Source organism: Chryseobacterium tagetis, from assembly GCF_016735585.2.
Lineage (GTDB): Bacteria > Bacteroidota > Bacteroidia > Flavobacteriales > Weeksellaceae > Chryseobacterium > Chryseobacterium tagetis.
The window spans coordinates 173,015-288,357 of record NZ_JAERSE020000004.1; the positions used below are offsets into that span (position 1 = coordinate 173,015).

Sequence of the window (115,343 nt, forward strand, 5' to 3'; positions counted from 1 at the left end):
CTTCTTCCAAAGTGGCTGCAAATGCTTCAAACTCCTGTCCCAAAGTCATCGGAACTGCATCCTGAAGCTGGGTACGGCCCATTTTAATAACATCCTGAAATTCTTTTCCTTTTTCACGGAAAGCTTCCACAATTCTGATCAGCCTTTCCACCAAAGTATCATTCATCTGCAGCAATCCCATTTTGATCGCTGTAGGATAGGCGTCGTTCGTAGACTGAGAAAGATTGATATGGTCGTTTGGAGAACAGAATTCGTATTCTCCTTTATTTTTTCCAAGTTTTTCCAATACCCTGTTCGCGATCACTTCATTCGCATTCATATTGATCGAAGTTCCCGCTCCCCCCTGAATCATATCTACCGGAAACTGCTCATGCAATTCTCCGTTAATTAACTCATCACAGGTTTCAGCAATTTTGAAATACAGGTTTTCATCCAGAAGACCCAGTTCATAATTGGTTTTAGCCGCTGCTTTTTTTACAAAAGCCAACCCTTGTATAAATTCCGGATAGGAAGACAGCAACTGTCCTGAAATCTTAAAATTCTCTATTGCTCTTTGAGTCTGTACCCCATAATATGCATCTATCGGTACGTTTAGCTCTCCTAGAAGATCGCTCTCCTGTCTGTAATTTTCCATTAAAATATTGTTTAAGATCTAATGTGATTATCTCAAAAAAAATGCATCATTAAGATGCACTTCAAAATTACTTATTTTATTGGATATTTTTGATTTAATGCCTGTAAAATTGCCCATGTTTCGGCATCCATGATTCCGTCGTATTTCTGAGGTCTGAAATGATACTGGAAGGCTTCAACTGTTTTTTTGGTAGCATCGTCCCATGCGCCGCTCAGCTCAAGTCCGTATCCGAATTTCTGCAAAGCTGTCTGAATCATAAAAATAAAAGCAGGCTCGCTGTATCTGGTTGTAAAATCTACCTGTGCCTGTGTAAGGAAATTCTGTTTGGTTGCTTCATCATACCACATTCCTATTTGGTATTCGTCATACAGTTTTTTCCAAGGGAAAAGCGGTCCCGGATCTTGTTTTCTCGTAGGAGCAATATCCGAATGTGCCAATACATTGGTCGCCGGAATCTGATATCTTGTAATAATATCTTTAGCTAAAGCTGCTACTTTTTTTACCTGATCATCACTGAAGGCTGCAAACACCCTGCTCTTTGTAGAATCTGTTCTAAACCCCGCATTCACAATTTCTATCCCGATAGAAGTATCATTAAGGTTTTTATCACTTCTCCAAGAGCTTACTCCTGCATGATAGGCACGTTTGTTCTCATCTACCAGCTGATAGATTTCATTATCTCCGGTATTATTGACAAGGTAATGCGCACTTACTCCCTGCTGTGTAAGAACGGTAATGGATTTATCATCCGGCAAAGCGGTATAGTGCAGAATTAAATAACGCTGTCTGAAATTTTGTGCTATTGCTGGAAAATAGGTTTTCACGACTTTATATCCTGCAGGTTTTGCTGATACAATTGAACCATAACTTACCGTATTGTCATTTTTAGCAGCATCTGCAATATTGGTCGTAAAAAAGTCTACTCCTCCTTCATGGGTAACCTGAGGTTTTGGTTTGTCATTAACAGGCTTTGCAACCGCTGTTTTTGGCTGTACCACTTGTTTATTGGTACGCGAAGCATTTTGTTTTACATTTTTCTGTGAGGTGCATGAAAAAACAAAAAAACTTAAGCCGATGATATATAATGTCTTACGCATTTGTTTACTTTTTTAATCGTTTATTACCGTAAAAATACACAAATTTTTCTTGAAAAATATTTGGTAAATAAAGAAATCTATTCTATATTTGCACTCGCAATAACAGAACAACGATCATCAACAAATAAGATAAACAGGAGGGTTGCCGGAGTGGTTAACGGAGCAGTTTGCTAAACTGTCGACGCGAAAGTGTCGCAAGGGTTCGAATCCCTTACCCTCCGCTTTTCTATATATCTTTCGGGGCGTAGCGTAGTCCGGTCATCGCGCCTGGTTTGGGACCAGGAGGTCGCAGGTTCGAATCCTGCCGCCCCGACAGTTTTCATAATTTTTTCAAAATTATAATGGGTGCGTAGCTCAGCTGGATAGAGCATCTGCCTTCTAAGCAGACGGTCAAAGGTTCGAATCCTTTCGCGCTCACTTAAAACTCACAATTTTTATTGTGAGTTTTTTTGTTTTTATACTAAATGGAAAATCATTTATTACACCTTTGATATCCTTCAATTTCAAACATTGATTGAAGAAGTAAATACCTTGTGTTTATCTGTAAACATTTTTTATTGTTTTTAATATAAATAACTTTGTTCTGAAAAAAGAATAGATAATCTTTATTTACACTCAATTTGCCTTCATCGATATTCATTCTTATCAATTCTTCTTGTATATTTTTACCTATATTCTCAATTCCATTTTTAGAAAAATTTTTATTTGATCGATGTTCTAAATCTGTAATGTTTTCTATTCTAATTTTTGAAAAAGAAGTATACAGTTTTTGTTCAATATAAAAATTGAAAATATAGGAAATCGACAATAACAACAAGAGTAAAATTAAAATTTTATTTCTCACACTCATTCTATCTAAAACTATGGTTATTAATCTTGTAAAGCTATAAAAAAAAGCGTTCTAAAATATTAATAAAAAATTATTGTAAATTTATTTTTATAATTCAAAAAAACACTCTATATTTGCACCCACAAAAAACAAGGTAATTCTTGTTACAAGATGACCTCAATCGGGGCGTAGCGTAGTCCGGTCATCGCGCCTGGTTTGGGACCAGGAGGTCGCAGGTTCGAATCCTGCCGCCCCGACAGTTTTCATAATTTTTTCAAAATTATAATGGGTGCGTAGCTCAGCTGGATAGAGCATCTGCCTTCTAAGCAGACGGTCAAAGGTTCGAATCCTTTCGCGCTCACTTAAAACTCACAATTTTTATTGTGAGTTTTTTTGTTTATACTAGTTTCATGTGTCATTGCTATATATTACATTCAAAATCTTTAGATCAATATTACATTGGACATTCTTGTGAAGATTTACAGGAAAGACTAAGACAACATCTTTCAAACCATAAAGGTTTTTCTTCAAAAACGAAAGACTGGACGATTGTTTATTCAGAAATTTTTAATTCTAAGTCTCAGGCGTATAAAAAGAGAGCTAGAAATAAAAACATGGAAAAGCAAATCCAAAATTAAAAAGCTTATTAATAATTCTACAGCATAGAGCATCCCGATTTTTAGTCGGGACGGTCAAAGGTTCGAATCCTTTCGCGCTCACTTAAAGAGACAACTATCAAATAGTTGTCTCTTTTTTTGTCAGAAAACGCCCAATGTAGCTTAGCTATTTGTATTAATATTCATTAATACCACCCTGAATTTAACAGTCTTCATTTTTGGTTATAATTGAAAAACCTTACCTTTGCACGCATGCTGAGATGGTTTTCCATACTATGTTCGATGATTTATGTGCTTGCAACGACCAATATGACGGAAGTGTTGAAAGTGCCTGTATTGATAGAGCATTTGATGGAGTATCAGGGAAGTTTTTCTGAATTTTTGGTTGAGCATTATGATAACCATCAGAAAGATGCCGATTGGGACACCGATCAAAAGCTCCCTTTCATCAATCCCCCCGTTGTTTTAATGATTCATGCTCAGCTTCCGGAGGCGACCTTCCATATTGAAAAAATCAAAGAGCTCATCATTTCTCAAAAACCAACTGTTTATCAGGAAAAAAACATTTCCAGCAGTTATCTTTCCCGTATTTTCCAGCCTCCGCGCTTTTGTTAATTGATTTTTAAGTTAAACATCAATGTTTCAGAATATTTCCTGAAACAGTCGATTTCTATTTAATTCAATTAATACATTTTTCATGTTAAATAAAATTATTGAGTTTTCTGTAAAGAATAAACTCATTATTGCGCTGTTTACCATTGCGCTTATCCTTTTTGGAATTTATGAGACCACCAAGCTTCCTATCGATGCACAGCCTGATATCACAAGCACGCAGGTACAGGTAATTACCGTTGCGCCTTCATACGGAGCAGCAGATATCGAACGGCTGGTAACCTTCCCTATCGAGCAGGCCACCAGTAATATCAGTGGTATTACGCAGATCCGTAGTTTTTCACGTTTCGGATTGTCATTAATCACCATTGTTTTTGATGATGATACTGATGTGTATTGGGCTCGTCAGCAAGTTCAGGAACGTTTACAATTGGTTCAGGAGAATATTCCCACAGGCATTGGAAAACCGGAATTAGGACCTATTTCATCAGGTTTGGGGGAAATTTTCCAATATGTAGTCCGGGCTAAAAAAGGCTACGAACATATTTATGACGAGACCGAACTGAGAACGATTCAGGATTGGGTGATCCGTAGACAATTATTAGGAACAAAAGGCGTTGCCGATGTCAGTAGTTTCGGAGGTAAATTAAAACAGTACGAGATTGCCATCAATCCTAACCAGCTTCAGGCTTTTAACATTACTATTAATGATGTTTTTGATGCGCTTGAAAAAAATAATCAGAACACAGGAGGAGCCTATATTGAAAAGAAAGAAACCGTTCTTTTCATCCGTAGTGAGGGGCTTTTAGGAAGCACAGAAGATATTGGGAATATTCAGGTTTCGAATACAAAAGAAGGAATTCCTGTTCATATTAAAGATGTGGCACAGGTGAAAATAGGTTTTGCCACCCGTTACGGAGCCATGACTTATAACGATAAAGGTGAAGTTTCCGGAGCTATCGTTATGATGCTGAAAGACGAAAATGCCAATGAGGTAGTCGGAAACATCAAGCAAACATTAGATAAAATTCAGGAATCTTTACCGGAAGGGGTTGTGATTGAGCCGTTTTTAGACAGAGCTAAAATGGTGAATAATACGATTAGTACGGTAAAAACCAACTTAATGGAAGGTGCATTAATTGTCGTTTTCATCTTGGTTTTATTCCTTGGAAATTTCAGAGCAGGATTGTTGGTAGCTTCTGTGATTCCTTTGGCCATGCTTTTTGCCATTATTATGATGAATATTTTCGGAGTCGGAGGAAACTTAATGAGTCTCGGAGCTTTAGATTTCGGATTGATTGTCGATGGCGCCGTGATTATTGTGGAAGCCGTTCTGCACCAATTAGCCCACAAAAAACATTTCGGAAAAGATAATATGCTTTCAAAAGCAGAAATGGACAGTCAGGTTTCCAGCTCAGCAACAAAAATGGTAAACAGTGCTGTTTTCGGACAAATCATTATTCTGATTGTTTATCTGCCGATTTTTACCCTTCAGGGAATTGAAGGAAAAATGTTCAAACCGATGGCACAAACCGTTGCCTTTGCTTTGATCGGAGCATTTTTACTGTCATTAACTTATATTCCGATGATGAGTTCTTTGGTACTAAGCCGAAAGAAAAAAACGAAAGACAATGTTTCTGACAGAGTGATGTCAAAAGTTGAAATAGGTCATCAGAAATTATTAATTAAAGCTTTAAAATTCAGAAAAACGATTATTGCAACCGTTATTGTTTTATTTGCGGGAGCCGTTTTCGTGCTTTCAAAAATGGGTGGAGAGTTTATTCCGTCTCTGGAAGAAGGTGATTTTGCGGTGGAGATGAGAATTCTTCAGGGAAGCAATATTGAAGAAACGAAAAAAGCGACAACTCAAGCTTCGAAAATTTTACTAAAACAATTTCCTGAAGTTCAGAAAGTCGTGATGAAAATCGGAAGCGGAGAAATCCCGACCGACCCGATGCCGATGGACGGAGGCGATATGATCGTGGTTTTAAAACCAAAAAAAGAATGGACTTCTGCACATTCCTTTCCCGAACTTTCGGATAAAATGAACGAAGCTTTACAAGTCATTCCCGGACTTACCGCGAGTTTTCAGTTTCCGGTTCAGATGCGTTTCAACGAATTGATGACGGGAGCAAAACAGGATGTTGTCTGTAAAATTTATGGTGAAGATTTAGATAGTTTGGCAACGTATGCAAAAAAATTGGGTGGAATTATTTCAACCGTTAACGGCGCTCAGGATTTATATTTAGAACCTGTTGTCGGCGCTCCACAAGTGGTGATTGATTATAATCGTGCGGAACTTTCCCGTTACAATATTTCCGTTGCCGAAATCAACAGAGTCATCAATATGGCTTTTGCAGGACAGACTGCGGGTGCTTTGTATGAAGGCGAAAGAAAATTCGATGTAGTGGTAAGAATGGATAATGAACATAAAAAAGACATTTCAAGCATTCAAAATCTGTTGGTTCCGACTCCGAATGGCGAACAGATTCCTTTATCACAATTGGCAAAAGTGGAGTTAAAAGAAAGCCCGAATCAGATTCAGAGAGAAAATACAAAACGTAGAATTGTTGTCGGATTTAATGTTCGCGGAAGAGATGTTCAGAGTATTGTGGAAGAGCTTCAGCAAAAGGTTAATAGGGATTTGAAATTATCTGCAGGGTATACTATTTCTTACGGGGGTGCTTTTGAAAATTTAAATCAAGCTAAGTCAAGATTAGGAATTGCTGTTCCGATTTCTTTGGTGATGATTTTCTTGTTGCTATTCTTCGCTTTCGGTTCTGTAAAGCATAGTTTACTGATTTACACAGCGATTCCTTTATCAGCAATTGGTGGAATTTACTTTTTAGCATTACGCGGAATGCCTTTCAGCATCAGTGCAGGAGTTGGATTTATCGCCCTTTTCGGAGTCGCTGTTTTGAACGGAATTGTTTTAATCTCAGAATTCAACCGACTGAAAAAAGATGGCGTTAAAAACTTAAGCCGAATTGTTTTGATGGGAACGAGAATCCGTCTTCGTCCAGTTCTGATGACCGCTTTTGTGGCGTCATTAGGATTTTTACCAATGGCGATCAGCAACGGAGCCGGAGCAGAAGTTCAGCGACCTTTAGCAACTGTGGTGATCGGAGGATTAATGCTTGCAACACTTTTAACCTTATTCGTTTTACCGATTCTTTACGTCTTATTTGAACGAATCAGTAAAAAGAAAAAGTTCAAAAAAGCTAAATCTTAGCTAAGTGGAACGCCTTTGCGAAAGAAAAAATCAAAAGTCTCAATTAAAAAAAATCTTAGCGCGCATTACGTTAAAAATAAATACAATGAAATTTTCAAACAATCATAAAAAACTGACCGCATTTTTATTTCTGATGTCTTTCGGAATGATGAATGCGCAGGAAAGTATTACTTACGAACAGGCTCTGGAAAAGGCTTTTCAACAAAACGGAGCTTTAAAAAATTCAAAATTAATTTCTGACTATCAGGAAAAATTAAAGGCAAGTTATCTTGATATTCCACAAACGGAAGTCAGTGCGCAAATCGGACAGATGAACGGTGTGGAAACAGACAATTCGTTCTCTATTTCCCAACGTTTCAGTTTTCCGACGGTTTACACGAAAAGAAAACAAATGCTGGATGCTGAATGGAATGCAAGTGTCATCAATCAAAATCTGACGAAAGCGCAATTAACAAAGGAAGTTTCCGATGTTTTTTACCGAATTCTGACGCTTCAGGAAAAGAAAAAAGTGATTGAATATATCAGCAAACTGTACAGCAGTTTTGCAGAAAAAGCGAGTTTGAGACTGAAAAAAGGAGAAACCAATATTTTGGAGGAATCTACCGCAGAAATTCAGAACGAACAGGCAAAAACGCAACTGAATATGCTTGAAAACGATTTGAATATTGCTAAACTTCAGCTTCAGTTATTGCTTCAGTCCGAAGAAAAATTTCAACCTGTTTCGGACAAACCAATTATGAATGTTAATCTTCAGGTTTCAGAAGAAATGATTCAGCATCATCCGGAATTGCAATATTTAAATCAACAAATTAAAGTCAATGAAGCAGAAGCACAGCTTGAAAAATCTAAACTGTTGCCGGATTTATTGGTCGGATACACGAATCAAAGTATGAAAAACCTGAATAACAACCGTTTTAATGCAGTTCAGGTCGGTGTCGGAATTCCTCTGTTTACGAAAGGGCAACGTGCTTTAGCCAAAGCGACAAAAGCAAAAGTAGCGATTTCCGAAAATGAATATCAGCGAAAGGAGATCGAACTTAAAAACAGATTCGGGCAGCAGATTAATAATTACACCAATCAACTGAAAATCGTTGATAATTATGAACAAAAACAGCTTCCGAAGTCTGAAACGATTTTAAAAACGGTTCAAAAACAACTGGAAGTCGGCGAAATCGATTATCTGAACTGGGTCATCCTTACGAATCAGGCAGTGAAAACAAAGGTTGATTATATCGATAATCTCGAAAGACTCAACCAAATCGGCGCGGAACTTAATTTCTTACTATCAAAATAACAGCGAAATGTATCTTAAAAATATATCAATCCTTAGTTTAAGTGTAATTCTTACTTTATCTTCCTGTTCAGGAAAAAAAGAGGAAGAGAAAACGGTGTATGAAAACACAAAATTCAAGGAAAAAGACCAGAATACGGTTCAACTATCAGATAAGCAATTGCAATCGATTGGTTTAACGACAACAACCATTCAGGAAAAAACAATGCAAAAACGGGTTCGCCTAAATGGTAAAGTGGAAATCGCGCCGTCTCATATCAGCTCGGTTTCCAGCATTATGGGCGGTCATATCAAATCGATCGGTGTGATCAACGGAAGCCATTTCAGTAAAGGGCAGGTTTTGGCGGTTGTGGAAGACCCGCAATTCATCCAGTTACAACAGGATTATCTGGTGACGAAAGCACAGTTGGAATCAGCAAGATTGAATTTAAACCGTCAAAAAGATTTGAATATCACCAAAGCGACCAGTGATAAAACTTTGCAAACCGTTCAGGCAGATTATTCTACACTGAATGCAACATTGAAAGGTCTTGAAGAAAAACTGAGAATTATCGGAATCAATGCAAAAGGGCTAAATTCATCCAATATCAGAAGCAAAATTAATGTTTATGCGCCTTTCAGTGGTTTTGTGAGCAAAATTTTAGTGAATAACGGACAGTACATTAATCCTTCGGATACATTGTTTGAATTGATTAATCCAGTCGGTTTGTTGCTTGAATTAAAAGTGTTTGAAAACGATGTGAATGATGTGAGAATCGGACAGGAGATTTTAGTGTACAACAATCAAAATCCTGATAAAAAATCGACAGCAAAAATTGTAAGCATTGTTCCAAGTATTGAAAACGGAGGTTCGTCAATTGCTGTGGCGAAACTTTCAACGCCTAATCCTGAGTTTATCAAAGGAATGTACATCAATGCAGAAGTAACGATAAATAGTAGATTTACCATTGGTTTATCAAACGAATCTGTGGTTTCTTTTGAAAGCAAAAATTATATTTTCGAAGATTTAGGAAACAAAAAGTATAAAATGATTCCTGTAAATGTGGGAATTTCTGATGATCAATTCACGGAGATTCTGAAGGCAGACAATTTGAAAGATAAAAAGATTGTTCAGAAAGGAGCGTATAGTCTTTTGATGGCGCTGAAGAATAAAGCGGAGTAAAATCATTCCTTTAAGCTTATAAAAAACTCACAATTAAAATTGTGAGTTTTTTGCATTTATATCTTACCTTTTAATTTTTCGGACACCATATATTACCCAAACCCTGAACACCAATGTTGATCATTCAACACAATTTCATCAATGATAAAGTCATCAGGATGTTTTTTAAATCCTTCTTTTTGTTTGAGAAAATCAATAACATCATTTGCCATTTTTTTATCAGAAAAAATGCCTATTTCTCTTTCATCATCCAAAAATGTATGAATCGTGTAAGTATGACTGACCTTAAATACTGTTTCCTGATTTATTTTCTTTATTATATAACTATAATTAGGGACGCAATCCTCTTCAGGTAAATAATCTCTTCCTATTTCCCCTACAACTTCAGTAAAACCATTCTGCCAATGTATTTTATTGAGTTCATATTTTTTGATATAAAAATCATTGGGATATTCTGAAAATCCTGATAAAAGCAAAAATTTTTGTTTTACTTTTTCAAGTTCCTGTATATCGTCAAAAAAGCCTATAAACTTAGCATCACGATGAGTTTCATCCGTATAAATATGCTCTAAAGAATAAATAAAATAATCCATAGTGTATCATTAAAACCAAAGATTGGTAAAATACTCCGCAAAAAGTTTTAGTCCTTTTTCTACTTTTTCATTAATTTCTTGAAATTTTAAGTGTTCAAACTTCTCAGGATGAACATGATATTCGAAAGGAATAATCATTTCACTTAATACTTCACTCCAATACTTTTCTTTTTCTTCAAAAGAAGTGTCTGTGGTAAAATGTTCAACATCTGGAAAATCAGGTACGGAAGGTGCATTTTTACTTTCCACTTTATCTTTAAATTCTTTTAGTCTTGGATAAATAAGATCTGAAAGCGTATATTTTAGATCATAAAGTTCTCCTTTTGTCATTAATTTTTTCATTATATAAAAATAAAACCACCGTAAATATACAGTGGTTTTTAAATCTATTATTAAAAATTTCTATTTCAGCTTATAAGAATTTCCGTTCCAAAGGTAGGTTTTTGAAGCTTTTTTCTTTTTTTCACGGTCTCTGTCATCTTTTTCCATTTCTTCCATTTTAAAAATGAATGCATTGGGAATTCCACCCTTGTCGTTTGGGAAAACAAATTCTTCGCTGTGGTAATACACATCTGCGTCTCCCACATTCATTAGCTGAGGAAGGAGAATCAGTTTTTTGTCTTTAAAAAGAATATACTGGTCATAGCTTGCAATTCCGCAAGCTTCCCCGGAAACTGTTGCCTTTAATGTCAGTTCTACATTCTGTAATTTATGGTTGCTTTCAATATTGAAGGTACCATAGCTCAGGCTTTCTGCAGAACCTGTATCAAAAGAAACCTCATCGATCAGCATGTTTCCTTCTACCACTTTTATTGCGGCAATGTTCTGCTGAATGGTAATTTCAGGGTATCCTTTGTCTTTTTTACTGATCGTTTTCGTAAGACCGAAAAGGAAATCATAGCCGTTTTTATTTCTGTAGCCCACAGAAAGGTTTCCGCCCCAAATATAGCCTTCAGAAGTTGTATCTCCTTTCTGATAAGAGATTTTATACCAGTTCGCTCTTCTTTCTCCCAATTTCAGAATCGTTTCTTCTTTTTTAAGAATTAAAACCTGTTGATTGGTTGATAAGGAATCCAGAATCTGGGAATTTACATTGGGAGACTGGCGAATCCTAGTCTGGTCTGTAAATATTTTCTGTGTCTTATTTTCTTCAAATTGAAACACTCCGTTGGCATATTCGTAATCTTCTTCCTGCGCAGAGAAGATCTGAACAATAAGTAAGAATACAGCGGTGAATAAGGTTTTCATATTAATAGTAAGGTGGTTATTTTTCAAGCAGTAAACTTACCCATTCTTCTCTTTGAAGTTGTTTTTTAAGTTCAAGGCCGTTTTCTTTGCAGACTTCTAAAATATCATCTACATCGAAGAAGCATAATCCTGAAAGTAATAATTTACCGCCTTCATTCAGTACCGAAACATAGGTCGGAATATCTGAAATAAGGATATTTCTATTAATGTTAGCTAAAATAATGTCGTAGTTTTCTTTGCCTAAGTTCTCAGCAGTTCCAAGCTCAATATCCAGCTCAACCCCATTTCTTACGGCATTTTCTTTTGAATTTTCAACGGACCATTCGTCGATGTCAATCGCTTTTGTATCTCCGGCTCCGATCTGTTTTGCATAGATTGCCAGTACTGATGTTCCACAACCCATATCCAGGACTTTTTTGTCTTTGAAGTCGATATCCATCATCTGCTGGATCATCAAATGTGTTGTCGGATGATGCCCCGTTCCGAAAGACATTTTGGGCTGAATAATAATTTCATGCATTCCCGAAACAGATTCATGGAATTCTGCTCTGATCAGTACTTTATCATCGATATTGATAGGCTCAAAATTCTTTTCCCATTCTTCATTCCAGTTGATATTCGGCATTTCCTGGAAAGTATAGTCTATTTTTACTTCTTCATTCTGGAAAAGCGGAAGCGCTTTCAAATCTTCTTCATTGAATAAGTCTTTCTGAATATATCCTAAAATCCCTTCCAGCTCTTCTGTAAAACTGTCGAAACCTATCTCGATCAGTTCTGCCATTAATATTTCATTCCAGGGTTGAAGCGGAGAAATTTTGAAATCGAATTCTAAATAATTTTGCATGTGAATAATTTGTTGCAAAAATAGCGAATTTAATGGGATAGTTTAATAAGTGAGCGGAGTTGAAGTTTCTATTATTTCAAACGCAAAGGACGCTAAGTTTTTTTTGAAATTATTGAGAATATTTTTTGTTCGCAAAGGCGTTTCACTTAGCGAAGAAATTCTGTCATTCTGACGAAGAAAGAATCTCGGCTTTGTTTTTTGGAGGTTCTTCACTGCGTTCAGAATGGTAAAGTGATTGAAAAATGAACCATTAAGTTTTAATTAAGCCTTTAAGATGATTAAGTTTGAAACTACGTTTTAATTTAGGGTAAGTTTTTAGGATTTTTGCTTAGATTCCTGTGGAATGACATTTTTTGTGGTTATTTCTATTTAATGATTAAAAAGAAAATTGTGATCGTGATTCTTGTTACAATTTGATGTGGAGAGTTTTATATTGGAGATTCTTCACTACGCTTTGCTGCGTTCAGAATGACAAATAATATGCATAAAAAAAGCGAACCTAGGTTCGCTTATATGACTGTTTAAAAACTAATTTCTAATCTCTAGTTTCTAACTTCTATCTTATGGATTGGTAGAGAAAATAGAACCGTTTGCAATTAATGCTCTTCTATTCATTTTCAGAATATCTCTTACCCATTCTGCGAAGTCTTCCGGCTGAAGGACTTTATCAGGATTTCCGTCTGTTAAACCACCCTGAATAGACATATCTGAAGCAATCGTACTTGGTGTAAGCGTAATTACACGGATGTTTTGCTTCCTCCATTCTGCCATCATCGATTGTGATAATGAAACTACGGCTGCTTTTGATGCTGCGTAAGCTGACATATTGGGACCGCCTTTCAAACCTGCTGTAGATGCTACGTTAACGATATCCCCCTCTCCTTTTGCTTTCAGGAACGGATGAACTGCTTTTGCAGCATAATACACTCCGAAAAGATTGGTTTGGATGACCTGCTCCCAAGTTTCAGAAGGCATTTCTTCGATAGAACCGAAATCTCCGATTCCTGCATTGTTGATTAAAATATCTACTCCACCTAATTGTTCTGCTAAAGATTCGATTCCCGCTTTTACTTCAGCTTCCTTATCAACAGAAAAAACTGCATAGGCAGCTTTTACCCCGATATTTCTGATCTCTTCTACGGTATTTTTAAGGTTTTCTTCGTTTCTTCCTGTAATTCCTATATTCACTCCTTCATTGGCCAATGCTATTGCTACAGCTTTACCCAATCCTCTTCCTCCACCTGTAATGATGGCATTTTTTCCGCTTATATTCATATTAAATAGTATTTTTATTCGTTTAAGCAAATTTACGAAAGATGATCTGGATAATGTTGATGAAACCTAAATTTTATAGGAATTGGTAATGAGATGCTTCGACAAACTCAGCATGACATTTAGGATACTGAACTATTTAACCAAAAAGCAAAACCGGCCTATTTAAGGCCGGTTTCATTTGAAAGTATAGTAAAAAATGAAAAACTAAGGAATAAGAATTGAGTTTTGAACCTCAAATTCCTGTGATGTTGAGAACTGATTTCCATACATGTCCATTGCTCTTACCTCAACCTTATGTTTTCCTAAAGAAAGTTTTTTAGAGAAATCTCCTGTCCAAATGTGTTTTGAAATTTCCGGATTAGAAGGTCTTCTTCCCGGGAAGATATTCTGTGTAGTATCCCATTTGAATACCGACATTACAAAACTCGGATCTACGGTTTCATCATAGTCCATTGCTTCCCATTTCTCGTCATCAATTCTGTATTCCACTTTGTCTTTTTTGCTTCCCATAAAGAAGTTGGCTAAGATTTTCGCAGAGGTTTTTGACGGATAAGGAATCACTTTCGGAACGTATAAATTGATCTGATAGTCTTCCGGTTTTCCGGCTGTTTTGTATTTAACTTTATACTGATTATCATTAAAACTAATGAAAGAATATCCTTTTGCCGTACCGTCTCTCATAGTAGAAGTCGGTAATCCTAAATCATCTGAAGTTCCTGACCACCAGTCTCCGCAAGTTGTTCCTACGTTATATTCATGAAGGTCTTTTGAACCGTTCCAACCTGCTGATTTCCCATAAAAAAGCTGTTGCTGAATGTGTGTATGTGCCGATAACAGCAATGCATTCTGGAAAGGAGCTAAGTAATCAAATAATTTCTGACGGTCTGAGTTTCTGAAGTTATCTTCGTTTTTATGTTCTAATGGAATATGGAAAGAAACCACAATCAGTTTGTTTTTATCTACCAGTTTCAAATCGTTTTCAACAAATTTCAACTGGTCTTCACGGAATCCTCCCCAATAGCCTTTTCCGTCTCTCGGATCCGGATATAAGATATCATCCAAAACAATGAAGTGAACATTCCCATAATTAAATGAATAATTTGCAGGTCCGAAATTGGATTCGAAGGTTTCGTCTGAAAGCATATCTTCTTTGGCTTCGTAATTCATATCGTGATTTCCCATGACGTTATACCAAGGCAACCCAATCTCTTTCATTACATCTGCATAAGGTTTTTGTAAGCTTAGATTATCTCCTACCAAATCTCCTAAACTGATTCCCAATACGGCGTTTTTCTTGGTCGTTTTAACCTCATTTACAATGGCTCTTTTAAAATAATCCAATTGTTTTTCTGTATAAGGTTGCGGATCTCCGAAAACGAGGATATCAAAGTTCTTGCTTTCGTTTTGTTTGTTTAAAGCGAAATTAATTTCTTTCGGAAGTTCTCCCGTCGGAGCTGAACCTTTGTATTTAAAGTCTGTAGGTGAGCCTTTTGGTTTGTACTGATAATAATATTGGGGCAGATTGTTTTCATTGACCGGAGTCATGTATCCAGAAGGCTTGATTACAAAAATGGTTTGTCCGTCTTGAATTGGTAAGCTATATCTTCCGTTTTTATCGGTTAAGACCACTTGTACTCCGTTGGAAACGGCAACATTTTCTATTCCTTTTTCTTTTTTTTCTTTTTTCTGATTCTTATTAGCATCTTCATATACATAGCCTGAAACCGAAGTTTGCGCCAAAGCCATTGAAGAAATTAATAGTGCAGGAATGATATATTTTAAATTCATTTTTATTTTTTTAAGATTTACTGATTCCACCAGTTAATTACGTTAATATGATCTCCACCCATTGCCTGAACTGCGGTCTGATAATTTTCGGCATTCAATACTTTTGTAAGCGGCGGATATAAAAGTCTCTGAGGCATTTTACCGTTATTAAGCAATCCTCCGTTATTAGGCAATACCGGATACCCAGTTCTTCTTTGCTCGAACCACTGCTGCCCGTCTACGAAGAAAAGAGCCAGATACTTCTGAAGCATAATCCTATCTAAGGTATTGTTGTAAACAACATTCGCTCCTGTCAAATATCCTGTAGGCATCGTAAGTCCCCATTGTTCAAGGGAAGACTGAACTCCTTTTTCATAATACGTTTGTGCGCTTCCCGTAATAATGCCTTTAAATGCCAATTCTGCCAGAATAAACTGCAATTCAGAATAATGCATAACAAAAATATTAAAAGGTGCAATTGCCAGGTTGGTAGCACTTACGTTAGAAGGCTGATAGTTAAAAGTAGTTCCTGTTGCATATCCTACAGGAGCTCCTTTATATCCTAAACTTACGTTGTTAAGATCTTTTGCTGTAGAGAAAAATCTGGCTAATCTTGGGTCAGTAGCTGAGTTATTCTTAAGCGTATTAATTAAAAATTCTCCGGCAGCACGTCCTGTGGTAAAATCCTGATATCTGGCAATAGGAGCACTAAGCGGCTCAATTCCAGTAATCCCAAGCATTGCACTGTCTGTGTTTGCCGTAAAAATAGGATATGTTGTAGGGTCGTTTACAATTTCGTTTATTCTTTGATATACGTTGATCTCACCGTTCTTTTTCAGGATTCTCGTCAACAATCTCAAAGAAAGCGAATTACAGAATTTTTTCCATTTCAGGATTCCACTTACATCTTTATTAGCATTGTAAAACAAATCAGTATCGGTAAGAGGTGTAGTCGTTACAAAAAGTGAATTTGCTGTTTTTAAATCATCAAGAAGCTTTACATAAATATCTTTTTGCTTATCAAATTTTGGTTGGCTGATTCCTTCCGCAAGCTGTGATGCTTCAGAAAAAGGAATATCTCCGAAAGTATCGGTAAGATTGGCATACAACCAAGCATTCATGACCATAGAAATTGCCTGATAGTTTTTGTTGTTTTGCGCTGTAGCAAGATTGTACATATCTCTTACCTGCTTCAGCCATTTATAAGAATTGTTCCAATAGCCTGTTCCTGTAGATTCACTGATATAGTAACGGCTCACATTGGTTACCGATTCATTAGGAAAATCAATAGCTTCCTGCATGATATCGAAGGTAAAATCATTCGCTCTCATATAACCTGCCGAAGCCATATTGTACTGCACCGGTGCAAGTAAACTTCCGGCAGTAGGATTATACAACTTACTGGTATCTGTATTTATTTCTTCAAAATTCCTGTCGCAAGAAGCCAACGTACAGGCTACTGCAAAAAGACCAAAAAATTTAATTATTATATTTTTCATTATGTAGATTTTATGGTTGTTATGACTTGGTTTTTAAAATTTAACATTAAGCTGAATCCCTACTGTTCTTGCCGTCGGTAACTGCCCTACTTCTGCTCCCGGAGTGATAGATCCATTATTTAAAGTGGCAGCTTCAGGATCGAAAAGTGGGAATTTTGTCCACATCCAAAGGTTTCTACCGAAAACAGAAAGGCTTAAATCTGTCATTTTTAATGATTTTACTAAGTCTTTAGGGAAGTAATACGTGATATTCGCTTCTCTAAGCTTTACGAAAGAGGTATCGAATGAGTTAGTCTCAATATTGGCTCTTCTGTAATAATCTGCATAATAACTGGTAAGAAGTACAGCTTTTGTATTCGGAGAAAAGCTTCCGTCTGCATTCTGTACTACACCCTGCCCCACTATCATTCCGTCAGGATTGTCTCTTCCCATCAAAGTATTGGTAAGTTTACCCTGCTCAGACATTTTGTGATGAGATTGTGAGTATGCTCTCCCTCCGTACTGACCATCAATAGAGAAACTCACAGCGAAGTTCTTATATCGGAAAGAGTTTTGTAAACCGATTCTCCATTTAGCATAGGCATTTCCTACGTATTCTATTTCTGTAGATTTTGCAGTAAGACCATCTGCTCCGTAAATTACCTGTCCATCCGGAGCTCTTTGTAACTTATATCCATACATATCTCCTAAAGAACCTCCTACAACAGCATTGTAAAATAATACTCCTCCAACACTTGACATGGTATAAGGTTCTCCCTGAAATTCTGCAGGTAATGAAAGAATTTTATTTTTATTTAAAGACCAGTTCGCAGAAACATTCCAAGAGAAATCTTTAGATTTTACCGGTGTAGCATTAAGCATCATTTCAACCCCTTGGTTTCTTACTTCTCCGGAGTTAATCATTCTTTGGGTATACCCACTTTCTGCAAGCGTTTGTACCGGGATAATCTGATTTTTGGTATTATTCTGATAAACGGTTACAATATAGTTTAATCGGTTATTAAAGAATCCAAAATCCATCCCGGCTTCAATATTGGTATTCATTTCCGGCTTCAGGTTAGCATTCAATAAAAGATTGTTGGTTTCTGCCGAACCTGTAAACCCGCTGGAATTGTAGAATTGATAAAGTTTGTAAGGCTCTGTATCATTCCCCACCTGAGACCAAGAACCTCTTAATTTCCAATAGTTAAATGATTCTGATTTTAACTTCAACGCATCGGAAAGAATGAATGAAGTCGTTACAGACGGATAAAAATAAGATCTGTTTTCTTTTGGCAAAGCACTGCTCCAGTCGTTTCTTGCGGTAACATCTACAAACCAGATATTATTATAGTTTAAGTTTACCAAACCATAAATACTGTTCATTTCTTTATCTCCAGGAATTGGAAATAAGGATTGTAAAGAAACAGCATTGGTAAGCTCATATAAACCTGCTATTCTAAGGCCTGTTGCTTTATAATCGTTCTGAACGTATTCGTTGTATCTTATATTTCCTCCGGCAGAAATATTATAGTTTAATTTGCCAAGTTTGTTCTTATAAGAAAATAATAAATCTGTGTTGTACTCAGAGTTTTTGATATATTGTTCCCTGTAATATCCCTGAGCATAGTTGGCAGAATTCCAAGGTCTTTTAGTGGTTCTTTCTTCGTTAGTCAACTCGATCCCAGAGCGAAGCATTACGTCAAATTGTTTCGTTAATTTATAAGTCGCCGTGACGTTGCTTGTGATAAATTTTTTATCTAAACCATTCAGCATTTCATAAGCAATAAGATAAGGGTTATCAATAAAAGAACTGAATGGGTGAATCTGCGCCGTCTGATACTGCCCCTGCTTCCAAACCGGTTTGTACCAAGCCAGATCTACATTCGGATTCTGGAAAATCATGAAATATGAAATCGATTGGTTATTGTAGCCTGTTGCCGGAAGATTGTCACTTTTTGTACTGTTGAAAGCAAACTTGGCAACCACCTTAAGCTTTGAGTTTAGCTGATGGTCTAAAGACAATGCATAATTAAAACGGTCAAATCCCGTATTAGGCATCATCCATTCGTTTTTTTGATAGGTTAAAGAGGTTCTGAAGGAAGTATTTTGGTTAGATGCTTCTACTCCTAAAGTATTAGAATAAGTAGCCCCTGTCTGCCAAAAATCTTTCACATTATTGTCATAAGATCTCCAAAGCTGTCTTGATTTACTTTGTCCTTCTATAGTCGGATCGTATTGGAAATAATACTGTCCGTTAAATTTAGGTCCAAAAGCGCTACTTGTTCCTCCCGTACTTACTCCATCTGCTGAAGCTCCATAAGAATAATAGAACTGTCCCGCCGTATTTTTAGCCAAAGTTCCCTGTCCGTATTCATGCTGATAATCCGGCCATTTTAAAACCGAATCAAAGCTGGAGGAAGAATTAAAGGTTACATTTACCTTTCCATTCTTAGTTTTCCCTGATTTTGTTGTAATCATGATTGCTCCACCTGCACCTCTGGAACCATATAAAGCCGCTGCAGAAGCTCCCTGCAATACCGTTACCGATTCAATATCATCCGGGTTGATGCTGTTGAAATTATTTCCGAAATCTACCGGTACATCGCCTCCTGATCCTGCTGCATATGCGTCACTGCCATTACTTGTGTTAGTTCCTCCTAAAGGCACTCCATCTACTACGATAAGTGCTCCATTCTGATCAAGGTTCATAGAAATTGCCCCTCTCAATGTAATTTTTGAGCTTCCCAAAGGTCCGGCGCCTGCTGTCTGAATTTTCAAACCTGCCACTTTACCTTCTAAAGCCTGTGCCCAGTTATTGTTCTGAGTTTTGGTAAACTCTTCTCCGTTTACTTTTGTAGCTACGTACCCCAGAGATTTGTCGTGTCTTTTAATCCCGAGTGCCGTTACAACTACCTCATCAATGCTTTTGATGGTATCTTTTTTAGCTTTTTGCTGAGCCGCCAGATTGACACTTACTAATCCTAAGAGTGCCAAAACCAGTAACTTTTGAGTCTCTTTACGCATATCCTTTTTTGTTTGCGCAAAATTAAAACGACCTGCCCGTAAGGGTTTTAACAAGATCTTAACATTTATTAAAGAATCATTAAACGGAATATGAATTCAGTTTTAACAAAAAACATCAAAACACTGGCTATCATCTATTTAACATAATTAAGTGTTTTTAATATCAGATCTGTCTCACATTTGTCTAACTTTATTGTCTTTTCCGCATAAAACAGGACTTTTCCCTTTTGGAAAGAGCTCTGCCTACGATTCAATAAATACAAAAAAGCCTGTCTCCAAAGAAACAGGCTGTATAGCACATAATCTGATAAATTATTACTTTCCTTTCAGCTGATCAGGAATATTGGTCGTAATAAAACCAATGCCTTGTTTTTTCAATTCATCATACACTCCTACTTCATTTACCGTCCAGGAATTGGTAACCAATCCTAACGCTTTAGCTTCGGAAATCCAGGTAGGATTTTTCTGGAAGATACTGTAATGATAGTCGATTCCGTCTAATCCTTCACTTTTGATCTGCTCAGGTGACAATTCTCCTCTCAGATACTGAACTTTGAATGTAGGCTCAAGTCTTTTGATTTCTTTACAGATATTCAAGCTGAAAGAGATAAATTCACTTTGAGATTCAAGTTTCATTTCTCTGATCATCTTAAGAGTCTTTGCCGTCAGTTCATCTTCTTTTTCCTTCGTTTTGTCCGGCTTTATTTCTACGATCAGTTTTAGTGATTTGTCTTTTTTCCCTTGCTTTAAATAATCTTTTAAAGTAGGAAATTTCTCTCCGTTCGACAATTTCAGTGCTTCCAGTTCTTTGAAATCGGTTTCTGAAATTTCCATTTTCCCGTGGTGCTCATCATGATTAATAACCAAAACACCATCTTTCGTCATTCTCACATCAAACTCAGATCCGTATATTTTCAAATTCTGAGCATTTTCCAATGATTTCAGTGAATTCTCTGTGGTTGCAGGCTGTGTCTGCCAATAACCTCTGTGTGCAATAATCTGGGTTTGTGCCTTCATTACGACTGTGCTTAAAACTGCTAACCCTAAGATAATTTTTTTCATAATATAATTTGATAGTTTATATAAAAAGCTTCGAAACTTTTAGATAAAAGTAGTATTTAATTATTAAAACGAATACTTCGCCCCAATTTGAATCTGGTAAGGATTTCCTGATAATGGTTCTAAACCACTTGTATTTAAGCTATATTTAAGCTGTTTCGTAACCTGATCAAAGCCTGTAATTCTGTAAAGAGACATATTACTGTATGATTTATTAACTCCCCACTCTCTATTAAGTAAGTTCGCTACGTTGAAAATATCAACCGAAATTTCAAACGCCCCGATTTTTTCAAACTTGATCTTTTTTGCGATACGAAGATCCCAAACTCCGTAGAATTTGTTTTTTCCGCCATTTCTTTCCGCTACTTTATTATTGTAATCTGTGATATAATTTTTCAATGCCTGTCCTACATCCGGATTATCAATCAGCGTTTGTGTAAGATTCGGGAAAATATAAGCCAGATCATTTGTATCTACAAAGTCTCCGTTTACGTTTCCACCGGCAGTGACAGAGAAACGGGTTCCTCCCATTCCGGCATATCTGATTCCTAAAGTAAATCCTGCAATTGTAGGAGAGTTACCATAAATGACTACTTTATTTCTGAACTGGTTGTCCGAATAGCTCATTCTTAAATCTCTAGGATCACTCGCAACCGGAGTTGATAAGGTTGCTGAATTTGCTACGTTTCCGTTGTAAGAAGTATTGTCTTTAATATCTGCCCAAGTATAACTTGCTGTGATTTCTCCATCTTTCCAGTAACGGTAACTCGTATCTACCACGAATGAAAACTGATTCACTTTTCCATCACTTACCAACTCAAGAACTCGCCCGAAATTCTGGTTGATTCTTCCGTCTTTCCAGTTCATGGTTCCGTTCGCTGCGATGGATGCCGCCGGAACGTAAACGCCTCTTCCCCCTTCATTATCCAACGTGAAATATGGGTTTGCTGCCATGTTTCTGTCGTAATAGAAATAATTGTTTCTGCCTAAAGCCATATATCCCGCAACTCCCGCTCTGAATCTTTCATTAAAGAAGTGGGTATAAGAAATATTGGCTTTGTAAACGATAGGAATTTTCGCATCTTTTCCTGTGTAATTGATTGTAGGAAGCTGATATTGAGCCAACGTAGGAACCGTTCCGTAATCATTTCTATAGGCGTTAAAATCAGGAACAAGCCCAATTTTAGAAGGATCTACGTCTACTGTTGCCAAATGTCTTCCATCAAATACCAAATTATTGATAATCATATAATTGTTAATATCTGAAGAGAAAATCCCTGCTCCGAACTTTAAGAAATCTTTATTTCCTTCATTAATATTCCAGTCAAACTGGAATCTTGGCTGAATAATAAATGATTTGATCTGATTATCTGTTCTGATTCCCATCTCATCATACAGTTTCTGATTGAATCCTGCTTTCGGATACCCTCCGTAATCCAATCTTAAACCAGCCATCAAATCAAGACCTTTTGCAATTTTAGTCTGAATTTGTCCGTAAACTCCTAAATTATAGATATTCGATTTTACTGATGGATCGTCCATCAAAGGAACTTCTCTGTAAAATCTGTAAGCAATAAGGTTATTGAAATTATACAAATTATCGCCTCCGTTTGCTGCCGGATTTTCTCTGAAATGGAATCTTCCGTTCACCTCACTTCCGTAGATCGATTTTGCCATAGTGTACATGAGATCTGCTCCGAAAGTATATTTAATTTTATCGGTGTTATAATATAAGTTATCCACAATCTGGAAAACATTATTTCTAAAACTTTCCTGCCCGAAACGGTGACCTCCGATCTGGATATTGGTTGCTTTATCCTTTCCATCTATACTGGAAACAATATTTTCAACAATAGCTCTCGGAACCGCATGACCCAGCTCATCATTCTGATAACTGTCTTGTGCCGTATAAAGATATTGAGCTTTTAATTCATTGGTCATATTGGGCTTTAAGTTGGATCTTAAAGTCAATAACAAGCTATTATCTAAGTTTTTATCATTTCCGTAAGACTCAAAGGCATTAATTGCCGTATTATCTCCTAATCCGTTTTTATTTAAATCGTAAGTAAAGTTGTTTCTTAATGTCAATAAATTTTTATCATTAATCTGCCAGTCTAAACGTAAAAATCCTGCATCAGAATTTCTCACTTTATCAAAGCTTCCAAACTGAGGCGTATTTCCAACGCCATATTTTGCTCTTGCAATATCTAAGAATTTATTAAGCGTTGCAGTTGTCGTATTTAATCTCAATTCATCCTCATGCGATTTGATATCCGCAATCTGCAATGGTCTTGAATCTAACTGATGATCCCAAGCCATGAAGAAATGGAGCTTGTTTTTAATGATGGGACCTCCCAACGAGAAACCAAACTGAGACGTTGAGAAATCATTATTGATCCTGTTTCCTCTGATGTCATATTTGCTCGAAAGCCAGTTGGTTCTCAAATATTCCCAGGCACTTCCGGAAAATTTGTTGGTTCCTGATTTTGTCACGGCACTTATTGTTCCACCTCCGCTTCTTCCCAACGTTACATCGTATTGGTTGGTTGTGATTTTAAATTCACGAACCGCTTCCATAGAAATAGAAAACGGAGCGCCGCTTCGGCTTGTTGTAGCCCCTGCAGAAGTCGGGTTCTTTGCAGTCATCCCGTCAATTGTAAAATTGGTGGAAGAACTCAACTGCCCGGAAATACTTCCGTTTTTACCACTTAAAGGAGAAAGCTCAGCCAAATTGGCGAAATTTCTTCCGTTTACCGGCAAAATTGCGATGTTTTTAGCAGACATTGATGTGGCAGCACCAAGGTTTCCGATTTTGTTTTTAAGATTTCCAACAACAACCACTTCTTCGATTGTTTTTTCACTTCCTAAATTCATATTTACCGTTACCTGATCCCCAAAGTTCACTGTATACCCCTCTCTTTTCTCATCATTTACAATCACCGTATAAGGTCCTCCCAAAGGAATTTCTTTGAAAATATACTCCCCTTTTGAGTTGGTTTCAGTCTCTGTTTTAAAACCTGTAGATTCATTAATAATCGTCACTTTCACTTTCTCCTGAGCGGTTTTTCCAACGCCAGTTACCTTTCCTACAATCGACGCCTGCGTGGTTTGTGCATACGCCAGTGTTCCGAAACTCAAGAACAATAATCCCAATACAATTTTTACTTTTCTCATTTTGTCAAATTAGCTGTGCAAAGGTATATCGACCTTCACACCTAGGTGTTTAAGAGAATTTTAACATTTTTTCAATTAAATGATAACATTATGTTAAACCATTGTAAACAGGCATTCTATCGGTTATTTAATCAGTCTGTTAGGGTGTATTAATGGATTTTAATGTTCTCAGAATATTTAATTGACCTATTTTTTAAATGCGATTACTTTAATTACTTTTGCGTAAAAGATAGAAACCCAATGTCCGAACACATTCAACAAAAAATAGAGGAACTTCGTAAGGAGCTTCATCAGCATAATGAAAACTATTACCTTTTAGACACGCCTACCATTTCAGATTATGACTTTGACGTCCTTTTGGAAGAACTGCGTGATCTGGAAGCAAAATATCCTGAATTTTATGATGAAAATTCTCCTACCGTACGTGTTGGTGGCGGAATTACCAAAGTTTTCCCGACGGTTCAGCATAAATTCAGAATGTATTCTCTGGACAATTCTTATGATTTTAACGATCTTGAAGACTGGGAAAAAAGAATTATTAAAACCATTGATGAACCCGTAGAATTTGTTGCAGAGCTCAAATATGACGGAGCATCCATTTCTATTTTGTACGAAAACGGAAAGCTGTCACAGGCAGTTACCCGTGGAGATGGTTTTCAAGGGGATGAAATTACAGCCAACGTTCGTACGATTTCGGATATTCCATTAAAGCTAAAAGGTGATTTTCCTGAGCATTTCTTCATGCGCGGTGAAATTTATCTGACAAGAAAAAACTTTGATAAAATCAATGCATTACGTGAAGAAGAAGGACTTGATCCGTTCATGAACCCTAGAAATACAGCCAGCGGAAGTTTGAAAATGCAGGACAGCGGTGAGGTAAGAAAGCGTGGACTTTCTTCCGTATTATATCAGTTTATTTCTGATGATATTCCTGCAGAATCTCATTGGGAATTACTCCAAAAAGCGCAAAGTTGGGGATTCAAAACCTCTCAACAGGCAAAACTGTGTACAACACTTGATGAGGTAAAAGAGTTTATCACGTACTGGGATACTGAAAGACATAAATTGCCTTTCGAAATCGATGGTATTGTTTTAAAAATCAATTCATTAAAACAGCAAAGACAGCTTGGATATACTGCAAAATCTCCACGTTGGGCAATGGCTTATAAATTTAAAGCAGAAAAAGTAGAAACCGAATTACAAAGTGTTTCTTATCAGGTGGGAAGAACAGGTGCCATCACACCGGTTGCCAATCTGAAACCTGTTTTACTGGCCGGAACAATCGTAAAAAGAGCATCTTTACACAATGAAGATATTATCAAGAAACTTGATCTTCATGAAAATGATTTTGTGTATGTAGAGAAAGGCGGAGAAATTATCCCGAAAATTGTCGGGGTAAATACTGACAAAAGAACTGATGAAAGCAAAGAGATTGAATACATCAAACACTGCCCTGAATGTGGAACAGAACTGGTAAAAATTGAAGATCAGGCGATTCATTTTTGCCCGAATGAACTTCATTGTCCGCCGCAGGTTGTAGGAAGGATGATTCATTATGTTTCCAGAAAAGCCCTGAATATTGAAAACTTAGGAAGTGAAACCATCGAACAGCTTTACAGAGAAAGACTGATTGAAAATCCGGCAGACTTTTATGTTTTAAAGAAAGAACAGCTGTTACCATTGGAAAGAATGGCTGAAAAATCTGCACAAAATATTATTTCAGGAATCGAAAAATCGAAAGAAATTCCGTTTGAAAAGGTTCTTTATGGGATCGGAATAAAACATGTCGGTGAAACCGTTGCCAAAAAACTCGTTAAGAACTTCCCCACTATTGAAGATCTGAAAAACGCGACCGCAGAAGAGCTTTGTCAGGTAGAAGATATCGGAACAAAAATCGCAGTAAGCATCGTAGACTTCTTTGCCAATTCCGAAAATATTCTAATGATCGAAAGACTAAAATCCTACGGAGTTCAGTTAGAGAAAGGAGAAAGTACCAATGAAGTTCTTTCCAACGCTTTAGAAGGGAAAACTTTCCTTTTCACCGGAAAACTATCATTATTCACAAGAGAATCTGCTGAAGATATGGTGGAAAAACATGGCGGGAAAAACATTTCTGCAGTTTCTAAAAACCTCAATTATCTTGTAGTAGGCGAAAAAGCAGGAAGCAAACTGAAAAAAGCTCAGGATATAGGAACGATTGAAATACTGGATGAACAGCAGTTTTTGGATCTGATTAATTCATAATCGCTTTCCATTTTGAGATCGTTTTTTATAGCAATTTAAAATATCATTCTTAAATGTAACAAAATTAGTTACATTTAATTATCTTTGCTATTAATTAATATTAAAAAAATGAGAAAAACTATTGCAATTTTTAGTTTACTGGCATTCTCTTTCTTTTCAATGGGATTGAATGCACAAAGTAAAAAAGTATCACCATCTGATCTGGACTACAATAAAAAACTGGTAGTAGATTTTTATCAGAAAATTTTCGGAGATCACGATTTCGGAAATATTGATCATTATCTTCTTCCAACTTATATCCAGCATAATCCAAATGTTGCTGATGGTTCAGAAGCATTTGAAAAAGCGATAAAGGGTTGGCTGCAAAATAAACCAAAAACGAAAATTGATGTTCAGCATATTGCAGCAGAAGGCGATCTGGTATTTCTTCACATCAAGAATATTTTGCCAGATGGAAAATTGCAGTCTGTGATTGATATTTTTAGAATAGAAAACAAAAAAATTGCGGAACACTGGGATGTTCACGAGACTGTTCCTGAAAAAGCAGCCAATGCACATCCTATGTTTTAAAAGTACGGCAACATTTTTATAGATTGAGTTTTCCGGATTATACTCTCAATAAACTTCTTTGATTAAAGATTTTATCGTAATTTTAATCAAAGAAGTTTACAATCTAACCAATGGAATTTTTAAAGGATCACTATGTTATTCAGAACGATTTAGTTCTCATTTTTATTTCTGTGATTTTAGGCTTGCTTATCGGTACAGAACGTGAATACAGAAACAAATCTGCGGGATTGCGTACCTTTATTTTGGTATGTTTTGGTTCTTGTGTATTTACCGTTTTATCTTTAAAAATAGGAATTGCCAATCCTGACCGTTTGGCGGCCAATATCATTACAGGAATTGGCTTTTTGGGAGCAGGAGTCATCTTCAAAGATGATAATAAAATCGGGGGAATTACGACGGCGACCACAATCTGGGCAACTGCTTCCATTGGTATGGCGGTTGGTTCTGGATATGTTTATCTTGCATTATTAGGAACAGTTTTAGTATTATTAATATTAAGTTCTTTAACCTATTTTGAACGATTTATTGACAAAAAGCATAAAATCAGAGAATATAAAATTGCCGTTGTAAATTATCATGATATCAAACACTGTGAAGAACTTTTTGTAAAAAACAACTTAAAATTTATTCTTTCAAAGCAGCAATATACGCAAGGTAATCTTGCCACAACATGGATTATCACAGGAAATAATACCCATCATGAAGCTTTAATGAAAAATCTCATGGAAGACGAAAAAATTATTGCCTACCAGTTTTAATCAAAAAATAAACAGACTGCCCTCAAAAGCGGTCTTTTTCTTTTAGTAAAAAATTAATTTTATGTATTTTTAGGCAAAATTTTTTGTAATGATAAAACGTAATATTCTCATTGCTTCGGCATTCTTTAGTTTTTCTCTAGGAATTGCCCAGCAATATGGCGGAATGTGGATCCCGACAGAGCTTAATGAAAAGGAAATGAAAGATTTGGGGATGAAAATTTCTGCTAAAGATATATTCAATGTTCAAAAACCAAGTATTAAAGATGCTGTAGTACAGTTCAACGGAGGCTGTACCGCTGAAATTATTTCTCCAAAAGGATTGCTTCTTACCAACCACCACTGCGGATATGGGCAGATACAAGCCCACTCTACGGTTGAAAACGATCTTTTATCTAACGGGTTCTGGGCTAAAAATTCGGAGGGAGAACTTCCTAACCCGGGTGTTACGGTAGATTTCATTGTAGACATCAAAGAAGTTACCCAGCAAATTCTTGAAGGAACTGACAAGCTTACAGAGCCTGAGCTTTCGAAAAAAATTGCTAATAATATTGAAGTTTATAAAAACTCTCAAAAAATAGAGTCTTACCAGTCTATTTCTGTAAAATCTATGTATTACGGAAATAAATATTATGCTTATACTATTGAAACGTATAAAGATATCCGATTGGTAGGAGCACCGCCACAAAGTATCGGAAAATTCGGAAGTGATACTGATAACTGGGTTTGGCCAAGACATACGGGAGATTTCTCTATGTTCAGAATTTATGCAGGAAAAGATAATAAACCAGCAGAATATTCAAAAGACAATGTTCCTTATGTTCCGAAGCATTATCTTCCGGTTTCCATTAAGGATAAAAATGAAAATGATTTCACTTTTGTATTCGGATTCCCAGGAAGAACTACGGAATATTTACCGGCCATTGCAGTTGAAAAGATCATGAAGGAAATCGATCCGGCAAGAATTGCAGTGAGAGATGTAGCTTTAAAAACATTGGACGAAAAAATGCGTGCTGATGATGCTACACGTATCAAGTATGCTTCAAAATATGCTTCAGTAGCCAATTACTGGAAAAAATGGATCGGTGAGGTTGAAGGATTAAAAAAATCTAACGCGGTTGAGAAAAAAGTAATGTATGAAGGTTCTTTGGTGGCTAAAAACCATGAGATCAAATCTACCTTAGATCAGCTTAATAAATTATACAACGACCAGGCTCCTTACGCACTTAACAATGCTTATTATACAGAAGTTTTAAGAAATGCTGAAACATTAATGTTAGCAAATCTTTACTACAACTATGTGACTTCTGTAGAAGCCGGAAGAATGGATGAAAAAGCAACGGCTGCTTTCAAGAGCAAATTAACTTCTTTCTACAAAGATTACAGCGCTGAATTAGATGCAAAGGTTACGGCAAAACTTTTAGCGTTATATGCTAATAAAACCGCTCCACAATTCTTACCTGCAGGATTTGACAAGTATAAAAATGAGACTCAGAATATCCAAACTATTGAAGAAGCCTCTAAAAATTCTATCATTACAGGAAGAACTGAAGTAAACGGAGCTTCTACTTCTAAAGATATTGAAAAAGCCCTTTCTAATCAGGATAAACTGATCAAAACACTGAAAAAGGATCCTATCTATCAGATTTATGTTACGTTAAGAGAAACCTATATGAAAACGGCAGATCCTCAGTTTACTTCTTTACAGGGTAAGATCGATGAATTGCAGAAAACTTTCATGGCTCAGCAAATGGAGACGGATAAAGACAGAAAATTCTTCCCGGATGCCAATTCTACCCTTCGTGTAACGTATGGAAAAGTAAAAGGGTCAAGCCCGAGAGACGCTGTTTCTTATAACTACCAAACGCATTTGGCTGGTGTAATGGAAAAATACGTTCCTGGAGATTATGAATTCGATGTTCCTAAAAAACTAATCGATCTTTACAGTAAAAAAGATTTCGGAGTGTATAAAGATAAAACAGGAGATGTTCCGGTAGGATTTACGGCAACCAACCATACTACAGGAGGAAACTCAGGAAGTCCTGCTCTGGATGCCAACGGAAATTTAGTTGGTCTGAATTTCGACAGACAGTGGGAAGGAACGATGAGTGATATCAACTACGATCCTCGTTTCAGCCGAAACATCATGGTAGATACCAAATACATTCTTTTCATCATCGATAAATATGCCGATTCAAAATGGCTGATTGATGAAATGAAAGTGATCAAATAATCAGCTTTACTTCAATTAAGGCAAAATAAAACCCCGAAAATTTTCGGGGTTTTTGTTTTTTAATGCCCAAAAATATCTTTCAGACTTACTTCTTTAAAAGTTCCCATCTGATCTACTGCTTCTCTATTCAGGTTTTCCTTTTTCCCGATAATGGCCGTATTGAAATGAATCGGTTTAATGTCTGTATTATAAAACTGTTTCAGATCATCAAAACGAAGATTTTCGATCTGCTGATAAATATCTTTTCTAAAATCGTGATGAATATTTAGTTTTTTCAGCCTCAATGTATTGAAAAAGATATTCGTTCTTGTAATTCTTGTTGATGCGATCTGCTTCAATGCTGCATTTCGGGCATTTTCAAACTGACTGTGAACTTCAGGAAGTTCGCTCATCAATTCTGTCATGGTATCTACCGCGATCTGTAATTTATCCGGCTGTGTTCCGATATACGTTGTAATGTAATCAGGATGATTCAATTCCGAGTTCGGAGCGTACGAAACATAAGCAGAATAGGCTAAACTCTTACTTTCACGAATTTCCTGAAATACGATGGATGATAATCCTCTTCCGAAATATTCATTAAACACATTGATTTTTCCGAAGTTATCAATGTTTACCGAATGTCCTCTCCCAACCTTGCTCATTTCCATTTGTACCATATCATAGTTGGTAAAATAAACATTCCCGATGGTCTCCGGTTCCGGATATTGTTTAGGTTCCGGAACTGAAAGGCTTTCATTCTCCGTATATTTTCCGATATAGGCTGTAAAATGTTCAAAATATTTCCCGTAGAAAAATATCTGATAAGGGAATCTGAACAGGTTTTTCATTCTGTCGGTAAAGACTTCAATAGCGCTGCTTTCAAGCTCTTCTTTTGAAATAATATCGGTAAAACGGGAGAATTCCCCCAGTTTTGTATAATTCGTCAAAGCTGACATAATTCTTCCTTTGTCTTTTTTTACCGCCGTTCTGTTCTCCAACACTGTTTCTACGAATTGACTGTAAATCTCCTGATCTGGTTTTACGTCATACATCCAGTGTTGCAACAGCTCAATTCCTTTTTCAAGATTCTCTTCCAATCCGCTTAAAGAAACCAAAAGCTGATCATTGGACGTTTTAAAATCATTTGAAACCCCAATTTTAAAGAATTCTTTTTTCAGATCTTCCGGCGAAAACCGGTCTGTTCCCAAGTATTGAAGAATCTGTGTAGAAATTCCCCAATCACGGTCGTGATCGCTTCCGAACGGGAAAATAAAATGAACCTGTGCGATATCATTATACTTATTTTTAACGAAACTCAGTTTTTTATCTTTAACGACATCCGTTTTTATTTTTTTCTGATAATCAATAAATTCAGGAGTAATATCTCCGGTTTTTTCGGCTAAAATCTGCTGTAAAAATTCTGATTGTGCTTCACGATTGATTTTCACGGGAGTAATTCCCGGGTTCTCCACCCTGATCAATTTATCGTTTATTCCTTTTTCCTTATAAACAATAACATAATTATCTTTAAAAAATTCGTTCGCAAATTCAACAACATCCTCTTTCGTAAAACCTGCATATTCATCCATTTCATTCAGTTCCTGTTCCCAGGTTCTTTCTTTAATGTAAGTATCGTAAAGATTGGTGGCCAATCCATCTGCAGTTTCCAAGGTTTTCATCCTTTGCAGCTTAAAGTCATTGATAATAGCAGGAAGCATCCAATCCGGAAAATCTCCTTTTTTTACCAGTTCAATCTGCTCCAGAACCAATTCTTTGGCTTCATCCAAAGTCTGGGTCTCTTTAGGCACGGCAACGATTGAAAAATATCCGTATTGTTTTAATCCTACAGAAAAAGCCTGCCCCCAAAGTAATTTCTGAGTCTGGTTGATATTTAAATCCATCAATCCCGCTTCTCCTCTATTACTTAGAATATTGGCTATAATATCTGCTAATATCGATTCTTTGGTTCCGTAACTTTCAGTTCTCCAAGCTAATTGCACTCTTGGTGTCGTCGGACTTTTTACAGTTCTTTTTACAATTTCTGTAATCGGTTTTTCTATAACCGGAGTCTTTTTTGGAAGCTCTCTGTAAGGAATTGCCCCAAAATACTGATCTACAAGCTGAATGGTTTCTTCAAAATCTAAATCTCCAACCAAAACGACTGCATAATTATTAGGCACATAATATTCATCAAAATATTTGTGAATCGCCTTCATCGAAGGGTTTTTCAGATGTTCCGGTTTTCCCAGTGTGGTTTGCTGTCCGTTCGGATGGGTTGGAAAAAGCGCATCCATCAGTTCATAATTCACCAGTCTCGAATCATTATCCTGCGCACGGTTGAATTCTTCATACACAGATTCCAGTTCGGTATGAAAAAGCCTTAAAACCATTTCTGAAAATCGTTCTTTTTCAACTTTCAGCCATTTTTCAAGCTCGTTATTCGGAATATTGTTCTTATAAACCGTTTCATCAAACCAGGTATGTGCATTGGTTCCTGTTGCTCCCAACGAAGAAATTACCTTATCATATTCGTTTGCAATCGCATACCGGCTTGCTTCCTGAGAAATTTCGTCTATTTTATTATAGATGGCTTTCTTTTTCTCAGGATCAGATTCGGCCTTATGCTGCTCGTACAATTCTGATATCTGCTGTAATAATTCACTTTCTTTTTCCCAATTCTGAGTTCCGATCTTTGACGTTCCTTTAAACATCATATGTTCAAGATAATGTGCTAATCCCGTATTATCAGAAGGATCATTATTACTTCCTGTTCTCACCGGAATATAGGTCTGAATTCTTGGAGCATCAAAGTTCTGGGCTAAAAAAACTTTTAGTCCATTCTTTAATGTATAAGTTCTTACCTTATTTTCGTCGTTAGAAATTGTGATATACTCGTAATTGTTCGGATCTGTATGAATTGTTTCGTTGTATCTTCCGTTGGTCATAAATAAACTCATTTTCATTCTTAAAAACAAGAATGCATACAAATGTAAGGAATCAAAAAGGAACCTCTGAAAATTTCATGAATATTACGTCTATTGTCATGATTGTAAAATGTTAAAATTTAATTTTATATTCTCAATCTCTTCCATAAAATGTTTTAAATTTGAATCAGTTACTTATTCAAACAGCTTCTCATGGAATATTATACGTATTGGTCACTTCTAGATACTCCAAGTAATTCAATTAAATCGTACTCCGTCTGTTTAGTATTACTGATTATTTCTATAATTGCATTTTTCTTAGTATTGAAATTTCAAAAAAATGAGGATAAAAAGCTTTACTTAGTTTTAATAAGTTTATTCATTGTGACATCACTTCCCGGATATATTTACCTAAGATTTTTCACTCCAGATAATACAAAAGAAAGAATTACAAAACTTCTTGAATCGGAAAATTTGGGGAAAGTAGAAGGTAAAATTTCCAATTACAGAGAAAGATTAGAAGGAAAGCAAAAAATTGATAGTTTTGAAGTAAATTCTGTGGTTTTTCAATATTCTGAAAATGCCATATCAGAATTTAATCATTTCGGAGGTGACAGAAGTAATGACTTATATAATAATCTAAACGTAAGAATTACTTACAGCAAAGGAGATAAATTTAATGAGATTGTAAAAATTGAAATTGCAAAATAAATTAACCTAAATGTCAGCAACATTCTTCCCAACCTCACAAGAGTTCCGAAACTGGCTTGAGGAAAACCATCAAAACAAAAAGGAACTTCTCGTTGGATTTTTCAAGGTCGGAACAAAAAAGCCTTCTATCACCTGGTCCGAATCTGTGGATCAGGCGTTGTGTTTTGGCTGGATAGACGGGGTGAGAAAGTCGATTGATATTGAAAGTTACAGCATCCGTTTCACTCCCCGAAAATCTACGAGTATTTGGAGTGCTATCAATATTAAAAAAATTGAAGACCTCACAAAAGCCGGATTAATGACTCCACAAGGATTAAAAGCTTTTGAATTAAGAAAGGAAGAAAAGTCTGCCATTTACTCTCACGAAAAAGAACCCGCAACACTGGATCCTGAATTTGAAAAACAGTTTACAGCAAACAAAAAAGCATGGGAATTTTTTAATAATCAAGCTCCGTCTTATAAAAAAGTAATGCTTCATTGGATCATGAGCGCGAAACAGGAGAAAACAAGATTGTCTAGATTGGAAAAGACAATCAGGGAAAGTGAATTGGGAAAAAGAGTTTTATGATGAATCGTATTTTAATAATTTTCATTCTATTATTTCTTACATCTTGTATAAAACAAGAAAATATTTCTTTTCATCAGCTGGAAGTTGGAAAAGTAAAGTTTGAATATCCTTCTGATTGGAAACTGACAAAAATGAACGGGATTGATTCTTACATTTCCTATCTTTCAAAAGATAAGGATACTATTTTCATGGAGTATGGAATGTATAATCCCAAATTATATAAAGAACCGCTACGAAATAATCGTTTTAAGCAAATGACAATCGATGGAATTGAAGCTATTTTTGAAACTTCTTCAAACAATTATGGTGGGTTTGCTTCAATTTATATTCCCAAAATAGATTCAACTGATGGATTTTATATGTTCAATAAAAATGGAAATATTCAAGAGGTTTTAAATATTTATAAAACAATCAAATTAAACCATTCACAGCGAAAATCACCATTAAAAATTAATTTACAAGAGTTTTCCGACATAAAATCTCCACCTGGAATTGTTTTGTATGAAAATAACTGCTTAAGCTGCCATTCCGAATATCGATATGAAATAGGTCCTTCGCTAGATCCAAAATTCATTCAATCCAAAGGTAAATTTTGGCTTAAAAACTATCTTTATTCTAAGAAAAAAACTTTAGAATATAATATTGAATGTTCTCAGATTCAAAAGAAAGATTCTGTAACTGCAAATGAACTGCTGAAATATCTATTTCAACCCCTTTAAATTGTCAAATTCTTAAATGACCTCAAAGATTACTTTGCTTAAAATATTTATTATTATACCTTTGATTTTTAAAGTAAAGTTTACATAGATGAATACAGAAGTACTAGATTTTTGGATAGGAAATTTCAATAGCGAGGACGATTTTTACAATTTTGTAGAAGAAGATGAAAACTTTTATCTGGAAGAAGATTCTGATGATGTTTTTGTTTCAAAGTTTGCGGAGTCTCAAAATACCTTATGGTTTGATCAGGATTTAATAGAATACGGTTTCGATGATTCTAATATGGGGCTTTTTGAGAAGTTTGCTGAGTTTTCTTTTGCAGAAGAATGGCTTCCAATATTGATCCAGAAAATTAATGAAATGGACCTTAAGTTTGATATCAATTCATTAGTCTTTGTAAGCCAGGGACAAATTCCTAAGCCAACATCTATAGAAAACGATTATTTTTCTTTGACCTATCTTGGCGGAATTGAATTTGAGTATTAATCGCAACACCAAAATAGCATATATGAAAAAAACGTTAGCAGTATTTCTTTTACTGCTCTTTACCACTGTATTTTCCCAAACCAAAAGATTTATTTATGAATTGGGAATCGTACTCGATGGTAAAGAGAAAAAAATGAATATGGTTCTTGACATTGATAAGGATTTTGTAAAATTCTACGATTACAAATTTCTTGAAATGGACTCTATAAGTAAGAAAACCGGACAAAACTGGCAATCCAATACATTGAGTGATCAGTTGATTATCCGAAAAGCCAATTCATTCGACAATCAGTCTTTTCATGACAATATGTACGACTATTTCGTCATTAACTCTACTGATAAAATGCAGTGGAAAATCAGTACTGAAACAAAAAAAGCGGATCAATACACTCTACAAAAAGCAACAACAAATTTCGGAGGAAGAGAATGGAGCGCATGGTTTTCCACAGAAGTTCCTTTTCAGGAAGGACCTTATAAGTTTAAAGGCTTACCCGGACTTATTTTTGAACTTTCGGATGTAAATAATGATTTTAAATATAAGCTTATCAAAAATACCAATATTCCGGAAACGTATTCTACACTTAACTTTTTGGAAACTCATTACGGTAATAAGCCTATTCCAGTAAGCCTTAAGCAATATCATAAGGTAAAACTTGATTATTACGCCGATCCTGTAAAAGACATGAGTAACAGCTTAAAAAGTGGCGGAACCGTTATTATTTCAGGAGAAAAGATAACCACTCAGGATCAGCTTGATCAAAAAAAGAAACATCTTCAAAATATGATTAAGCAATATTATAATCCTATAGAAAAAGATAAGGCAATTCCTTATCCTACAATCTAATATTAGTCTTGATCTTCATTAATAAAAAATCCCTGAAATGAATAATTTCAGGGATTTTTTATGTTTTAAAATAAATTAATGTGCTTCCAGCCAGTTATTTCCTACTCCAATTTCCACCAACAAAGGAACCTGCGTTTCTATAGCATTTTCCATTTCCATTTTAATAATATTGGTAGCGACTTCAATTTCATCAATTGGCGCTTCAAACACCAATTCATCATGTACCTGAAGTAACATTTGGGTCTGAAGCTTTTCTTTTTCCAGCTCTTTCTGAATCTTGATCATGGCCATTTTCACTACGTCTGCTGCACTTCCCTGAACCGGAGCATTTACCGCATTTCTTTCGGCATGACCACGAACGACAAAGTTATTGGAATTGATATCCTTTAAATGCCGTTTTCTTCCTAAAATAGTTTCAACATACCCTCTTTCACGGGCTTTATTTACCTGTTCAGCCATATATTCTTTCAGCTTCGGATACGTTTCAAAATAGGCTTCGATCATCTGCTTTGCTTCTGTTCTGGACAAACCGGTTTGCTCAGCCAGTGCAAAAGCTCCCTGTCCGTAAATAATCCCAAAGTTGACTGTTTTTGCCTGACTTCTCTGCGTTTTTGAAACTTCTTCCAACGGAATTTTAAATAATTTTGCCGCTGTAGAAGCGTGAATATCTTCCCCATCCTGAAACGCTTTGATCATATTATCTTCTCCTGAAATTTCCGCAATTAAACGTAATTCAATCTGTGAATAATCGGCAGAAATAATCTTTTTCCCTTCACCGGAAACAAAGGCACCACGAATTTGCTGACCTCTTAATGTTCTGATCGGAATATTCTGCAAATTGGGGTTTACACTCGCCAAACGACCCGTTGCAGCCGTCGTTTGAGAAAAATTGGTATGAACACGGTTATCTGTTTTTTCGATCTGTGACGGCAAAGCATCTACATACGTCGATTTTAATTTCTGATAGGTTCTGTATTCAAGAATATGCTTGATAATTTCATGTTTTGAAGCCAGTTTTTGAAGTACATCTTCCGAAGTCGCATACTGACCTGTTTTAGTCTTTTTGGCTTTCGGATCAAGCTGCATTTTTTCAAATAAAATATCTCCCAATTGTCTTGGTGAATTCATGTTGAATTCTTCGCCCGACAATTCGAATATTTTTAATTCTAATTGTTTTAAGTCATTTTCCAGGTCAATACTTTCCTGAGCCAGCCATTTTTCATCCAGAGAAATTCCTGCCAGTTCCATTTTGGCCAGGACTTCCATCAATGGCATTTCTATCGTGAAAAATAAGTCTTCTAAGTTTTCCTTTTTTAATTGGGGAGCAAATAATTCATACAATTGGAACGTCACATCTGCATCTTCTGCTGCGTAATCTGTCTGAGTTCTCAAATCAGCATCTCTGAAATTACCCTGATTTTTACCTTTCTTCCCGATAATGGTTTCTATGGAAACGGGTTTATAATTCAAATAGACTTCTGAAAGATAATCCATTCCGTGTCTTCCATCCGGATTGAGAAGGTAATGTGCGATCATAGTGTCGAACATGGCTCCTTTTACAGTAATATCGTATTGTTTAAGGATTTTATAATCGAATTTTAGATTGTGGGCAACTTTTACCAGATCTTCTTTTTCGAAGAAAGGTCTGAAAATTTCCAAAGTCTGTAAAACTTCTTCTCTGTTTTCGGACAAAGGAATATAATATGCCAATCCTTTTTTATAAGAGAAACTCATTCCTACCAATTCAGCTTCCAGATCGTTCAGAGATGTCGTTTCCGTATCGAAACAAACCACTTGCTGCTTCAATAAATTACTCACTAACATCTTCTGAGCTTTCGGATTATCCACAAACTGATATAAATGGTCATTATGATCAATAGTAGATTTTGTAGAGGTTGCCTGTTCCAATTCTTCGTAAGTCGCAAAAAGATCTAACTGACCGACTGCCTGTGCCACTTTTTGTTGTGGTGTCGTTTCTGTTACAGCCACTTCAACCTCAGCAACAACAGCCGTTGTAACTGTTGTCGGAGCGAAAGCGCGGTAAAGATTTTCATACAATCTTGTAAATTCTATTTCTTCGAAAACTGCTTTTGCCTGCTCAAAATCGGGAGTTTCCAGATCGTACTGTTCCTGATGGAATTCAATAGGAACATCACAGATAATAGTTGCTAATTTTTTAGATAAAATTCCGCGTTCTGCAGATGCTTCTATTTTTTCTTTTATTTTCCCTTTTAACTTATCTGTATTGGCTAAAAGGTTTTCAATGCTTCCAAATTCTTTCAGAAATTTCATAGCGGTTTTTTCTCCGACTCCATCCAATCCAGGAATATTATCGACCGCATCACCCATCATCGCTAAATAATCGATCACCTGTTTCGGATCTTCGATTTCATATTTTGCCTTGACTTCTTCTACCCCTAAAATTTCAATTTCGCCACCTTTTGAGCTCGGCTTATACATTTTAATTTTATCGGTAACCAATTGGGCAAAATCCTTATCCGGAGTTACCATAAAAGTGGTATATCCTTCTTTTTCGGCTTTACAGGCAATAGTTCCGATAACATCATCGGCTTCATATCCTTCCACTCCTAAAATAGGAATATGCATGGCTTCCAATATTTTATGGATATAAGGAACCGCAATTTTAATGGCTTCAGGAGTTTCACTTCTGTTGGCTTTATAATCCGCAAAATCATCTGTTCTTACACTTGCTCTCCCAACATCAAAAACAACAGCCAAATGAGAGGGTTTTTCTCTTCGAATCAATTCTATCAGTGAGTTTGTAAAACCGAAAATAGCAGAAGTATCCAGTCCTTTGCTTGTAAGTCTAGGGTTCCTGATCAATGCATAATATCCTCTAAAAATCATTGCATAGGCATCGATAAGAAATAACCTTTTATCTTGAGTTGCGTCCATATTTTCCATAAAGAACAAATATAAGGAAAAAGTGTTTTCCCTTTACGTTGCGGAATAAAAGAACCGGAAATTGGAGACTGAAAAAGACCTCATTTAAAGTCTTTATGATATTATAATTAATATATAAAATTAATTATAAGCCATATTGAATATAATAATATAATTTGTACATAACACCACAGATAATCAATGCTACAAAAGGTAATATTAAATGTCCAAATTGTAAATAATTATCATACGAAATTTTCTTTTCAGGAATATGTGCATTCTTAAAAAATTCTTCGATCTGCTCTTTCTCTTCTTTTCCAATATAAACAGCCTCATTTTTATTTTTTTTCTTTACTCTTAGCATAATAAGCTCATTTAAAGGTACAGAAATATGATAATTTTCAATAGCCGATAAAGGAATATCAATAGTATTAATCACTATTTTATCCATGTTAAATTTTATAGGTATTGCTTTTTTCTTTAATTGATTAATAATAAAAGCATATGTTATGGCACCTACTGATAAATACAAAATAAACCGAATTTTCTCAAAATAAGAGCAAATCAGGATTATAATAGTAAAAAAAGGAAGCCACAAATAAGCCGTTTTCAAGACTGTGTGATGATAATATCCTTTAATTGTAAATGGAAGTTTTTCATTCATATTATAATTCAATTCTTCTTAATTTAAATTTCAGAGTTATTTATATCAATTCTTTATTATAGGATTATCTCCTATGCATAATTTATATCTAAATATAAAAATTTAACTACTCACCTATACATATAAAACACAAACAATACTTATCATAATGTAAGCAAAACAAATTAAATTTGGAAAAGCTTTAATATAAAGATCCTTAGTAGCAGGCTTTCTTAAAAACTGTGCAAAAAAAATTTCAATACTTGGTTTCATATTTATATCAGATGATAAAAAATATTTTGTTTCTGCTTGAGTAGTAATTCTCAGCATAAAGGCCTTTCTTGAATTATAATTGTAAATATTGTAAGTTGTATTATCTGGTAAGCATATTTCTTTTCCTTTCTCGTCTTTCAAATAAACCTTGTCCTCCAATTTTATAAAAGAAATTTTCTGGATGGTACTTTTCATCACCATAATTAAAATCCCAAAAACTAGACTAAGTATTACTATGATAAACTGTGTTTGGCTTACAGTATATTTTATATGTAAAGTTTTAATTAATAGTATTGCAAAAGGAAATAAAATAAATATGGTAATTAATGTTGTCCAAAAAGTATATTTATTATTGAATACAGACAATGTTATTTTCTTCATTTTTTCTAGAAATTATCTCGATAGCTATAAGAGTTTATAATATTTCAAAAAAACTTTTTCAAATCATGCTTAATTTTAAGTCTCCATTATATTTTTGTGAATGTTGAATTGAGTCAAGAATTTAAAAATTGAAAAAGGTGCCGTATCCTAATGTCTTTGCTTTTTCTATATTTCCTAAATATAGATAGCTCATTCCTAAAGAAACCAAAAGCCTAATTAATTACATCAGTACCTTGAGTATTGGTAGGATTTCTTCCTTCAATAGCTCCTTATACTCTTCCTGATAAATAAAATTTAATCTACCGGAATATTAGCTACCAAACTACTTCCATTAGGTTCTGCACTCAAATCGCTAGCCATACCTTGAGCTAAATCAACTCTTGCTTCTTCTGAGAAAATAGTTCCGATGAAGGGAATTAAAAAAAGTGCGCCCTGAACAGAGTTTGAGGTAAGATTTTTTAAACTATTGCTTGAGTGGGACGCTGCAACGGTTCTTCCATCATCCACCATACTGGGGTTCATCCTTCCGCTGTTGTAGTGTGTTGCTGCATTTCGCCATTCAGGGTATTTTCCATTATTGAGATCATTAAGCAACTGTCTTGCAAGCGGATTGGTTCTGAGCTGTTGACGGCTCAAGCCTTCTAACTGATTGAGTTGTCTCTGCAGATTAACATTACTGACATGGACTCTTCTAGTTTCCTCAATTTTGGTAATTTTCCCCATTACACTTTCTGTTCTGTATGAAGTGATTTTATACCAAGGCCCACTTTGTTTTTTAATTTCAATAATATCTTCAGAATCCTGCACCAAATCATCCGGTTTGGAAGGGGCTCCCCATAAACTGTTTTGATCTATATCTCTCTGCTCTACTTGCCCGTCTGAATTCACAAAATCTTCTGTATGATTATTCATCTGATCATAAGTAGTATTATCGCTTACGTCCCCAAAGGTTTCATGCCCTAATCTTATCCCTCCTCTAACGGCATAATTGATTCCACTAAAAAGAGCAAAACCTGCGACAAATCTTCCCCCCGTCATCCAAATCTTTCCGGCAACGGATGCCGCACCAAACCCGGAAAACGCACTGGGAAGAAAAAAACCAGCACCAAAAGAGGCTACCACATTAATCCCCAATTCCCACTTATTTTTGGATGCTATAGAGTGAGCCGCAGCGTTAGCAGAAGCTTCATCGAAAAAAGGAGTCAGAATTCCACTGTTTCCACATTTTAAAATAGAAGAACGTGTAATGGCAGAAGCTCCATTAATCTTTACGCTGTTGTGAGCCAGAAACCATTGTCCGCTGTTTAAAGGATCTGTACATTTGTGATTTACGGCGCTAATAGTTGCGATAGCTCCTCCAACAAAAATAGCGGCTCCAACTCCAAATGCTATCCAACCAACAGGTCCTGAGAGAAAAACAAGAGCTCCTACCGCAAGACCAGCACCAAAAGCGAGTAAAGTACCTGCTAAATTTGCAGGTGATTTACAGGTGAATTCAACCATTACATTTTTGTCGTCTACGGTAAGCACCGGCTGTTTATTATTTTCATAATAAACATTTATTTTCTTGCGACTGAAAGAAAATTTTTGGGGTGCAGAACTCATCTGATAGGTACAGACTGCAAACACTTTATCTTGGGGAATATATGAAACTGCCATAATTTTAATATTTAGGAATAAACAATACAAATACTACACTGATAATAAAATAGGCAAAGCACATTAATATCGGAAATGCCAATGCAATAAAATCCTTCTTATTTTTCTTTTTTATAAAATCATTAAAAAAAACTTCAACTTCAGGTTTTAAATTCATATCTAGCGATAATAGAAATTTTGTTGTTTTTCCATCTAAAATTCTTAGCATAAAAGCTTTTCTCGAATTGTAATTATAAATATTATAGTTAATATCATCTGATAAAAGAAATGTTTCACCATTATTATATTTTATAAAACAATTATGATCCGTTTTTATAATATCTATTTTTCGCATAGTAGTTTTCATTACGACAATCAAAAAACCAAATATTAAGGAAAGACATACAATAATGAGTTTGGTTTGATTGGTTGTATATCTTACATCTAAAAACTTGATAAATAATATAACTGACGGTAATAAAAATAATATTGTAATTATTGTTGCCCAAAAACTATATTTCGTGTTAAAAACAGATATGGTAATTTTATTTTCATCCATACTTTTTATAACTAAACTGTGAAAAAATCAATCTGTGTACTATAAATTAATTATATATATAAATCCAAAAATGAAAACCGCCAGCGCTATAAAAAGCATTATAAATGGAAATTTATTTGCAAAAAATAAAATCATCTGATCTATAGAGGTTTTCACATTCTTATGGGGTAATCCTATTTTGAGCTGTTGCAGAAGATTTTCTTTATTATTAAGATCATCCTTATTTTCCTGATTAAAACTGATAGCACCTAACCAAAAATATATATTTTTATTAGCCCATTTAATCCTCAAAATATCCAGCATTCCTTTATTGGTGATATTGAGATTATAATTAACAATATCCTTTTTTAATAATATTGTGCTTGTATTTTTTTTGTTATTGCTAATGATGATCGAATCTTCTTTAATAACTATTGAAATTATTTTAGAAAAATATAAATTGATTCCTATAATAATAAAAAGCAAAATGGATAAAACAAAAATTAAAATGTAGGTTTGTTGTGTAGTACTACTAAAAATAGCATAAATACCATCTGTGGTAATAAACACTATTAATCCAGCGAAAAACACCAGCAATGTAATAGCCCAAACCACAATACTAAATTGCCTAAATTCATATTTCTTTTCCATCAATATTTTTTTTAAAGCTCAACCTTCTTTATATTATATTCAGTAATTACTTCAAAATTATTTTTAATTTTTTCTGCAATAGAAGCCTTTCCATCCTGTATAAGCTCTGTTTCTTTATCAATGGTGTAGGTAATTCTATAAATAAAATCGAATGTAGTGTAATTGAATCTCAAACTTGATTTATAGATCGTATCGTAAAAATTTTTTAGCGTTTCTTCCGAAAGGTTTTCTCTGTTTAATGTTCCTACAAGTCTGTATGTTGCTGAACGATCGTCTTCACGAACAAGAGATTTTACTACATCTGTTGTAAGATCTATATTAGGAAAAATCTGAGAAAACTGTTGAAGCTGATAATTTTTAAGCCGATCTCCCAAAAATGATTTCATAAAAAGATGGAAAAAAAGATTTTTATCCATCATTTTACCAAGGTTTTCCTTATTGAGGAATTCTTTATCTCCTGTGGCAATAATATCTTCCGCCTGTTTTGGAGCCTGAGAAATAAGTTGTTTATAAAGTTCTGTATTTTGTAATTCAAAATCACGAAACTTCTTCCATCGGTTTTTTATCTGGTCATAATTAAAAATTTCTTTCATAAAAGCTTCCTCCGATATATTGAAGGTAATAGGCAACTTCAACTTCTCTAATTTTTGTGCAAATAAAAAGCCCGATTCATAAACTGCTGGCTCAACAGAAAACCCAAAATCTGTAATTTCTACATTGAAAATACTTGTATTTTTAGCTTTTTTAACTAAAAATTCATGAAATGTATTTGCAGAAAGTGTTATTATTTCATTATTTACTCTACTGATGTTCAGCTGTTCGCACCTATATCTTACTACTTCTTCAAAATTTAAACTTTCCATATTTCCTTTTTTTATTAATGCTTCTTCAAAAGTATTTTGCTTAATAAAAATGGTATCAAGATGAATAGGCAATTTATCAGAAAAAATCATACTAGAAAAACCTGAGTTTGAATTATGGAATTTCTTCAATGCTTCTACATCCATATTAAATTTCTCTGCTATAGATCTAAGATTTTCCCCTTTTTCTATCTTGTATTTTATAATTTTCATTAATTAATATCTACCTGATTTGGATTGTTAATGGAAATAATTGCCGGAGAAATACTAACACCCGATGCAGAACAAGATGTACCCGAAGAATTATCAACGGTTACTGCTGAGGAACCACTTATTATAACATTGCTACTTTGTAATTTTATACTGTCACTCGTTATCTCTATAAAACTACTTCCAACTTTCAACGTTACTTTTTGCGCTCCGCTCAAGTCAATAACTCCATCTTTTCCCATAGTTAATACACTTTGCCCTTCTCCTACATCCGTCTTATGTTGACAGCCTACATTTGTCGTATTATTATTTTTAACTGTTTTGGTATTATCGTTTCCGACGTTTACAGTTTTGTTATTATTTGCGTTGGTTTCAGAGTTTCCTGCTCCATCAAAAAACATATTGGCACCTCCCTGATCCTTCAGATTCATTGAGCCGGCTCCATTGTCGTATTTTAATTCTGCACCACTTCTTCCGCTGAAGCTCATTACATTATTTCCGGCTCCTCCACCTGCGCCAATTGTTCCGTGGAACATTCCGCCCATCACAAAAGGCCTGTCTGGGTGTTGATGAACAAAATTGACAATTACCTGATCTCCTACTTCCGGAACAGACATAAAACCTCGGTTTTTATTTACTTTGTCACTGCTTCCTGCATCCGGAGACATAACACGGATAAATTCGGTCGTAGAATTTCCATTTTGCCAATCGAATTGCACTTGCACTCTTCCCTGATTTAAAGGATCTGTATTGGAAATTACTTTCGCAAACTGAGGTTCTGCTTTCGGAAGATTAAATTCCGGACGCGGAATAAATCCTGTATCTGCAGCAATGGCTTCGAAATGGCCGTCATAATATCCTCTTGCATCCACTTCGTGTGTCACTTTCGTAATCATGAGCTTTGTGAAGTAGGAAGTATCATTGGTATCTGTTTTGCGCATCTCAATATCTGCAATACATCCGGGATATAGGAAAGGAACTGTGGTAGTTCCCATAGTCACAAAAACTTCGGACGCTTTACTTCCTGCGGTTCCTTTCTGTGAGGCATCAATATCCATAAAAGATTTAGCTTTTATAGGAGCTACTCTTAATGAAGGGGTCTGAAAGGTTTTTTCCGAAATTTCGTAGGCGCGTTTTGCGATATCGGAAGTATGCTTGATGGTAGAATTGCCCGTGGTCAGTTTTTCGTTCTTACTGCTGTTATATCCATAAAAAGTTGGGTGTACGTGCTGTGCTTTCATTTTAATTTTCACATCATTCACACTGCTTCCGTAAGTAAGCTTTACCGGTTTCTCCTGAGGAGGTAGTTTCCCGAAATGAAGAACTTCGCCATCATAGAAAAACTGTTCTCCATAAGCTTCCGCCATTCTGGCCAGGTAATTATAATGGGTTTCTTCGTATTGAGAACTATAGGTAACATTTCCATATTTGGAATCTACTCTGTAATCATATTTATTTTGTCCAAGACCTTCTTTGATGACCTGATCTGCAATGCTATTCAGACTTATTTCCTGAGCTCCACCGAAACTTTGAATATTGGGAGCTACATCTAAAAGAATCGTTGGACTGTAACCGGAAAGCACAATATCTCCAAGATTTCCTTTTTCCTGACTGAACCCAACTTCTGTTATTACTCCGACAAAGTTACGTTCCGGCCCTTCCATGACATCTTTATATTTGAAAATAACTGTAATTCTTTTACCAAGAAAATTTTGAGCTTCTTCCAGATTATGATTCTCGGCACTTCCTAATGTATCATAGGACAGTGTAAGAGAGAACTCATGATGTTTAACCGCACTTTGTATGAGTTTAAAATGCTTAAAATGCCGGATTTCTTTTCCTTCTATGACAATATCAAGCTTTACCACCCGATTGATCCCCAGAATTTCACTAGTCGGAATGGCTGCAGCATTGTGAATTTTTGAAGTAGGTTGCTGAGTCCATAGTTTCTGTTCTTTCGTTGATGGTACCCGTGAAGGCGAAACCCCGTCTAACAAAGACTGCGTATTTATTTTCGAATCAATTTTTTTCAGCACATTATCTTTAGCATTCTGTATATTATTTCCTGCCTCATCCAAAAACTTCTCTGGCTCTACAACATTGCGTTGTGCTTTAGTTGTTCTATTATCCTGAAACATAATATTTGTGTTTTTTTGATTATTTTTTGAATTCCTTTCTTATTTAATTTCCCAAAGCATGGATCACACCAAAATAGATTATTTTAAACACTAATGAATTGAATCACTAATAAATAGGAATATTTTACAGATGATTTTTTAACCACCTTAAACATACTTATAGCATGAAAACAGAATAATCTGCTTGTTGGCAGACTACCCTGTTTCAGTTTAGTTTTTTAGTTGATTAGTTGATATCTTAGCTTGATGGCCAAAGTCCTTCATAAGCAGAATTACCATAGTTGATCTTCTCTGCACTTATAATGAAACTCACATACATAGAATTTTCATCTACCGCATCAAAGTCTACTTCGTGCTGAATTACATATCCGTTTTCCCAGTTCAAAGTAATCAAAGTTCCTTCTTCGTGAGATTTGTTGAATGTAATTTCTCCGCTTGTTGGTTTGTATTTTCCGTTTAATAAGCTTTCCAGAATATCAGATTTTTCTGTTGCTTCTACGGTAAGTTTGATAATTGCGTTAGAAGGATCTGAAGCGACTCTACCCGATACGTCTGTTGATCTGGATACGCTGTAGTTCAGCCTTAATAATTTTTGACCTTCTCCCCCGTTGAATTTTAGAATTCCTCTTGAATTTAGTGCCATGATCTGTAAATTTTAATTATTAATATTTCGTGATTTGGTGATTTGATATTTCAAAGATAGAACCATAATCATCAATAAAAAAATTACAAACAAGCTTTTTCATTTTTTGTAGTAGTTCTACGATTTGATGTAGTAATTCTACGACAGTATTTTGTGTATTAAATTTTAAAACCAAAAAAAACTGACTAACAATCCATTAGCAATTAATTTTATTTTACTTCTTTTATAGATCTGGATAATATTTTGTTTTTTCGCAAAAGAAAATCAGGCATCAGGTCCATGGGAAGATATAAAGTACTTTCTCCTTTGTTTTGAAGTTCTTCCATAATTCCCGGATTCCATGCAAGGATTTTATTGACGTCTATTTTCAGCTCGTCTGCAATAATATTTAAATTAAATCCGGCATTGATATCGGTTTCGGATAGGGATCCGATATCTTTACCACTTCCACCATTTACGAAGAAAACCGTATTGAGGCGGGCATTGTTATAGTCCGTCAGTACACTTTGCAGTTCATCGGTGGCGTAGCATGCATTCAGATATTTTTTAACATGATTAATGGTTTCATTAGGTAAAAACTTATAAAAAACGTGATACTGAGTTGATCCTGCTGCAGACATCGCTTTTGCTATATTTCCTTCTCCACAGTTATAGGCTGCAACTACTGTCACCCAATTGTTATATTTTTTATACAGGTTGGCCAAGGATACTACTGCCGTTTTTGTACTTTTATAAATATCATTCCGGTTTTGTTCGGAAAGTCCATACTGATTGGCGTGGGAGGTCATAAACTGCCAAACCCCGACAGCTCCGGCTCCTGAAGTGATATTCCTGTTAAAATGCGATTCTATTAAAGCCAGATTCCTAAGGTGTTTAGGTAATCCTTTCTGTGCAAGAGAATTTTCAATAAATTCAACAATCTCTTTATTGGCGTTTATAATATTTTTGTATCTCTTCACGCTATTTTCCGAGGTATCGGAAGCGGAAAGAAACTGCCCGTTCATAAAACAGACAGATCCTAACAGCAAGAAACCTGTAAAAATATTTTTGAAATTCATTTTCATTTTCTATCAAATTAATCTTTACTAAAAACTGAATATACGATCCGTATTATTCTACTTTCCAGCTCAGTTTTTCTTCTTCTTTATTCCAGTCTACATGAATCGTCTCACCGGCTTTCACTTCTTCTCTTACGATCATTTTTGAGATGGGTCTAGCCAATTGAGACCTGATAACACCGGATATCTGTCTTGCTCCATATTTACTGCTGAATCCTCCTAAAGCTAAGTTTTTAACTGCCTCATCAGAAATTGTAAGTGCCATTCCCAATCGGGTCAATGAAGAATGCAATGATTTCAACTGAATATTAAAGATTCTTTCAGCAATAGATTCTGTAATGGGTGCAAAAGGAATAATTTCTGTAATTCTCGCTAAAAACTCTGGCCTGAAACGTCCTGAATTTGACATGATCTGCATTAATGATTTGGATTCCGGTATTTTTCCTTCTTCAAACTGCTTTACAATTTCCTCACTTCCGATATTGGAGGTAAACAGGATTAAGGCATTACTGAAATCCCCTTCTTTTCCAAGTTTATCGTGTACTTTTCCTTCGTCCATGATCTGCAAAAAGACATCAAAAACCGAGTGATGCGCTTTTTCAATTTCATCAAACAAAACAACGGTATAAGGTTGCTGTCTGATTTTATTTACCAGCATTCCTCCTTCTTCATACCCCACATATCCCGGAGGCGCTCCATATAAAAGTGCTGCCGAATGTTCTTCTTTAAATTCGGACATATCGAAACGAACCATTGCTTTTTCGTCGTTGAAAAGCAATTCTGCCATAGATTTTGCCAATTCTGTTTTTCCTGTTCCGGTAGGTCCTAACAGGAAGAACGAACCGATAGGCTGTCCAGGTTTGTTTAATCCGCTTCGGTTCTCAACAATGGCATCAGAAAGGATTTTTAAAGCATGATCCTGCCCCACAACACGGTTCATTAAAAGGGATTCCATATTTAACAGCTTCTCTTTTTCCTGAGCCTGAATTTTTCCGATCGGAATGTTTGTTTTAGCCGCCATTACTGCCGCCAATTCCAAACGGTCTACTTTTTCTCTTTTTACGGATGCATGCTGTAAAAGTTCTGCATAGGTATTTTCTATAATTTTCTGAATCTGATCTACCGGCATTGAGTTGTCGATTTGAGGCTGCTCACTCAAAGAACCCCACAAGATCGGGCTGATTTTGTCTCTTAATAAATTATACGTCCAGATCAGTTCGTCTGCTTTATCTTTTTCATCAAAAAACTCTTCCTGTAAAATTTCATCGTATCTGGTTTTCCAGCTTTCCAGTTCTTTTTCTGAAAGTTCATCAAGCATTTTGATCGCTGCCATCGTTCTATCTAACAGATCGATTGCTGCATCAGGTAATTTTTTACCTTTTGCATATCTTTTCGCCAAACGAACACATTCCGGAAGTGCTTTTTTCTCTACTTCGATTCCGTGGTGTTTTTTATAGCCTTCCAAGAGTACGTCAATCATTTTAACGCATGTTTTCTCATCAGGTTCGTTTGCCGTCAATACTTCAAAACGACGGTTGAAAGCCTGTTCCGGTTCTATTATTTTTCTGTATTCTTCCTGAGTTGTCGCTCCGATTACGGTGATTTCGCCTCTTGCCAATTCAGGCTTCAGTAAGTTTGCAACGTTTCCTATGCTTCCTTTCGGATCTAAAAGGGTATGAATTTCATCAATGAAAAGAATGGCTTTTTCAATTTTCTTGCATTCGTTGATGACTTTTTTCAGTCGGTCTTCAATTTCTCCTTTGTAAGAGGTTCCTGCTAATAAAGCTCCGGTATCCAATTCTAAAAGGGTGCCGTTTTTCAGCATATCAGGAACATTTCCTTTGGTAATTTCGATGGCAAAGCCTTCTACCAAAGCCGTTTTCCCCACTCCCGGCTCACCGATAATAATGACATTGGGTTTACTTCTTCGGCAGAGAATTTCAACCAGCATTCTGAGTTCTTTATCTCTTCCGATAATGTTTTCCAGTTCACCCTTTCTCGCCTGAGCGGTTCTATCTACACAATAGCTTTTAATCGACGGAAATGAATTATCAGAATACTCTGACCCGTTTGAAAAAATGGAAGAAAAATTTCCGTTTTCTGAGCTTTCATAAGGGGTATCCTTTCTGTATAAATTGAAAATCTCGTGTTCTCTGAGTGGCAGAGATTTAAGCTGCTGTAAAGTAAATGCAACCTGCGGTTTTACAATGGCAGTGAGGACGCATATCGGGGTAATTTCATCTAAGCCTAATTTTAAACGAATATCATCAGCTTCTTCTACAATATTGTCTACCTGCTCATCTTCGCCTACCTCATCGGGAAGATGTGTTGTTTTCGGGTAATCTTCAATTCTTACATCGGCCCATTCGTAGAAATATCCTGGATCTTTGTCTATGCTTTTCAAAAACTCGTTCAGCCCAATATCTTTATGCATTAAAGCCTGTAAAATATGGGGTGCCCCATACATTCCGTTATAATTTTCTCTCGCTATAGACTGCGCAATGTGAAACAGCTGCTTTACTGTTTCATTGGTTACTAGTACTCCCATTTATGTTCTTTTCTATATTAATAATCTCTGTTTGTGATTGGTTGGTGTTGGCAACAAAATTAAACAAGTTTATTTATACAATAAGTTTATTTTGTTATTTATTTTAATTTTCAACAGCATTTACTATTTATATGATTCTTTAAACTTCATGATACTTTTATAAACACGAAGGCTGTCTGCTTTCAGAGGCACGTTATTAAGCAGCACTTCAAAACTATTGTTATCCGGCGCTATTTTAAATTCCAATTGCTGCTGAGCTCCGGATTTTTTGAAGGCTTCATTCATATTTTCCCAATTGAAGAAAGCACGTCCTTCAAAAGCCTCCCCTTTCCCGGTTTCCCAATATATTCCGATTTCTTTCGGAACGGAACGTTCTTTGGCTGATGGGTTTTCTACCCAGGGACGGAGCATAGTTTCTCTTTCCCCGTTATAATAATCCGTATCTATTCGGAACAGCTTAAATCCTTTATTTGCAGAAACCACTTTGGGCGACCAGTTGTAACGCAGTCTGTACTGTTTCCATTTTTCCGGTGACTCATTGGGAAGATAATATTCCTGAGCTAATTCTTCAAAAAGTTCTGGATCTACATGGTATATTCTCTGGTATTTTTCTTTGTATTTCTTAGTATCCGCTTCATTGGTAATACGCTCTGCCTGATATTCTCCCAATTCAATTTGTGTAGGGCCATATCCAAACCATACCACCACCATTCCTTGGGGTGCAAAACCGAAAATAAGATCCGAAAATTTATTGTAAGCTATCTGATATTCATTATATTTTTTGTAATAATCAGGTTCGTCTCTGCGGTTAATGAATTCTTTCAGAGGAACTGAAGATTTAGATTCATCTATCGCATACGCTCTTTGCACCCAGTCTTCCACTTTCTCTTTTGGAAAAATGGCCTTTAAGTGATAAAAGGCATTTTCTGAATCTGCATAATATATAATATCAGCGCCAATAGGAGTTCCTCCTTGCTCAGTAAAACCTTTGCCCGAGCTTCCCCAATTTCCTGATGAATGCCCATAAGGTAAATGAGCAGAGATTCCCTCTAAAGTAATTATAGAGTCTTCAACAGGGCCAACCGAATGTTTATTATCAGAATGGGATAGCTGTACATTATATGAAGGCGTTATCTTTTCTTTTTTCATATCCTGGCAATTAATCAGTTGAAAAACACTCAACAAAAAAATAAAAATCTTATGTTTATCCATCTAAAATTGTTCTTTTACGTTCTGATACTTTTTTCACTCCGGAAATTCTTGGTCCCATTCCGAAGGTATCCAGATTAGCAGACCAGTGCAAATATTTATTCCGTATTGTTTTCAAATCGGTTTCGTTGATATTGAAATCCATATAATAATAATTTTCCGATGTACTTACATACTCTGAAGCTGAAGGATTTTTGCCCTCTTGTGATCTCTTCACATATTCGTTGCGCAGATCATTACAAGTTTTGATATAGCTATACAGCTGAGATGAGATTGCAAGTACATTGTTATCTTTGATATTATTTTCGCTTACTCTCTTTTCTGTGTACTTTACTTCAAATTGTTTAGAGTATTCAAACATATAATACAGCGGAATTTTATCATAATGGTTGGATAAAACTCTAGTTCCCCACAGCTCATATTTGTAGGTGACATCATACCTGCTTGGTATCACAATTTTCTTGATTTTAATTTCTTCCGGATGAAACCACCCTTCATCAATTAAAATACTTCTGTACCGTTCACAATTTTCAACAGAATCCTGCTGTTTATAAATCAGCACGTTTTCTTCCTCACCATTCACATAACCTCCACCAATGTCAGAATGCACTCCCGGCAAAGTAATCTGTAATCCTTTGATACCTGAATCTCTGATATTGGTAAGACTGAAATTTTCTCTAAACTCATTATCAGAAGCTATCTGGAATATAAAGGCTCCATGTTGTACTGCATTTAATCCCAACTGCACAGAATCATTCGCTACAAACCAATTCCCACGATGATTCATCCCATAAGAAGCCACAGTATCATACAGCCCGACAAAATTAAACTGGATCTGATGTATTGATAATCCGGATTTCAAAATACATGCCCCGAAATACCCGTATTTTAAAAGATGAGACTCTGTTTTGTCTTTCTCAATAATAAATCTTTGCTCTATGTTTTCCTTTTTTTCAGTCTCTGACAGTTCAAAAAAATCCGGAGGAAAAACATTTAAACTTCCCCCAAACATTTTGGTGGCAATAGGCGGGGTTGTTGCAACATGCACAAAATGACGTGCAGCAGCAGCACCTCTGCTAAAGCCATACACATTTACTTTAAGAATATTAATCGGTTTGGTTTTAAATTTCTTTTTTACAACTTCAGCTCCTTTAATACATCCTTTTGTCACTTTTGCCTTAATTCCTCTTTCATCTATTCCCATACCTGCTCCCCGGATAGGAAATCCTAATGTATCATTATCAGATTTTCCATCAACGGTCCCTATTCCTTCTATGTACAATGCAACTTGATTTTCAGCATCAGGATCTATTGCATCATAACCACGCGCTACATTTGAATAGTCATTCGCATAACTGCCAGATTTTTTTTTATCAGATAATCCAGCGAGTGTATTAGTTTTATTATTAAGGGTACCATCAAAAAATAAGTTTAAGCTGACATCAATGGTATTAACCGGCTTATCATTAGGATTGATTTTTTGTGCTTCATTATAACTGACTCCGGATTCATTTCCTTTTTGCTGAACGGATACGGCACTGGTATGCACTATACCTTCTTTAGCAAAAGTTTTATAATCTCCTCCTGTCTGTGTGATGGCTTTTCCTTCTACAAAATATTCGATGCTCATGATCAGTGATTTTTAGATTTCTCGCCACTATTGTTCTGAACTTCTTTTTCAGCATGATGCTCTACCTTGCCCTGACTGCTAACTTCCACACCTTTAAGGCTGGTTAATTTATGTTCCTTTTCCCCATACACTTCCATATCACCTTTTACGTAATGGCTCATTTTTCCGACAACATTTGTCATGAAATCGGCACCTGTTGTGAGATATTTCATGGAACCAACACTTTCGGTATGATTGGCCATGATGGTGTCTGATTTATTCATTCCGACACTCGTGGTCATGTTTTCACCTACATTGATATTCATATTGCGGCAATTCAATGTCATCGTCTCCGGAGCGGTGATCGTAATATTGCTTCCGGTGGTATCCAGATGGATTTCATTACCGGATTTATCTGTAATAATAATGCTCTCGTCTTCGGTAAACACTACTTTATGGCCGCTTCTGGTCTGTATTGATTTCACCCTGTTGTCGGCTCCGCCTCCAAGACCAACCTGCCCATGAAACATTCCTCCCATGACGAAAGGTCTGTCGGGATGATTGTGTACGAAATTGACCATCACCTGATCTCCAACTTCCGGAATGGCGACATATCCCCTGTTTTGAGTAATCTGATCGGTTCCTCCTGCATCGGGACTCATCATTCTTATGAAATGAGTGGTATCGTTCGTTTGCCAGTCAAATCTTACCTGAACTCTGCCCTGCCCTTCAGGATCGGTGTTCGAAATTACGGTAGCAATCTGTGGTTGTGCGATAGGAACTGTGAATTCAGGTTTTGGTAAAAACCCTGTATCAGATGCAATTCCAGCAAAACTTCCTGTATAGTGACCGATCGTATCAATTTCATGGGTTGTTTCTGTAACCATGAGCTTGGTGAAATAGGAAGTTTCATTAGTATCCGGTTTTCGCATTTCGATATCTACACTGCATCCCGGATGTAAAAAAGGAACGGTTGTAGAACCTGAAAGATTAAAAACGTTTACCGCTTCACTTCCAGATGTACTTTTTTGTGAATATTCAACATCCAAGTGGGTCGTTGCTTTTATGGGAGCAACCCTTAATGATGGAGTTTTATAAATAGTATCATTATGCTGATAAGCTGTTTTTGCTAAATCTCCAACATGCTGAATTGGTGTTGAGCCCGATTTCAAAACTTCATTTTTATTACTATTATAACCGTAGAATTGAGGCTTTGTATGAACGGCTTTCAATTCTACTTTTATATCGTTTGCATTGCTTCCGTATAGCAATTTTATCGGTTTATTTTGTGGGGGCAGCTTACCGAAGTGAAGAACTTCTCCGTCATAATAAAACTGTTCTCCATAGGCTTCTGCCATTCTCGCCAGATAATTATAATGCGTTTCATCATATTGGCTGCTGTATATAATCTGAGAATAATCATTGGTATCGATTCTGATATCAAAGCGGCTTTTATCTAGACCTTGCTTTATAACTTCTTCAGCAATGATCCCCATATTGACAGGTTTACCTCCTCCAAAACTTTGAATATGTGGTGCACCATCAAGTAAAATAGTAGGACTGTAACCCGATAAAACGATATTTCCCAAACTCATTTTTTCCTGGCTGAAGCCTACTCCTGTGATCACTCCTACAAAAGTTCTTTCAGGACTATTTTCAATGTCTTTATATGAAATAACCACCGTAAGGCGTTTCCCCAAGAGCGTATTCGCATCTTCTAAAGCATAGGACTCTCGGTTGCCCAATGTATCATGGGCTAAAGTAAGAGCAAATTCATGATGACGAACTGCACTTTGTGTTAATTTAAGAGATTTATAGTATTTAATAACCTGACCTTCGATAACCAGAGATAATTTCACTAAACGATTAATACCTGAATGATGATTGCTCGATATTCCATCCGCATTTTGAGTGGGACGGAAATACGCTTCCTGCGTATTTTCAGATGTAGTTGACATAATTTTGTGATTGTGGTGAGTTAAAGATAAAAAATATATCCAAACTAAAAATTTCTATTAAAGCATTCTGAAGTCGTAAAAAACTTTAATAAAGATTGTTTCAGGCAAAAAAGACCGTCTTTATCCGGACAGTCTTTATTTTGTGAATGCATATTCTATACTCTTAAGCTGACGGCCAAAGTCCTTCATAAGCAGAATTACCATAGTTGATCTTCTCTGCGCTGATAATGAAACTAACATACATAGAATTTTCATCTACTGCATCAAAGTCTACTTCGTGTTGAATTACATATCCGTTTTCCCAGTTCAAAGTAATCAAAGTTCCTTCTTCGTGAGATTTGTTGAAGGTAATTTCTCCGCTTGTAGGTTTGTATTTTCCGTTCAGTAAGCTTTCCAAAATATCAGATTTTTCTGTTGCTTCTACGGTAAGTTTGATAATTGCGTTAGAAGGATCTGAAGCAACTCTACCCGATACGTCTGTTGATCTGGATACGCTGTAGTTAAGCTTTAATAATTTTTGTCCTTCTCCTCCGTTGAATTTTAAAATTCCTCTTGAATTTAGTGCCATGATTTGTAAATTTTAATTATTAATATTTTGTGATTTGATATTTCAAAGATAGAATCATAATCATCAATAAAAAAATTACAAACAAGCTTTTTCATTTTTTGTAGTAGTTCTACGATTTGATGTAGTAGTTCTACGACAAATTTTTGTTTTTCAGATAAGTTATAAAAAAAGACTGCCTTTTCGAGACAGTCTTTTTTATAGTATTATTTTTTTAATGTTTGGTATATTCCGGGGCTTCTACCGGAAGCATAGTTGGCATAAAATACTCATTAAGCCAATAGAAAGTTTGTCCGTTCTGCTGAATTTTCACTGCTGGATTATTTCTGTAGGTCAACATTCTTTCAGCCAAATCTTTGTAGTATTTAAAGTAAGTTCTTACGGATTCGTTGATGATGATTTTAGATTTTTTCCAAGCTTTCAGGTTGTATTTAGACATCATTTCTTCTTCAGAATTATCAAAACCTGTACTTACTCCTACCGCATAAGACATTGGTTTTTCATATAAATCCGATTTGTCTAAAAACTTAATGGTCGGATTATATTTTTTCAACAGCTTGATATATTCATTGATGGCTTTTGACTGATTGAAGTCTGTTCTTTCCGCATTGGTTTTCTGATACACTTCTGTATAGAAAGATTTTAAATTATCATATTCTGCTTCGGAAATCAAAATTCCTTTTTCCATTCCCTGCTTAAATTCTTTTAATTCAGAAGGAATATATCCTTTAACTAAAAACGGATTTCCATAGTTCACCAATTGTGCTGCAATACCTGCAGAAACAGGATTGGTCAATCCCGGATACAGATATTTGTATTTCACATCTACATCTGTTCTTCCTGCTCCTACTGATGAATGGAAATGATCATTCAGAGATTTATCAATGGTTTCGTTGTCTAAAGTCACCTGAGCAATCAAACTATCTACTGCCTTTTTTAAATATCCGGGTGTTGCAATATCTCCTTTTTTAGGAAAAATGACAAATCCCTGAGACATACTTTGTTTTGGATAGTCTAATGAAAAGAATCCAGCTTCACTTTCTACCAGACTAAAGTTATTTCTGGTCAGTACATCACTTTGATTAATAATGTTTTGTTTTTTAAGCTCTGCAATGTTTTTGGCTGTGTTTGTAACCACATTTTCAGACATCAATACAAAATCATTATAAGTATCTGATGATCTTGCACTGGTCTGGAACATAATCAATCTTGCCTGAGCTTGGGTAAGAGCGTTAATCACCCCATACATATTTCCTCCCTGATTGGATGAAGTTCCGATGGTGATGATAATATTGGTTTCATCGGGACGGTCACTAAGAAGACGACCTGCTGCCATTAATCCTTCGTTTACAGGCTGATAACTGCTTGTGCTCGGACAGTTCATTTCATTGGTCTTCTGATCGATAAATGTCGTTATCTTGCTATAATCATTGCTTAAGTTTGAAGCGGCAACATTATCACCACAGGTGTTATTTTTATACAAAACTGCACCATACTTTACCGAATTGAAGTAAGAAGGTTTTTCAAATCTAAGCTGTAAATCCTGCAATAAAGATTTTACAATAGGCGCGTAAGGAGCATTGGAAGCACTTATATCCAGTGCAAAAACAATATTTATTTTTTTATTTTTCTCAGTAATTTCTCTATAACGATCAAAAATTATACGTTCTCCCAGTACGTTGAAAACATAGTTTTTGCTGTAATCTAAAATATTGGTAAAGTATTTCGTTTTGGAATCTGGGGTTGGAGCAGTATCCAACCCTAAATTAACCGGAAAAATGTTCTCCAGTGGAGTTCTTTTGTTTACATCAGTAAGTAAAATGGCCGTTCTGTTTTCCACATTCGATCCACCAGGAGATCCTTCATGTATTCCTAAAGCCGTTTCCGTAACTCCCGTAGGGTTTTTCATTTTAAGAGCCGATCTTTCTCCCCACGCTGAAATTACATTAGAACTTACCCATCCATACAATCCTTGATTGATGCTATCAATGTCAATGGATGGCTTTTTTCCTACCAAAAATCGTTTATTATTTTCTGCCTGTTTGTAGACATATACCATTTGTCCATTCGGAATTTTCACATTCGCCTGTTCAATCAAACTTGGTGAATTGAAAACCATAATGGAGTCATTTTTATAATATCTTTCGGCACTTCTTATCACATCACTATTGCTTGGAACAACAGCAACTCTTACAGGGTAGCCTGTTTTTTCGCTTTTCAAGGAACTGTTCCATAGTAGCAGCTCAGATTCCGGAATCCATCCGTATGTTTTGATAGATTTTGACGACACTTTTTTCATTAATGCATCCGGAACGTATTCTGCAACTTTTACCATTCCGTCTCTATGTTTTAAAACCATAAGGGGTTCTAAGAACTTCACTTCTTTGTATGATTTTTCATCGCTTTTATCTAAATACGCCGTATTTCTGGACCTATCGGAAATCACGATCCAAGGAGCAGACTTTTTTGGAAATCCATTAACAACAGGAGAATTGTCTACCTGCCCATAATATTCCGGTTCCGGTGTTCTTTTTGAAGGTAGTTTTACCTGACAACTTGTAAGCAATACTGAAATACCTATATAATATGCTGCTAGAGGAAATTTATTTTTCATCCTGATTTTTCTTTTATGATTGGTGTTGTGTTGTTCGTAGAAATGAACAATCATTTATTTGCTTTGGGTGATATCAACTTTGGTTACGCAAGACTGTGCATCATCAAAGTTTACTTTTACAGTCTGTATTACATTATTTTTATCAAACTGAAGACCTGCACAGTACATATAAAAATTGTTGGCTTTACTATCATTTACTTTTACCACCGTGTTTTCGTTGTTACAAAGATATTTTCTCAGTAAATAATTATAATGGGTATTGAAACTGTTTCCATTGGCAATTTGCTGCAAATGATATTTAAAATCATTATCCATTTTAGCATACGTATCTTCTACCGTTACATCTTCCTGCAGCGCATCATACCCCTGAAGTATTTTGATGTGATGTATGATAGGCTCTATGCTTTCATCCGTAAATAAAGTAACGACATAATCTCCCGGTTTTTTGTAAGAATAGGTAGCAAATTTTTCTTTGGAATCTATATTTCCTGTTTCTCCAAATTTCCATGTAAATTGTTTTGCTTCAGAAATCGCACGGAATTGCACATTCTCAAATACCATTGCCTGAGACTGGGCATCAATCGTTGTATGGATTTTTGTAGTGTCCTTTGGCTTGGCAACTTCTCTTGAACGCACCATTACAGGGAATGATTTTGAATATTTACTATCAATAATTAAAGTTACCTGATAATATCCCGGTTTGTTGTAAAAGTGAATACCGCTATTTTTATCAGACGTTGCTCCGTCTCCAAAACTCCATCTTTTGGTTTTGGCAAACTGGGTTTTATCTTCAAATAGAAGTGTATCTCCTACCATAAGTGTAGACGGGTACACCAGTCCTACGATATCATCATTTGAATGGATCACTTTTTTCTGAAGCCATAGAGCAACCAAAGCTGCTATAAGTAAGGTTGCTATAACCCCGATGATGATATTCTTCTTGTTCTTTTCAAAATAATTCATATTCTAATATTGTGGTGTGTTTTTGGGTTTTGTATGTTTGGTCGTTTAGCGAAATTTTTACTGTGTTCTCGCTTTCATTTCGTTATTACGCTGAAACAGTTGGCTCTTCTTTTCTTTAAAGCCTATAGAACAGTCTTCAAACTGTTTTTTAAATTTCTCGATGTCTTCCGTTACGGTAGCAATCGTTTTTTTATCATCAAAATACATTTTGTAAAAAAGGGCTATTTGTGGATAAGCATCTTTTCTTAAATCAAGAATTTTGGTATCGCCACTTTCATAATAATTGGTAATATCATTTACTCCATATATGATACTGTTTTCTACAAAAGGCTGTGGCATTTCATTGGTCAGACGGTTAATCTGATTATATGTACTGTCCATTATTTTGTAGCTGTATTTTTGTTTTTGATCGAATCTTGCTTTTTCCTCAAGATTTTGAAGGGAGACAACATCTTCATCCGAAAAAGGAGACGGGGAATCTTTTAAAAAGATAACTCCTAAAAATATAAGTGCTGCCAACAACATCAGTATAAGATAAAGGAACTGATACTGTTTTTCTGTTTTAGATAATGTAATATGTCCTTGCATAGCTCTGTTTTTTATCTTCGTCTTCTACTGCCTGTGAACTTTCTGGTAGGGTCTATTCTTAATTCATCATTTGCTCTTCCTACCTTACCCAAACATTCTTCTATATCCCTACGAGCCATTTCTTTTTGATGCTCTACGATGATGATCTGATTTTTCAGATCAATCATGCTGCCAATCTGCTTCATGAGAATTGCATAGTGTTTAAAATTATCAGCACTGTCTTTTCCCATAATATTTCTGGCATCTCTTACATTCTCCAAAATAGAGTTTCTGAGAAATATATCATTATCCACCTTGTTAATGTCAAGCTGGTCCATTTTATAATAAATACTATCTACATGCGTTTTTAATACGTCGCTTCGTTCAAGCAGCTCGCGGTATGCTGAAACTTCTTTGCTAATTCCCTCCTCCTGCTGCTCATAGCTTTTAAAAAAGAAAAATACAGACATAAAAGAAATGCCTGCTAAGACCAGAAAAGATAGAATAAATTTCCAAATACCTATCCTGACGTCCGATTGGTTTAATTTTTTCTCCTTGTTCGAAGACATATGTTGTGATTTGTTTGGACGGTGAAATTATTAAAAAAAATAAAAATACACAAAATTTATTCCCATAATCACTCATTGGAGAATATTAATTTTATGTTTCATCAGAATTTTATAAATTAGACCTCTTAAATTTTAAATATCTACACCAAATCGATATTGAAATATTAAAATGAACCAAATCCTAAATAAAAGAGTTCGCTTCTCAATAGCAGACAGTGATTTTTATTTTAAGAAAATAATGATCAAGACGCTTTTGGAAACGCCTTTCAACATGCTTATCAATGACTGTAATAATGGTCATGAGCTTATCAACAGAACATATAGACGGCAGGAAGACGTTTTCATTATAGAGCTATTCATGCCTGTACTGAGCGGAATCGAAGCTATAAAATTTATCCGGAGAAATAATAACGAAACACCTATTATTACCTATTCCGGAACTTATCAGGAAGATATTGCCGAAATTTTATCAAAGATTCCCAATATATATTACTGCCAGAAAAACAGCAATATCATCAAAAATATTGTAAAAGGGAAAATCTCTGACAACAATTTTGATTATGATTCTTATTATGAGGAATGGCAAAAACAGCCTCTTCAGGTACAGGAATATATGAACAGACAAAAGAAAAGTCAGGAAGAACTTTCTCCCACAGAAATTCAGCTGATGAAGTTTTGCTACGAAGGGTTCAGCAACAAGGAAATTGGGGAAAAACTCAGTCTCAGTACACGAACTATCGATACCTACATCAACCGTCTCACGGAAAAACTCGGACTAAAAACGAAGCTTCACCTGATAAGGTTTTGTGTAGAAAATGGATACTACAATTCCAGTACATAAAGATATATTAACATATTGGTAATATAAAATAAATATACAAACCTAATCAACGATCTAAAAATATTTTGCCACTAATTTGCTAGTATTCAATTTTTTTAACTAAATTTGCACACCTAAAATTTAAAATTTAAAAAGGAAATGACAAAGGCAGAATTGGTAAACACCATCTCAAATAAGTTGGGAACAGAAAAGAATGAAACACAGAAAGTTGTAGAAGCTTTTATGCAGGAGATTAGAACTTCTATGTACAATGGGGACAATGTTTATCTAAGAGGTTTTGGTTCTTTCATTATTAAAACAAGAGCTGCTAAAACGGGTAGAAACATTTCTAAGAACACTGCAATTGAAATCCCGGCTCATAACATTCCTGCTTTCAAACCTTCAAAATCTTTTGTTGAGAAAGTGAAAACCAAAGTTGCAGTAAAATAAAATTTAACGGAATATTAACTAGTTACTAAAAAATTAAAATTATGCCAAGCGGAAAGAAAAGAAAAAGACACAAGGTTGCAACTCACAAAAGAAAGAAAAGAAGAAGAGCAAACAGACATAAGAAAAAATAATCTCTTTTTCTCGAGATTCACAATATAATAATATAGTTGGTGTTTTTAATATTTTAATATTCACCGACTATATTTTGTTTTGAACCCTATAAGATTTTTAAGGATCGATGTATGTTTTTATTTTATTTTTATCAAAACATAATAATATTAACAACTAATTCTTATATTTAAAATATTATTTATTTAATAATAAAAACACCCATTCCCTATAAATCTTAACAATTTTACCTTAATAAAATGAAGAAAGAACTAATAGTTTCGCATGAAGATGATCTTACAAAGATTGCACTGCTGGAAGATGGAAGACTATGTGAACTTCATGAGCAAGAGGACAAAAGTGATTTTATAGTTGGAGACTTATTTATAGGAAAAGTAAAAAAACTGGCTCCTAACCTGAATGCAGCATTCGTAAACATAGGCTACGAAAAAGATGCTTTTTTGCATTACCAGGATTTAGGACCGCAATACCTTACCTACAGGAAGTTTTTAAGAGATACCATTTCTAAAAAACAAAGTACTTCAAGCTTAAAAAATTTCGAGATACAACCCGAAATTGACAAAAACGGAACAGTAGACAAAGTAATCGCCAAAGATGATGTTGTTCTGCTTCAGATTACCAAAGAGCCCATCTCAACAAAAGGACCCAGAATTTCTACTCAGATTTCCTTAACGGGGCGTTTTTTGGTGCTTATTCCTTTCGATAATAAAGTTTCTATTTCCAAAAAAGTAAGAAGTGCTGAGGAAAAAGAAAGATTAAGAACCCTTATCGAGAGCATAAAACCCGAAGGCTTCGGTGTTATTATAAGAACAGTAGCCGAAGGAAAAAAAGTAGCAGACCTGCACAACGACATGAATCAGCTGATTCAGAAATGGGAAAGTACTTTTAAAAATATTCAAAAAAATAAAGTTCCGTCAAGAGTTTTAAGCGAAGATGATAAAGCTTCAGCTATATTAAGAGACAATTTCAATCAGGATTTCGTAAGCATCATTTGTGATGATGAACAAATGGTAAGCGAAATGAAAAATTATCTGGAGGTAATTGCTCCGGAAAGAAAAAACATTGTCCAGTTTTACGATTCTCACATTCCTCTTCTCGAATATTACAATGTTGAAAAACAGCTGAAACAGAGTTTCGGAAAACATGTTAATATTCCAAGTTCTAAAGGAGCTTATCTCGTTATAGAACATACCGAAGCATTACACGTAGTCGATGTAAACTCAGGAAATAATATTACAACAGGAGCCGCTGTCAACAAAGAACATGCCCTGAATGTAAACAAAATGGCAGCCACAGAAATCGCAAGACAGCTTCGTCTGCGTGACATGGGCGGAATCATCGTGATCGATTTCATCGACATGACTAATCCTGAGCACAGAAGAGATCTGTATGAACATCTTAAAGAAGAAATGAAACGTGACAAAGCACGTCACAAAATTCTTCCCCCAAGTAAATTTGGTCTGATACAAATAACCCGGCAAAGAAACCGTCCGGAAAAACAGATCGACACCAAGGAAGAAAACCCTAACAAAGACGGAGAAATCATCGCTCCAATTGTTATTGTAGAAAAAATGGGTGAAGCTCTGAAAACCATTATGCAAAAGGAAAAAGGAAAAATATTCCTTCACGTACACCCTTTTGTGGAAGCCTATCTTACAAAAGGCATTATGAGTATTCAGATGAAATGGTTTTTAAAATACAAAAAGAAAGTAGCCATCATCCCAAGAGATTCTTTTAAATATTTAGAATACAGAATTTACAATTCGAAAAAAGAAGAATTGATAGCTTATTCTAATTAATACAAAATTCAAAACCTCTAGTTTTTCTGGAGGTTTTTTTATTAATAATTTTATAAAAAAATAAAAAATGAAACACCATCACTACAAAACCTCCATAGAATGGACAGGAAACAAAGGTTCCGGAACGAGCAATTATCGTGATTATGAAAGAAGCCATACCATTTCTGTAGAGAACAAACCAATAATTGAAGGTTCTTCCGATCCGGCATTTCGTGGAGACAAAACAAAATATAATCCGGAGGAAATGCTGTTATCTTCATTATCTTCATGTCACATGCTTTGGTATCTTCATTTCTGTTCCGAAGCAGGGATCATCGTTACCGGTTACATTGACAATGCAACAGGGATTATGGAAGAAAATTCAAATGGAAGCGGTCGTTTCACTGAAGTTGTTTTACAGCCTGTCGTTACCATTACAGATAAGACGCAAATTGAGAAAGCAAAGGAATTACATAAAAAAGCTAACGAGTTCTGCTTCATTGCCAATTCGGTCAACTTTCCTGTAAAACATACTTGCGAAATTTTAATTAAGAATTAAAAGGATCAGTACTATACACATAATTGAGGTTAATTAATGTTAAGCCTATTCTTTTCTTCAAGATATATTCCTAAATTTGAAGTATGAGCTTTGGAAAAGATTTATTACGAAAAATAAAAGAGGTAACCTTACCGGGAGAACACGCCCATGGAGTTTTCTCTCCACCTTACCGACCTGTCTTTACTTATGACGAAGTTTTATCTAAAAATCCTAAGTTTGCGGCCGTTAATATTGTTTTATATCTAAAAAACAATGAATGGTATTTCCCACTCATTCAAAGAACAATTAATGAACACGACAGACATAGTGGACAGATTTCTTTACCGGGAGGAAAACGGGAGGAAATGGATCAGGATTTTTCTGAAACTGCCGTAAGGGAAACCTCGGAAGAAATAGGGATTGAAAAAAACTATGTAAGAATCATCAGGGAAATGTCTCCTATTTACATTCCGCCAAGTAATTTTTATGTGTATCCATACATTTCATACACCAAAAAAGATCCGAATTTTATCTTGCAGCAAAGTGAAGCCGTAGAAGTTATCGAATTTCCTATCGTTTCTTTTTTAAATCTTCCGGATCAGCCTGAAATTATGACTTTAGACAGTGCAGGAGGACATGAAGTTCCCGTTATCAATTTCAACGGATATATTATCTGGGGAGCTACAGCCATGATCTTAAGTGAATTCAGCCAGTTGCTGAAAAAAATGTAACTTTGCAGTACCGTGTTTAATTGAGAGATGGCGAAGAAAAACATTTTCACCGATGCATTCGGTACACCTTATTTTTTAAAAAGGTTAATTATATTTATTCTAGGATTTGTATCCTATAGAAGATTCAATGGCTTTAATAAATTAAAAATAACAGGTACTGAACACCTTGTAGATCTTCCGGATTCAAATGTTTTGTTTGTATCTAACCATCAGACGTATTTCGCTGATGTGGCAGCAATGTATCATGCTTTTTGTGCAGTAAATAACGGATATTTAAATACCATTAAAAATCCTATCTATTTACTGAATCCTAAAATCGATTTCTATTACGTAGCTGCTGAAGAAACCATGAATAAAGGTATTCTTCCTAAAATTTTTAAAATTGCTGGAGCGGTTACCGTAAAAAGAACCTGGAGAGCGGAAGGAAAAAATGTCAACAGAATGGTTGATATGAGTGAAATCGACAATATCATGAAAGCTCTCGACAACGGATGGGTGGCAACCTTTCCTCAAGGGACTACTTCGGCATTTGCACAGGGAAGAAAAGGGACTGCCAAATTGATAAAAAATCAGCGCCCTATTGTAATCCCTATCAAAATAAACGGATTCAGACGTGCTTTTGACAAAAAAGGACTGAGAGTAAAAGTAACAGGGGTAAAACCTACCATGGAATTTAAAGCTCCTCTGAACATTGACTACGATAAGGAAAATGCACAGGAGATTCTAATAAAAATTATGACTGCTATTGAGCAGACGGAAGATTTTAATGTTCTGCACAGCTATGATCAAGAACTTAAAGCTAAAAAACTGGAACAAAAGAATTCTACTAATTAAAACAAGTAATATGACCAGAATAATAGCCATCATATTTACACTGATAATTATGGTTTCCTGCAACAGTCAGAAAGTATATTCAGACTTTGATATCAGCTATTCTAAAAGCGGAGGATATGCACCTGTATATGAAAACCTGTTGATTAAAGGAAATAATGTACATTATTCATTTGAAGGAGGAGGGAAAAAATATAATCAGAATTTTACCCTTACCGATGAAGATTTAAAAAAACTGGACAATACCCTTTCCCAAAATAATTTCAGAAGAATACAGGAAGATCATAAAAAGATTTATGATGGTATTGCGACTTCTATCAATATAAAGAAAGGTGCTAATGAAGGCAGCAAAACAGATGCAAGTTCTATCATGTCCAATTTCAAAACGAACTGGAAGAATATTACGGCTGCTTTTCAGGAGATCATTAATAATAATGTAAAAAAACAGTAAATACAATTGAAAACCCACTTCATAGCAATTGGAGGAAGTGCGATGCACAATCTTGCCATTGCATTAAAAGATAAAGGATATCAGGTAACAGGTTCGGATGATGCTATTTTTGAACCTTCAAGATCAAGATTGGAAAAAAAAGGAATTTTACCCGCAGAAATGGGTTGGTTTCCTGAAAAGATCACTTCTGATATTGATGCTGTCATTCTTGGAATGCATGCGCATCAGGATAATCCTGAACTGGCAAAAGCAAAAGAACTGGGCTTAAAAATTTATTCATACCCTGAATTTCTTTACGAGCAGTCAAAAAATAAAACCAGAGTCGTTATAGCCGGTTCACATGGCAAAACTACCATTACTTCCATGATTCTTCATGTTTTAAATTTCCATCAGAAAGATGTCGATTTTATGGTGGGCGCTCAGCTGGAAGGTTTCGATTGTATGGTAAAACTGACTCAGGACAATGATTTTATGGTATTGGAAGGTGATGAATACCTTTCCTCTCCTATTGATCTTCGTTCAAAGTTCCTACTTTATCAGCCGAATATTGCTTTAATGAGCGGAATTGCGTGGGATCACATTAATGTTTTCAAAACATTTGACGATTATATTGAACAGTTCAGAAAGTTCGTGGCAAGCATTACTCCGGGAGGGATTCTGGTGTATAACGAAGAAGATGCCGAAGTGGTAAAAGTAGTGGAAGCCGCTGAAAATTACTTCAGAAAAATCCCTTACAAAACTCCGGAATATGAAATCAGCAACGGAAAAGTGTATCTGAAAACTGAAATGGGAGATGTTCCGCTTTCTATTTTCGGAGCACATAATTTACTGAACCTTGAAGGAGCCAGACATATCTGCCAGACTTTAGGGATTATGGATGAAGATTTTTATGAAGCCATTATGAGTTTCAAAGGAGCTTCAAAACGTCTGGAGAAAGTGGAAAGAGAAGATAAGGGAACACTTTATAAAGATTTTGCCCACGCTCCAAGCAAAGTAAAAGCGGCTGTAAAAGCGTTCTGTGAACAATTTAAAAATGAGAAGAAATACGGGTTTCTTGAACTTCATACGTATTCAAGCCTGAATCCTGCATTTTTAGAGCAATATGATCACGCAATGGATGGTTTGGATAATGCAGTCGTATTCTATTCTGAAGATGCTTTGAAGATCAAAAGAATGGAGCCTATTTCTCCTGAATTAATCAAAGAAAAATTCAAAAACGAAAATCTAAAAGTTTTCACCAATGCGGAAGAACTTCACGCCTATTGGGATACGCTCGACAAAACTCAGGGAGTTTACCTGATGATGAGTTCGGGTAATTTCGGAGGACTCGATTTAACGAAATAATAAAAAATCCTTTCATTTTTGATGAAAGGATTTTTTATTATCATGATTCACAACTGTTGATAATATTCCGAAGGATCTCTTCAGTTGAATTCCTGCTGTAGTGTTGAATAGATTGTCCGAGCCACAAATTAACAAATTCAGCATTTTTATTGTTTCTGGCTGCTTTTCGTAAAGCTCCCGTCAGTTTATTCTGGTAAGGATACGGCAAAATATAGTCAGAATTTTCAAGTGTTTCAATAAATTTATTTTTAATGCCTCTTGCATAACGTCCCGAGAAACTTTTCGTTAAAACAATATCTTTCTCAAGAACATTTCCCAGTCTTTCTTTTTCGAAATCCTGTAAAGCACTTTCATGTGAAGCCAATAAAATACTTCCTACCTGAAAACCTTCTGCTCCTAAGTTTTTTGCTGCCATTATTGTTTTTGCATTATAAATTCCCCCTGCATAAATCAAAGGAACATTTACAGAATCATATACCTGCGATAATAAAGAAAAACCTCCGATCTGCGGAATATTCTTATCCGCAAAACTTCCTCTGTGACCTCCCGCTTCAATTCCCTGAACACAAATAATATCAATTCCTGATTTTTCTAATTGTACAGCCTCTTCCACAGAAGTACACGTTCCTATCAAAATAACTCCGTTTTCCTTTAATTTCTGAATGCTCTTATCATCAATATTCCCGAAAGTAAAACTCATGATTTTACAACCTTCTTCAATAACAGCATCAATCTGTTCATGATATGTATTGATCTTTATCTCATTCAGATCAGGAAGATGTACTTCCATTTCATTTTTTCCGGCAAAATCCTCAAGAAATTTCTTAGTTTTTACATATTGATCTTTCAAAGCATCGGTAATTTCAGGAATCTTATGCACAAAAATATTCACGGCAAAAGGTTTGTCAGTCAATTTCTTAGTTTCTCTGATTAACTGAGCAGACATATCCCCTGAAAGATCTGAAACAGCCAAAGAACCCAAACATGATGCTTTATTTGCAGCAGCCACCATTTCAGATGTACTGACTCCAAACATCGGAGCCTGAATGACAGGATATTGTATATTTAGTTTTTTACTGATTTTTTCTGGCCAAAACATAAAATTATTTTTACATATAACTCAAATAAAGGTAATAAAAAAAGAAGCAATTTTTATTGCTTCTTACTATGACTAATGACAGTTTATCATTTAAATATCCGCTACAGAATTCAGCATTTTCTGTTCCCAAGCCGGATCTTTCGGATCAAAGAACAGTCTTTTTCCGGTATCTAAAGAACGGACAACATTCATTTCATCTTCTGGCAGTTCAAAATCAAAAACATTGAAGTTTTCCTCAATTCTTGAAGGCGTGACAGATTTTGGGATCACACAGAAACCTTCCTGCAGATGCCATCTCAAAATTACCTGAGCAACTGTTTTACTATATTTCTCAGCAATAGCTTTCAGTTCTGAATTATCCAATAATCCTGCATTTCCATTTCCAAGCGGGCTCCAAGGCTGTGTAACGATATTATTTTCTCTGTCGTACACCTGAAGTTCTTTTTGCTGGAAAAGAGGATGCAGCTCAATTTGATTAATTACCGGAAGAACCGTAGAATTGGCTTTTAATTCCTCCATTTTTTCAACAGGGAAATTACAAACTCCGATTGCTTTTATTTTGCCTTCATGATACAATTCTTCCATTGCTTTCCATGCACCGGTAAAATCTCCGTAAGGCCAGTGAATAAGATATAAATCCAGATATTCCAGTTGTAATCTGTCTAATGTTCTCTGAAAAGCACTTTTTGCCTTATCATAAGCAATATCCTGAACCCAAAGTTTTGAAGTTACAAACAGCTCATCTCTGTTTACTTCGCAGTTTTTAATCGCGTTTCCAACCGCTGTTTCATTAAGATAAATGGAAGCTGTATCAATCATCCTATATCCCACTTCGACAGCTTTGATCACAGCATTTTCACATTCTTTCAAATCTTCCATCTGCCACACCCCAAAGCCTAAAGCCGGAATATCTACTCCATTATTTAACGTAATTACAGGTTGTCCTGTGTATATTTTTTGTGCCATAATTCTTGGTTTATTTTTTCAATTAGAGTCAAACAAATTTGCGATAAAATTTTGAAATTCCCGGCTACCATTTTTACTTGTTTTTAAATATTTACTTTTGTAAAAACTTAAAATTATGATCCACCAAATCAGATTAGCAACTTCAGAAGATTATCCAAGAATCATGGAAGTATGGGAATCGGCAGTGAGAGCAACCCATGATTTTCTTTCGGAAGAGGACCTTCAGCATTTCAAAGAAATCATACCAAAAGAATATTTACCTAATCTTAAAGTCTATTTAATTACCGAAAATAACGAAGTTCAAGGATTTGCATCTGTTGCAGAAGTAAATTTGGAAATGCTTTTCATTCATGATGAGGCCCGCGGAAAAGGTTTCGGAAGAACATTATATCAGTCTATGAAAGACAAAACCGGACTGACAAAAGTGGATGTCAATGAACAAAATCCACAGGCAATCGGTTTTTATGAAAAAATGGGATTCAAAGCAACCGGAAGATCTGAGAAAGACGGGTCCGGAAAAGACTATCCTATTATTCATATGAGTTTGTGATAAGTATTATTGACAATCCTCTACGTTTGTCATTCCGTAGGAATCCAAGCTATTAATTAGAAAAAGCAGCTTAGATTCCACGCTTCAATTCGTTTCGCTCTGAATGACAAAAGCACAGATAAAAAATTAAACCGTCAAAGCTTCTTCTTTACTCATCATTTTTCTGAACAAGCCTTTAATATGATCAATTTCGTCCTGATAATTGGTCTTTTTTCTGCATCCGAAATACAATGTATTTTCCAGTTTCTTTTCTCCTTCCCAGATTAATTTTACTTCACCGCTCTCAATTTCATTTTTACATAAAAAATCGGGAACGACTGCCAATCCTGTTCCTCCTTTCAGGCAACGGATGATAGAATTCAGATTCGGAACAATATAATTGGGACGAAAATTCGGTTTGTGTCCAAAATTCAGAATCCAGAACTGAAAAAGGTGTTCCATATCGCCTGTTGTTCCGTACCATTTTTCCTGTTTTAGCCATTCTTCGATATGTTCAGCACCTTTAGTTTTCACTACTTCATTAAAGCTTTCTGTATCTACATTTTTTCCACCTACCAAAATAATCTGCTCTGAGGAAAATGCTTCATGTAAAATATTAGGAGAAGTTCCTCTTTTGGGAGTAATAATTAAATCTAAAATCCCTTTATCCAACTGTTCCAACATCTCCGGATATTCTCCAAAACTAATGATTAAATTAAAAGGTAAAGTCGAAACGTATTGTTCCAAAGTCGTCTGAAAGGTCTCAAAACACATTCCTACACTTATCGTTGGAGTATGCTTTTCGGTAGATTTCTGAAAGTTTTTTTCAACATCTTCTAATTTTGCCAAAGGTTCAGAAACAGCATTGAATAAAACCTTTCCTCTTTCCGTAGGAATCATTTTCCGTCCGGTTCTGTCGAATAATTTATATCCGACATAGGATTCCAGAGAGCTCAAATGCAGGCTCACTCCGGGTTGCGAAATAAACAGGGAATCTGCAGCTCCCGTTAAAGTCCCGGTTTTATAAATCGCTTTAAAAGTTCGGTACCATTCTAAATTCACCATGGCTTAAAGTATTATTATTCTTATGCAAAATTAATGAATAATCAGATTAATAATATTAAATATGATTGAATGTATCAATTATGAATTTTGTTTCATGCAGAAATTATTAAAGTTATTGTCATCAGATTAACTATCATTTTTATAATACTTAACTATAAATTATATTATTTTTATTATACAATAGACCATCCTAACTTTGCATCATAAAATTTAAACAATCATAAAACAATGAAAAAAGTATTAATCATTAACGGTGGACAAAACTTCGGACATTCTGGAGGAAAATATAATCAGACAATTGCAGAAAACACATTGGAAGTTCTGAAAAACTTTGAAAATGTAGAAGTGAAAATCACCAATGTAAGCGAAAATTACGATAAAAATGAAGAGGTAGAGAAATTTGTTTGGGCAGATTATATTATTTATCATACTCCGATCTGGTGGTTTCAATTGCCAAATGGTTTGAAAAAATATATTGATGAAGTGTTCACAGCAGGTCATGCTAAAGGAATTTATATGAGTGACGGAAGAACGGCCGACAATCCGAAAATCAACTACGGAACAGGTGGAATGCTGAAAGGCAGAAAATATATGCTGACAACAAGCTGGAATGCTCCTGAAACCGCTTTTACTCTTCCAGGAGAATTTTTTAACGAAACAAGTGTAGATAACGGACCATTATTTGGATTCCACAGAATGAACGCTTTTGTTTCATTAGAAAAAATGGAAAGCTTTCACTTTCATGATGTGGAGAAGAATGCCAATATTGAACGTGATATGAAGTTGTACAGAGAACATCTTACTACAGTTTTTGAAAAAGAATTAAAACCACAATTAGTCTAATGAAAATTTATCTTACAGCCGTTATAAAATCAAAAGAAGAGCACAGAGCGGAAGTTTTGGAAGTTCTTCAGAATATGGTAAAAGAAACCGTAAAAGAGGAAGCTAATGAATTGTACACGCTTCATCAGGGAATTGAAGATAAAAACCAATTTGTTTTCTATGAAATCTGGAAAAGTGAAGAAGGTTTAGCACAACACAATCAACAACCGTATATTCAGGCTTTCGGAGCTTTGGTTGATGAAAAATTGCAGGAAAAACCACAGATTATTCTAACTCATCTTATTTAAAATTTAAACCATTAAGGAAATTTAGGTATTAAGATTCATTAAGCAAAGCTTTGGATTTTACTATCTATTTTTAAGGAGAGCTAAATCTTAATAGTCTAAACCTCTAAAAAAACTTAATGGTTAAATTTAAAAGATCAAATCAGCATTTATGAAAAAATTAGCATTGCTCATCCTTTCTATTTTCACCATAGGATTCATTCAGGCACAAACCAAAAAATCTAAAAATATGAAAAAGAAAATTTTATTTGTTGTTACCAGTCATGACAAAAAAGGGGATACAGGTCAGGAAACAGGATATTATCTTGGTGAAGTTTCTCATCCCTGGGAAGTTCTTCACAAAGCAGGATATGAAATTGATTTTGTAAGTCCGAAAGGCGGAACTCCTCCTGTTGACGGATTTGATTTGAAAGATCCTGTAAACAAAGAATTCTGGGAAAATAAAGAATACAAAAACAAGATCGATCATTCTTTGCAGCCTTATCAGGTAAATCCGGATAACTACTCTACTATCTTTTATGCAGGAGGACATGGTGCGATGTGGGATTTTGCAGACAACACAGAACTTGCTTCCATCGCATCAAAAATCTATGAAAACGGAGGAATTGTAGCCGCAGTTTGTCATGGACCTGCTGGTTTGGTGAATATCAAACTGAACAACGGTAAGTATTTAGTTGACGGTAAAAAAATCAATGCCTTTACCAATGAAGAGGAATCTGAAGTAAAATTGACCAATGTCGTTCCTTTCCTTTTGGAAGATAAACTGAAAGAAAGAGGAGCCAAATTTGAGAAATCAGGACTTTGGCAGAATCATGTAGTGAAGGATCAACGAGTGATTACAGGACAAAATCCTCAGTCTGCAAAAAGTGTTGGTAAAGCTATTTTAAAAGAACTAAAAAAATAAAATCATTAATTTTTTTAGCTAAATCGTTTGAAATTGTCAGTTAGTATAATGACTTCTCCTGTCTTTCTGAACGGAGCAAAGCGAAGTGAAGAATCTCTAATAAAAAAGCCTAGATTCTTCCTTCGTCAGAATGACAAAACTGAGAATATTTTCAATCATTTTAAAGTTAAAAACCTTTATATACAATCAAAATTAAGATAAGAAATGGAATATAGAAAATTAGGAAACACTGATCTGGAACTTTCAGTGATTACTCACGGAGCGTTTGCCATCGGTGGAAATATGTGGGGAGGAAATGAAAAACAAGATTCCATACATTCAATCCACGCTTCTTTAGATCACGGAGTTACTTCAATTGATACCGCACCTTTTTATGGTTTCGGACTGAGCGAAGAAATGATTGGAGAAGCAATTAAAGGAAAAGACCGTTCGAAAATTCAGTTATTGACAAAATTCGGATTGGTTTGGGATGGAAGCAATAACGGCAAAGGAGAATTTTTCTTCGATGCAGAGGACGATGGAAAAAAAATCCCTGTGTATAAATTCGCGTCAAAAGAAAATATCATCAAAGAAGTTGAAGAAAGCTTAAAAAGACTGGGAACAGATTATATCGATCTTTTACAGTTGCACTGGCCGGATTCTACAACACCGATCAGCGAAACAATGGAAGCCTTAGAAATACTGATTCAGCAAGGGAAGATCAGAACTGCAGGAGTAAGCAATTATTCTGTTGAACAGATGGAAGAAGCGAATAAAACCCTAAAATTAGCCAGCAATCAGGTTTCTTACAGTATGTTGAACCGTGCTATTGAAAATGATCTGGTTCCTTATTCTTTAGAAAACAATTCGGGAATTATCGTGTATAGCCCAATGGAAAGAGGGCTTTTAACTGGAAAATATTTCAAAGAAAGCCAACTGAAAGAAAACGATCACAGAAACGGATATTTTTCACAGTTTGATTTACATAAAGTGAAAAGTTTCTTAGATAAAATCGAACCGATTGCCCAGGAAAAAGGCACCACTCTTTCTCAGCTGGTCTTGAGATGGACAACTTTACAACCTGCCATCACAGTGGTTTTAGCGGGGGCAAGAAATGCTCAGCAAGCGATTGAAAATGCAAAAGCACTGTCATTTGATCTTTCTCAGGAAGAACTAAATTTTATCAATGCTGAATTAGCTCAGCTTTAATACATACACAGTTATCATTGCGAACGAAGTGAAGCAATCTCAAAATACATAAAAGCGTCTCTCAACATTGGGAGACGCTTTTTGTAAACACTTAATCTTAAAATAATTTATTTTTATTTTGCAATCGGCATATGCGTACTTATCGCAATTCTGTTCCATGAATTAATCGTGATAATCGCCATGATAATTTGAGCGATCTGATTTTCATCAAAAAGCTGTTTTGCTTTATAATACGTTTCTTCTGTTAATCCTTTTTGGCTGATCAGCGTAATTTCTTCGGTCATTGCCAAAAGTACCTGTTCTTCTTCTGTATACAATTCCAATGCTTCTCTCCATGCATTTAAAAGATAGATTCTCTGAGGAGTTTCCCCGTATTTCATGGCATCTTTTGTATGCATATCCAGACAGAAAGCACATCCGTTGATTTGTGAAGCTCTGATTTTTATTAATTCTTTTTGAATGTGGTTTAAAGAAATCGTCTGAAGATAACCTTCTAACCCTAACATTGCTTTGTAGGCGGCAGCATCTACGGTTGCCATATTAATTCTTGCGCTCATAATGATTTATATTTTGTTTGTTAAATTGTCTATCGTAAATGAATATTTCTCCTGAGCTGCTAATAAGAATGCAGCGGCACTTCCCACCCAGACTGAGTAATCCAAAGGCGCTTTTACACCTAAAGCGATGGTCATGGAAAAAGCGAAAATCAGTAACAGAAAACCCGCTCCATACGCTGCAATTCGGGTTTTAAATCCAAGAATAAGCATTAACGGAAAAAGGATTTCTAAAAAAGTGGCAGCATAAGCAGAAACAGTACCTAAACTTGCGGGAAGAAAAAAGGTAAGTTGTTGGGTGTACTTTTCAAAGTTTTCCCAGTTTCCCCAGGTTGAGTGTTCACCCCAAAAGCCGAATCTGTCTGCAACCGCAGAAAGCATCGTCACTGCAATGGCTACTCTTAAAAATAACTGTGAGAACTGAATATCGTTTTTGCCTGTCATTGTAATTGTTTTTATGAACAGGACAAAGTTGCGACTTCTACATCGTAAAAATCTTAAACTGGTTTAAGAACGTAATTTTGCTCTGATTTCACTTAAGTATTCTGGAGTAAAACCTAAAAACGAAGCAATTAAATATTGAGGAATTCTTTGAATAAACCAAGGATATTGCGTACTGAAATGCACATACAATTCTTCTCTGGTCATTTCATATAAATAACGGATCCTTCTTTCTGAAGCCGCATAAGCCCGCTGATAAATCATTCTGAAATAACGTTCCATCACCGGATGTTTTTTCAGTAACGTTTCCTGAGTCTGAAGATCAATCACTAAAATTGTAGAACGTTCCACAGCCTGAATACAAAAATCAGATTTCATTTGTCGTTCATAAGCAAAAGTATCAGTGATCCACCAGTTTTCAATGGCAAATTCTGTAGTTTGCTCTATTCCTTTTTCATTTACAAAAAACTTTCGAAGACAGCCTTTACCAACAAAATACATGGATTTACAAACTTCTCCGTTCAACATCAGATTTTGCTTTTTCTTCACTTCTAATTCCTGGAAAAATGAAAGAACCGAAGCAAATTCTTCATCAGTAATCGTAATGAATTTATCTAAATGTTGTTTGAAAGTATCCATTCTTGAAATTGTATAACCAAACTTAACTTTATTTTTTTAGTTTTACAATCACAAAATACTAATTCATGGAAATCGTAGCCAAAATTTTAATCGCAGTGGTAGCCATCGAGCATCTTTATATTCTATGGATGGAAATGTTTGCATGGGAAACCAAAGGAAAGGAAGTTTTTAAAAAAGCACTTCCTGCCGAAATGTTTAAACCCACTAAAGGTTTAGCAGCTAACCAGGGACTTTACAATGGTTTTTTAGCAGCCGGACTGATATGGTCTTTCCTGATTGAAGATCCGAAATGGCAAACCAATATTGCCCTATTTTTCTTAGGATGCGTTGCAATAGCTGGAATTTACGGTGCTGTTTCCGCAACGAAGAAGATCTTTTTTGTACAGGCTTTGCCGGCAATTTTAGCGATTGTTGCAGTTTTGCTGAAATAATATCAGATTTAAGATGAAGAACTCATCGACTCCTTAATTTTTTCCCGATGAATTAATCCCCAATTCACTAAAATTTCGGTCACAGGAAAAACAGATTTCCCATATTCTGTCACAGCATAGGTTACCATGATCGGTTTGGTATCCTGAATGGTTCTGGTAATTAATAAATTCATTTCCAGTTCTCTCAGTTCTTTGCTCAGCATTTTAGCAGAAATCCCTTCAATTCCTCTTTCCAGTTTTTTGAAATGGATCTGCTGATCAGTTCTATTGGTTAAATATCGCAAAATCATCAATTTCCATTTTCCACCCAACACATCCAGACTATCACGCATTGCGAATAATTCTTCCGTACAAGTTGCCTGTCTTTCTATTCCATTTTCAATAATTTTTGCCATAATAGTTACTTTAGGGTTACTAGTTACCAATCGTTAACTAGTAGCAAATATAAACTATTCCCAACCTACTTTTGCTCCATACATTGTAAACAAAATGAATAAAATCCCAAGAAGAATCGTAACAGGTATAAAAGATGGAAAATCTGTAATCATAGAAGACGAAACGGTAAAAAATGCAGTAGAACATTTTCCGGATTTAATCATTTCCGATATCTGGAACACGCAACAAATGCCTGTAAGTTTAGATTTTGAAACTCCAATTCCCAATACCGGATTTCCGCAAACTCCGAAAAACGGTACTTATTTCAGGTATGTCTCTATTCCACCGGATAAAGACTTAGGCGTTGAAGTAGAAGCAGGAAAATCTCATCCGATGATGCATCAGACACAAACCCTGGATTACATCATCATTCTTTCCGGAGAATTGTATTTAATCATGGAAGAAGGAGAAACTCTTCTGAAACCCGGAGACATTGTCATTCAAAGAGGAACCAATCATGCGTGGAGTAACCGTTCTGAAAAACCCTGCATTCAATTGGCTGTCCTGATCGACGCTGAAAAATAAGGGCAAAACTTCCCGCAGATTTCTTTTATGCAGTCTGTGGGAATTAAAATTTTAAAACTTTCTCAAGTTTACGTTTCATATCTTCCGGTTTAAACAGGCCTTCATGGTAATCAATCAAATTCTGATCTTTATCTAAAATAATCCACAACGGATATAGAGGCTGGTTTTTATTTTTTGACAAAGCTAAAGCCAGTTCATGAATCCCTGAATTTCCATTCGGTAAATAATTGAATTCTTTTCCCTGAAAACTGATCTTTTCTTTCATTTTTTCCGGGTCAAAATTGATCAGGTAAAAATTTTCATTGATAAGCTGAACTAGTTTTTTATCCTTATTTAACTGAAAAGATTCGATTTTACAAACTGAACACCAACTTGTATAGATATGAATAATTACGGGTTTCGGATTTTCTTTCTGCTGAATTTCCAATTCCGAAAAAGTGCCCGTTTTCATCTGTGAAGGACAAAAACATGGCACTAACATTAAAAATAAAAATATTGCTGAAAGTTTCACTTTATAATTTTTTACTATTAATTACTTCAGGAATAGTTTTTAAACGCAAAGTTTTAATTTTATCATATTTTAAAAAGTGAGCAAAGTTTAATCAACAAGTTGATTTGATAAAGCGGTTCATTCAAGCTTCGCGCAGCAAATTTATTTGCCTTTGCTTCCTAAAAATCATCATTTTTACTATAAAATCTTTGCGTTAAAAATATTCAACTTGATTTGATAAAACGTTCCGTTCCAGCTTCGTGCAGCAAATTTATTTGCCTTTGCTTTCTAAAAAATCATCCTTTTTACTATAAATCTTTGCGTTAAAAATATTCGACTTGATTTGATAAAACGCTCCGTTCCGGCTTCGCGCAGCAAATTTATTTGCCTTTGCTTCCTAAGAAATCATCATTTTCACTATAAAACCTTTGCGTTAAAAATCTTCAACACTTTAATTATTTCAAAGTATACTTCACCCCAAGAAATCCTCTGATCTTCCGCATCGGCGCATAACCATACGTTGTATCAAAAGTATAATGATAAGGATTACCAATTGGGTCATCCACATTTTTATCAAACGGATCAAACGGACGCATCAAAGGATCTTTCGGTGTGAAATTGAACAGATTTTTTATTCCGCCATACACCTCAAATCCCGATTTGAAACTCTTCGAAACCTGAATATTTGCCAAAGAATAAAACGGAGAATATTCTCGTCGGTAATCATTCGGTAAAACAGGCAGTCTCATCGGTCCGTAGAACTGTCCAGTAAAATCTATCGTTAGATTATTCCTGAATTTGTAACTTAAATTATAAGTACCACTCCATTTTGGAGCATGAAGCTGTTGGGATTTTTCATTTTCTCCATAAAATTTCTGATAAACATCCAAGTAAGTAACTCCCAAATTAACACTCAATGGAAAACTAAAGGTATAATCCACGTTCAAAGAAGCTCCTCTTGAAATTCCATAACCATGCAGATTATCATAAATAATTTTCTCAGGGTCTGTATCAAAATCACCAACAATTTTATTACTGAAATAAGTATAAAACGCAGAAGCATCCAGATTGATCAATTTATCTCCAACAGGAATTTTCCAGACGTAATTTAAATTACCGTTGATTGATTTTTCAGGTTTTAAATCCGATTTAATGACAACTTCACGTGAACCGGTCAATGCTGCATGATCTTCCGTAAACAAATTCACTACACGGAAACCCGTCCCAAAATTGAATCGCAACGTATGATAAGGATTCGGTGAAAACTTCCACGCAAAACGCGGTGAATGAACGGAATGATGAATTTTATCATAATCAAATCTATACCCTAATAACAAGGTATTCTTTTCATTAATTTCCCATTGATCCTGAATAAAAGCTCCAAAAATCGGTGATTTCATCGGCTCGTTTGTCAAACCGTCTGAAGAAAGTGTTCCCGGAGTATTATCATCATAATAGGTTTTCTTGAAAGTTGCGCCCACAATCAAATCATGTGGTCCCAGTTTTTTATCCCAATAGGTTTGTGCAAAAGCCACTTTCTGCGTTGCTACAAAAGGATTATTTCCATAGAAAGAATTCTGATCATGAAAATTGTAAGAGAACTGCGTAATAATATTTTCCTTCATTGGCCATTGATAAACCCCAAAAGCTTCTACTCTATTCGTATAAATACTTTCTCCATACACTTCATCACTTCCTCTATAAGATTTATTCCATTGCATTTCTCCGCCAAAACGGTCTTCATATAAATATCTCAAGGCAAAACTCGCCAACCGGTTTTCTTTTCGTTGGAAATTCCATTTATTAAAGACGGAAATTCTGTTCTGTAAAGCAGCATCCGTGAAATTATCTTTATTATAATCGAATCTTTTCTCGTAATTGAAATAATTTAAACTTAATAAGGAAGCGACATTTTTTCCAAAATTAAATTTCGTAGAAAGATCGAGATTATTTTCACTCCAAGTCGTTGTCATCAGATCAACACTTAATTTCGGAGCGGTCAAAGCATTTTTAGTAATAATATTAATAACGCCTCCCATGGCTTCAGAGCCGTAAATGGAAGAAGCTGGACCTTTTACCACTTCAATTCTATCAACTAAACTATTTGGAATTCCGCTCAATCCGTAAACTGTTGAAAGCGAACTTACAATCGGCATTCCGTCGATCAAAATCATCGTATAAGGACCTTCCAGTCCGTTGATGTGAATATCTCCCGTATTGCAAACCGAGCAGTTCAGCTGAGGTTTTACTCCATTGACCATAGAAATGGCCTCAAAAATACTTGGAGTCGGGTTTTTTTGGAAAAATTTTGAGGTATATATTTCTACCGCAACCGGACTTTTAGATTTACTGATCGGTTTGATCGTTCCGGTGATGACTACATCATCAATGTCTTTCGTCTTCATTTTTCTATCTGAAATTTTGACTGAATCCATTTTCTCTGATGGCTTTATAAGCAAACTATCAGCTTCTTGTGAAAAACAATATCCGGAAAAAAATAAGGCAGAAAGTAATATTCGCTTCATGAACTTGAAATTGTTAGACAAAGCTAACAATTATTTTTTAATTACAAAACTTAGCATAAAAAAGAATCTTAAATCGAATTCATGAAAAATTGTTAAATTTGAGAATCAACATATAAAAGTAAAATGAGATATCATCAGTCGGGAAATATCCCACAAAAAAGGCATACGATTTTCAAATCTCCTGAAGATAAGTTTTACTATGAACAGCTTTTCGGAACAGAAGGCTTTCATGGAATTTCTTCATTATTGTACCACATTCACCGTCCGACTCAGATTAAATCGATTGGTGAACCGAAAGATGTAGCACCGAAAATCGCAGTCGACAAAAACGTAACTCCAAGAATGTTTAAGGGAATGAATGTAACTCCTGAAGACGATTTTATGGACAGCCGTAAGTTTTTGATGGTAAACAATGACCTGAAAATGGGATTGTCTAAGCCAAGAAAATCGATGGATTATTTCTACAAAAACGCTGAATGTGATGAGCTTTTATACGCTCACAGTGGAAGCGGAATTTTGAAAACTTTTGTTGGGAATCTTGAATTTTCTGTGGGTGACTATTTAATCATTCCAAGAGGAACCATTTATCAGGTTGAATTACATTCTGATGATACGGTTTTCTTTGTGGTAGAAAGTCATTCTCCGATTTACACCCCGAAACGATACAGAAACGAGTTTGGACAATTACTAGAGCATTCTCCGTTCTGCGAAAGAGATATCATCACTCCTACTTTCGTTGAACCTAAAGACGAAAAAGGGGAATTTTTAATTAAAGTAAAAAAGGAAAATCAGATCACAGATTTCATCTATGCAACACATCCATTTGATGTGGTAGGTTGGGACGGATATTTTTACCCTTATAAATTCAATATCAAAAACTTCGAACCGATTACAGGAAGAATTCACCAACCGCCACCGGTTCACCAGACGTTTGAAGCACACAATTTTGTGGTTTGTTCGTTCTGTGCAAGAATGTACGATTACCACCCACAGGCAATTCCTGCACCGTACAATCATTCCAACATCGATTCTGATGAGGTTTTATTCTACACAGAAGGTGATTTCATGAGCCGTAACCATATTGACTTGATGGATTTTACGCTTCACCCGGGAGGAATCGTACATGGACCTCATCCTGGAGCGATGGAAAGAAGTATCGGTAAAAAATTCACGGAAGAATATGCGGTAATGGTTGACCCTTTCCGTCCGTTAAAAATTACAGAAGAAGCGTTAAAAGTAGAAGATCCTTCTTATAAAACTTCTTGGCTGGAGGAATAAAAAATTTCCTTTTTAAGAATGATAAAAAGAATTATGAAATAAATATAAAAGATGCCTTAAACGACTGTTTAAAGCATCTTTTTTTTGTAAATTTGTGAGATTAGGATTAACATTTTTTATCATCCTTTATTTTATACTACAACATGGAATAAATGGGTGGATAAAATCAAATAAAGAGTAAATGTTAGAAAGAATCAGACTAGAAAGTCTACACAAGAAAGTAACCACAGTAGAAAATGCCGTCAATATCATTAAAGATGGCATGGTAGTAGGATCCAGCGGTTTTACAAAAGCCGGAGACAGCAAAGCCATTCTAGCCGCACTGGCTGAAAAAGGCAAAACTGAAGATCTTAAAATAACATTAATGACCGGAGCCTCTTTAGGACACGGCACAGACGGAAAGCTTGCAGAAGCCAACGTCCTAAAAAAAAGGATGCCGTTTCAGGTAGATCCGATTCTCAGAAATAAGATCAACAAAGGGGAAATCCTATTCATTGATCAGCATTTAAGTGAAAGTGCAGAACTTCTTCACACCAAAAATTTACAGAATATTGATGTTGCCGTTATTGAAGCTGCCTATATCGAAAGAGACGGAAGCATTGTTCCGACAACATCTGTAGGAAATTCGGTAACTTTTGCTGCTTTGGCTAAAAAGGTAATTATCGAGATTAATACAGAAGTTCCAGAAGAAGTATACGGAATCCACGATATTTATCAGGCAGAAGATTATCCTTACAGAAATGTAATTCCAATCGTTGCTCCCTGGAACAAAATCGGAAGAAAAAGTATTCCGGTAGATCCTGAGAAAATTGAAGCAATTGTTTTCACCAATCTTAAAGACAGTCCGGCTGATATTGCTGAACCGGATGCAAAAACAACTGCTATCGCAAAACATATTATTGATTTCTTTGAAAATGAAGTTCGTTTAGGCAGACTTACAGACAGACTTCTTCCTCTTCAGGCAGGAATCGGGAAAGTGGCCAATGCGGTTCTTACGGGATTTAAAGACAGTAATTTTTACGATTTAACGATGTTTTCAGAAGTATTGCAAGACAGTACTTTTGACCTGATTGATGCAGGAAAACTAAGCTTTGCCTCTGCATCTTCTGTAACGGTTTCAAAAGACTGCTACGATCGCGTGTTTGGAAATCTTAGCAAATACAGAGAGAAATTTGTTTTAAGACCTCAAAATATCTCCAATACTCCGGGATTAATCAGAAGACTGGGTATAATTGCCATCAATACGGCTATTGAATTTGATATTTACGGAAATGTAAACTCTACTCATATCGGAGGAACAAAAATCATGAACGGAATCGGTGGTTCAGGTGATTTTGCCAGAAATGCTTACTTAAGTATTTTCGTAACTCAGGCAGCCTCTAAGGAAAATAAAATTTCACACGTTCTCCCAATGGTTTCTCATACAGATCACACGGAGCATGATGTTGATATTCTGGTTACCGATATAGGGTTAGCCGATTTGAGAGGATTAGCTCCGAGAGAAAGAGCTCAGAAAATCATTGATAATTGTGTTCATCCGGATTATAAAGAAGAATTACAGTCTTATTTCGACCGTGCCTGCGAAAGAGGAGGACACACTCCTCACCTTCTGGAAGAATCTTTCAGCTGGCATTTAAGGTTTTCAGAAACCGGAAACATGAAGAAGGAAACAGCCACAGAAGTTTTAAATTAATTCGTTTAAAATATCATATAAAAGACTAGGTGTAATACACTTAGTCTTTTTTTGTTTTCAGGCTTTTTATTAATACTATTAAACATGATAAAAGTCTCCTGATCACTTCATAAAATTTGGACATAATAAAAATGATATGAATTATCTTTGAAAAAAGCGTATTTTTTAATTCAGAATAAATTAACCAACCTCATCATAAAATATTACCATTATGTACAACTATATAAGTGCCGAAGAAGCTGTATATACCGTAAAAAGCGGAAACAGGGTATTTTTTCACGGAAGTGCATGTACTCCCAATTATTTGATTGACGAACTGGCAAGACAGTCTCACCGTCTTTCTAATGTAGAAATGGTTTCCATTACCCAGCAGGGAAATGTAGAAATCGCAAAACCACAATATAAAGACAGTTTTTTTGTGAATTCTCTTTTCGTTTCAACACCGGTTCGTGATGCAGTGAACTCCGACAGAGGAGATTTTGTTCCTGTTTTTTTAAGTGAAATTCCTATTTTATTCAGAAAAAAGATTCTACCGCTTGATGTAGCTTTAATTACAGTTTCTCCTCCTGATAAACATGGCTTTTGTACATTGGGAACGTCTGTTGACATCGCAAGAGCTGCAGTAGATACTGCAAAAACGATTGTAGCTATCGTCAATCCGTTGATGCCAAGAACTCACGGTGACGGAATGATTCATATCAGCAGAATTCATAAACTTGTTTGGCATGAAGAGGAACTTCCAACAGTAGATTACGGTTCAAAAGTGGGACCCGAAGAAATGGAAGTCGGAAAAAATGTTGCCGCATTAATTGAGGACAGATCTACCCTTCAAATGGGAATCGGAACCATTCCTGATGCAGTTTTAAAATGTCTTGGAAATCATAAAGATTTAGGAATTCATACTGAAATGCTGAGTGACGGAGTGATTGATTTAATTCAAAATGATGTCATCAATAACAAATACAAAGGGTATAATGATAACAAAACAATCACCAGTTTCTGTTTCGGAACAAGAAAACTGTACGATTATGTGGATGACAATACTGTTTTCTCATTTGATGATGTAAGTACAGTCAATTTTCCAATCAACATCATGAAAAATAAAAAAATGGTTGCTATCAATTCAGCCATTGAAATAGATCTTACAGGTCAGGTTTGTGCAGATTCTATAGGAACTATGCAGTATAGCGGAATCGGCGGACAAATGGATTTTATGAGAGGCGCAGCATTAAGCGAAGACGGAAAACCCATCATTGCCATCACTTCGAGAACAAAAAAGGGAATTTCCAGAATCGTTCCTTATCTGAAACAGGGAGCGGGAGTCGTTACCACTAGAGGTCACATTCATTATGTGGTTACGGAATACGGAACGGCTTATTTATATGGAAAAAACTTACGTCAAAGAGCTCAGGAATTGATCAGCATTGCTCATCCTGATGACAGAGAAATGTTGGAAAAAGCAGCATACGAAAGATTTAAGCATTAATTTATTTTAGCAAAATATCACAGAAAGCTACACATTAAAGGTTTAACTTTTTGCGCTTTATTTACCCCTAAATATTTTATTAAAACTTTAACTAACGGTTGTTTGCATCAATTTTAAATATTTCAGGGAAATTCGTAATTTGCAAGCTATAAATAAAAGTAAAAATAGAAAATATGTCAACACTTACATTTGCCGAAAAAATTGCTCAAGCAGAGAATTTTTTGCCAATTAATGGTACAGATTACATTGAGTTTTATGTAGGAAATGCAAAACAGGCTGCTCATTATTACAAAACCGCTTTTGGTTTCCAGTCTGTAGCCTACGCAGGTCCTGAAACAGGAGTAAGAGATCGTGCTTCTTATGTTCTACAACAGGGAAAAATCAGATTGATTCTTACCACTGGTCTTAAATCTGATTCACCAATCAACGAGCACGTAAAAAAACATGGTGATGGGGTGAAAATTTTGGCACTTTGGGTAGATGATGCCTATAAAGCTTTTGAAGAAACTACAAAAAGAGGCGGAAAACCATATTTGGAGCCTGTTACTCTTACAGATGAGCATGGTGAAGTAAGAATGTCCGGAATTTATACTTACGGAGAAACGGTTCACATGTTTGTTGAAAGAAAAAACTATACAGGTCCTTTCATGCCTGGTTATGAAAAATGGGAAAGTGCTTACAACCCTGAAGACGCAGGATTACTGTATGTAGACCATTGTGTAGGAAACGTAGATTGGGACAGAATGCTTCCAACGGTTGAATGGTACGAAAAAGTAATGGGATTTGTGAATATTCTTTCTTTTGATGACAAACAAATCAACACAGAATATTCTGCTTTGATGTCTAAAGTAATGTCAAACGGAAACGGATTTGCAAAATTCCCTATCAACGAACCTGCAGAAGGTAAAAAGAAATCTCAGGTAGAAGAATACCTTGATTTCTATGAAGGAGAAGGAGTACAGCACATTGCGGTTGCAACAAAAGATATCATCCATACGGTAACTGAATTGAAAAAACGTGGTGTAGAATTCCTTTCTGCTCCACCAGAAGCTTATTACGATATGGTTCCTGAAAGAGTGGGCCACATTGATGAAGATCTTAAAAAACTTCAGGATCTGGGAATTCTTATCGACCATGATGAAGAAGGATATTTACTACAGATCTTTACTAAACCTGTAGAAGACCGTCCTACTCTATTCTTTGAAATCATTGAAAGACATGGAGCTCAGAGTTTCGGTGCCGGTAACTTTAAAGCATTATTCGAAGCTTTAGAGAGAGAGCAGGAAAGAAGAGGAAATCTTTAATTTTAAATACAATATCAAGTTTTGTCAGGATTTTATCTTGGCAAAACTTTTTTATAAAACACCTTATATGAAAAAAATTCTCATCGGTATTTCATTACTCACAACTTTGGTATGTGTAAAGGCACAATACGGAACGGCAAACGAAATTCTTAACCAGCTTGAAGAAAGAAAAGGTATTAATCAAAACCTGGGAAACGTAAGTATTGACAACAAAAAATTTGTTTTCATTAAAGACGCAGAAGATCACACAGAAAGAGATTTTATTGTGATCAAGGGAAACAAAGTTACCTACGTAGAAGTCTTCGATGATAAAGCAACGGGAGAAAGCAGCTCCAATGTTTTTTCCGGAGATATCGTCAGAAGCAGGAAGAATATCATTTCCTTACGCGCAGATATGCTGGAAAACCAGAAAGTTCCGATCCCGGTTACAAAAACCCTCCTGCTGACAAAGCAAAAAGAGATTCTGTACCTTATTGACGTCAATACCAAAGACCGATGGATCGATGAAGAATCTTATTCAAAAAAATAATAACCCGGAATTTGGAGAGCTTTATTCTTCAATTCTTATTTAATCCTAAACTTATGAAATCATTTGTAGAATATTCGTCAAATTCAGACTTCTCTATCCATAACATCCCTTTCGGTGTGGCAGTATTCAATAAAGAATATATTGGCTGCTGTACAAGAATCGGAGATCAGGTTATTGACCTAGCAACATTATATGATCTTGGTTATTTCGAAGAGATCGAAGGTCTTGATGATAATATCTTTGAAGCCTATACCATCAACGAATTCATTGAACTTGGAAAACCCATCACCAATGCTGTTCGTTTGAAAATTCAGGAATTATTATTGGAAGGTTCAGCCTTATCAAAAGACCAGAAAACAATTGAAGAGGCGTTCTATGACTTGGATAAAGTAAAAATGATGATGCCGGTTCACATTCCGAACTATACCGATTTTTACAGCAGCATAGAACATGCAACAAACGTTGGAAAAATGTTCAGAGATCCTGCAAATGCTTTGTTACCTAACTGGAAACATCTTCCTGTAGGCTATCACGGTAGAGCTTCTTCTATTGTTGTTTCAGGAACTGAAATCAATCGTCCAAAAGGTCAGATGAAACCTGCAGATGTAGAGAAACCAGTTTTCGGACCTTGTAAGCAATTGGATTTCGAATTGGAAATGGCGTTCATCATCAACAAAAATACGGAGATGGGTGAAAGTATATCTACACAACAGGCTGAAGATGCTATTTTCGGAATGGTAGTTTTCAACGACTGGTCTGCAAGAGATATCCAGTCTTGGGAATATGTTCCACTAGGACCATTTTTAGCTAAAAATTTCGGTTCGTCAATCTCTCCGTGGGTAGTTACTCTAGAAGCTTTAGAACCATTCAGAACGACTTCTCCAACTCAGGATCCTGAAGTTCTGGATTATCTGAAATTTGAAGGGGATAAAAATTACGACATCAATTTAGAAGTTTATCTACAACCTGAAAATGGTGACCAAAATTTAATTTCTGAAAGCAATTACAAGTTCATGTACTGGAACATGACACAGCAATTAGCTCATCATACAGTAAACGGTTGTAATGTAGAAGTTGGGGATTTATATGCAAGTGGAACTATTTCCGGAACCGATCCAAAATCTTTCGGTTCTATGCTTGAATTAACATGGAGAGGGCAAAACCCAATTCAGTTAAGCAACGGACAAGAAAGAAAGTTCATCGATGATAATGATACGGTAACTATGAAAGCTTGGGCCGAAAAAGACGGTGTAAGAGTTGGTTTCGGTGAAGTAAGTGGTAAAATTATTCCTGCAATTTAGATTTTAACCTTTTAGAAATATTTTTAACACATAAGTCACAAAGAAAATTCCCTTTTCTCACATTAGAAAAGAACATATTAGTTTGAAAATCTATAGATTTTCATTTAATTGAGTATAAATACAATTATGGAACTTACTAAAAAATACATCAATGAACTTACTTATAAAATAATTGGTGCATGCATAGAAGTTCATAAAATTGTAGGTCCAGGTCTTTATGAAGATATCTATCATAAATGTTTGGAAAGAGAATTTAATTTGCTTGGTATAAAATATAAAAGTGAGCTTGAAATTCCGCTTATTTATAAAGATGTAAAAATTGATTGTAAAGTTAAATGTGATTTTTTAATTGAAAATGTGATCGTTTTAGAAATAAAGTCTGTAACAGAATTTCACAATATTCATAGAGCACAAACCATGAACTATATGAATTTGTTGAAAGTTCCAAAATCTATACTTGTCAATTTTAATGTTTATAATTTATATCATGAAGGAACTGAAACATTTGTAAATAAAGACTTTGAAAAACTCCCATAAATGAAAATCTATAGATTTTCAAACTAATATGCTCTAAAATAATTTTCAAGTATTTAAATTTAAAGCTAATGTGACTCATGTGTTAAAAGAATTAATGTAATAATGAAAACACTTATCCCATCCGAAATAACTCCGGTACAACTACAGACTGTAATGCAAACTGCCGTTTCACCACGACCGATTGCATTGGCTTCTACAGTTGATAAAAATGGCGAGATCAATCTGTCTCCGTTCAGTTTTTTCAATATGTTCAGTACGGTTCCTCCGATTTTGATTTTTTCACCTTCGAGAAGAGTACGTGACAATACAACGAAACATACGTTAGAAAATGTTTTGGAAGTTCCTGAAGTCGTAATCGGTACGGTTAATTTCCCAATTGTTCAGCAGATTTCTTTGGCTTCCACAGAATACGGTGACGGTGTAAATGAATTTATCAAATCCGGCTTAACGATGAAGGATGCTGATTTGGTGAAACCTAAACTGATTGAAGAATGTCCCGTAAACTTTGAATGTAAGGTTTTAGAGGTGAAATCTTTGGGCGATCAGGGTGGTGCTGGAAATCTAGTCATTTGTGAAGTTCAGAAAATTCATATCAGAGAAGAATACCTGAATGAAGAAGGAAATCTTGACCAGAAAAAACTGGATATGGTTGCGCGTTTAGGCGGAAACTGGTATTCCAGAAATAATGAGAACAATCTTTTTGAAGTTCCAAAGCCATTGGTTACCAAAGGAATTGGCTTTGATCTTCTTCCCAATGAAATAAAACTAAGTAAGATTTTCACAGGAAATGACCTAGGAATGCTTGCCAATGTTGAGGTTTTACCTGTAGGAGATTATCATTCCGACGAAAGAGTTCATCAGGATGCCCAGAAATTTTTGCTTGAAAGTAAAATTGAAGAAGCCTGGAAAATTTTAATTAAATAATACTGTTTACATATTATTTAACAGACAATAAACATAAAAGGAGTGAAAATTTTCACTCCTTTTTATTTTAAGTATAAACATTTAGTAACAACATTTATATCTTCCATTAGCATCTATAACTTCAGTCCCTAAATAAGGCGGTGCACAAGGAGGTACAACACATCTGCCTTGTCCATCACCGATATAATCACTGAAACAACCACTCAGCTGACATAGATTTTTATCTCCACCTGCAATTTGCTTTTGAGCTTCTCTGCTTAGCTTCTGAGCGTTCTTTAAATTTGAATTTTTCATAGTAATTTGAATTTTAGTGTTATTAATATTTTTCACTAATATATGAAAAATTACAAAAACACACACTGAAATTCAATAAATTAAAAGCTAATTTCACATTTTTAATTTCATAAATTCAATAGATTTCTCCACCACTGTATTCAAATCTTTTGGCAATTCATTTACCTCCCAAGGTTCTTTTGCTCCAAATGTATGGTTGGCTCCGTCGATTAAAAATAATTCTGAAAGTGGATTTAAAATATGAAGATGTTCTGCATTTTTTACACTCACACTCTCATCATTGGTTCCGTGAATGATTAACATATGTGCTTTTGCCATTTCGGTTGCTCTTTCTACATCAAAACGGATCTCATTCTCTTCAAAATCTTCGTAAAACTGATAATAATGAGGCATTTCCTGTTTAGTTCTTCCGTTGATCACATAAAAAACACCTGCTTTTTCCCACTTCTCAAAGGCTTCATTTTTAGGAAACCGATCTAATGTATCAACACTTGCCAATGTTATCAGTCCATTAATTCTTTCATCTTCAAAAGTTTTAATGATAGAAATCCCACCTCCTCTGCTATGACCCATCAAAATTATTTTTTGATCATCTACTTTTTCATGTTGAGCAAAATAATCGATCACTACTCCTAAGTCTGAAAGTTCTTTAGAATAATTATTATTTCCGAATGCTTCCAGATCAGCAAAATTGTGAGGATCCTCTACCGTAGTTCCGTTATGGGAAAAATTAAATTTAACAAAGAAAAATCCAGCCTCTGCAAATTTTTCTGCCATTATATTCCAGGCTCCCCAGTCTTTATAACCTTTATATCCGTGAACAAAGATCACTAAAGGCAATTTTGTACCTGATTCAGGATAAAAGGCATCAGCAAGAAAAGTTACTGTTTCCGGGTTATGTAGTTGTATATTAATTTCTTTTACTAATTCCATAAAATAAAGAGGTTTTGTTTAATATCTTTTTAAATTTGTACGAATCACTTTTAACGAAATATATGAAAAAAACTTTACTTCTTTTATTATTAACCTCATTATCATTCGTATTTGGGCAGACTAGCAAAAAAGTCTTTTTTGTAGGAAACAGCTATACTGAATATAATGATCTTCCTGCTTTAATCAGCAGTATTGCGACTTCAGCGGGAGATATTTTAACCTACCAAAGCCATACTCCGGGCGGATCAACTTTACAAGATCACGCAAATAATCAAAATGTAATTTCAAAGATCAGTCTGGGAAATTGGGATTATGTCGTTCTGCAGGAACAGAGTCAGCTTCCTTCTTTTCCATTATCCCAAGTACAAACTGATGTTTTCCCATTTGCGCAACAGCTTTCTGCATTGGTAAACAATCAAAATCCCTGCGGAAATGTAATTTTTTATATGACTTGGGGCAGAAAATTCGGCGATCAGTCCAATTGTTCCTCTCTTCCTTACATCTGTACGTACGAAGGAATGGATGATAAATTGTATGAAAGGTATATGCAAATGGCTACAGACAATGAAAGCATGGTTTCTCCGGTAGGGAAAGTATGGAGAACTCTCAGAACGCAATATCCTTCTTTAGAACTTTATTCATCAGATGAGTCTCATCCTTCTTATCTGGGTTCTATGGCTGCAGCGTATACTTTTTATACAGTTATTTTTAAAAAGGATCCCACCTTGGTAACCTTTAACGGAAATCTTTCGGCAAACGAAGCGAATATCCTTAAAAACACAGTAAAAAATATAGTTTTTGATCATATGGATACTTGGTTGATTACTGCAAATGATGTTCACAGCCAGTTTTCATTTACGTTTCCAAGTGCTCAAACCGTTCAGTTTACCAATCAGAGCCAGAGTGCAACCTCCTATTTATGGAGCTTTGGAGACGGAACAACTTCTGCATTAGAAAATCCTCAACATTATTATAATATTCCCGGAAATTATACGGTAAGTCTGACTACGAATGCATGCGGAGGCAATTCTACCAAGACAAAATTTCTTACTATAAATAATTTAAGCACTACTGAAAATTCAAAAAACACCGTCCATATCTATCCGAATCCGACAAGCAATTTTATCAATGTAACGACCGATTCAAAATTCGTTCTGATTTCTTTACAGGATATTAGCGGAAGAATCATTACTCCTGATTGGAAAAAAACGGAATCAGGTTATCGTATTTCTCTGCAACATTTACCTGGTGGAATTTACCTTTTACACTATAAGATTGATGAAAAGGAGTATAGTCAGAAAATTATCAAAAAATAGCCTTATTTTTGCTGCATGTTGGATTTAAGAACGGTTACCGTAATGCGATATATTCTGCCGCTTCGGGAGGGAGGTTCTCTTCCTGCTCTGGCAGAAGCTGATGATGATTTTAAATATGTTTTAAAATTCCGTGGCGCCGGTCATGGAGTTAAAATGCTGATCTCAGAATTATTGGGAGGAAAAATCACAGAAGTCTTAGGATTAAAAATTCCTGAACTTGCTTTTGTCAATCTCGATGTCGATTTTGGAAGAACAGAAGCTGATGAAGAGATTCAGGATCTATTGAAGTTTTCAGAAGGATTAAATCTGGGATTGCATTATCTTTCTGGTTCTATCGCTTATGATCCAAGTGTGAAAGTCGATCCTCTTCTTGCTTCAAAAATTGTTTGGCTGGATGCATTTATCACCAATATCGACCGTACATTCAGAAATACCAATCTTTTGATGTGGCACAAAGAATTATGGGTGATTGATAATGGAGCTTCCTTCTATTTTCATCATTCCTGGCAGAATTTTGATACGGCAGCAAAGACTCCGTTTAAATATGTGAAAGACCATGTTTTGCTTCCACAGGCAACGAAACTTGATGAAGCAGATAAGTTTGCAAAAGAAGTACTGAATGATGCTGTTTTCAGAGAAATCGTCAACTTAATTCCTGAAGACTGGTTACATTGGGATGATGCAGACGAAACACCAGAGGAAATTCGTGACATCTATTTCAACTTCCTGAAGACCCGATTAGAAAATTCTGAAATCTTTTTAAACGAAGCCAAAAATGCAAGAGGATAAAATATACGAATACGCAGTCATACGCTTGGTTCCGAAGGTTGAAAGAGAAGAGTTTTTCAATATAGGCTTGGTGATGTTTTCTAAAAAAGAAAAATTCATCAAAGTAGCGTTTTATTTATGTCCTGATAAATTCAGATATATGCACAGCAAACTGGATTATGATGATATCATTCAAAATCTTGAAAGTTTTCAGAAAATAGCCAACGGAGACAAAAACGGAGGACCAATTGCCCAGCTTGAAATTCCTGAGCGTTTCCGGTGGTTGACAGCAGTAAGAAGCTCGGTTGTTCAGACTTCAAGACCTCATCCGGGAAAATCTAAAGATCTTGAAAAAACGTTTGGTAAACTTTTTGAAGAGTTAGTAAAATAACCACCTCTTAAAAAGTTACTCTATGAAATCATTGAATCACAATACAATCTACAGGTTTATATCAAACCTGTTTTTTATTGCATTTTTGGGAGTATTCAGTTTGGGCTTTTCTCAAAATCAAATTGAAAAACAAACACAGAAAAGTATTCTTTTGCCTGAAAAAGCGAAGGTCTATGAAAACATAGCTTACAAAAGCAATAATGAAAAACCTATCCTTTTAGACATTTATGCCCCTAAAAACAGTTCTTCTGAGAAACTTCCGGTTTTAATTTACGTTCATGGCGGAGGTTGGGTAACCGGAGACAAAACGATTCATGCAGATTCCTATATAGAAAATACTATTCTAAAACTTGTAGAAAAAAACTATGCTGTTATTAGTATTGAATACACTTTGGTCAGCGAAACGGTTCATTTTCCTTTACCTATTCAGGATACCAAAGATGCGATACGATGGGTAAGAAAAAATGCAGACCAATATAATTTTGATACGAACAACATCGGCATTTTCGGAGCTTCGGCGGGTTCTCATCTTGCTATGTTGGCAGCTTATACCAACGATAATGAATTTGTCGGAAATCCTGAGCTTTCCGGATATTCTGCGAAAGTCAATTATGTAGTCAATAATTTCGGACCTACGGATATGAATAAACTTCTGCATACCCGAGCAGGAAAAATCCCTGTATTCTTTATTAATTTATTTGCCAAAAATATCGTAGAATTAAGATCTAAAATTGTCCTTGGAATTTCCGGCTATGACATCAAAAAAGATAAACGAAAAGTTGTTGAATATTTCAAAACTATTTCTCCCGTTTCCTATGTAAATAACGCAGTTCCTACTTTAATTCTTCAGGGGAATAAAGATAAAATAGTTCCGATGCAACAGTCTAAAAAATTAAATAAAGAGCTTGAAAAAGAAAATATTGCCAGTACGCTTACGATTGTAGAAGATGGCACACATGGCTTTGGAACCACTGATAAAGCCTATCTTGAAAAGCTTTCTGATGAAATGGTGGATTTCATTGTTGCGCACAAAAAATAGTTCCGGAAATCTGTTTAAACTAATATTAAAATAAACCACAAAAGGCACAAAAGCTATTATCAGATATTAAAAGTTATCAAAAGAATAAAAATCAAAGATTTTTAAAAAGTTGTGCATTCTTTTTTTTCATTTTAATGATACACTTTAAATATAATATATAAATCTTTTGTGGTTAAATAAAAGTGTAAACAGGCTTAATAGTAAAAATGGATTGATATTTTAACCATTTTAGATTTTACTGATCTAAAAACAGAATTCAAACTAATTTTCTCATGAAAATAAAAAAAATATTTTCGGTTTCTATTTTTTTCTTTGCACTGGTCACCTGCAGTTCTGATTCTGAGAATCCTGCAAAACAAAGAATCTCCAAAGAAACACCCGGAGCAATAGAAGCTATGTATTTCCCTCCTTCCAATAGTGACAACTGGGAAACAAAATCTATTTCCAGTCTGGGATGGCATCAGGATAAAGTTCAGGATTTACTCGATTATTTACAGACTAAAAATTCTAAAAGCTTCATCATTCTTCAGAACGGAAGAATTGTAATCGAAAATTATTTTGGAGGGCATACCTCTAAAACTCCTTGGTATTGGGCAAGTGCAGGAAAAACATTGACATCAACCGTGACGGGAATTGCAGAACAGGAAGGTTTTTTAAATATCAATAATAAAGTTTCCGCTTATATCGGGACCGGATGGACGAGCGAGCCTTTAGCAAAAGAAAACCTCATCACCTGCAAAAATCTATTGACCATGACCTCCGGACTGGATGACAGTAAAGGGAATGATGTAAGCACAGAAAACCTTCAATACAAAGCTGATGCAAGCACAAGATGGGCCTATCATAATGTCTACGTAAAACTTCAGGATGTCGTGGCAGCCGCAACCGGACAAAGCTGGTCACAGTATTTCAATACAAAACTCCGGGATAAAATCGGGATGACTGGAATCTGGGTTCAAAGTGGCAGCAACAGTGTTTACTGGAGCACCACAAGGAGTATGGCCCGTTTTGGATTAATGGCTCTCAACAAAGGAAATTGGAACGGAAACCAGATTATTAATACCAATTATTTTCAAAACGCAACAAGCACTTCTCAAAATATCAATCTCGCTTACGGATATTTGTGGTGGCTCAACGGAAAAACAAGCTATCATGTCCCACAAACTCAAATTCAATTCACTGGAAAGCTGATTCCAAGCGCTCCGGATGATTTATTTTGTGCTTTAGGAAAAAATGATCAGAAAATTTATGTCGTCCCCAGTAAAAAACTGGTGATCATCAGAATGGGAAATTCTGCAGACCGTATGAATTTTGCCCGTTCGGATTTTGACGAGGTTTTATGGCAAAAAATAAATGCGGTGATTAATTAATCGGTTCTGTATACAGCTGGCTTCCCCAAAACTGCAAATCTCTTTCTGCCAGATTCGAATTAAAGAATATTTTATTTACTTCTTCCACGATCTTTGCAACCGCATTAGGATCGGCAGTTCTGATTCTTGTTTCATGATTATCTTTTATTCCTTTTGCTGTAAAATTCAAAGAACCCATATAGGCAATCTCATCATCAATAACATATATTTTACTGTGAACGAAAGTTTTATTAAAGGAATTATTTTCGGTATTCGGAGAAATGAACACTTTAAAGGGAAACAGTTGCTTATAAGTGTAATGATAAATCCGTTTATTTTTAATCTGTCTCACGATGTAGTCTCTCACAAAAAACAACAAAATAACAAGAATAAAACCATAGGCAAACTTCCATTCTTTTAAAAGGAAAATTAAAGGAACCAAAACCACAGCCAATCCTATTATCGTGAAAAGCAGTGTTCCCGATAGGCTGACCAGATTATCCCTAACCTGTTTTGCTTTTTCATCGGTATGTCTTTTCTGGACGATCAGTTTATTGATATTTTTATCATTTCCGTAAAAGTCTTCTATTTCATCACTGGTAATCAGGCTGATCTTAATTCCTTTGGAGTGTAAAAAAATCAGTTCCTTAATTAATGAAGGAGAAAGGTAAGGAGATACTATTTTCACATTGGTTTTTGCATTTCTAATGTCCTGCAATAGTTTTACGCCTGCACTTTTTCCTATGTAAATATCGCAGACTGCATTATTATAAAACATACAACAAAATAAGTTTGTTCACTTAAAGATTAAATAAAAAACTTTGCAAGCAGAACTTACAAAGTTTTATGTATAAAATATTTGTATTCTTGGATGAAAACTACTCGAATTCTTTTTTCAGTTCATTGGTGATAAAAGTTTTCAGCTCTTCTCCGTGAATATTGATGGCGATGATTTTTCCTGAGGTATTCAATATAAGATTGTAAGGTAATTCTTCGATTCCGTATGCTTTGGCAACCGGACTTTTCCAGAACTGAAGATCACTGATCTGTAACCAGTTTATATTTTCTCTGTCGATAATTTTCTTCCAGTTTTCTTTAGATTTATCCAAAGAAACGCCTACTATTTCAAATTGACCCGCTTTTACCGCTTTTTCATTTTCAGTATAAATTCCTTTTAAAAAAGGCTGTTCTTCAACACATGGAGCGCACCATGTAGCCCAGAAATCAAGTAAAATGATTTTTCCTTTGAGTGAACTCAATGTAAAATCAGTTCCCTGAAATGTTTTCAGATGAATTTCCGGAGCTTGATCGTTAAGCTTCAGTGTATTTTGTGCAGCAATAAAGCCGAAACAAAGGAACAGAATTCCTGATAAAAGAAGTTTTTTCAAAATATTAGTCATTGGTCGGATAATCATGATCGATCCAATTGGTTTTTACATTTTTAGGAATATCCAGGATCTTCACATTTTTAAAACCCATTTCCACCAACACATTGAAAGCCGGACGAATATTCGGACATCTGTCATACGGACAACAACCACAATAAACAACGATTTCTTTGTTTTTATCTAGTTTTTTGACATAGTCTCTTAGCTTTTCAAGATTTTGAGGATCATTTGCCATTCCCATATCTACAGAACCTTTTACCACAGCAGAAGGACCTACAGACAGGATCAGAATATTTTTGGTCTGTTTTTTTATAATCTTAGCGGCTAAAATATCCGGAGCCATTACCTGATCTGCAGACCATGGAACAGACTTGGTCTGTGCTTTTAGAAAACCGCTAAAGCACATCATCATAGCCAGTAAAAACATTATTTTTTTCATAAAATCTTTCTTATATATTGATTATATTTTCGTCAGTTTAGCATATTTCAGGATCAGATTTTTCTCTCCTTCATGCATGAAAACCACTTTTGCTTTGATGTTTTGAGGATCTGTACCATCCAGAAAAGTGACTTCTCCGATTCCAAACCGGTCGTGTCTTACCTTATCTCCTACTTCAATATCCTGAGAAGAAGCCCCGCTTGGATTGATGATTCTCGCCGTACTTACCGGTTTCAGCTTTCTTGGTTCTGCAATCGGTTTAGAACTTTCACTTCTTTCGATCGTTTTCTTTTCAACCCTTTTGAAGCTTTTCATTTCGGAAGGATGCTCATCAAAAATATTGGATTTTACTCCGGCATTATTGATAAAACGCTTTTCAATCGCAGGATTTACAAATTCGATATATTGCTCGTCAATTTCACTTAAGAATCTTGAAGGTTCTGCATCGGTAATTTTCCCCCACTGAAAACGTGAAACTGCGTACGTAAAAAATACCTGTTTTTCAGCTCTCGTTAGCGCAACATAGAATAAACGTCTTTCTTCCTCCAGATCTTCTCTGGTTGCCGAGCTCATGAAACTCGGGAAAAGATTTTCTTCTAAACCGACCAAGTGAACTACCGGAAACTCCAGTCCTTTTGACAAGTGAATCGTCATTAATGAAACCATGTCTTCCTCATCATCTTTCACCTGCGTATCTGCAGAAAGCGCAATATTCTCCAAGAAGTTCGGTAAGCTCGGATCTCCATCTTCCACCTGCATCTGCTCTTCGATGAAACCCTGCATCGAGTTCATCAATTCCTGAACGTTTTCCACTCTCGAAATCCCTTCCGGAGTCTGATCGTCTTTTAAAAATTTAATTAAACTGCTTCGTTTTGCCACTTCCATCGCCACATTATAAGCCGTTTCGGTTTTTAACAATACCTGAAATGCTTTGATCATCGACCAAAAATCATTCAGTTTGTTTAAAACGCCATTATTTAAGCCTAATTGTGGAGCATAAATCGGAAGATTACTCAACACACTTGAAACGGCAACATTCTGAGCATCAGCAAAGACAACCAGTTTATTCTGAGTGGTTTCTCCAATTCCTCTTGCCGGATAATTAATGATTCTCATCAACGCTTCCGAGTCATTCTCATTCACCAAAAGTCGAAGATAAGCAATCAGATCTTTCACCTCTTTTCTTTGGTAGAAAGACAGCCCTCCGTATACTTTGTACGGAATATTTTTACGTCTCAGAGCGTCTTCAAAAGCACGCGTCTGAGAGTTTGTTCTGTATAAAATGGCAAAATCACCATATTTTCTTTGTTCTCGGTTTCTGGTTTCCCAGATATTTCCGGCAACGAAATTCGCTTCATCGGCATCGGACATCGAGCGATAGACTTTGATCTTCTCCCCTTCTTCATTTTCACTGAAAACGTTTTTCTTGAACTGCTGAAGGTTTTTTGCAATCACAACATTCGCTGCATTTACAATATTCTGAGTCGAACGGTAATTTTGCTCCAAAGCTACCGTTACTGCATCGGGATAATCTTTTTTAAAGTTTAAGATGTTATAAATATTCGCGCCACGGAAAGAGTAAATAGACTGTGCATCGTCTCCTACCACACAAATATTTTCAAATTTTGAAGCTAATGCTTTTACAATCAAATACTGTGAATGGTTCGTATCCTGGTACTCATCTACCAAAATATATCTGAATCTGTCCTGATATTTTGCTAAGACTTCAGGAAAACGAGTCAACAATTCGTTGGTTTTTAACAAGAGATCATCAAAATCCATCGATCCGTTTTTGAAACACTGATCTACATATCTCTGATAAATTTGGCCGATAAATTTCATATTGGCTTTTTCATCAGCTTCCATCAGTTCCGGGTTTGCAAAATATGCTCTTACCGTAATCAGATTGTTTTTATAGCTGGAAATTCTTGCCTGAACTTTTTTGGGCTTATACAGATCAGCATCAATATTCATGTCTTTCAACACTTTTTTGATGACATTCAAAGCATCCTGCTGATCGTAAATGGTAAAGTTGGAAGGATAGCCCAAATAATGTGCTTCACTTCTCAGAATTCTTGCAAAAACCGAGTGAAAAGTTCCCATCCAAAGGCTTTTTGCATTGCTTTGTCCCACCACTTTTGCAATACGTTCTTTCATTTCTTTTGCCGCCTTATTGGTAAAGGTCAAAGCCAGAATATTAAAAGGATCTATTCCATTGGTGATCAAATGAGCGATACGCATGGTAAGTACACGCGTTTTTCCGGAACCGGCTCCTGCAAGTACCATCAGTGGTCCTTGTAAGGTAGTTACGGCTTCAAATTGTGATTCATTCAGTCCTTTCAAATAATCCTCCATACAGCAAAAAATTTTGGGAACACAAAATTAGTGTATTATAAGGAGAATTCAAATTCTGATTGATGAACAACTTACTGATTCGTTTTATTCCAGTCTTTACCTTTGTATTCGTAGGCGTTGGTAATATTGAAACGGTTACTATCTGTAACTGAGATGGTGAGTTTATAAGGATCTTGAAAATAAATCTTTATGGTAATGAAAGTATAATCTTGTTTTTTATTGTCTTTTATAATCATGATTCTCGGCTCATTTTTTATGGAATGCTTTACTAAATAATCATATAAAGAAGGATCCAGAAATTCTTTTAAATCGGGAAATACCTGTTCCGGCATCTTTGTAGAGAAAGAGATCCAGTTGATATTTTTTCTGTTATAGAAGTATTCCAGCGTTGATGCATTCCAAAATTTAGTGGTTAAATAGTTCGATGGTATATATCTCCAATCCGGAGCACACCCATTGCCAACGATATCCATAGGTCCCCAATAAATAAGATCAATATGAAGTCTGATATTTTTCAGATTATATTTATTAATGGGTTCTAAGATTTTCCGGCTAAGCTGATTATAAATTTTGTCAATATCTTTATAATCTGTTCTTAATTTGATCATGTCAAGACTGTCTTTTCGCTTTTCGGCAGCACAATCTCGCTGATAAGGTTTCGGACAGCCAATATATTCCTCCAAACCGGGAACCGTAGGACAATTGTCATCTTTATCTAAAATTCCGTCACCATCTGTATCCGGCCACGGACAGCCATTATTTTCTGCAGGACCCATCACTTCAGGACAGGCATCATCATTGTCAATAACTCCATCTTTGTCCTGATCCGGCCATGGACAGCCATTATTTTCAACAAAGCCTTTTTCCTTCGGACATTTATCCAAATAAAAAAGAATCCCGTCTTGATCTTCATCAGAAAGGCAACTCTTTTTATTGAAATCTTTTCGGCATTTTTTCAGGATTAACGTATTATTTACTTCCTGAGACCAAAAGCTGTTTGAAAATAGAAACAATATTAAAAACAAATAATACTTCATGTTAAATTTAAAATAACTGTTCTAACAAAATTCTAAAAAAATATTAAAAGTAATGTAACAATTAAAGTAAATTTGGCACTAATTGACAAAACAATTTCTATTTATGAAAAAGCGACTTCTTTCCGTTGCTGCAGCGGCTTTCTTTGGGATGGCTTTGAATGCACAACAAATTAAATTTGAAGAATATGACTTGCCAAACGGCCTTCACGTAATTTTACATCAGGATAATACTGCACCGGTTGTAACGACTGGGGTAATGTACCACGTAGGTGCAAAGGATGAAGTAAAAGGAAGAACAGGTTTTGCTCACTTCTTCGAGCACCTTTTATTTGAAGGAACACCCAACATCAAAAGAGGTGAATGGTTTAAGATAGTTTCTTCAAACGGAGGACAAAACAACGCTAACACAACAAACGACAGAACGTACTACTACGAAACTTTCCCTTCAAACAACGAACAATTGGGTCTTTGGATGGAATCTGAAAGAATGCGTCATGCAGTAATCAACCAAGTGGGTGTAGATACTCAGAGAGAGGTTGTAAAAGAAGAAAAGAGATTGAGAATGGATAACCAGCCTTATGGAAATCTATTCACTACAATTCAGAAAAACTTATTTACCAATCACCCATATAACTGGCCAACAATCGGTTCTATGGAAGATCTGAATTCTGCTAAATTAGAAGAATTCCAGGCATTTTATAAAAAATATTACGTTCCGAACAACGCTACTTTAGTGGTTGCAGGAGACATCAAACCTGAACAGACTAAAAAGTGGATCGAAACTTACTACGGAGGAATTCCAAAAGGAACGGTTTATCCAAAAGATTTCCCGAAAGATGCTCCTATCACTCAGGAAAAAGAAGTTACAGCAACTGACCCGAACATCCAGCTTCCGGCTTATATTTTCGCGTACAGAACTCCTGCTAACAAAGAGAAAGATGCTTATGTTTTAGATATGCTTTCTTCTTATTTAAGTAATGGTAAATCTTCAGTTTTATACAAAAAATTAGTTGATCAGGATAAAAAAGCGCTTCAGGTAGCTGCTTTCAACCAGGGTCTTGAAGATTACAGTATTTTTGCATTCTTCGCTATCCCAATGGGACAGACTACAAAACAGGCGTTACAGTCTGACATCGATGCTGAAATCAAGAAGCTACAGACTACTTTAATTTCTGAAGATGACTATCAAAAACTTCAGAACCAATACGAAAACCAGTTTGTAAACGCAAACTCCAGTATTCAGGGAATTGCTGCTTCATTGGCAACAAACCACGTATTGATGGGTAATACGAATTTGATCAATAAAGAAATCGACATCTACAGAGGGATCACAAGACAGGATCTTCAAAATGCGGCTAAAAAGTATCTTAATTCTAACCAAAGAATAATCATTAACTACGTACCTGAAAAAAAATAATCATTTAAACTTTTTTAGGTTATACATGATTATTAAAAATTAAATTTTTACAAATGAAAAAGCAATTAACATATATAGCTGTAGCGTTTTTATTCGCAGGAACGGTTTCAGCACAAAAAATAGATATTAATGCAATGCCGAAGCCAGGGCCAACTCCTGCCATCAACATCGCAAAGCCAAAAACATTCCAGTTAAAGAATGGTCTTACCGTAATGGTTGTAGAAAACAACAAATTACCTAGAGTAAGCGCAAGTCTTTCTATGGACAGACCTCCGTATAACGAAGGAGCTGTAACAGGGGTAAGCGAAATCATGGCTGAACAGTTCGAAAACGGAACAACAAGCATGAGTAAAGATGATTTCAACAAAAAAGTTGATTATCTTGGAGCTAATCTTAATTTCAGTTCAGGAGGTGCTTCTTTAAACTCACTTTCAAAATATTTCCCTCAGGTTTTAGGTTTAATGTCTGATGCAATCATTAATCCTAAATTCTCTGCTGATGAAATTCAAAATTCTAAAGAAAGAGCAATCGAAGGATTAAAATCTGACGAAAAAAATGCTTCTTCTATTGCCGGAAGAGTTTCTAACGCTTTGATGTATGGTAAAAATACTTCAAGAGGTGAATTTGAAACGGTTGAATCTATCAACAAAATTCAGTTAGCTGACGTACAAAACATTTATACAAAATATTACGCTCCTGATAATGCTTATTTAGTAATCGTTGGAGACGTGAAATTTGATCAGGTAAAACCATTAGTTGAAAAAGCTTTCAACGGTTGGAAAAAAGCAAATACACCGATCGCAGCATTAGAGCCTGCTGAAAATGTTGCTAAAACAGAAATTAATATCGTTGATGTTCCTTCTGCTGTACAGTCTGTTGTTTCTTTGAACAACTTGAACACACTGAAAATGAAGGATGCTAATTATTTCCCTGCAACTATCGCAAACTACATCCTTGGAGGTGGTGGTGAAGCCAGACTTTTCATGAATCTTCGTGAGAAAAACGGATTTACTTACGGTGCTTATTCTAGCATGGTTGCAAGCAAATATTCTCCACAGTTTTCTGCAAGTGCAAGCGTAAGAAATGAGGTTACAGATAAAGCGGTGAAGGAATTCATGAACGAACTTAACGCAATCTCTACGGTAAAACCTGAAGAGCTTGATAACGCTAAAGCTAAGCTGAAAGGATCTTTCATCATGTCTTTGGAGCAGCCTGCAACGATTGCAAGATTTGCATTAAACCAAAAAGTTCAGGATCTTCCTGCTGATTTCTATACCAATTATCTGAAATCTATCGATAAAGTAACTGCTGCAGATGTTACCAATGCTGTAAAAGCTACAATTTTACCAAACCAGAGCAGAATTTTCATCGCGGGTAAAGCATCTGATATTTCTGAAGGATTGGAAAAACTGGGATATCCAGTAAAATATTTCGATAAAGACGCAAACCCTGTTGCAAAACCAACTGTACAAAAAGTTGATGCCAACGTAACAGTAGCTTCTGTTGTTGACAAGTATATCACCGCAATCGGTGGAAAAGCTAATCTGGCAAAAATCACTTCATATACAACGAATGCAAGCATGTCTATGCAAGGACAAACTCTTGACTTTAAAATTACTAAAGCTCAAGGTGGAAAAGAATTGCAAACCGTTTCTATGGGAGCAATGACTGTTCAAAAGCAAGTTTTTGACGGTAAAACAGGGTATTCTGAGCAAGGTGGACAAAAAGTTCCAATGAGTAAGGAAGAAATCGCTGAAAACCTTAAAAATACTGAACTTTTCGAAGAATTAGGTTTTGCTAAATCTGCAGATTATAAATTAGCAGGGATTGAAAAAATCAACGGAGAAGATTCTTACGCTATTAAATCAGGTGATAAAGCTTATTATTACAGCGTAAAAACTGGTCTTAAAACAGGAGAAACTGAAACGGTAAAAGCACAGGGACAGACAATGACAATCCCTACCACTTTTGCTGATTACAAAGATGTATCAGGTGTGAAAATGCCTTACACCATCACAGTTAATCAAATGGGTATGGATATGGTTATGAAAGTAAAATCATACGATATCAATCAGGCTAAAGATTCTGATTTTAAATAAAAACAGATCAATTTGATCATAAAAACAGCAACAAATGTTGCTGTTTTTATTTTTACTCTATATCTTATTTTGCTATTCAATAAAAAAAGATTAAATTTGCCTACTCAAAAAGATATCAGAATTAATGGATACTATATTTACACTATTAATGGTTCTTATTATGATTGCCAGTATTTTATTGACAATCGTTGTTATGGCTCAAAATCCTAAAGGAGGAGGTCTTTCCAGTACATTTGGAGGTGCATCTTCTACTCAGTTTGGGGTACAAAGAACCAACGACTTTATGGAAAAAGCAACTTGGACATTGGGAGGAACAATTATCGTTCTTATCCTGATAAGTGTAGTAATCACAGGGAAACCATCTCAAGCTGCTCCGGCACAACAACCTGTAAAAAAAGAAGCTCCTGCACAACAGTCTGCTCCGGCTTCTCAATCTACAACTCCGGTAGCTCCAACAAAATAAAAGATTTCATCTTTATATAATAAAAAAGCAACTCTTTTCAGGGTTGCTTTCTTCTATTTAATTTTAATGAGTTCCAGTTTGTGCCTCAATTTTAAGCCTGCTTTGAGTAAAGAATATTGCAAAGGTTTTGATTGTCTATAATATTTAGAAATAAAAATCTGCATCGCTCCATAGAATCTTTCAAGATAAATCTCGTTTTTTATCGTGCTTTCTCCTTTATGATGAAGAATGGAAGCTTTACCATAATAATAGTTTTTATACCCGTTATTTAAAAGTGTATAACATAGATCAATATCTTCACCATACATAAAATAAGATTCGTCAAACCCTCCTATTTTTTCGTAAACCTCTTTTTTTATGAGACAGAAAGCTCCCGTAATTACCTCGACTTCTGCATTTTCAAATTCAGAAATATCATTTCGATAATAAGACTTTGAATCATTATTTTTAAAGTTGGTAAAAAGTTTTTCAAAAGAATTGAACATATCCGGAACCGAACGTTTACTTTCCGGCAAAAAGTTTCCTTTTGCATCATGCATTCTTACTCCTAAGCATCCGAAGTTTTCTTTAGAATCAGTAAAACCTAGCATATCCTGAATATCATTTCCTTCCATTTCCGTATCTGGATTAAGAATTAGCAGATATTCTCCTTTAGCAGCCTTTACCGCTTTATTATTAGCTTTAGCAAAACCTTCATTTACCGAGGAGGCTATAAAATGAACTTCCGGAAACTCAGGAATAAGATCTTCCCATGAACTATCAGTAGAAGCATTATCAATTACAATCACTTCATAAGTGATATCTTTTATACATTTCTGAATAGACAAAAGACAATCCTTCAGTAACTGAGTTACATTGTAATTGACAATAATAATTGACAGCTTCATATTAATCTTTTTCATTATAAGGTAATCGGTTGATAATCGATCTTCCCAAGGAAATTTCGTCAGCATATTCCAGTTCATCCCCAACAGAGATCCCTCTTGCAATACTGGAAAAATTCACCTTGAAATTTTTGAATTTTTTATAAATATAATACGCTGTAGTATCTCCTTCCATTGTAGCGCTCAAAGCAAAAATAAGCTCTTTTACACTCCCTTCATTCAGTTTTCTTTCAATGCTCGGAATATTTAATTGATTGGGACCTACTCCTTCCATTGGAGATATTTTTCCTCCTAAAATAAGATATTTCCCTGTATATTTTCCTGTATTTTCAATAGCTATAACATCCCGAACATCTTCAACAATGCAGATGGTCTCATCATTACGTTTATCGTTGCTACAGATCTCGCATATTTCAAAATCAGAAAAATTGTGGCAATCTTTACAGTATTTTATTTCATTGACGAGATTAATGATAGAATTACCCAGATTGGCTGCTCTTGCAGCCGGTTGTTTTAATAAATGTAAGGCCAGCCTCAACGCCGTTTTCCTACCTATTCCGGGTAATCCGGAGATTTCATCTACTGCCTTTGCTAAAACTTTACTAGGATAATCCATAACTACAAAAATAAAATAAAAAGCCGAGTATTTATAGTTTGAGTACTTTAAAATCACCATCCTTTATTATAAAAATTTTATCTTTGAGCCTAAATATGAAAAAAATAAACTAAATGGTACTTAACAATCTAAATTATCCATTAGATTTTAAATTTAAAATCACAACTTTAGCCAGCGATTTTAACATTACAGACAGGCACGGAAATTATGTAGCGTATGTTCGTCAAAAAATGTTCAAGCTAAAAGAAGATGTTATTGTTTTTAATGATGAAAGCAAATCGAAGGAGCTTTTCAGAATCAGAGCGAATCAATGGATAGATTTCAATGCATCTTATTCTTTAAATGACTTAATCGACAATAAAAACTACGGAAGATTAGCAAGAAAAGGAATGCGTTCTCTATGGAAAGCAAGCTATGATATCTTAGACACTCAGGATCAGCCGAAATTTAAAATTCAGGAAGACAGTGCATGGGTAAGATTCTGGGACAGTTTTGTAGGAGAAATTCCGATCATAGGAATGTTTACAGGCTACTTCCTAAATCCTTCTTACACAGTAACGGGAGTCGATGGAAAAGCTTATTTCAAATTAAAGAAAATGCCTTCATTCTTCGGAAGAAGATTTCAGCTTGACAGACTTATTGATATTGATGACGAGGAAGAAAGTTTAGTTATTCTTTCTCTACTAATGATGGTTCTGCTAGAAAGAGCCAGAGGATAACCTAAACATACAACCACATGAAATATTTGATCATTTTCTTTTCAGCGTTTTTACTCATCGGATGTAAAAAAGATAAAGAAACGGTTTCTTCCCAAACATCGGGAGATTCTTTAACCATCGTTCAGGACTCTACTAAGAGTGAAACTTCTTCAGGAACAATTTCTGTAGAAACATTTCCTTTTCCTACAGAGATTAAAGAGTGTTCATGCTATTTTGCAAAGAATAAGGCAGATTTTGAAAACGAAAAATACATCTATGCAGATGATGCAGGAAAAACAGCCTATATGAAACTTGACGGGAAAAGACTGGCTATGAATCTTATTTCCTCAAGCGACATGGAAGCGGATGAAGAGCTCAGCAAAGAAATAGAAAGTGGAGAATATAAAATCTCTGTAAAAGGAAAGAAAATAAAGAATGAAGAGGCTTTATTATTCCAAGGTACACTGACTATTGAAAAACCGGATGGTACAGTAGTTACAATGCCTATTTATGGTGAATGTGGGTGTTAAAATAACGTTCAAGAAAATACAAAAGAATGCTTCCTATAGACCGGAAGCATTTTTTTATTTCGTAAATTTGAGAAAAATAAAATTTCATGGAATTATCTAATATAGAACCGCAGATAATCTGGAAAAATTTCTCCAAATTAAATGCTGTTCCAAGACCTTCAAAAAAAGAGGAAAGAGTAATTGCTTTCATTAAAGAATTTGGTGAAAACCTAGGATTGGAAACTACGGTAGATGAAGTAGGAAATATAATCATCAAAAAACCAGCCACTGCAGGGATGGAAAACCGTAAATCTATTGTTTTACAATCGCATTTGGATATGGTTTGCCAGAAAAACAGTGATGTGAATTTCGATTTTGAGACAGAAGGAATTAAAATGGAAATTGACGGAGACTGGGTAAAAGCAAAAGGAACCACTTTAGGAGCAGATAACGGTTTGGGAGTTGCCACTATTATGTCGATTCTGGAAAGTTCAGACATTCCTCACCCCGATTTAGAAGCTCTTTTCACCATAGATGAAGAAACCGGGATGACAGGAGCTTTAGGTTTGAAGCCAGGCCAATTAACCGGACAAATTTTATTGAATCTTGATACGGAAGAAGACGATGAAATTGATATCGGTTGTGCAGGAGGAATTGATGTGACAATCACTCAAAACTACGAGACTGAAGCTGCCAACGGACAAATGGTAAGACTTGAAGTAAAAGGATTACAGGGTGGTCACTCCGGAATGGATATTCACAAAGGGTTCGGAAATGCCAATATTATCTTAGGAAGACTTCTTTACAAAGGGTTGAAAAAAGAAAACATCCAGCTAATTTCTATTGATGGGGGTGGATTGAGAAATGCAATTCCAAGAGAAGCTGTAGCAATCGTTTCTGTAAGAAATGCTCAGGAATTCATTTTAGAAGTTACTGAACTTAAAAAAGAAATTCTAGAAGAGTTTGCGTCTATCGAGGCAGGTCTTCAAATCAATATTGAAAATACCACTTCTTCTGAAAAAGCTCTTTCTGAAGCAGATTCAAAGAAAATCATCTTGACATTAAAATCTCTGCACAACGGAGTTTACAGAATGAGTCCTGATGTAAAAGATCTTGTAGAATCTTCAAACAATGTGGCAAGAGTAGAATTAAAAGGAGGTGCTTTAAAAATCTTAAACCTTTCCCGTTCTTCTGTAGAATCTTCTAAATATTCTGTAGCGGAGCAGTTAAAATCAGTAGCGGAACTAGCAGGAATGAATGTAGAATTCAGTGGTTCCTATCCGGGATGGAAACCAAAACCAGGTTCTGAAATCGTTCAGCTGATGGAAAAGATCTATGTTGAAAAATTCAATGAAAAACCACATGTGGTAGCTTGTCACGCTGGTTTGGAATGTGGAATTATCGGAGCGAACTATCCTGAAATGGAAATGGTAAGTTTCGGACCTACCATCAGAGGAGCTCACTCTCCTGATGAAAAGGCAAATATTCCTTCTGCTCAGAAATTCTGGGCATTCACTAAAGATATTTTAGCGAATATTCCTTTAAAATAAGATTTAAAAGTTATACTATTGAATATCCAAAGTCATATGATTTTGGATATTCTTTTTATTTAAAATTAAACCAATAAACATGAAACTCAAAATCATATTCATTCTATTCTTAGTTTCTATTAAAATATATAGCCAAGAAAAAGTGGGGATTAATAATCTTTACTTTGAAGACAAAGTTGCTTACACCAATTCAGATAATAAAAGATTTACGGGAATTCTTGAAATTAAAAAGAAAAATGGTCATATAAAGTCGGAAGAAGTTTATGAAAATGGGAAAATAACAAAAATGTTAATTTATTTTAATTTCAATGATAAGCAAATAGTTTGTGACGAGTTTATTTATGATGTTAAAACTTCTCAAAAAATAAAACATACCGGTTTTAGCTCAAATGGTTTACAATATTGGGAAACGGAGTTTGACGAAAACCAAAATAAAAAAAAATTCAGTTTCTATAAGAACAACGTTCTGTACACCCATCAGGAATTCAAAAATAATAAAAAACACGGAAAATGGTTTTGTATCAATAAATATGGAATCAAATGTGAATCTGAATATAATAACGGAAAGAAAATAAAATCTCAAACAATTTTATAATGAAAAGTATCACAATATTTTGCGGTTCAAGCTTCGGTTCGGATAACGTTTTTAAAGAACAGGCGACTTTACTTGGACAGACTTTAGCAAAACAAGATATTCAGTTGATTTACGGCGGTGCAGATGTCGGTTTGATGGGCGCTGTTGCAGATGGGGCTTTGAATGCCGGTGGAAAAGTGATTGGAGTTCTTCCCCACTTTTTACAGTCGAAAGAAATTGCTCACAAACAACTGACTGAGTTAATTTTGGTGGAAACCATGCATGAAAGAAAAACCAAAATGAATGATCTATGTGACGGTGTGATCGTTCTTCCCGGCGGTTACGGAACATTGGAAGAGTTTTTCGAAATGATCACTTGGGCACAATTAGGACTTCACAAAAAGCCAATTGCCATTTTGAATATTGACGGCTTTTATGATGACTTGATTAAACTCGTTCAGACAATGGTTGATAAAGGATTTTTAAAACAGATCAATCGCGAGATGTTACTGATTGGTGACAATATTGATGAATTGTTGGAGATGATGAGAAATTATAAAGCGCCGACAGTCGGAAAATGGATTTCGAAAGATGAAGTTTAATATATTTGCAGTATTAAATTTTTCACACACAAAAGAAATACAACCATGAAAAATATTCTTCTGACAGCAGGATTATTTTTAAGTCAAATAATTTCTGCGCAGTACAATTATCCTGTAACTCCTGAAAAAGCAGTTGTAGATGACTATTTCGGAATCAAAATCACAGACCAGTATAGATGGTTGGAAGATCTTAAAAATCCTGAAGTAGAAAAGTGGTTTAAATCTCAATCTGATTTTAGCCACAGTATCATTAATAAAATTCCGCATCGTGAGGATTTGTATAAACGTATGAAGGAAGTACAGGAAATGAACGGTGATTCTTTCGATGCCATATTTCAAAGGCAAAACACGTATTTCTATACCAAAACCAAGAAAAACGAAAATCTTTCTAAGTTATATTCAAGAGATCTGTCTTCAGGAAAAGAAACATTAATATTCGATCCTGAAACCCTTGGAAAAGATACCCAGATCACCAATTTCGCTATTGATTCTAAAGCGAAAAAAATTGCCATATTATTCTCAAAATCCGGCGGTGAAATTTGTCATTTAAGGATTTTAGATCTCACTACTCACCAACTGTTAAAAGATGAAATCGGACCTATCTGGAGCGAATTTGGGTTTGAATTTACACAGGATGACAAAGGGATTCTTTACACTAAAATGAGTACTTCCGATCCCAACAGCAATATGCTTTTAAAAGATATGAAAGCAATGCTTCACATCATCGGAACAGATACAAAAACCGACAAAATATTGGCTTCAAGAGAAGAATATCCGGAACTGAATGCTTTAACCGAACAATTCACAAGCGTCTATTTTACCGATGACTATAAATATATTGTTCTGAGACTGAGTTCTGTAAAATCTGAAAGTCCGATTTTTGTTGCCCCCTATTCTGAATTAAAAAATAAAAAAGTAAAATGGAGACAGATTATAAAACCTTCGGATGATATTACAGATGTATTTATCTCAGGAGACAAGCTTTTCCTGCTTACTCATAAAGATACTCCAAATTACAAAATAACGCTTACAAGTCTTTCAAAACCTGATTTAAACAATGCAAAAGTTGTTGTTCCCGAAAGCAAGGACAAAGTAATTATCAGCATTCATAATTCTAAAAATTACCTTTATTATTCTTTAGGAGACGGTATCGTGAGAGACAAATATCAGGTAAATATCAATACATTGGTAGGGAAAAAAGTTGATTTTCCAACCGGAGTCAATAGCTCATTATCTCTTAATCAGAGAGAAAATGACAATATCTTTTGTAACAATGTTAATTGGCTGACTCCATTAACCACTTATGAATACAACCCTGAAAAAGGTGATATCGTAAAAAGTAAATACCTTAATTCCGAAACAAACTATCCAGATTACAACGCACTTTACACGGTAAAAGAAGTTGAAGTGAAAAGTCATGACGGTGTAATGGTACCTCTTTCTATTATTTATCCTAAAAACATGAAAATGGACGGTAATAATCCGGCTTATATTACAGGATATGGCGGTTACGGCTTTTCTTATGAACCTCGTTTTTCAGCAAGACTTTCCGTATTGTTAGAACAGGGCGTTATACTAGCCGTAGCTCACGTAAGAGGTGGAGGTGAAAAGGGTGAAAAATGGCATGAAGCAGGAATGAAAGCGACAAAACCCAATACCTGGAAAGATTTTATTGCCTGTTCAGAATATCTGGTGAATCAAAAATACACTTCTCCTTCAAAATTAATCGGAAACGGAGTAAGCGCAGGCGGAATTCTTATCGGAAGAGCGATCACTGAAAGACCGGATCTTTATGCAGTAGCCATTCCTGAAGTAGGATTAACGAACGCCTTAAGAACAGAAATAACAGCAAACGGCCCCAACCAAATCCCGGAAATCGGAACATTAAAAAATGAAGAAGACACTAAGTATCTGATTGAAATGGATGCTCAAAGCAAGGTAAAAAAAGGAGTAAAATATCCCGCCGTAATCATTCGTGTGGGTATGAATGATTCCAGGGTGGTTCCTTGGATGCCGGGTAAATTTGCTGCGGCTTTACAAAACAATTCGGCTTCCGGAAAACCGGTTTTACTGTATGCAAACTACGATAACGGTCATTTTACAAGCGATTATGATGTGATCTTTAAAGAATATGCAGATATTTTTGCCTTCGCATTGTGGCAGGTGGGACATCCTAATTTTCAGCCTTCTAAAAAATAAGATAAATAAAAACCTCCCGAAGAAATCTTCGGGAGGTTTTGTTTTTATTTTAAATTAAAAATTCTTCTAAGGATAAGGAGCAATTTCCACTTCCAGTCCTTCCATTTCTGGAACAATATGTAATTGGCAACCCAATCTGCTGTTGCTTTCCACATGGAACGCTTCAGCTAACATTGCATCTTCTTCAGCACCCATTTCAACCAATCCCGGATCGTTTATTACATATACCTGACAAGAAGCACACATGGCCATTCCTCCGCAAACTCCGATCGTTCCCTCTTCTGCCAATTCATATGAACGGATGATTTCCATTAAGTTCATGGACATATCCGTAGGAGCTACAATATCGTGAGTTACACCTTCTCTGTCGGTGATTTTTATATTAATATCTGACATAATTTTGCAAAATTAGTCAATTTTTTTCACAACTGCCTTCTCTGCTTCTTTTCTGCTTCCGTCGAAACCATCTACACCACTTACTGTTGTATATTTCAACACGAATTTTTTACCCGGATTTAATCTGTTGTAAACACTTTGACACATCAAAGTAGCTTCATGGAAACCACAAAGAATCAATTTCAATTTCCCTGGATACGTATTAATATCACCGATTGCGTAGATTCCATCGATGTTTGTCTGATAATCTAATGCGTTATTTACAACGATTGCGTTTTTCTCGATGTTCAGTCCCCAGTTTCCGATTTCTCCTAATTTTGGAGTTAACCCGAATAATGGAATAAAGTAATCTGTTTCAATATCATAAGGATCTTGTCCGTCTACAGCAACCGTAATGGCTTCAACTTTTCCATCTCCTTTGATCCCTGTAACTTCAGCCGGAGTGATCAATTTAATTTTCCCCTGATTTTTTAAATCCTGAACTTTTTCTACAGAATCTAAAGCTCCACGGAACTCATTTCTTCTGTGGATCAATGTTACTTCACTTGCAACATTAGATAAGAAAACACTCCAGTCAAGTGCAGAATCTCCTCCTCCGGCGATCACTACTCTTTTATTTCTGAAATGTTCTGGTTCTTTTACGAAATACTCAAGACCTTTTTCTTCATAATCTGCAACATTTTCAAAAGTCGGTTTTCTCGGTTCGAAAGTTCCTAATCCGCCTGCAATAGCGATTGCTTTACATCTGTGAACAGTTCCTTTGTTAGTCACTACCTCAAACCATTCATCATCTACTTTAGTATAAGAAATCGCTGTTTCCCCTAAGGTAAATCCTGGCTGAAATTGCTTGATCTGCTCCATCAGATTATCTACTAATTCACCTGCATTCACAGAAGGATATCCCGGAATATCGAAAATAGGTTTTTTAGGATAAAGCTCTGCTAATTGTCCTCCTGGTTGAGGAAGTGCATCGATGATGTGACACTTCATTTTTAATAATCCTGCTTCAAATACAGCAAAAAGCCCCGTTGGTCCTGCTCCTATGATCAATATATCGGTCGTTATCATAATTATAAGATAATTTAATTATACTTGTAGCTGCAAATTTACTAATTTTAATGCGAAGCATATTTAATTCATTCTAAATAAAAAACTGAGATTTGTCAAATACTAAGAAAAACTGGCCTCAAAATTTGGCAACCTTTTTGTAAAAGTCTTATTATGAAGAAAATTTTAAACCTTATTGCGATATTGATGTTCTCTCTGAGTTTTGCTCAAATAGACAATGTTGCAAACGGTGAATCCATCACACTTAGAATTCATTATGGGTTTCTGAATGCCGGAAGTGCAACACTTACTGCCCAAAATACTACCTATAAAGGAGCTCCTCATTTGTACGTAAAAGGAACCGGGCAAACTACGGGTGCTGTAAGAGCTTTTTTCAAAGTAGATGATTTATACGAAAGCTATATAAATATTCATACGGGATTACCCAGTTTCTATGTAAGAAATGTAAAAGAAGGAAGCTATCGTCAGCATTTTGAAACCACCTTCAATCATGATAATAGCACTTTGATTTTAACTGATAAAAAAACACCTGCAAACGGTTCTAAAGTCATAAAATCTGTGAAAGGAGTTCAGGATATGCTTTCCTGCTTCTACTATTTAAGAAGTAAAAGTCCTGCTGAATTAAAAACAGGGACCATCATCAACATGAATGTCTGGATTGATGATGAAATGTTTCCTTTTCAATTAAAAGTAGTTGGTACGGAAAATTTAAAAACAAAATTTGGAACTATAAACTGTCTGAAAATTATCCCATCTGTAAAAAGCGGAAGAGTTTTTAAAGAAAAAGAAGGAGTAACAATGTGGGTTTCTAATGACTACAACCATATTCCTATGCTCCTGAAAGCAGAATTAGCAGTTGGTTCTTTAAAGGCTAGTATTGATGATTATAAAAATGTAAAATACCCTTTAAAGTTTACACAATAACATCATTAATTTTTTGATATAACCAGTTTCGGCTGCCCTTCGGGCAGCCGAAACTGGTTATATCTCTCTCAATAATATTCACCTTTTCTAATCGCATAAAATGAAAAGTTTTCATTTTTATTAATGACTCAATGTAATACATTTTCAATATCGGTTGTCATGAATGTATAAGCCTAAGAACATCATGAAAACCAAATTACTCTTCACACTCATATTGTTTTCCTGCTTCATGTACTCGCAGAAAAAGGAAGACGAAACTATTGTAAGAAAGAAAATGCTCATTGCAAAAACCTCATCTTCCCCAAAAATTGATGGGATTTTGGATGATGCAGTATGGCAAAACGCTCCGATTGCCACCAACTTCATTGAACGAAATCCAAACAACGGAAAACCACAGGCAGATTCCATAAAAACTGAAGTAAGGATTTTATATGATGACACCGGTATTTATTTCGGAGCACAGATGTATGATCCGACT

104 protein-coding genes, 5 tRNA genes and 1 pseudogene (2 of these 110 running past the window's edge) are annotated in these 115,343 nt (G+C 35.4%); 58 read left to right on the forward strand and 52 right to left on the reverse strand.

Annotation, left to right across the window (positions count from 1 at the left end; translation table 11 throughout):
* Together aspA and JI747_RS14700 are read right to left on the reverse strand one after the other, a co-directional pair.
* Nucleotides 1–634: the beginning of an aspartate ammonia-lyase gene (gene aspA, locus JI747_RS14695; RefSeq protein WP_225689651.1), read on the reverse strand. 767 nt of this gene lie to the left of the window's left edge; 634 of the gene's 1,401 nt are visible here — the first part of the coding sequence; the start codon lies at nucleotides 632–634; its stop codon lies off the left edge, out of view.
* Between the two features lie 71 nt (nucleotides 635–705).
* Nucleotides 706–1,731: an N-acetylmuramoyl-L-alanine amidase gene (locus JI747_RS14700; RefSeq protein WP_225689652.1), complete on the reverse strand. Its 1,026-nt coding sequence runs from the start codon at nucleotides 1,729–1,731 to the stop codon at nucleotides 706–708.
* 136 nt (nucleotides 1,732–1,867) lie between these two features.
* On the opposite strand from JI747_RS14700, the gene JI747_RS14705 reads away from it, so the two are divergent.
* From JI747_RS14705 to JI747_RS14750, 10 genes are all read left to right on the forward strand, one after another.
* Nucleotides 1,868–1,952, forward strand: a tRNA-Ser gene (locus JI747_RS14705).
* Between the two features lie 17 nt (nucleotides 1,953–1,969).
* Nucleotides 1,970–2,044, forward strand: a tRNA-Pro gene (locus tag JI747_RS14710).
* Nucleotides 2,045–2,074: 30 nt separating this feature from the next.
* Nucleotides 2,075–2,148 (forward strand) — tRNA-Arg (locus JI747_RS14715).
* Nucleotides 2,149–2,742: 594 nt separating this feature from the next.
* Nucleotides 2,743–2,817: transfer RNA gene (locus JI747_RS14720), tRNA-Pro, on the forward strand.
* Nucleotides 2,818–2,847: 30 nt separating this feature from the next.
* Nucleotides 2,848–2,921: transfer RNA gene (locus JI747_RS14725), tRNA-Arg, on the forward strand.
* A 22-nt stretch (nucleotides 2,922–2,943) separates the two neighbouring features.
* Nucleotides 2,944–3,198, forward strand: a complete 255-nt coding sequence (locus tag JI747_RS14730) for a GIY-YIG nuclease family protein (RefSeq protein ID WP_225689653.1) — start codon at nucleotides 2,944–2,946, stop codon at nucleotides 3,196–3,198.
* Between the two features lie 261 nt (nucleotides 3,199–3,459).
* The gene (locus JI747_RS14735; protein WP_225689654.1) at nucleotides 3,460–3,792 is read left to right on the forward strand and encodes a hypothetical protein; all 333 of its coding nucleotides are present in this window, start codon (nucleotides 3,460–3,462) and stop codon (nucleotides 3,790–3,792) included.
* 82 nt (nucleotides 3,793–3,874) lie between these two features.
* Nucleotides 3,875–7,021, forward strand: a complete 3,147-nt coding sequence (locus tag JI747_RS14740; RefSeq protein WP_394371153.1) for an efflux RND transporter permease subunit — start codon at nucleotides 3,875–3,877, stop codon at nucleotides 7,019–7,021.
* An 85-nt stretch (nucleotides 7,022–7,106) separates the two neighbouring features.
* On the forward strand, nucleotides 7,107–8,315 hold the full coding sequence (locus tag JI747_RS14745; protein ID WP_225689655.1) for a TolC family protein: 1,209 nt from the start codon (nucleotides 7,107–7,109) through the stop codon (nucleotides 8,313–8,315).
* Between the two features lie 7 nt (nucleotides 8,316–8,322).
* Nucleotides 8,323–9,474 carry an efflux RND transporter periplasmic adaptor subunit gene (locus tag JI747_RS14750; protein ID WP_225689656.1) on the forward strand — a complete coding sequence of 384 codons (1,152 nt, stop codon included), beginning with the start codon at nucleotides 8,323–8,325 and terminating at the stop codon, nucleotides 9,472–9,474.
* Nucleotides 9,475–9,566: 92 nt separating this feature from the next.
* Here JI747_RS14750 and JI747_RS14755 read toward each other — a convergent pair whose 3' ends face one another.
* The 10 genes from JI747_RS14755 to JI747_RS14800 all read right to left on the reverse strand — a co-directional run bounded on the left by JI747_RS14755 (nucleotide 9,567) and on the right by JI747_RS14800 (nucleotide 23,939).
* The gene (locus tag JI747_RS14755; protein ID WP_225689657.1) at nucleotides 9,567–10,067 is read right to left on the reverse strand and encodes a hypothetical protein; all 501 of its coding nucleotides are present in this window, start codon (nucleotides 10,065–10,067) and stop codon (nucleotides 9,567–9,569) included.
* Nucleotides 10,068–10,076: 9 nt separating this feature from the next.
* Nucleotides 10,077–10,409, reverse strand: a complete 333-nt coding sequence (locus tag JI747_RS14760; RefSeq protein WP_225689658.1) for a hypothetical protein — start codon at nucleotides 10,407–10,409, stop codon at nucleotides 10,077–10,079.
* A 60-nt stretch (nucleotides 10,410–10,469) separates the two neighbouring features.
* Nucleotides 10,470–11,315 carry an SH3 domain-containing protein gene (locus JI747_RS14765; RefSeq protein ID WP_225689659.1) on the reverse strand — a complete coding sequence of 282 codons (846 nt, stop codon included), beginning with the start codon at nucleotides 11,313–11,315 and terminating at the stop codon, nucleotides 10,470–10,472.
* Between the two features lie 16 nt (nucleotides 11,316–11,331).
* Complete coding sequence (prmA, locus tag JI747_RS14770) at nucleotides 11,332–12,159, reverse strand: 50S ribosomal protein L11 methyltransferase (protein WP_225689660.1); 828 nt, start codon at nucleotides 12,157–12,159, stop codon at nucleotides 11,332–11,334.
* A gap of 561 nt (nucleotides 12,160–12,720) precedes the next feature.
* Nucleotides 12,721–13,434 carry a 3-ketoacyl-ACP reductase gene (locus JI747_RS14775; RefSeq protein WP_225689661.1) on the reverse strand — a complete coding sequence of 238 codons (714 nt, stop codon included), beginning with the start codon at nucleotides 13,432–13,434 and terminating at the stop codon, nucleotides 12,721–12,723.
* 204 nt (nucleotides 13,435–13,638) lie between these two features.
* Nucleotides 13,639–15,222, reverse strand: a complete 1,584-nt coding sequence (locus tag JI747_RS14780; protein WP_225689662.1) for a calcineurin-like phosphoesterase C-terminal domain-containing protein — start codon at nucleotides 15,220–15,222, stop codon at nucleotides 13,639–13,641.
* A 17-nt stretch (nucleotides 15,223–15,239) separates the two neighbouring features.
* Nucleotides 15,240–16,700: a SusD/RagB family nutrient-binding outer membrane lipoprotein gene (locus tag JI747_RS14785; protein ID WP_225689663.1), complete on the reverse strand. Its 1,461-nt coding sequence runs from the start codon at nucleotides 16,698–16,700 to the stop codon at nucleotides 15,240–15,242.
* Nucleotides 16,701–16,733: 33 nt separating this feature from the next.
* Nucleotides 16,734–19,706 (reverse strand): SusC/RagA family TonB-linked outer membrane protein, encoded by a 2,973-nt coding sequence (locus JI747_RS14790; RefSeq protein ID WP_225689664.1) that lies wholly within the window; start codon nucleotides 19,704–19,706, stop codon nucleotides 16,734–16,736.
* Nucleotides 19,707–20,021: 315 nt separating this feature from the next.
* Complete coding sequence (locus JI747_RS14795; RefSeq protein ID WP_225689665.1) at nucleotides 20,022–20,768, reverse strand: glycerophosphodiester phosphodiesterase family protein; 747 nt, start codon at nucleotides 20,766–20,768, stop codon at nucleotides 20,022–20,024.
* A 63-nt stretch (nucleotides 20,769–20,831) separates the two neighbouring features.
* The gene (locus tag JI747_RS14800) at nucleotides 20,832–23,939 is read right to left on the reverse strand and encodes a TonB-dependent receptor (RefSeq protein ID WP_225689666.1); all 3,108 of its coding nucleotides are present in this window, start codon (nucleotides 23,937–23,939) and stop codon (nucleotides 20,832–20,834) included.
* Nucleotides 23,940–24,179: 240 nt separating this feature from the next.
* Between JI747_RS14800 and ligA the strand changes: the two genes are divergently transcribed.
* The 4 genes from ligA to JI747_RS14820 all read left to right on the forward strand — a co-directional run bounded on the left by ligA (nucleotide 24,180) and on the right by JI747_RS14820 (nucleotide 29,741).
* Entirely contained in the window at nucleotides 24,180–26,183 is a 2,004-nt protein-coding gene (gene ligA, locus JI747_RS14805; RefSeq protein ID WP_225689667.1) for an NAD-dependent DNA ligase LigA, read from the forward strand.
* Nucleotides 26,184–26,291: 108 nt separating this feature from the next.
* Nucleotides 26,292–26,753, forward strand: coding sequence for a nuclear transport factor 2 family protein (locus tag JI747_RS14810; RefSeq protein WP_225689668.1), 462 nt, complete (start codon nucleotides 26,292–26,294; stop codon nucleotides 26,751–26,753).
* A gap of 110 nt (nucleotides 26,754–26,863) precedes the next feature.
* Complete coding sequence (locus JI747_RS14815; protein WP_225689669.1) at nucleotides 26,864–27,511, forward strand: MgtC/SapB family protein; 648 nt, start codon at nucleotides 26,864–26,866, stop codon at nucleotides 27,509–27,511.
* A gap of 88 nt (nucleotides 27,512–27,599) precedes the next feature.
* Complete coding sequence (locus JI747_RS14820) at nucleotides 27,600–29,741, forward strand: S46 family peptidase (RefSeq protein ID WP_225689670.1); 2,142 nt, start codon at nucleotides 27,600–27,602, stop codon at nucleotides 29,739–29,741.
* A gap of 59 nt (nucleotides 29,742–29,800) precedes the next feature.
* Here JI747_RS14820 and JI747_RS14825 read toward each other — a convergent pair whose 3' ends face one another.
* Nucleotides 29,801–32,686, reverse strand: a complete 2,886-nt coding sequence (locus tag JI747_RS14825; RefSeq protein WP_394371154.1) for a M16 family metallopeptidase — start codon at nucleotides 32,684–32,686, stop codon at nucleotides 29,801–29,803.
* 174 nt (nucleotides 32,687–32,860) lie between these two features.
* Here JI747_RS14825 and JI747_RS14830 point away from each other — a divergent pair, with 174 nt between their 5' ends.
* The 5 genes from JI747_RS14830 (at nucleotide 32,861) to JI747_RS14850 (ending at nucleotide 35,976) form a co-directional block, all read left to right on the forward strand.
* A complete protein-coding gene (locus JI747_RS14830) occupies nucleotides 32,861–33,358 on the forward strand; it encodes a hypothetical protein (RefSeq protein ID WP_225689671.1) in 498 nt (165 codons plus the stop codon).
* 10 nt (nucleotides 33,359–33,368) lie between these two features.
* Nucleotides 33,369–33,926, forward strand: a complete 558-nt coding sequence (locus JI747_RS14835; protein WP_225689672.1) for a YdeI/OmpD-associated family protein — start codon at nucleotides 33,369–33,371, stop codon at nucleotides 33,924–33,926.
* A gap of 131 nt (nucleotides 33,927–34,057) precedes the next feature.
* The gene (locus JI747_RS14840; RefSeq protein ID WP_225689673.1) at nucleotides 34,058–34,645 is read left to right on the forward strand and encodes a hypothetical protein; all 588 of its coding nucleotides are present in this window, start codon (nucleotides 34,058–34,060) and stop codon (nucleotides 34,643–34,645) included.
* Nucleotides 34,646–34,733: 88 nt separating this feature from the next.
* Nucleotides 34,734–35,132 carry an immunity 22 family protein gene (locus JI747_RS14845; protein WP_225689674.1) on the forward strand — a complete coding sequence of 133 codons (399 nt, stop codon included), beginning with the start codon at nucleotides 34,734–34,736 and terminating at the stop codon, nucleotides 35,130–35,132.
* A gap of 22 nt (nucleotides 35,133–35,154) precedes the next feature.
* Entirely contained in the window at nucleotides 35,155–35,976 is an 822-nt protein-coding gene (locus tag JI747_RS14850) for a GLPGLI family protein (protein ID WP_225689675.1), read from the forward strand.
* A 75-nt stretch (nucleotides 35,977–36,051) separates the two neighbouring features.
* Here JI747_RS14850 and polA read toward each other — a convergent pair whose 3' ends face one another.
* The 19 genes from polA to tssO (JI747_RS14945) form a co-directional block, all read right to left on the reverse strand.
* On the reverse strand, nucleotides 36,052–38,892 hold the full coding sequence (polA, locus tag JI747_RS14855) for a DNA polymerase I (protein WP_225690035.1): 2,841 nt from the start codon (nucleotides 38,890–38,892) through the stop codon (nucleotides 36,052–36,054).
* 133 nt (nucleotides 38,893–39,025) lie between these two features.
* Nucleotides 39,026–39,544, reverse strand: coding sequence for a hypothetical protein (locus JI747_RS14860; RefSeq protein WP_225689676.1), 519 nt, complete (start codon nucleotides 39,542–39,544; stop codon nucleotides 39,026–39,028).
* Nucleotides 39,545–39,658: 114 nt separating this feature from the next.
* Complete coding sequence (locus tag JI747_RS14865; protein ID WP_225689677.1) at nucleotides 39,659–40,177, reverse strand: hypothetical protein; 519 nt, start codon at nucleotides 40,175–40,177, stop codon at nucleotides 39,659–39,661.
* A 294-nt stretch (nucleotides 40,178–40,471) separates the two neighbouring features.
* A complete protein-coding gene (locus JI747_RS14870; protein WP_225689678.1) occupies nucleotides 40,472–41,836 on the reverse strand; it encodes a hypothetical protein in 1,365 nt (454 codons plus the stop codon).
* Nucleotides 41,837–41,840: 4 nt separating this feature from the next.
* Nucleotides 41,841–42,374 carry a hypothetical protein gene (locus JI747_RS14875; RefSeq protein WP_225689679.1) on the reverse strand — a complete coding sequence of 178 codons (534 nt, stop codon included), beginning with the start codon at nucleotides 42,372–42,374 and terminating at the stop codon, nucleotides 41,841–41,843.
* A gap of 39 nt (nucleotides 42,375–42,413) precedes the next feature.
* On the reverse strand, nucleotides 42,414–43,004 hold the full coding sequence (locus JI747_RS14880; protein WP_225689680.1) for a hypothetical protein: 591 nt from the start codon (nucleotides 43,002–43,004) through the stop codon (nucleotides 42,414–42,416).
* Nucleotides 43,005–43,015: 11 nt separating this feature from the next.
* Entirely contained in the window at nucleotides 43,016–44,077 is a 1,062-nt protein-coding gene (locus tag JI747_RS14885) for a hypothetical protein (RefSeq protein ID WP_225689681.1), read from the reverse strand.
* Nucleotides 44,077–46,212, reverse strand: a complete 2,136-nt coding sequence (locus JI747_RS14890; protein WP_225689682.1) for a type VI secretion system Vgr family protein — start codon at nucleotides 46,210–46,212, stop codon at nucleotides 44,077–44,079. Before JI747_RS14890 ends, JI747_RS14885 begins: the two co-directional genes overlap by 1 nt.
* Nucleotides 46,213–46,450: 238 nt before the next feature.
* Entirely contained in the window at nucleotides 46,451–46,855 is a 405-nt protein-coding gene (tssD, locus tag JI747_RS14895; RefSeq protein ID WP_225689683.1) for a type VI secretion system tube protein TssD, read from the reverse strand.
* Nucleotides 46,856–47,064: 209 nt separating this feature from the next.
* Nucleotides 47,065–47,919 (reverse strand): lytic transglycosylase domain-containing protein, encoded by an 855-nt coding sequence (locus tag JI747_RS14900; protein ID WP_225689684.1) that lies wholly within the window; start codon nucleotides 47,917–47,919, stop codon nucleotides 47,065–47,067.
* A gap of 46 nt (nucleotides 47,920–47,965) precedes the next feature.
* Nucleotides 47,966–50,461 (reverse strand): ATP-dependent Clp protease ATP-binding subunit, encoded by a 2,496-nt coding sequence (locus JI747_RS14905; protein ID WP_225689685.1) that lies wholly within the window; start codon nucleotides 50,459–50,461, stop codon nucleotides 47,966–47,968.
* A gap of 123 nt (nucleotides 50,462–50,584) precedes the next feature.
* Nucleotides 50,585–51,610, reverse strand: coding sequence for a DUF2931 family protein (locus tag JI747_RS14910; RefSeq protein ID WP_225689686.1), 1,026 nt, complete (start codon nucleotides 51,608–51,610; stop codon nucleotides 50,585–50,587).
* A 55-nt stretch (nucleotides 51,611–51,665) separates the two neighbouring features.
* Complete coding sequence (locus tag JI747_RS14915) at nucleotides 51,666–53,300, reverse strand: phospholipase effector Tle1 domain-containing protein (RefSeq protein WP_225689687.1); 1,635 nt, start codon at nucleotides 53,298–53,300, stop codon at nucleotides 51,666–51,668.
* A gap of 2 nt (nucleotides 53,301–53,302) precedes the next feature.
* A complete protein-coding gene (locus tag JI747_RS14920) occupies nucleotides 53,303–55,237 on the reverse strand; it encodes a type VI secretion system Vgr family protein (protein WP_225689688.1) in 1,935 nt (644 codons plus the stop codon).
* A gap of 163 nt (nucleotides 55,238–55,400) precedes the next feature.
* A complete protein-coding gene (gene tssD, locus JI747_RS14925) occupies nucleotides 55,401–55,805 on the reverse strand; it encodes a type VI secretion system tube protein TssD (RefSeq protein ID WP_225689689.1) in 405 nt (134 codons plus the stop codon).
* 211 nt (nucleotides 55,806–56,016) lie between these two features.
* On the reverse strand, nucleotides 56,017–58,416 hold the full coding sequence (gene tssR / locus JI747_RS14930) for a type VI secretion system protein TssR domain-containing protein (protein ID WP_225689690.1): 2,400 nt from the start codon (nucleotides 58,414–58,416) through the stop codon (nucleotides 56,017–56,019).
* A 54-nt stretch (nucleotides 58,417–58,470) separates the two neighbouring features.
* Nucleotides 58,471–59,379 (reverse strand): PKD domain-containing protein, encoded by a 909-nt coding sequence (locus JI747_RS14935; protein WP_225689691.1) that lies wholly within the window; start codon nucleotides 59,377–59,379, stop codon nucleotides 58,471–58,473.
* 57 nt (nucleotides 59,380–59,436) lie between these two features.
* Nucleotides 59,437–59,967, reverse strand: a complete 531-nt coding sequence (gene tssO / locus JI747_RS14940) for a type VI secretion system TssO (RefSeq protein ID WP_225689692.1) — start codon at nucleotides 59,965–59,967, stop codon at nucleotides 59,437–59,439.
* A gap of 11 nt (nucleotides 59,968–59,978) precedes the next feature.
* On the reverse strand, nucleotides 59,979–60,515 hold the full coding sequence (gene tssO, locus JI747_RS14945) for a type VI secretion system TssO (RefSeq protein WP_225689693.1): 537 nt from the start codon (nucleotides 60,513–60,515) through the stop codon (nucleotides 59,979–59,981).
* A 169-nt stretch (nucleotides 60,516–60,684) separates the two neighbouring features.
* Between tssO (JI747_RS14945) and JI747_RS14950 the strand changes: the two genes are divergently transcribed.
* From JI747_RS14950 to JI747_RS14985, 8 genes are all read left to right on the forward strand, one after another.
* Nucleotides 60,685–61,356 carry a response regulator transcription factor gene (locus tag JI747_RS14950; protein ID WP_225689694.1) on the forward strand — a complete coding sequence of 224 codons (672 nt, stop codon included), beginning with the start codon at nucleotides 60,685–60,687 and terminating at the stop codon, nucleotides 61,354–61,356.
* 138 nt (nucleotides 61,357–61,494) lie between these two features.
* On the forward strand, nucleotides 61,495–61,785 hold the full coding sequence (locus JI747_RS14955) for an HU family DNA-binding protein (RefSeq protein WP_002984212.1): 291 nt from the start codon (nucleotides 61,495–61,497) through the stop codon (nucleotides 61,783–61,785).
* 368 nt (nucleotides 61,786–62,153) lie between these two features.
* Nucleotides 62,154–63,713 (forward strand): Rne/Rng family ribonuclease, encoded by a 1,560-nt coding sequence (locus tag JI747_RS14960; RefSeq protein ID WP_225689695.1) that lies wholly within the window; start codon nucleotides 62,154–62,156, stop codon nucleotides 63,711–63,713.
* A 67-nt stretch (nucleotides 63,714–63,780) separates the two neighbouring features.
* Complete coding sequence (locus JI747_RS14965) at nucleotides 63,781–64,251, forward strand: OsmC family protein (RefSeq protein ID WP_225689696.1); 471 nt, start codon at nucleotides 63,781–63,783, stop codon at nucleotides 64,249–64,251.
* Nucleotides 64,252–64,334: 83 nt separating this feature from the next.
* On the forward strand, nucleotides 64,335–64,961 hold the full coding sequence (locus JI747_RS14970; protein WP_225689697.1) for an NUDIX hydrolase: 627 nt from the start codon (nucleotides 64,335–64,337) through the stop codon (nucleotides 64,959–64,961).
* A 27-nt stretch (nucleotides 64,962–64,988) separates the two neighbouring features.
* Nucleotides 64,989–65,795, forward strand: a complete 807-nt coding sequence (locus JI747_RS14975) for a lysophospholipid acyltransferase family protein (RefSeq protein ID WP_225689698.1) — start codon at nucleotides 64,989–64,991, stop codon at nucleotides 65,793–65,795.
* A 10-nt stretch (nucleotides 65,796–65,805) separates the two neighbouring features.
* Nucleotides 65,806–66,243 carry a hypothetical protein gene (locus tag JI747_RS14980; protein WP_225689699.1) on the forward strand — a complete coding sequence of 146 codons (438 nt, stop codon included), beginning with the start codon at nucleotides 65,806–65,808 and terminating at the stop codon, nucleotides 66,241–66,243.
* Nucleotides 66,244–66,249: 6 nt separating this feature from the next.
* Nucleotides 66,250–67,587, forward strand: coding sequence for a UDP-N-acetylmuramate--L-alanine ligase (locus JI747_RS14985; RefSeq protein ID WP_225689700.1), 1,338 nt, complete (start codon nucleotides 66,250–66,252; stop codon nucleotides 67,585–67,587).
* A gap of 40 nt (nucleotides 67,588–67,627) precedes the next feature.
* On the opposite strand, the gene JI747_RS14990 is transcribed toward JI747_RS14985, so the two are convergent.
* Both JI747_RS14990 and JI747_RS14995 read right to left on the reverse strand, forming a co-directional pair.
* Nucleotides 67,628–68,686 carry an NAD(P)H-dependent flavin oxidoreductase gene (locus JI747_RS14990; protein ID WP_225689701.1) on the reverse strand — a complete coding sequence of 353 codons (1,059 nt, stop codon included), beginning with the start codon at nucleotides 68,684–68,686 and terminating at the stop codon, nucleotides 67,628–67,630.
* Between the two features lie 90 nt (nucleotides 68,687–68,776).
* On the reverse strand, nucleotides 68,777–69,652 hold the full coding sequence (locus JI747_RS14995; protein WP_225689702.1) for an aldo/keto reductase: 876 nt from the start codon (nucleotides 69,650–69,652) through the stop codon (nucleotides 68,777–68,779).
* Between the two features lie 115 nt (nucleotides 69,653–69,767).
* Here JI747_RS14995 and JI747_RS15000 point away from each other — a divergent pair, with 115 nt between their 5' ends.
* Nucleotides 69,768–70,202: a GNAT family N-acetyltransferase gene (locus JI747_RS15000; protein WP_225689703.1), complete on the forward strand. Its 435-nt coding sequence runs from the start codon at nucleotides 69,768–69,770 to the stop codon at nucleotides 70,200–70,202.
* 126 nt (nucleotides 70,203–70,328) lie between these two features.
* On the opposite strand, the gene JI747_RS15005 is transcribed toward JI747_RS15000, so the two are convergent.
* Complete coding sequence (locus JI747_RS15005) at nucleotides 70,329–71,246, reverse strand: LysR family transcriptional regulator (protein WP_225689704.1); 918 nt, start codon at nucleotides 71,244–71,246, stop codon at nucleotides 70,329–70,331.
* Nucleotides 71,247–71,474: 228 nt separating this feature from the next.
* Here JI747_RS15005 and JI747_RS15010 point away from each other — a divergent pair, with 228 nt between their 5' ends.
* The 4 genes from JI747_RS15010 (at nucleotide 71,475) to JI747_RS15025 (ending at nucleotide 74,465) form a co-directional block, all read left to right on the forward strand.
* Nucleotides 71,475–72,089, forward strand: a complete 615-nt coding sequence (locus JI747_RS15010) for an NAD(P)H-dependent oxidoreductase (RefSeq protein WP_225689705.1) — start codon at nucleotides 71,475–71,477, stop codon at nucleotides 72,087–72,089.
* Nucleotides 72,089–72,376 carry a putative quinol monooxygenase gene (locus JI747_RS15015; protein WP_225689706.1) on the forward strand — a complete coding sequence of 96 codons (288 nt, stop codon included), beginning with the start codon at nucleotides 72,089–72,091 and terminating at the stop codon, nucleotides 72,374–72,376. Before JI747_RS15010 ends, JI747_RS15015 begins: the two co-directional genes overlap by 1 nt.
* A 148-nt stretch (nucleotides 72,377–72,524) precedes the next feature.
* Entirely contained in the window at nucleotides 72,525–73,277 is a 753-nt protein-coding gene (locus JI747_RS15020; RefSeq protein ID WP_225689707.1) for a type 1 glutamine amidotransferase domain-containing protein, read from the forward strand.
* Between the two features lie 204 nt (nucleotides 73,278–73,481).
* Nucleotides 73,482–74,465: an aldo/keto reductase gene (locus JI747_RS15025; RefSeq protein WP_225689708.1), complete on the forward strand. Its 984-nt coding sequence runs from the start codon at nucleotides 73,482–73,484 to the stop codon at nucleotides 74,463–74,465.
* Between the two features lie 113 nt (nucleotides 74,466–74,578).
* Here JI747_RS15025 and JI747_RS15030 read toward each other — a convergent pair whose 3' ends face one another.
* The 3 genes from JI747_RS15030 to JI747_RS15040 form a co-directional block, all read right to left on the reverse strand.
* Nucleotides 74,579–75,022, reverse strand: coding sequence for a carboxymuconolactone decarboxylase family protein (locus JI747_RS15030; protein WP_225689709.1), 444 nt, complete (start codon nucleotides 75,020–75,022; stop codon nucleotides 74,579–74,581).
* A 6-nt stretch (nucleotides 75,023–75,028) separates the two neighbouring features.
* Nucleotides 75,029–75,463: a DoxX family protein gene (locus JI747_RS15035; RefSeq protein ID WP_225689710.1), complete on the reverse strand. Its 435-nt coding sequence runs from the start codon at nucleotides 75,461–75,463 to the stop codon at nucleotides 75,029–75,031.
* A gap of 63 nt (nucleotides 75,464–75,526) precedes the next feature.
* The gene (locus JI747_RS15040; RefSeq protein WP_225689711.1) at nucleotides 75,527–76,099 is read right to left on the reverse strand and encodes a Crp/Fnr family transcriptional regulator; all 573 of its coding nucleotides are present in this window, start codon (nucleotides 76,097–76,099) and stop codon (nucleotides 75,527–75,529) included.
* A 65-nt stretch (nucleotides 76,100–76,164) separates the two neighbouring features.
* Between JI747_RS15040 and JI747_RS15045 the strand changes: the two genes are divergently transcribed.
* A complete protein-coding gene (locus tag JI747_RS15045) occupies nucleotides 76,165–76,530 on the forward strand; it encodes a DUF1304 domain-containing protein (protein WP_225689712.1) in 366 nt (121 codons plus the stop codon).
* Between the two features lie 8 nt (nucleotides 76,531–76,538).
* Here JI747_RS15045 and JI747_RS15050 read toward each other — a convergent pair whose 3' ends face one another.
* Nucleotides 76,539–76,925, reverse strand: a complete 387-nt coding sequence (locus tag JI747_RS15050) for a winged helix-turn-helix transcriptional regulator (RefSeq protein ID WP_225689713.1) — start codon at nucleotides 76,923–76,925, stop codon at nucleotides 76,539–76,541.
* 94 nt (nucleotides 76,926–77,019) lie between these two features.
* Between JI747_RS15050 and JI747_RS15055 the strand changes: the two genes are divergently transcribed.
* Nucleotides 77,020–77,490, forward strand: coding sequence for a cupin domain-containing protein (locus JI747_RS15055; RefSeq protein WP_225689714.1), 471 nt, complete (start codon nucleotides 77,020–77,022; stop codon nucleotides 77,488–77,490).
* A 43-nt stretch (nucleotides 77,491–77,533) separates the two neighbouring features.
* On the opposite strand, the gene JI747_RS15060 is transcribed toward JI747_RS15055, so the two are convergent.
* Nucleotides 77,534–77,941 (reverse strand): thioredoxin family protein, encoded by a 408-nt coding sequence (locus JI747_RS15060; RefSeq protein ID WP_225689715.1) that lies wholly within the window; start codon nucleotides 77,939–77,941, stop codon nucleotides 77,534–77,536.
* A 494-nt stretch (nucleotides 77,942–78,435) separates the two neighbouring features.
* The gene (locus JI747_RS15065; protein ID WP_394371155.1) at nucleotides 78,436–80,505 is read right to left on the reverse strand and encodes a TonB-dependent receptor plug domain-containing protein; all 2,070 of its coding nucleotides are present in this window, start codon (nucleotides 80,503–80,505) and stop codon (nucleotides 78,436–78,438) included.
* 123 nt (nucleotides 80,506–80,628) lie between these two features.
* Between JI747_RS15065 and JI747_RS15070 the strand changes: the two genes are divergently transcribed.
* From JI747_RS15070 to JI747_RS15105, 8 genes are all read left to right on the forward strand, one after another.
* Nucleotides 80,629–81,783 (forward strand): homogentisate 1,2-dioxygenase, encoded by a 1,155-nt coding sequence (locus JI747_RS15070; protein ID WP_225689717.1) that lies wholly within the window; start codon nucleotides 80,629–80,631, stop codon nucleotides 81,781–81,783.
* 181 nt (nucleotides 81,784–81,964) lie between these two features.
* On the forward strand, nucleotides 81,965–83,476 hold the full coding sequence (locus tag JI747_RS15075) for a succinate CoA transferase (protein ID WP_225689718.1): 1,512 nt from the start codon (nucleotides 81,965–81,967) through the stop codon (nucleotides 83,474–83,476).
* Nucleotides 83,477–83,687: 211 nt separating this feature from the next.
* Nucleotides 83,688–84,962: an acetyl-CoA hydrolase/transferase family protein gene (locus tag JI747_RS15080; protein WP_225689719.1), complete on the forward strand. Its 1,275-nt coding sequence runs from the start codon at nucleotides 83,688–83,690 to the stop codon at nucleotides 84,960–84,962.
* A gap of 173 nt (nucleotides 84,963–85,135) precedes the next feature.
* On the forward strand, nucleotides 85,136–86,266 hold the full coding sequence (gene hppD, locus JI747_RS15085) for a 4-hydroxyphenylpyruvate dioxygenase (protein ID WP_225689720.1): 1,131 nt from the start codon (nucleotides 85,136–85,138) through the stop codon (nucleotides 86,264–86,266).
* Nucleotides 86,267–86,333: 67 nt separating this feature from the next.
* Nucleotides 86,334–86,795, forward strand: a complete 462-nt coding sequence (locus tag JI747_RS15090) for a hypothetical protein (RefSeq protein ID WP_225689721.1) — start codon at nucleotides 86,334–86,336, stop codon at nucleotides 86,793–86,795.
* 53 nt (nucleotides 86,796–86,848) lie between these two features.
* Nucleotides 86,849–88,096, forward strand: a complete 1,248-nt coding sequence (gene fahA / locus JI747_RS15095) for a fumarylacetoacetase (RefSeq protein WP_225689722.1) — start codon at nucleotides 86,849–86,851, stop codon at nucleotides 88,094–88,096.
* Between the two features lie 126 nt (nucleotides 88,097–88,222).
* Complete coding sequence (locus tag JI747_RS15100) at nucleotides 88,223–88,633, forward strand: GxxExxY protein (protein WP_225689723.1); 411 nt, start codon at nucleotides 88,223–88,225, stop codon at nucleotides 88,631–88,633.
* Nucleotides 88,634–88,735: 102 nt separating this feature from the next.
* Nucleotides 88,736–89,557, forward strand: a complete 822-nt coding sequence (locus tag JI747_RS15105) for a flavin reductase family protein (RefSeq protein ID WP_225689724.1) — start codon at nucleotides 88,736–88,738, stop codon at nucleotides 89,555–89,557.
* A gap of 81 nt (nucleotides 89,558–89,638) precedes the next feature.
* On the opposite strand, the gene JI747_RS15110 is transcribed toward JI747_RS15105, so the two are convergent.
* Both JI747_RS15110 and JI747_RS15115 read right to left on the reverse strand, forming a co-directional pair.
* The gene (locus JI747_RS15110; RefSeq protein WP_225689725.1) at nucleotides 89,639–89,851 is read right to left on the reverse strand and encodes a hypothetical protein; all 213 of its coding nucleotides are present in this window, start codon (nucleotides 89,849–89,851) and stop codon (nucleotides 89,639–89,641) included.
* Between the two features lie 93 nt (nucleotides 89,852–89,944).
* Nucleotides 89,945–90,784 carry an alpha/beta hydrolase family protein gene (locus tag JI747_RS15115; RefSeq protein ID WP_225689726.1) on the reverse strand — a complete coding sequence of 280 codons (840 nt, stop codon included), beginning with the start codon at nucleotides 90,782–90,784 and terminating at the stop codon, nucleotides 89,945–89,947.
* A gap of 62 nt (nucleotides 90,785–90,846) precedes the next feature.
* On the opposite strand from JI747_RS15115, the gene JI747_RS20430 reads away from it, so the two are divergent.
* From JI747_RS20430 to JI747_RS15145, 5 genes are all read left to right on the forward strand, one after another.
* Nucleotides 90,847–92,100, forward strand: coding sequence for a PKD domain-containing protein (locus tag JI747_RS20430; protein WP_317197628.1), 1,254 nt, complete (start codon nucleotides 90,847–90,849; stop codon nucleotides 92,098–92,100).
* A gap of 15 nt (nucleotides 92,101–92,115) precedes the next feature.
* Nucleotides 92,116–92,889 carry a HipA family kinase gene (locus JI747_RS15130; RefSeq protein WP_225689727.1) on the forward strand — a complete coding sequence of 258 codons (774 nt, stop codon included), beginning with the start codon at nucleotides 92,116–92,118 and terminating at the stop codon, nucleotides 92,887–92,889.
* Entirely contained in the window at nucleotides 92,876–93,259 is a 384-nt protein-coding gene (locus JI747_RS15135) for a DUF3037 domain-containing protein (RefSeq protein ID WP_225689728.1), read from the forward strand. Before JI747_RS15130 ends, JI747_RS15135 begins: the two co-directional genes overlap by 14 nt.
* A gap of 22 nt (nucleotides 93,260–93,281) precedes the next feature.
* Nucleotides 93,282–94,298: an alpha/beta hydrolase gene (locus JI747_RS15140; RefSeq protein ID WP_225689729.1), complete on the forward strand. Its 1,017-nt coding sequence runs from the start codon at nucleotides 93,282–93,284 to the stop codon at nucleotides 94,296–94,298.
* Between the two features lie 272 nt (nucleotides 94,299–94,570).
* A complete protein-coding gene (locus JI747_RS15145; protein WP_225689730.1) occupies nucleotides 94,571–95,668 on the forward strand; it encodes a serine hydrolase domain-containing protein in 1,098 nt (365 codons plus the stop codon).
* Here the strand turns inward: JI747_RS15145 and JI747_RS15150 are convergent.
* From JI747_RS15150 to JI747_RS15170, 5 genes and pseudogenes are all read right to left on the reverse strand, one after another.
* Nucleotides 95,661–96,425, reverse strand: a complete 765-nt coding sequence (locus JI747_RS15150; protein ID WP_225689731.1) for a phospholipase D-like domain-containing protein — start codon at nucleotides 96,423–96,425, stop codon at nucleotides 95,661–95,663. The genes JI747_RS15145 and JI747_RS15150 overlap by 8 nt on opposite strands.
* A gap of 100 nt (nucleotides 96,426–96,525) precedes the next feature.
* Nucleotides 96,526–97,035, reverse strand: a complete 510-nt coding sequence (locus tag JI747_RS15155) for a TlpA family protein disulfide reductase (RefSeq protein ID WP_225689732.1) — start codon at nucleotides 97,033–97,035, stop codon at nucleotides 96,526–96,528.
* A gap of 4 nt (nucleotides 97,036–97,039) precedes the next feature.
* Nucleotides 97,040–97,474: a rhodanese-like domain-containing protein gene (locus JI747_RS15160; protein ID WP_225689733.1), complete on the reverse strand. Its 435-nt coding sequence runs from the start codon at nucleotides 97,472–97,474 to the stop codon at nucleotides 97,040–97,042.
* A 21-nt stretch (nucleotides 97,475–97,495) separates the two neighbouring features.
* Nucleotides 97,496–99,829: an ATP-dependent helicase gene (locus JI747_RS15165; RefSeq protein ID WP_225689734.1), complete on the reverse strand. Its 2,334-nt coding sequence runs from the start codon at nucleotides 99,827–99,829 to the stop codon at nucleotides 97,496–97,498.
* 647 nt (nucleotides 99,830–100,476) lie between these two features.
* Nucleotides 100,477–100,743 (reverse strand): annotated as a pseudogene (locus JI747_RS15170) (thrombospondin type 3 repeat-containing protein); the annotation flags it as partial.
* Between the two features lie 226 nt (nucleotides 100,744–100,969).
* Here JI747_RS15170 and JI747_RS15175 point away from each other — a divergent pair.
* The 3 genes from JI747_RS15175 to secG all read left to right on the forward strand — a co-directional run bounded on the left by JI747_RS15175 (nucleotide 100,970) and on the right by secG (nucleotide 104,845).
* Nucleotides 100,970–102,283 carry a M16 family metallopeptidase gene (locus tag JI747_RS15175; RefSeq protein ID WP_225689735.1) on the forward strand — a complete coding sequence of 438 codons (1,314 nt, stop codon included), beginning with the start codon at nucleotides 100,970–100,972 and terminating at the stop codon, nucleotides 102,281–102,283.
* Between the two features lie 53 nt (nucleotides 102,284–102,336).
* A complete protein-coding gene (locus JI747_RS15180; protein ID WP_225689736.1) occupies nucleotides 102,337–104,382 on the forward strand; it encodes a M16 family metallopeptidase in 2,046 nt (681 codons plus the stop codon).
* A gap of 124 nt (nucleotides 104,383–104,506) precedes the next feature.
* Nucleotides 104,507–104,845, forward strand: coding sequence for a preprotein translocase subunit SecG (gene secG / locus JI747_RS15185; protein WP_225689737.1), 339 nt, complete (start codon nucleotides 104,507–104,509; stop codon nucleotides 104,843–104,845).
* Nucleotides 104,846–104,898: 53 nt separating this feature from the next.
* Here the strand turns inward: secG and JI747_RS15190 are convergent, their stop codons facing one another.
* Both JI747_RS15190 and recR read right to left on the reverse strand, forming a co-directional pair.
* Nucleotides 104,899–105,738: a glycosyltransferase family 2 protein gene (locus JI747_RS15190; RefSeq protein WP_394371160.1), complete on the reverse strand. Its 840-nt coding sequence runs from the start codon at nucleotides 105,736–105,738 to the stop codon at nucleotides 104,899–104,901.
* Nucleotides 105,734–106,345 carry a recombination mediator RecR gene (gene recR / locus JI747_RS15195; protein ID WP_225689739.1) on the reverse strand — a complete coding sequence of 204 codons (612 nt, stop codon included), beginning with the start codon at nucleotides 106,343–106,345 and terminating at the stop codon, nucleotides 105,734–105,736. The genes JI747_RS15190 and recR overlap by 5 nt, the downstream gene beginning before the upstream one ends.
* Nucleotides 106,346–106,458: 113 nt before the next feature.
* Here recR and JI747_RS15200 point away from each other — a divergent pair, with 113 nt between their 5' ends.
* The 6 genes from JI747_RS15200 to JI747_RS15225 all read left to right on the forward strand — a co-directional run bounded on the left by JI747_RS15200 (nucleotide 106,459) and on the right by JI747_RS15225 (nucleotide 112,477).
* Nucleotides 106,459–107,064 (forward strand): LURP-one-related/scramblase family protein, encoded by a 606-nt coding sequence (locus JI747_RS15200; RefSeq protein WP_225689740.1) that lies wholly within the window; start codon nucleotides 106,459–106,461, stop codon nucleotides 107,062–107,064.
* A 17-nt stretch (nucleotides 107,065–107,081) separates the two neighbouring features.
* Nucleotides 107,082–107,573 (forward strand): hypothetical protein, encoded by a 492-nt coding sequence (locus JI747_RS15205; RefSeq protein ID WP_225689741.1) that lies wholly within the window; start codon nucleotides 107,082–107,084, stop codon nucleotides 107,571–107,573.
* Nucleotides 107,574–107,659: 86 nt separating this feature from the next.
* On the forward strand, nucleotides 107,660–109,102 hold the full coding sequence (locus tag JI747_RS15210) for an aminoacyl-histidine dipeptidase (RefSeq protein ID WP_225689742.1): 1,443 nt from the start codon (nucleotides 107,660–107,662) through the stop codon (nucleotides 109,100–109,102).
* 79 nt (nucleotides 109,103–109,181) lie between these two features.
* Entirely contained in the window at nucleotides 109,182–109,697 is a 516-nt protein-coding gene (locus tag JI747_RS15215; protein ID WP_225689743.1) for a hypothetical protein, read from the forward strand.
* Entirely contained in the window at nucleotides 109,697–110,278 is a 582-nt protein-coding gene (locus JI747_RS15220; RefSeq protein ID WP_225689744.1) for an LOG family protein, read from the forward strand. Before JI747_RS15215 ends, JI747_RS15220 begins: the two co-directional genes overlap by 1 nt.
* Nucleotides 110,279–110,323: 45 nt before the next feature.
* The gene (locus JI747_RS15225) at nucleotides 110,324–112,477 is read left to right on the forward strand and encodes a prolyl oligopeptidase family serine peptidase (protein WP_225689745.1); all 2,154 of its coding nucleotides are present in this window, start codon (nucleotides 110,324–110,326) and stop codon (nucleotides 112,475–112,477) included.
* A 66-nt stretch (nucleotides 112,478–112,543) separates the two neighbouring features.
* Here the strand turns inward: JI747_RS15225 and JI747_RS15230 are convergent, their stop codons facing one another.
* Nucleotides 112,544–112,873: a 2Fe-2S iron-sulfur cluster-binding family protein gene (locus JI747_RS15230; RefSeq protein WP_225689746.1), complete on the reverse strand. Its 330-nt coding sequence runs from the start codon at nucleotides 112,871–112,873 to the stop codon at nucleotides 112,544–112,546.
* 12 nt (nucleotides 112,874–112,885) lie between these two features.
* Complete coding sequence (locus JI747_RS15235; RefSeq protein WP_225689747.1) at nucleotides 112,886–113,941, reverse strand: NAD(P)/FAD-dependent oxidoreductase; 1,056 nt, start codon at nucleotides 113,939–113,941, stop codon at nucleotides 112,886–112,888.
* Nucleotides 113,942–114,094: 153 nt separating this feature from the next.
* Between JI747_RS15235 and JI747_RS15240 the strand changes: the two genes are divergently transcribed.
* On the forward strand, nucleotides 114,095–114,865 hold the full coding sequence (locus JI747_RS15240) for a DUF3108 domain-containing protein (protein WP_225689748.1): 771 nt from the start codon (nucleotides 114,095–114,097) through the stop codon (nucleotides 114,863–114,865).
* 184 nt (nucleotides 114,866–115,049) lie between these two features.
* Nucleotides 115,050–115,343, forward strand: partial view of a DUF5916 domain-containing protein gene (locus JI747_RS15245; protein WP_225689749.1) — the 5' portion only. The gene runs 2,136 nt beyond the window's last position; only the first 294 of its 2,430 coding nucleotides appear in the window; it begins with the start codon at nucleotides 115,050–115,052; its stop codon lies beyond the right edge, outside the window.

Bases quoted from the DNA above. Each gene is read 5' to 3' on its own strand.
- JI747_RS14700 (WP_225689652.1), bottom strand. From the start codon at position 1,731: ATGCGTAAGACATTATATATCATCGGCTTAAGTTTTTTTGTTTTTTCA.
- JI747_RS14735 (WP_225689654.1), top strand. From the start codon at position 3,460: ATGATTTATGTGCTTGCAACGACCAATATGACGGAAGTGTTGAAAGTG.
- JI747_RS14740 (WP_394371153.1), top strand. From the start codon at position 3,875: ATGTTAAATAAAATTATTGAGTTTTCTGTAAAGAATAAACTCATTATT.
- JI747_RS14745 (WP_225689655.1), top strand. From the start codon at position 7,107: ATGAAATTTTCAAACAATCATAAAAAACTGACCGCATTTTTATTTCTG.
- JI747_RS14750 (WP_225689656.1), top strand. From the start codon at position 8,323: ATGTATCTTAAAAATATATCAATCCTTAGTTTAAGTGTAATTCTTACT.
- JI747_RS14755 (WP_225689657.1), bottom strand. From the start codon at position 10,067: ATGGATTATTTTATTTATTCTTTAGAGCATATTTATACGGATGAAACT.
- JI747_RS14760 (WP_225689658.1), bottom strand. From the start codon at position 10,409: ATGAAAAAATTAATGACAAAAGGAGAACTTTATGATCTAAAATATACG.
- JI747_RS14765 (WP_225689659.1), bottom strand. From the start codon at position 11,315: ATGAAAACCTTATTCACCGCTGTATTCTTACTTATTGTTCAGATCTTC.
- prmA (WP_225689660.1), bottom strand. From the start codon at position 12,159: ATGCAAAATTATTTAGAATTCGATTTCAAAATTTCTCCGCTTCAACCC.
- JI747_RS14775 (WP_225689661.1), bottom strand. From the start codon at position 13,434: ATGAATATAAGCGGAAAAAATGCCATCATTACAGGTGGAGGAAGAGGA.
- JI747_RS14780 (WP_225689662.1), bottom strand. From the start codon at position 15,222: ATGAATTTAAAATATATCATTCCTGCACTATTAATTTCTTCAATGGCT.
- JI747_RS14785 (WP_225689663.1), bottom strand. From the start codon at position 16,700: ATGAAAAATATAATAATTAAATTTTTTGGTCTTTTTGCAGTAGCCTGT.
- JI747_RS14790 (WP_225689664.1), bottom strand. From the start codon at position 19,706: ATGCGTAAAGAGACTCAAAAGTTACTGGTTTTGGCACTCTTAGGATTA.
- JI747_RS14795 (WP_225689665.1), bottom strand. From the start codon at position 20,768: ATGAAAAAAATTATCTTAGGGTTAGCAGTTTTAAGCACAGTCGTAATG.
- JI747_RS14800 (WP_225689666.1), bottom strand. From the start codon at position 23,939: ATGAGAAAAGTAAAAATTGTATTGGGATTATTGTTCTTGAGTTTCGGA.
- ligA (WP_225689667.1), top strand. From the start codon at position 24,180: ATGTCCGAACACATTCAACAAAAAATAGAGGAACTTCGTAAGGAGCTT.
- JI747_RS14810 (WP_225689668.1), top strand. From the start codon at position 26,292: ATGAGAAAAACTATTGCAATTTTTAGTTTACTGGCATTCTCTTTCTTT.
- JI747_RS14815 (WP_225689669.1), top strand. From the start codon at position 26,864: ATGGAATTTTTAAAGGATCACTATGTTATTCAGAACGATTTAGTTCTC.
- JI747_RS14820 (WP_225689670.1), top strand. From the start codon at position 27,600: ATGATAAAACGTAATATTCTCATTGCTTCGGCATTCTTTAGTTTTTCT.
- JI747_RS14825 (WP_394371154.1), bottom strand. From the start codon at position 32,686: ATGAAAATGAGTTTATTTATGACCAACGGAAGATACAACGAAACAATT.
- JI747_RS14830 (WP_225689671.1), top strand. From the start codon at position 32,861: ATGGAATATTATACGTATTGGTCACTTCTAGATACTCCAAGTAATTCA.
- JI747_RS14835 (WP_225689672.1), top strand. From the start codon at position 33,369: ATGTCAGCAACATTCTTCCCAACCTCACAAGAGTTCCGAAACTGGCTT.
- JI747_RS14840 (WP_225689673.1), top strand. From the start codon at position 34,058: ATGAACGGGATTGATTCTTACATTTCCTATCTTTCAAAAGATAAGGAT.
- JI747_RS14845 (WP_225689674.1), top strand. From the start codon at position 34,734: ATGAATACAGAAGTACTAGATTTTTGGATAGGAAATTTCAATAGCGAG.
- JI747_RS14850 (WP_225689675.1), top strand. From the start codon at position 35,155: ATGAAAAAAACGTTAGCAGTATTTCTTTTACTGCTCTTTACCACTGTA.
- polA (WP_225690035.1), bottom strand. From the start codon at position 38,892: ATGGACGCAACTCAAGATAAAAGGTTATTTCTTATCGATGCCTATGCA.
- JI747_RS14860 (WP_225689676.1), bottom strand. From the start codon at position 39,544: ATGAATGAAAAACTTCCATTTACAATTAAAGGATATTATCATCACACA.
- JI747_RS14865 (WP_225689677.1), bottom strand. From the start codon at position 40,177: ATGAAGAAAATAACATTGTCTGTATTCAATAATAAATATACTTTTTGG.
- JI747_RS14870 (WP_225689678.1), bottom strand. From the start codon at position 41,836: ATGGCAGTTTCATATATTCCCCAAGATAAAGTGTTTGCAGTCTGTACC.
- JI747_RS14875 (WP_225689679.1), bottom strand. From the start codon at position 42,374: ATGGATGAAAATAAAATTACCATATCTGTTTTTAACACGAAATATAGT.
- JI747_RS14880 (WP_225689680.1), bottom strand. From the start codon at position 43,004: ATGGAAAAGAAATATGAATTTAGGCAATTTAGTATTGTGGTTTGGGCT.
- JI747_RS14885 (WP_225689681.1), bottom strand. From the start codon at position 44,077: ATGAAAATTATAAAATACAAGATAGAAAAAGGGGAAAATCTTAGATCT.
- JI747_RS14890 (WP_225689682.1), bottom strand. From the start codon at position 46,212: ATGTTTCAGGATAATAGAACAACTAAAGCACAACGCAATGTTGTAGAG.
- tssD (WP_225689683.1), bottom strand. From the start codon at position 46,855: ATGGCACTAAATTCAAGAGGAATTCTAAAATTCAACGGGGGAGAAGGT.
- JI747_RS14900 (WP_225689684.1), bottom strand. From the start codon at position 47,919: ATGAAAATGAATTTCAAAAATATTTTTACAGGTTTCTTGCTGTTAGGA.
- JI747_RS14905 (WP_225689685.1), bottom strand. From the start codon at position 50,461: ATGGGAGTACTAGTAACCAATGAAACAGTAAAGCAGCTGTTTCACATT.
- JI747_RS14910 (WP_225689686.1), bottom strand. From the start codon at position 51,610: ATGAAAAAAGAAAAGATAACGCCTTCATATAATGTACAGCTATCCCAT.
- JI747_RS14915 (WP_225689687.1), bottom strand. From the start codon at position 53,300: ATGAGCATCGAATATTTTGTAGAAGGAAAAGCCATCACACAGACAGGA.
- JI747_RS14920 (WP_225689688.1), bottom strand. From the start codon at position 55,237: ATGTCAACTACATCTGAAAATACGCAGGAAGCGTATTTCCGTCCCACT.
- tssD (WP_225689689.1), bottom strand. From the start codon at position 55,805: ATGGCACTAAATTCAAGAGGAATTTTAAAATTCAACGGAGGAGAAGGA.
- tssR (WP_225689690.1), bottom strand. From the start codon at position 58,416: ATGAAAAATAAATTTCCTCTAGCAGCATATTATATAGGTATTTCAGTA.
- JI747_RS14935 (WP_225689691.1), bottom strand. From the start codon at position 59,379: ATGAATTATTTTGAAAAGAACAAGAAGAATATCATCATCGGGGTTATA.
- tssO (WP_225689692.1), bottom strand. From the start codon at position 59,967: ATGCAAGGACATATTACATTATCTAAAACAGAAAAACAGTATCAGTTC.
- tssO (WP_225689693.1), bottom strand. From the start codon at position 60,515: ATGTCTTCGAACAAGGAGAAAAAATTAAACCAATCGGACGTCAGGATA.
- JI747_RS14950 (WP_225689694.1), top strand. From the start codon at position 60,685: ATGAACCAAATCCTAAATAAAAGAGTTCGCTTCTCAATAGCAGACAGT.
- JI747_RS14955 (WP_002984212.1), top strand. From the start codon at position 61,495: ATGACAAAGGCAGAATTGGTAAACACCATCTCAAATAAGTTGGGAACA.
- JI747_RS14960 (WP_225689695.1), top strand. From the start codon at position 62,154: ATGAAGAAAGAACTAATAGTTTCGCATGAAGATGATCTTACAAAGATT.
- JI747_RS14965 (WP_225689696.1), top strand. From the start codon at position 63,781: ATGAAACACCATCACTACAAAACCTCCATAGAATGGACAGGAAACAAA.
- JI747_RS14970 (WP_225689697.1), top strand. From the start codon at position 64,335: ATGAGCTTTGGAAAAGATTTATTACGAAAAATAAAAGAGGTAACCTTA.
- JI747_RS14975 (WP_225689698.1), top strand. From the start codon at position 64,989: ATGGCGAAGAAAAACATTTTCACCGATGCATTCGGTACACCTTATTTT.
- JI747_RS14980 (WP_225689699.1), top strand. From the start codon at position 65,806: ATGACCAGAATAATAGCCATCATATTTACACTGATAATTATGGTTTCC.
- JI747_RS14990 (WP_225689701.1), bottom strand. From the start codon at position 68,686: ATGTTTTGGCCAGAAAAAATCAGTAAAAAACTAAATATACAATATCCT.
- JI747_RS14995 (WP_225689702.1), bottom strand. From the start codon at position 69,652: ATGGCACAAAAAATATACACAGGACAACCTGTAATTACGTTAAATAAT.
- JI747_RS15000 (WP_225689703.1), top strand. From the start codon at position 69,768: ATGATCCACCAAATCAGATTAGCAACTTCAGAAGATTATCCAAGAATC.
- JI747_RS15005 (WP_225689704.1), bottom strand. From the start codon at position 71,246: ATGGTGAATTTAGAATGGTACCGAACTTTTAAAGCGATTTATAAAACC.
- JI747_RS15010 (WP_225689705.1), top strand. From the start codon at position 71,475: ATGAAAAAAGTATTAATCATTAACGGTGGACAAAACTTCGGACATTCT.
- JI747_RS15015 (WP_225689706.1), top strand. From the start codon at position 72,089: ATGAAAATTTATCTTACAGCCGTTATAAAATCAAAAGAAGAGCACAGA.
- JI747_RS15020 (WP_225689707.1), top strand. From the start codon at position 72,525: ATGAAAAAATTAGCATTGCTCATCCTTTCTATTTTCACCATAGGATTC.
- JI747_RS15025 (WP_225689708.1), top strand. From the start codon at position 73,482: ATGGAATATAGAAAATTAGGAAACACTGATCTGGAACTTTCAGTGATT.
- JI747_RS15030 (WP_225689709.1), bottom strand. From the start codon at position 75,022: ATGAGCGCAAGAATTAATATGGCAACCGTAGATGCTGCCGCCTACAAA.
- JI747_RS15035 (WP_225689710.1), bottom strand. From the start codon at position 75,463: ATGACAGGCAAAAACGATATTCAGTTCTCACAGTTATTTTTAAGAGTA.
- JI747_RS15040 (WP_225689711.1), bottom strand. From the start codon at position 76,099: ATGGATACTTTCAAACAACATTTAGATAAATTCATTACGATTACTGAT.
- JI747_RS15045 (WP_225689712.1), top strand. From the start codon at position 76,165: ATGGAAATCGTAGCCAAAATTTTAATCGCAGTGGTAGCCATCGAGCAT.
- JI747_RS15050 (WP_225689713.1), bottom strand. From the start codon at position 76,925: ATGGCAAAAATTATTGAAAATGGAATAGAAAGACAGGCAACTTGTACG.
- JI747_RS15055 (WP_225689714.1), top strand. From the start codon at position 77,020: ATGAATAAAATCCCAAGAAGAATCGTAACAGGTATAAAAGATGGAAAA.
- JI747_RS15060 (WP_225689715.1), bottom strand. From the start codon at position 77,941: ATGAAAACGGGCACTTTTTCGGAATTGGAAATTCAGCAGAAAGAAAAT.
- JI747_RS15065 (WP_394371155.1), bottom strand. From the start codon at position 80,505: ATGAAGCGAATATTACTTTCTGCCTTATTTTTTTCCGGATATTGTTTT.
- JI747_RS15070 (WP_225689717.1), top strand. From the start codon at position 80,629: ATGAGATATCATCAGTCGGGAAATATCCCACAAAAAAGGCATACGATT.
- JI747_RS15075 (WP_225689718.1), top strand. From the start codon at position 81,965: ATGTTAGAAAGAATCAGACTAGAAAGTCTACACAAGAAAGTAACCACA.
- JI747_RS15080 (WP_225689719.1), top strand. From the start codon at position 83,688: ATGTACAACTATATAAGTGCCGAAGAAGCTGTATATACCGTAAAAAGC.
- hppD (WP_225689720.1), top strand. From the start codon at position 85,136: ATGTCAACACTTACATTTGCCGAAAAAATTGCTCAAGCAGAGAATTTT.
- JI747_RS15090 (WP_225689721.1), top strand. From the start codon at position 86,334: ATGAAAAAAATTCTCATCGGTATTTCATTACTCACAACTTTGGTATGT.
- fahA (WP_225689722.1), top strand. From the start codon at position 86,849: ATGAAATCATTTGTAGAATATTCGTCAAATTCAGACTTCTCTATCCAT.
- JI747_RS15100 (WP_225689723.1), top strand. From the start codon at position 88,223: ATGGAACTTACTAAAAAATACATCAATGAACTTACTTATAAAATAATT.
- JI747_RS15105 (WP_225689724.1), top strand. From the start codon at position 88,736: ATGAAAACACTTATCCCATCCGAAATAACTCCGGTACAACTACAGACT.
- JI747_RS15110 (WP_225689725.1), bottom strand. From the start codon at position 89,851: ATGAAAAATTCAAATTTAAAGAACGCTCAGAAGCTAAGCAGAGAAGCT.
- JI747_RS15115 (WP_225689726.1), bottom strand. From the start codon at position 90,784: ATGGAATTAGTAAAAGAAATTAATATACAACTACATAACCCGGAAACA.
- JI747_RS20430 (WP_317197628.1), top strand. From the start codon at position 90,847: ATGAAAAAAACTTTACTTCTTTTATTATTAACCTCATTATCATTCGTA.
- JI747_RS15130 (WP_225689727.1), top strand. From the start codon at position 92,116: ATGTTGGATTTAAGAACGGTTACCGTAATGCGATATATTCTGCCGCTT.
- JI747_RS15135 (WP_225689728.1), top strand. From the start codon at position 92,876: ATGCAAGAGGATAAAATATACGAATACGCAGTCATACGCTTGGTTCCG.
- JI747_RS15140 (WP_225689729.1), top strand. From the start codon at position 93,282: ATGAAATCATTGAATCACAATACAATCTACAGGTTTATATCAAACCTG.
- JI747_RS15145 (WP_225689730.1), top strand. From the start codon at position 94,571: ATGAAAATAAAAAAAATATTTTCGGTTTCTATTTTTTTCTTTGCACTG.
- JI747_RS15150 (WP_225689731.1), bottom strand. From the start codon at position 96,425: ATGTTTTATAATAATGCAGTCTGCGATATTTACATAGGAAAAAGTGCA.
- JI747_RS15160 (WP_225689733.1), bottom strand. From the start codon at position 97,474: ATGAAAAAAATAATGTTTTTACTGGCTATGATGATGTGCTTTAGCGGT.
- JI747_RS15165 (WP_225689734.1), bottom strand. From the start codon at position 99,829: ATGGAGGATTATTTGAAAGGACTGAATGAATCACAATTTGAAGCCGTA.
- JI747_RS15175 (WP_225689735.1), top strand. From the start codon at position 100,970: ATGAAAAAGCGACTTCTTTCCGTTGCTGCAGCGGCTTTCTTTGGGATG.
- JI747_RS15180 (WP_225689736.1), top strand. From the start codon at position 102,337: ATGAAAAAGCAATTAACATATATAGCTGTAGCGTTTTTATTCGCAGGA.
- secG (WP_225689737.1), top strand. From the start codon at position 104,507: ATGGATACTATATTTACACTATTAATGGTTCTTATTATGATTGCCAGT.
- recR (WP_225689739.1), bottom strand. From the start codon at position 106,345: ATGGATTATCCTAGTAAAGTTTTAGCAAAGGCAGTAGATGAAATCTCC.
- JI747_RS15200 (WP_225689740.1), top strand. From the start codon at position 106,459: ATGGTACTTAACAATCTAAATTATCCATTAGATTTTAAATTTAAAATC.
- JI747_RS15205 (WP_225689741.1), top strand. From the start codon at position 107,082: ATGAAATATTTGATCATTTTCTTTTCAGCGTTTTTACTCATCGGATGT.
- JI747_RS15210 (WP_225689742.1), top strand. From the start codon at position 107,660: ATGGAATTATCTAATATAGAACCGCAGATAATCTGGAAAAATTTCTCC.
- JI747_RS15215 (WP_225689743.1), top strand. From the start codon at position 109,182: ATGAAACTCAAAATCATATTCATTCTATTCTTAGTTTCTATTAAAATA.
- JI747_RS15220 (WP_225689744.1), top strand. From the start codon at position 109,697: ATGAAAAGTATCACAATATTTTGCGGTTCAAGCTTCGGTTCGGATAAC.
- JI747_RS15225 (WP_225689745.1), top strand. From the start codon at position 110,324: ATGAAAAATATTCTTCTGACAGCAGGATTATTTTTAAGTCAAATAATT.
- JI747_RS15230 (WP_225689746.1), bottom strand. From the start codon at position 112,873: ATGTCAGATATTAATATAAAAATCACCGACAGAGAAGGTGTAACTCAC.
- JI747_RS15235 (WP_225689747.1), bottom strand. From the start codon at position 113,941: ATGATAACGACCGATATATTGATCATAGGAGCAGGACCAACGGGGCTT.
- JI747_RS15240 (WP_225689748.1), top strand. From the start codon at position 114,095: ATGAAGAAAATTTTAAACCTTATTGCGATATTGATGTTCTCTCTGAGT.